The organism is Pseudoalteromonas sp. MEBiC 03485 (genome assembly GCF_004195145.1).
GTDB classification, from domain to species: Bacteria; Pseudomonadota; Gammaproteobacteria; order Enterobacterales; family Alteromonadaceae; genus Pseudoalteromonas; species Pseudoalteromonas apostichopi.
On record NZ_SGBT01000001.1, the window covers coordinates 1 to 115,343 of the forward strand.

Consider the following 115,343-nt stretch of genomic DNA (forward strand, 5'->3'; position numbering starts at 1 on the left):
TTATTCACAAAAAAGCGTGCACCTTCAAGCCCTTCAGTGTAATCAACAGTACCATCAACCAGATATTGAATACTCATGGGATCAACAACTAGTGTCACACCATTTTTTACAATTTCTAAATCGCCAGGGTTAGCTTTTTCATCAAAAGTAAAACCATATTGAAATCCTGAGCAACCACCCCCCGTGACGTAAACACGCAGTTTAAGATCTGGATTCTCTTCTTCTTCGATTAACTGTTTAACACGAACAGCCGCTGCATCGCTGAACTTGATTGGCAACTCATCTGACATACCAAAACCCTCAAAACCAATAATGGTTGCAATTATCTAATACCCGAGTGTTTTAATCAAGTATCCACATGGGGCAACTCAATTTAGCGGGACAATTGGCTAACCTATTTGTATTGGACTAAAGTTAATTTGTACTACATTTTAGCTGGCGATATTTTGCACTGAGGAAAGGTAATTGTGATAGAGCACTTCAAGCTTCACTTTATAACTGATCACTTAAACAGTGCACAGGTCATTCCGGCAGACTACGATTTACTACTCGTTTCTGCTTCAATCCTCATAGCCATATTCGCTTCCTATATTTCTTTTTTATTATCTGCCCGTATCAAGCACTCTTATCTAAAAAATGAAAGTCAGGTCTGGACCATCATGGCTTCTTGCTTTTTAGGAATAGGGATTTGGGGAATGCACTTTGTTGGTATGCTTGCATATAACTTACCCATCCCTATTGAATACAATATTAGCATCACCTTGGTCTCAATTTTACCAAGTGTATTTGCCAGTTACATCGTACTATCCCCTGCCTTACAAACGGATAAAGGATTATTCTTCAGAAGTATTTTAATGGGTGCAGGAATCGGTTGTATGCATTTTGTTGGTATGATGGCGATGGTTATACCTGCAAAAATGGCCTATGAACCTTGGCTGTTCTCTTTGTCTATTCTCGTAGCTATTGTTTTATCAGGTATCGCACTAAAGATTAATGATTTTCGACTTGCCAAAGGCGTTCATAAAACACGAATGAATCTGGTCGTTGCCTTGATAATGGGCAGTGCAATCTCGGGGATGCATTACATCGGCATGATATCGATGTCGGTTTTTGAAACTGAATATACCACTTATGTTACGAACCATGACTACTCAACGTTAGCTCAACTTATTATTTTTATTCTTGCAGCATTAAGCCTGCTTGTACTGGGTGTTGTTGAGCTCAGAGCAAGGAGCTTGTTATCGGCAAAATTAAAAGCTGTGCTTAGTACGGTAAAAGATGCGGTTATTAGCTTTAATAATGAAGGGAGAATTGAATTTGCCAACCCTGCTGTTATCCACATTTTTGGTTACCAACCACACGACTTAATTGGTAAACATATTCGCACTCTCATACCGGAAAATTCTATAGAACTTGATGAAATTTTACGAGACTCACAGCTTAGCAAAAAAAGTGCAGGTAAAGGGACCAGCCGACTTTTAAAAGGACAACGAGCGAACAAAAAGCGGTTTCCTATAACTTTAGCAATCAGTTCAATTGGTAAAAAAGAGTCCGGACCTTATGTTGCAACCATAAAAGATCTCTCTGATATTCGAAATCAAGAAGCCTTTACGCAAACTATTTTCGATAATTTGCCAATTATGTTGTTTGTGAAAGAAGCTGGGCATTTAACATTTAGCCATGTAAATAAGGCCGGTGAGCAACTACTTGGTAAAAGTAAAAATCAACTAATCGGCTTAAATGACTTTGATATTTTTAGTAATGAACAAGCAGTCAGCTTCGTGCAAACCGATCGCGATGTATTAAAAGGAGATGACACCCTTACTATCGATGAAAATCCAATCACTATCGATGGCAATACTCACTACCTAAAAACCCGTAAACTCGCAATAAAAGACAGCAACGGTAAAGCACAATATTTACTGGATGTATCTGAAGATGTGACTGAATTAAAACAAGCTAAAAGCGAGCTTGAAAGCTTACACCAGCGTATGTCTATGGCAGCTGATGCCGCACATATTGGCATATGGGAATGGAACTTTGATACTAACGAACTGATTTGGGATGACTGGATGCATACCTTATTCGAGATCCCAAAATCAGAATTTAAAGGGGACTATTCAGCTTGGGCAAATAGCCTGCATCCAGATGAATATGAAGACGTGACCAACAAGCTAAAACTCGCGATCTTAAATGGCGAAGAGTTCCACGCAGAGTTTCAAATAGTTCTGCCTTCTGGCAAAACCCGCTATATCAATGCTGATGGCAGAATATACGGCAACCGTATGATTGGCGTTAATTTCGATATTACGAAACGAGTTATGGCAGAGAAAAAAATACGACAGCTGGCACAAACAGACCATCTTACTGGTTTAGCGAACCGAAATGCGCTTGAGCGTTTCATCAAACAAGAATTTGCTCGGGTTGAAAAGACAGGCTCTAAAGTAGGTTGCTTGTACTTTGATCTTGATAAGTTTAAGCCGATTAACGATAGCCATGGCCATGCTATGGGGGATAAAGTTTTGGTAGAGGTTGCCAAACGCTTACAAGATACAGCTAGCAAGACCGATTGCGTTGCACGCATTGGTGGAGATGAGTTTGTGGTTATTGTTACCGACATAGAGAGCCAAGCACAAATAAACCGTGCGCTATCACGCTTGATATGTGCAATTAAAGCGCCTATAAAATCTGAGTTTGGTGATTTGCAAGTTGAAGCGAGTGTTGGTTTTGCACTATACCCCGACGATGCTCAATCATTTGATGAATTGCTAAGCATGGCCGACAAACGCATGTATAACCAAAAGCATCACTGCTTTAGCTGTAATGTTATGAGCTGTAAATAAGCAAATAAATACTGATAATAAATCTAATTTAGACGTATACTTATTAAACAATTAATAAAAACTTTTTACCATGCGCACTTGTTTTTATGCTCTTATTATACTTGTTTTCAGCTCATCTTCAGCGGCTAGTACAAGGTTACAAGAAACTTGGAAAATAACCTCACTAGAATTCCCTCCATATGCTAGCAGTGAAATGGAAAATGGCGGAGATGCCATCGCTTTTTTAAGAAGCTCGCTTGCTAAACAATCTATAAGTCTTGAGGTTGAATACTTACCTTGGCAGGATGCTATAAAAAAAGCCGAGTTAACAGGCTACCTTGGTTATTATCCTGCTTGGCCTTCAGAAATAATGCCTGGTTTTATTGCCTCACCAACTATCTTAAACTCCCAAATAGCGGTTATTACTACCCAGTCAAACCCACAGGATTTTGAAAATATTGAACAGCTTTTTAGTGAAAATAAAGTAGGAGTTGTTGGGCCCTACACCTACCCTGATGTTATCAAAAAAGTAATCAAATCCTATGAAGACAGCATAGTAAAAACAACAAACGATGAAGAGTTGTTTCACTTAATGCAAACTAAGCAAATTAATTTTGCGATTAGTGCGCCAAAAGTTCTTAATTACTTTGCAAGGCAGCAGAACTTCCCAGAGCCAAAAATAGTGACTCAGTTTCCAGACTTCCCGTTAGTGATTGGTATGAGAGATAATGCGGAAAATCAGGCTAAAATCACTTTACTCAATGATTTATTTGCTGGCACTAGTTCTTTAGCAACAAACTACTCTCGGCCAAAAAAATTGTTGTTAACCTATATAGATATACCTCGCATCACTCCTTTTAAAGAAATAATGGCTGATGTTTATAGTGATTTAAATATCAAGGTTCAGATGCAAGCAACCCCGGCTAGAAGAGGCGTATTGCTATTGAACGCAGGCGTGGTTGACGGTGATATTGTGCGTTCAAAAAGCAACCTAAAAAAGTTCGACAACGTGATTGTCGTTGAGCCAAGTCTTGGCATTATAAACTTGGTACTTTTGTGTCGAAAATCAAGGCCATGTGACCGGGATATTTTAGCTAAACCAAATAATCGAATTATGAGCTCTATTGGTGATACCGAAATTCTCAGCGAGTTTGATATTAAGGCAGAAATTATTAATAACGAAGACTTAAGCCATACCCTTAAAATGTTAAAAAAAGGCCGTCTAGATTATGCGCTCTACCCTGCACTGAATAGCGATATCAACACTTTTCAAAATGACTTCTCTGTGGTTATCTTAAGACAATTGGCTATAAACACAGTTATTCATAAAAAACACGCACCGCTTGTAGATGAATTATCTAAAGCAATTACCGCTCGCTTACCTGAATTAACGAAGCAAATTAACAACAGCACAGATTAGCTAAATTTACCCAAAATGCGGATAAATTATAAAATTCCAACGACTTAGTGAATTTGATTTGCTAAACTGCAGCTCAAAAGTGCTGTGAGGAAATATGCATGTGGCTTGAGAGACTAAGACGTCGCCTAGCAAAGCCTAAAACATCTGTGCAATTGTGCTTACTTGGTGTAAGTGCAGGGTTAATTGCGGCAGTGTTGATCATACTTTTTCGCCTCACCATCATGTTTTTTCAAAGCTTATTTTTAGATAAGCCCGACGATTTTACCACTTTACCAACTTACGAACGGGTGATAATGCCTGTTGGTGCAGCCTTATTAATTGCCTTATTTGCCGCCTTAACAGGCTTTAAGCATTATCGCCTTGGCATCCCATTCGTAATACACCGCATTAAAAAACATTATGGTCATATGCCGCTCTATAACACGGTCAACCAATTTGTCGGTGGTGCACTAGCTCTAATTAGTGGTTTTTCAGTTGGTCGAGAAGGTCCATCAGTACATATGGGCGCAACAGGTGCCAGTTTACTCGCCGACAAGTTACACCTTCCCCATAATGCAATGCGCACTCTTACGGGTTGTGGTGTCGCGGCTGGTATTGCCGCATCGTTTAATACACCACTAGCAGCCGTCATATTTGTAATGGAGGTGGTGCTCAGGGAATATAAAGTGCATATTTTCGTGCCCATCATGCTTGCAGCGGTTACAGGGGCATTAGCAACTCAATTTGTCTTCGGTGATGCTTCAGAGCTTGCGCTTATCACCATGAACCCATTGAGTGGTTGGCATTATCCATTTTTAATCATTTTTGGTATGGCACTTGGCGCTGTTGCTTATGCGTTTAACCAAAACTTAATGCTCATAATTCGCACATTTAAACCACTTAGCATGTTTCCTCGCCTATTACTGGCAGGATTTATCGCGGGCTTGATTGCTTATATGGTCCCTCATGCAATGGGCTCTGGTATGAGTGCTATTACTATTGCTATTGAATCACCTGACGATGTGCAGTTTTTAACAACCATCTTGATTGCCAAATTACTCGCCACCTTGTTTGCTATTGGTTTAGGTATCCCCGGCGGAATCATCGGCCCTGTTATTGGGCTAGGAGTTTTGATGGGCACCTTAATGGCCTTTTTTGCACAGTTTATTAGCCCAGGCGTTGATATCACAGGTACCTATAGCATGCTTGGCATGGCAGGGTTATTGGCCGCGACATTACACGCACCACTTGCAGCTTTAACCACGGTTATGGAGTTAACTTCAAGTCCTGAGATTATTGTGCCTGCGATGATTGTGATCTCAACGGCCTATGTCACTGCACTGCAGTTTTTTGGTAACCGCTCTATTTTTATGCAACAACTCGATTTCCAAGGGCTTGAATATCAAATATCACCAGCCACCGAAGCATTGCAAAAAGTCGGGGTGATGGATGAAATGGATGAACAATTCAAGCTACTCTACAGTGACGACAAACAACAAATCAAAGAGTCGCTGGATGCCCTTGATAGCCAAACCCCTCTTATTGTTCATGATGAAGAAAATGGCTACCGCCTCGCAGAGTATGATTTAAGTTTGATGTCTGACCAAGAAAGTAATATCAAATATGTTAGCCTTGCGGGCTTAAGTAGCCAAGCCACTTTAGCCGATGCCTTTGACTTACTAAAAGATAAGCGCAGCGGTGCAGTGTATATTTACAACCTGCTTGATAACCAACAAATTATGGGACTTTTGCGTTGGGACCAAATCAGACATATCCTTACCATACGTAACAGCTTGTTATAACAATTAAAATGGATGCTTAAATGACTGCACTATTAGTTTATAAAACTTTCCACGTATTTTTTATGATTGCTTGGTTTGCAGGTATTTTTTACCTGCCAAGACTATTTGTTTACCATGCAATGAGTGAAGAAAAAGCCTGTAACTCAATGCTTAAAGTAATGGAGCGTCGTTTACTTTATTTTGTTACACCGTTTGCCGTTTTAACACTGGTGTTTGGCGTACTCACTATTTTTGAATATGGCCGTGATTGGTTTAGATACAGCATGTGGCTGCACTACAAACTTGTGTTAGTAATTATTCTTTACATCTACCATGGCTACTGCTTTAAATTACTGGCTGACTTTAAGCATGACCGTAATACACGAAGCGATCGCTTTTACCGTATTTTTAATGAAGTTCCAGTACTCATCCTTTTAGCTATAGTGGCACTGGCAATTATTAAACCTAACTTATAATTTGCTGCTGTGTACGCTAAAAATTTGCTATAGTACTGCGCAAATTTATGCGGCCTCCCATACCGAGCGCCAGCGCCCAATAAATGTAATTAGGAACAAACCCCATGCTAAGTTTCCAAGGTGAAAATATCCTGTCGGTCAATCAGCTTGATCGAGATTGTATTGAACGTATTTTTGCAGTTGCTAAGAAAATGGAGCCTTATGCTAAAAAGCAAAAGCGCACCAATGTTTTAGAAGGCGCAATTTTAGCGAACTTGTTCTTCGAGCCAAGTACACGTACCCGTGTAAGCTTCGGCACTGCATTTAACTTACTTGGTGGCTTAGTTCGTGAAACCACGGGCATGCAAAGCTCTGCGTTAGCAAAAGGTGAGTCTTTATATGATACAGCTCGCGTAATCTCAGCGTATGCAGATGCAGTTGCAATGCGCCATCCAGACGCAGGCTCTGTTGCTGAATTTGCCACAGGTTGCGATGTACCTGTTATCAATGGCGGTGACGGTTCGAATGAGCACCCGACACAAGCCTTGCTTGACTTACTAACCATCGAACGTGAACTTGGTCGTTTCGACCAAGGTATCGACGGTATGCATATTGCCCTTGTAGGTGATTTAAAATATGGCCGTACTGTACATTCTCTATCTAAACTACTTTGTCATTATAAAGACGTAAAATTCTCTATGGTGGCACCTGATGGCTTGCAAATGCCAGACTACATTTTGGATGCTGTTGATAACGCTGGTCATAAAATACAAGTAGTGGATAAAATGGAAGGCAACTTGGCGGCAGATATTGTGTATCAAACCCGTATCCAAGAGGAACGCTTCCCTTCACAAGAAGAAGCTAACAAATACCGTGGTGGTTTTCGTATCAGCCAAGCAATTTACAACGCACACTGTAAGCCCAACTCAGTACTGATGCACCCACTTCCTAGAGATAGCCGTTTAGAAGCAAACGAGCTAGATAACGATTTAAATAGCAACGACAACCTAGCAATTTTTCGCCAAGTACAAAATGGCGTGTTAATTCGCATGGCGTTGTTTGCTCTAACCTTAGATGTTGCCGACAAAGTTGAGCAATATGAAGTCGACGTGCCTTGGTTCAGCCGTAAACGTAATAGCTAACACGCTTCGTTTTGGGTTCTTTGAGCCCTTGCAAACCAACTCATTTAACGTGACAACCCAATAGGACTATTCATGACAATTAGCCAAGATCTTTTTAATCGCGCACAAGAATCAATCCCAGGCGGTGTTAATTCACCAGTTCGTGCCTTCAATGGCGTTGGCGGTACTCCTTTATTCATCACTAAAGCTGAAGGTCCTTTTACCTTTGATGCTGATGGTAACCGTTATATCGATTACGTTGGTTCATGGGGACCAATGATCATGGGTCACAACCACCCAGCTATTAAACAAGCGGTATTAGAAGCCGTTGAAAATGGCTTAAGCTATGGTGCGCCAACCGAAACTGAAATCTTAATGGCCGAGAAAGTAAAAGAGCTCGTACCATCAATCGAAAAAGTGCGTATGGTAAGCTCTGGTACTGAAGCAACCATGAGTGCAATTCGCTTAGCGCGTGGCTTCACTGGCCGTGACAAAATCTTAAAGTTTGAAGGCTGTTACCACGGTCATGCCGACTCACTACTAGTAAAAGCAGGCTCAGGCGCGCTTACAATGGGCGTTCCTAATTCACCGGGCATCCCTGAAGATTTTGCTAAGCACACATTAACGGTGTCGTTTAATAACCTTGATGAAGTCAAAGCAATTTTCGAAAAATACGCTGATGACATTGCCTGTATCATCGTTGAGCCAGTTGCTGGCAACATGAACTGTATTCCACCTGTACCTGGCTTCTTAGAAGGTCTACGTGAAGTGTGTGATGAATACAAATCAGTGCTTATTTTTGATGAAGTAATGACAGGTTTCCGTGTTGCTTTAGGTGGCGCACAAGCTTACTACAACATCAAACCAGACCTTACTTGCCTAGGTAAAGTAATCGGTGGCGGTATGCCAGTGGGTGCATTTGGCGGTAAGAAAGAAATCATGGATTTCATCGCACCTGTCGGCCCAGTTTATCAAGCAGGCACATTATCAGGTAACCCTATTGCCATGGCTGCAGGCTTAAAGTCGCTTGAGTTATTATGCGCTGAAGGTCTACACGATGAACTAGAAGCTAAGAGCAAAGCAATTTGTGAAGGCTTTGAAGCCGCTGCGAAAAAAGCAGGTATTCCACTTACAACTAACTACGCAGGTGGCATGTACGGCTTCTTCTTTACTGACAAAGAAAAAGTAACTAGCTACCAACAAGCGACTGAGTGTGATTTAGAGCGCTTTAAAAAGTTCTTCCACTTAATGCTTGAAGAAGGCGTTTACCTAGCTCCTTCTGCATTCGAAGCTGGCTTTGTATGTGCTGAACACTCTGAAAAAGAGATCAACGATACTATTACAGCAGCAGAGCGCGCATTCGCGAAGCTTTAATAAGCGTTAAGAAAGCTAATATAAAGCCCCAGCATTTTTCAATGCTGGGGCTTTTTTTATTCTTTGCCAATTCGTTTATTTAAGGTGTTATTAATCTCTAACACAAGTTGGTCTGGGCTCAAACTCACTGACACGGATTGGTAGCTGCACAACTTTACCGCAACCCGGAGGCGCTTGCAGACCGGTTTCTTCGTTAATAAAGGCCCAACGAATAGAAGCTGGACGAGTATCCGCTATGGCTTCAGGGTTGAGTGGTTTAAGGTAGCGAATATAGGCTTCTAGTGCACCAACACTGCCTGTTAAACCTGTGCTCTTGTTATCGTCGCGACCAATCCATGCAACAGTAACTGTGTTTTGGTCAAAACCGGCAAACCAGCTATCGCGTAAATCATTACTAGTGCCTGTTTTACCTGCAAGTTGGATTGATGGGAAGTGGGCGTTTAAACGTTTAGCGGTACCGTCTTTTGTCACGCGTTTCATTGCGTACTTGGTCATGTAAATTGATGCATCGTCGAAGCGTTTTTGCGAAGCCACTTCATGTTTATAAAGTACTTTACCTACTGAATCTGTCAGCGCTGAAATAGACGTTAATTCGCGGTACTGGCCATCTGCGGCAAGGGTAGTATAAAGCTGTGCCACTTCAAAACTAGAAAGCTCAAGTGCACCTAAAAGCAATGATGGGTATTGATCAATACGCCCTTCTACACCTAAACGCTTCAAGGTATCGGCCACTTTATCTACACCAACATCAAGACCAGTATTAACTGCAGGAATATTAATACTATTACTAAATGCTTTATATAATGGCATATATCCGCGGAACTGCTTGTCGAAGTTCTCAGGTTGCCATACTTTACCTTGCTCATTAGTCACTTGTAGCGGCGAGTCATCCACTAAAGTGGCAACATTAAATTTGCCACTTTCAAATGCAGTTAAATAAACTGCGGGCTTAACTAATGAGCCAATGTTACGCTTAGTATCTAGCACTCGGTTAAAACCAAAATAACGTACGTCACGACCTGCAACTAATGCTGAGACCCCACCCTTTTCAACATTAACAGAGATCATCGCCGCCTCAAGCTCTTCTGTTTTAGGGCGTCTTTCTAGATAAGGTAGACTTGCCTCAACCGACTCTTCCATTGCTGTTTGCTTTTGTAAGTCAAAATAGGTGAAGACACGTACCCCAGCATCTAACACCTGCTGATCTGGTAACAAACGTTTTAATTCGCGATTAACCAACTCTAAGTAACCCGGATATGACTTTTGCAGGCTGTCTTTCATCGGTGCAATATCAATAGGACGCTTTAACGCCGCGCGGTATTCTCGAGTATCAATAAGCTTATTTTCAACCATTAAACGAAGTACGAGATCACGGCGCTCCATTGCACGTTCGCTATAACGACGCGGGTTGTAATACGAGGGACCTTTGACCATAGCCACAAGCAGTGCAATTTGATCGTATTCAAGTTCATCCACAGGTTTTGAGAAATAAAACTCAGCGGCAAGACCCATACCGTGAACACCTTGATTGTAAGACTGACCCAAATACACTTCATTGAGGTAGGCTTCTAATATTTCATCTTTGCTGTAGCGATAATCTAATATTAATGCGATAAGCGCTTCATTAAACTTACGCACCAGCGATCGCTCACGGGTTAAATAAATATTCTTTGCTAATTGCTGAGTTAAGGTACTACCGCCTTGCACTGTTCTACCAGCTTTAATATTACTGTATAGAGCGCGCATAATTGACCACACAGATACGCCGTGGTGTTGATAAAAATTACGGTCCTCAACCACCAGCAAAGTGTCTTTTAGCATCGGTGGAAATTTATCAAGCGGTACAAACTCACGATCTTGTTTTGAGTCATTACCAATTCGGGCAATTTGTACCGGCTCTAATCGCGCGCTGTTTAAACGACGACCAAACTTATCTTTGATTGTTGCTAACTTTTGCCCCGAAAAGCGCAGCTCAATTACTTGTGAATCTTCTAGGCCATCATAAAACTCAAACTCACGGCGATACACTTTAATACTATTGGCTGATTTAACATACTGACCGGTACGGCTTAGCTTATTTACAGATGAGTAATTTAAGCGGTTCAATTCCCAAATAACCTCTTGCTGAGACAAGTATTGCCCAGGATAAAAGCTCATTGCACGGGCATAAACTTGTGCTGGTAACTGCCATTTATTGCCTTCAAACTGACGGGTAATTTTGGCATCTAAATAAATTAGATACAGCACCATAGCAATAATCAATGCGAGCGAAAGCTTCCAAAAGATTGACCAAAGTTTTCTTGTTACACTGGCTTTAGCTGGGCCTTTGGGTGCGCGTGAGCGCTTAGTGGTATTTTTCTTTGATGTCGCCTTAGGTTTGCTAGACGACTTTTTTGCAGGAGTTTTTTTATCAGCCATTGAGTTCGCTATTGGTCAGTTAATTTTACAGGAATACACCTTAAACAGCGCAATGTTAACACCTGTAAAATTAACAGTCACTTAAACTCGTTTAGCGAGTACACAGCCATAGCGAGTGGATCACTGCTGGTATAAAAAAGATGAAGCATAAAATAATGTTAATCACTAAGTCTTTGCCTGCACCTGCTTTTAAAAATACTGCCACAGGCGGTAAAAATAGTGAAATGATTATAAGTAAGAGTTTGTTATCCATAGTTTTTCCTTATTAGTTTGGAATTTAAAGCATAGTTCAAAAATAACTATTTCGCTTATTAGAAAAAAGTTATTTAAATGCAAAAAAGCCCTACCTAAGTAGAGCTTTGATTTGAACACACAATGATATTGTTAGGTACGTGCTACTGCACGCACTGAGATTAGTTACTGCGAACTGATACAAACTCAGGGTAAGCATCAATACCACAGTCATGTTGATCCATACCGTTCAACTCTTCTTCTTCGGTAACACGGATACCCATGGTATTTTTCAGGATTGCCCACACGATTGATGATGCGATGAACACAAACCCTAAGATACATACTAAGCCAATTAATTGATTAACAAAGGTTGCATCTGAGTTTGAAAGTGGTACTAGCATGATACCTAATGAACCACACACACCATGTACAGAGATAGCACCCACTGGATCATCAATTTTTGCTTTATCAAGCGCAACAATACTAAACACAACCAGTGAGCCACCTAATAGACCAAGTAAACAAGCAAGTAATGGAGTTGGTGATGCTGGCTCAGCAGTAATTGTTACAAGACCTGCTAATGCACCATTTAGAACCATAGTTAAATCAGCTTTACCCCATAACACTTTACACACGAATAGTGCTGCAATAGCGCCACACGCTGCTGCTGCATTAGTGTTTAAGAAGATTTTACCTACTGCTGTTGCATTTTCAGCGTCAGAAACAAGTAGTTGTGAACCACCGTTAAAACCAAACCACCCCATCCAAAGGATTAATGTGCCAAGTGTTGCTAACGGTAAGTTAGAACCTGGAATTGGATAGATTTCACCGTTTTTACCGTATTTACCTTTACGAGCACCTAGGAAAAGTACACCAGCTAGCGCTGCCGCAGCACCTGCTCCATGAACGATTGCAGAACCAGCGAAATCAACAAAGCCCATTTCAGATAAGAAGCCTGCGCCCCAAGTCCAGTAACCTTCGATTGGGTAGATAAAACCGGTTAAAACAACAGTAAAAACTAAGAATGCCCATAGCTTCATACGCTCAGCCACCGCGCCAGATACGATTGACATAGCCGTCGCTACGAACACAACTTGGAAGAAGAAATCAGACTCTAAAGAGTGGTCCGCATCAGCAGCTTGAGTGCCAATTAATGCGCCAAATGAAGGAATGAAACCGCCTTCTGCATTATCAACATACATGATGTTGTAACCCACTAATAAAAACATAGTGCAGGCAATAGAAAATAGTGCAACGTTTTTAGTTAGGATTTCTGTTGTATTTTTTGCACGCACTAAACCTGCTTCCAGCATAGCGAAACCAGCCGCCATCCACATTACTAAAACACCCGACATTAAAAAGTAAAAAGTGTCGAGTGAGAACTTCAACTCTACGATAGTGTTTTCCATAATTCCCCCTTAAATTGCTTCTTCATCTAGTTCGCCCGTACGAATACGAACGATTTGGTCTAAGTCGTAAACAAAAATTTTGCCGTCACCAATTTTGCCTGTTGAAGCAATTTTTGTGATGGTTTCAACTACGCGTTGACAATTTTCGCTACGAGTTGCAATTTCAAGTTTGATTTTTGGAATAAAATCGACTTGGTATTCAGCTCCACGATATAGTTCAGTATGACCGCGTTGACGACCAAAGCCTTTTACATCAACAACTGTCATCCCCTCAATGCCTAAATCAGCCAATGCTTCACGTACATCATCAAGTTTGAATGGCTTTATTATTGCACTAATCATTTTCATAGTGGCCCCCTTCGGACGCTTATTGTTATCCTGTTGGTTTATACAATCCAACCTTTGTGCCATTATTTTTTATTCTTTAATTTCAATTACTTATTAATAAAAACTAGTTTTTGCACAAAAAAAATGCACCCTAATGGTGCATTTTTTTAACAATTAGCCAGCGCTGGTGCATTAAGCACAACTATAACTGAACTAAGCAGTTCCGATCTTGCTGTTTGGCTTGATATAAGGCTTTGTCAGCAATGCGCATCGCAGCTGTAAGTGATACTTTTTGGAATAGGGTCATACCGATGCTCATCGTTAATGAATAAGGCTCACCGTTAATTGAAAAAGCATGACTCGCTAACTGCTCTCTGAAAATATTGAGTTTAGATTCTGCGTTAGCTAAGTTCATATTGTGCAGAACCACTGCAAATTCTTCGCCGCCAATTCTAGCGATAGTGAAGTCATCAAATTTAGTCTTTAAAAATGAAGACACTTGTTTTAGAGCCTGATCACCTGCTTCATGACCAAACTGGTCATTCACATTTTTAAAGAAGTCGATATCAAGCAAGGCCAGTACGTTTTCTTGCTCAACATTTTTAAGTAATTTTTCTGCGTATTGATAAAAATAGCGACGATTATGCAAGCCAGTTAAATGGTCGCGGTAGGCGCTTTCTTTTATATCGGCTATTAAAGCAAGCTGCTCCATGGTTTGCATAACACGGCAATGAAATTCTTCATTCATAAACGGCTTAGTTAAAAAGTCGTTAGCGCCGTATTTAATAAATCGCGCCGATAAACCATGCTTACCGGCACCTGATAAACCGATAATTGCTAAATCATCACGACCACGGAAATTTCGTACCGCTTTAACTAGCTCAAAACCGTCCATTGTTGGCATTGCATAGTCTGTAAGTAACAACTTAATCTCAGGGTCGTCTTTTAACATTTGCAATGCTTGCTCACCATCTTGGGCATCGCGTACATCAAATAATTGCTTTTCGAGCATTTGCTTCATTAAAGTGCGGCTTAGTACTGAGTCATCGGCTACTAGCGCTTTACTCCCATCATTTCTAAGTAGTTGCGCAACAAGCTTTATCGCATAATGATATGAATCACGGTTATCTTTAACCACGTAATCTACTACACCAAGCTCTAACATTTGCTGGCGAATATATTCATCAATCTTTGATGTCAGGACCACGGTTGGAATATTTTTTGATAAGGTGTATTTAGCTACTTCGCCATTCATCGCATCAGGTAGCGTTAAATCGACTAAGGCTAAGGTGTAATCGTGCTCTGATATTAAAGAGACGCCCTCTTTTAAAGACCACGCAAAGTCAACAGCTACATCTAAATAGTGAGCAGCGAGATGACGTAACACTTGCTGTACTACTTTACTGTCTTCGACGACTAATACTCTTTGCATTGCAACTTCTCTTTTCTAAGCACGTGTACACAGATTATAAACACGCTAAATATACGTTATTTTTTAATCTAGCTAAATAATTAAGCAAAATATCTTTGCTAAAAAAATGCACTTTTTTGTAATCGTTCAGCATTTCCGGTTATTTTACTATTTAACAGCTAATATTGGTCACTAGTCTCATTAGTTTGTCATCGAGTTGGCTTTACTTTTTAATAGCTGCAATTCGAATAATAAGGAATCAACATGAAACTAGTTAGTTTTATTGGCTTGTCAGTGACAGCACTAACACTGACCTTCAGTACTCCAAGCTTTGCAGATAATGGACGTCGTATTGACGTTGACAGCAAAGTAGTGACAGAGCATAAAGCTCGCATTAATGGTGAGCGCTTTTCATATACCGCAACCACTGGCACACAACCGGTTTGGAATGAACAAGGTGATGCCGTAGCAACGCTTCAATATACTTATTATACCCGTGATAAAGTAGACGATAGAACAAAACGTCCTTTGGTCTTTTCTTTCAATGGTGGCCCAGGCTCTGCATCAGTATGGATGCACCTTGCCTATACTGGACCACGTGTATTAAAAATTGATGACGAAGGCTACCCAGTTCAACCTTATGGCGTAAAAGATAACCCTTACTCTATTTTAGACGTGGCTGATATTGTTTATATCAACCCAGTTAACACGGGTTACTCACGTGTTCTTGAAAACGAAAAAGGTGAGCTGCCGAGTAAATCAGAACAACAAAAAATGTTCTTTGGTGTTAACGCTGACATCAAATACTTAGCAGAGTGGTTAAATACTTTTGTTTCTCGCAACGAGCGCTGGCGTTCGCCTAAGTTCTTAATTGGTGAGAGCTATGGTACAACGCGTGTATCTGGTCTTGCTCACGAATTACAAAATCGCCAATGGATGTATATCAACGGCGTTATTTTAGTATCACCAACTGAAATTGGTATTAAACGAGAAGGCCCGGTAGAAGCAGCTAATCGCCTACCTTACTTTGCAGCGACAGCTTGGTACCACAAAGCCCTCAGCGCAGACTTACAAGCAAAAGACTTAGACGAGTTACTACCTGAAGTTGAACAGTTCACCGTTAATAAGTTTTTACCAGCAATTGCTAAAGGTGGTTTTTTACCTGCAGATGAAAAGCGAGCAATCATTAAGCAAGCAGCAAAATACGCAGGCTTATCTGAGAAGTTTGTTGAGCAAAACAACCTTGATATTCCAACTAATTTCTTTTGGAAAGAGTTATTACGTGAGCGCGGCCAAACAGTGGGTCGTTTAGATTCTCGTTACCTAGGTATCGACAAACGTGATGCAGGTGAGTCTCCTGATTACTGGGCAGAACTGACTTCTTGGTTACACTCATTCACGCCTGCAATTAACTATTATCTTCGTGAAGAGCTTAACTACAAAACAGATATCAAATATAACCTATTTGGTAATGTTCACCCTTGGGACCGCTCAGGCAACAACACAGGTGAAAACTTACGTTTAGCAATGGCACAAAACCCATACTTAAACGTGATGATCCAATCTGGCTACTACGACGGTGCAACAAACTACTTTGATGCTAAATACACAATGTGGCAGTTAGATCCAAGTGGCAAAATGAAAGATCGCTTAAGCTTTAAAGGCTATCGTAGTGGTCACATGATGTATTTACGTCATGCTGATTTAGAGTCATCAAATAATGACTTACGTGATTTTATCCTTAAATCACTACCAGCCGAAAGCAAATCAGCAAAATACTAAACAGCGTATTTGCAAACCCATAATAGAAAAAGCCCGTTTTATGCGGGCTTTTGTTTTTCCACCAATCTATTTGGGTATATACTCAAGTCATTGATTTAAGGATTTGGATAATCAGCAAATGGCAGAAAAATTTCGTGTGATGTTTGCAGGCCTTGAAGCCGGTGTCGACCAAACACAAGCAACAGAACAACTAGCCGCAAAACTAAAAACAACAACAGACAAAGTAGCGACCCTGTTTGAGCATAAGCCATTATTTGCGCCGAGCGAGCAAGATAAAGCACTTAAACAAGCTAAGTTGCTTGCCAGTGTAGGCATTAAAGCTAAACTCCAAAGCGTTAATCAAACAGCCACCAGCAGCCAATCAACAAATTTAGCCGCACAAGCCAAAGAGCGTGAAGAACGTATTTTCGATGCCCTCGATTACATTACCAGTAGCCTTATTCGCCTAGAAGAAAAGCTAGATGACCTAGAGCAACGTTTACCTGAGCCAGAAAATAATAGTGTTGCTGATAGCGACGATAGCTGGCAAGAAGATGCTCTGCTGCTTGAAGACGAATTAACAGAGCCCGTTAAAAAACGCTCAAACACACTACTCTATTCGCTTATTGCGATGGTCATTTTATTATTAATCATTTTGGGTGTAGTGGAGCTTTTTCCTGAACTTTTCTCCTTTTTAGAAAGTTAACACTAATATTGACATGAGCAACACACGAGCAGAAATCAGACAATCCATTCGAAAAAAGCGCAATTCACTGACTGTTGAACAACAAAAAAATGCAGCAATTGCGCTAAAAGTGAATTTTACTCAACACTTAAAATCGTTAAAAACACCTAAAAACGCCCATATCGGCATTTATTTTAGTAATGACGGAGAGTTAGACACCTCATTGTTAATTAAAGAATTATGGGCGCAAGGACAGCATTTATACCTGCCTATAATCCACCCCTTCAATGGTGCAACTTTATACTTTCAAAGGTATGAAGAAAATTCACCCATGACTGCAAACCGCTATGGTATCTTGGAACCCAAGTTAAATTGCAGTCAAATATGTCCTCTAGACAAGCTTGATATTTTACTTATGCCATTAGTGGCATTTGATGATCAAGGTAACCGTTTAGGAATGGGCGGCGGGTTTTATGACAAAACGTTGGCTCGGTATTACCAAGAAAACTGGCAAAAACCGATTTTGATCGGCCTTGCCCATCAATGTCAGCATGTTCCAGCATTGCCTATTGAATCGTGGGATGTACCGTTAAAACACATTATAACCCCAGAGAAAATCTACCAATGGTAAGCAAACTGTTTGTATACTATAGACCCTCTCTGACAGCTAACTGAGCACATAATTATGACGCAAGATGAATTAAAAAAAGCCGCTGCCTGGGCAGCCCTTGAGTTTGTAAACGAAAATACCATTGTTGGTGTAGGTACAGGCTCTACAGTGAATCACTTTATTGATGCACTAGATACAGTAAAAGACACCATTACTGGTGCGGTTTCTAGCTCTGAGGCTTCAACTGAAAAGTTAAAAGCACTGGGTATAGAAGTATTCGAGCTAAACGATGTATCAAGCCTTGATGTGTATGTTGATGGCGCAGACGAAATCAACCCACAAAATGAAATGATCAAAGGCGGTGGTGCAGCGCTGACACGCGAGAAAATCGTTTCAGCGGTAGCAAAACAATTTGTTTGTATTGTTGATGAATCTAAAGAAGTTACAACATTAGGCGCATTTCCACTACCGGTTGAAGTGATCCCAATGGCACGCAGCTATGTAGCTCGTGAACTAGTAAAACTAGGCGGTGACCCTGTTTACCGTGAAGGTGTTGTAACAGATAACGGTAACGTCATTTTAGACGTGCACAATTTAGATATCAGCAACGCCAAAGAATTAGAACTAACAATCAACCAGATTGTTGGCGTAGTAACAAACGGCTTATTTGCCCATCGTGGCGCAGATAAAGTCATTATCGGCACCAAAAATGGGCCGCAAATAAAGTAAATAGGAATGAGGATATGAGTAAGGTATCGTTAGCAAAAGACAAAATTAAAATTCTCTTGCTGGAAGGCGTGCACCAAAGTGCTGTAGAAACGCTTAAGCGTAATGGCTACAGTAATATTGATTACGTAAAAACATCCTTACCTGAAGACGAGCTCATTGAGCGCATTAAAGATGTGCATTTTGTAGGCCTTCGCTCTCGCACTCATATTAATGAAGCGGTATTAGAAGCAGCTGAAAAGCTAGTCGCAATCGGCTGCTTCTGTATCGGGACTAACCAAGTCGACCTGCAAGGTGCCCGTGAACGTGGTATTGCGGTATTTAACGCGCCATTCTCAAACACACGCTCTGTGGCAGAATTAGTACTTGGTGAAATCTTATTATTACTTCGTGGTATTCCAGAGCGTAATGCCCTAGCGCACCGCGGTGGTTGGTTAAAATCAGCCAACGGTTCATTCGAAGCACGTGGTAAAACGTTAGGTATTATTGGTTACGGCCACATTGGTACACAACTAGGTATCATGGCTGAAAATATCGGTATGAACGTTGAGTTTTACGATATCGAAGACAAACTAACACTGGGTAATGCAACGCAAGTTCATAACCTAACTCAGTTATTACAACGTGCCGATGTTATTAGCTTACACGTACCAGAAACACCGCAAACGAAGAACCTAATTGGTATGGCAGAGCTTGAAGTAATGAAGCAAGGTGCCATCTTGATCAATGCTTCTCGCGGTACTGTTGTTGATATTGATGCTCTAGCAGAATCACTGCGTGATAAAAAGCTGAGCGGCGCAGCAATCGACGTGTTCCCTGTAGAACCAAAATCAAATGATGAAGAGTTCGTATCACCGCTGCGCGAGTTCGATAACGTGATTTTGACTCCACACATTGGTGGTTCAACACAAGAAGCACAAGAAAATATTGGTATTGAAGTAGCAGGCAAACTTGCTAAGTACTCAGATAATGGTTCAACTATTACAGCAGTTAACTTCCCTGAAGTATCATTACCTGAGCTTGCAAACCGCAGCCGTTTATTACACGTACACCACAACCGCCCAGGTGTTCTAACGCAAATTAACCAAGCGTTTGCACAGCACGGCATTAATATCGCAGCCCAGTACCTACAAACTGATGAATCAATTGGTTACGTAGTAATTGATGTAGATACAGACCAATCAGAAGTCGCTCTTAAAGAGCTAAGTGCAGTTGAAGGTACAATCAGAGCACGTATCCTTCACTAATCGTTGGCATATCGAATAAAAAAAGCGCAAACAGTTAAACTGCTTGCGCTTTTTTTGTAGGACAAAACTTTAAGGTAGGTTGGTTTGAGCGCAGCGAAACCCAACACGGGAACCTAGCTATAAAACGTAAATTTTAAGCTCTAAGTCAAAAATAGCTCACCGTGGGCGTGAAATTTATTTCGCGCGATGGCTTATTTCTAACAAATAAAACACCAATCATTTCTAAAAAAACAGTAAAAATGAGAACAAGCTTGTATTTGGACAAAAAGTTTTTAGAGGCAAAAACGATTCACTCTATGTCGGCGAAAATAAACTCCCCCCCCTCCTCAGCCATACTTCCCTGTGTAAATCACGCCGATGAGTCAGTAAATTTTACTCATCGGTTTGCGGTGCCTCAGCGTCTTTATCTTGGTGTTTTTCGCTTATCATGGCGTTTAATTTCTCACCGCCTTTGATACCAAAATCTAACGTGCGGATTGGGAATGGAATGGTCATGTCAGCTTCACTTAGCGCGTTTCTTACTGCCACAACAGCCTTGTGACGAACGGTCATGAAATCCGCTTCGCCAGGGTATTTAATCCAAAACCAAACCAGTAGGTTAACGCTGCTATCACCAAAGCTTTCGGCGTAAACGGCGGTTTCTTCTTGTTTAATAACAAAATCAAACTCATTGATTTTTTTAACAATCACTTCTGCGGCTTGTTCTGGGTCGTCAGCATACGAAATACCCACTGGCACCTCAATACGACGTACACCTAACGTGCTGTAATTACTGAGTATATTTCTAAATAGAATCTTGTTAGGCACTAAGATAAGTTGCCCATAAAAATTCTCAATGAGGGTGTTTCTAAGATTAATCGCCCGTACTGTACCGAACACGCTTTCGGTGCGAATTACATCACCTGTTTTAAATGGTTTGCGGATCCCCATAGCAATACCTGCTATAAGATTCTCTGTCATATCCTGAAAGGCAAAACCAATCGCAAGACCAACAATACCAGCACCGGCAAGTAATGAGGTGACCGTGCCTCTGAGGCCCAGGAAATCAAGAGCTACGAATAAGCCTACACATAACACAATAACCTTGGCTATCGATGACATTAAGTCTGCTATTTGCGAAGACTCTAACGAGCGGCGTAATAGCTTTCTAAGCATTGAGCCAACGATACGCGCCAGTAATGAAAATACGATAGTGATGACTACTGCGACAATAAAGTTTGGAATATGGCTTATAATGATATCAACCCAGCCACCGAGTTTTTCTTCTATAAGTTTTTCGGCCTCACCTACGGTTGGTATTTTTAACATACGATTACCTGATCATTTAAGAAACATAGCGAGTGGTCTGCAAAATAAACGCCAGTTTCATACAGGCACAAAAAAGCCGTGCTTAGCACGGCTCTTCTAATTCATTTTACTAAAAAATTAGTTCTGCTCTTCCCGTAAGAAAACAGGCTCTAATTCTTTTGCTGTTGCATCGCTGCTAAAGTAATAACCTGCAACGGTGAAATCTTTTAAATCACTTAATTGGGTAATTTTATTTTCAATGATGTAACGTGCCATCATGCCGCGAGCTTTTTTCGCATAAAAGCTGATCACTTTATATTGGCCGTTTTTACAGTCTTTAAAATGTGGAGTAATAATTTGAGCGTTTAAGGCTTTTTTATCAACCGCTTTAAAATACTCATTCGAAGCAAGGTTTACCAAATATTTGCTATCTTGTTCAGCAAGCACAGTATTAAGCTTTTCGGCGATAACACTGCCCCAAAACTGGTATAAGTTTTTACCACGTGGGTTTTCTAGTTTAGTGCCCATTTCAAGGCGGTAAGCTTGCATTAAATCTAATGGCTTCAGTACACCATAAAGGCCAGACAAAATACGTAAGTGCGACTTTGCGTAATCTAGGTCGGCATCACTAAGAGTTTGTGCATCTAATCCACCGTACACATCACCATTAAAGGCTAGCACTGCTTGTTTTGCGTTATGTTGCGTAAATGGCTGTGACCACTCGGCGAAACGTGCCGCATTCAAACCCGCTAGTTTATCGCTGATTTTCATTAGGCTGCCAATTTGGGCTGGGGTTAAATCACGGCAAACTGACATTAACTCTTCGCTGTGCTCGAGTAATTCAGGTTGAGTGAATTTATCGGTCGTGGCTGGTGTTTCATAATCTAAATTTTTTGCAGGTGAAATAACAGTGATCATACTTAGCTATTGACTTGTAATTTGTTTGATGTCAATTTCAACATTAATTGAATCAAAATGCACGTTTTGTTTCGTCCTGCCTTTATCCGCTGTTCTTTCATACATAATGTTCTAGTTTTCTGTATTAAGGACATTTGACCTATTAAACACTGTCATAGTGTTGCAGCATAAAGGCCGCTATAATGGATTTTCTTTTAACTTGCTTGGAATGAGGAAAGCAAATGACTTCAGCACTACAAAGGCTTAAACAACATTCATCTATTGTTGCAGATACGGGTGATATCGAAGCTATCAAAAAGCACCAACCAGAAGATGCAACAACAAACCCATCTCTACTTTTAAAAGCCAGTGAAATTGAAGCGTATAAGCCTTATTTAGATAAAGCGTGGCAATATGCCAAAGAAACCGAGCAAGATGCAGCTAAACAACTTGAGTTAGCATGTGATTACTTTGCTGTATTAATTGGTAAAGAAATTAGCGAAATCGTACCGGGCTATATCTCAACAGAAGTAGACGCACGTTTATCATTTGATACCCAAGCGACTATCGATAAAGCCCACACTTTACTAAGCCTTTACGAAAAAGAAGGTGTTAGCAAAGATAAAATCCTAATCAAAGTTGCATCAACGTGGGAAGGCATCAAAGCCGCTGAACAGCTTGAAAAAGAAGGCACTAAGTGTAACTTAACGCTGTTATTCTCTGAAGCACAAGCTCGCGCATGTGCCGATGCGAATGTATTTTTAATTTCACCATTCGTTGGCCGTATCCTGGATTGGCATGTTGCTAATGGTATGGAAAAACCAACTGATCCGCTAAACGATCCAGGCGTGCAATCAGTACGTAGCATTTACGAGTTCTACAAACGCCATGATTACAAAACTGTAGTTATGGGCGCAAGCTTCCGTAACACAGGCGAGATCATCGCGCTTACTGGCTGTGATAAGTTAACTATCAGCCCTGCACTTTTAGAAGAGCTTGGCCAATTAACTGATGCACAAGAGTACTTATTAGAAAGCGACTTTGCTGTTGAAGAAAAACCAGCACCACTGACTGAAAGCCAGTTCCGTTGGTTACATAACCAAGACGCGATGGCAACAGAAAAGCTTGCTGAGGGTATTCGTTCTTTTGCACAAGCGCAGCTTGAATTAGAAGCTCGTTTTAAAGCAATGTAATTTAAATTACAGCATTTTTTGAAACGCCACCGCTAGGTGGCGTTTTTGTTTCTAAAATAACTAAACCTTTGATCTATTCATCTATCAATCACACTTCTGTAACAGTATTGTCACTTTTTTATTCTATTTTTGAGCAGCCTGTGGTATAGGTATTTCCGAGGTTCAAAAAATCAATAGGAGAAGTTCATGGATAGCCTAGACGATATTTTAGAAATATTAGAAGGTCCTAGCACAACAAAAAAGACCTCTACAAAAAATAAAAAGAGAAAATGGCGCGAAATCGAAGCTCTAAAAGATAAGCATAGACTTCGCAAAGAACTACAGGAGTTAGACTATTTCACAGACAGCGTTGAGCTTGATGAATTAGACTTTTAATTAAAGGCCCGCAAGGGCCTTTTGCATTTGTGCTATAGAATTTGTGGCAACGACCAATTGATCGGCACTTTGTTTTGATCAATAAGTAGCTGGTTTGCCTTTGAAAAATGCTGACAACCAAAAAAGCCACGATGAGCAGAAAGCGGTGATGGATGCGGACCTTGAATCACATGATGACGCGAGGTATCTATGTGTTTACCTTTTTTCTGAGCATGTGCACCCCATAATACAAACACCACACCGTCACAGTGCTGGTTGATAAGCGCAATCACTGCATCGGTAAATTGCTCCCAGCCAAGGTGCTTATGAGAATGAGCCTGCCCTTGCTCAACAGTCAGTACAGTGTTGAGTAAAAACACACCTTGTTCTGCCCAACTTTGCAAATAACCATGATGTGGTATCTCAAAACCTTCAATATCTGTCGCCAATTCTTTGAACATATTTTTCAATGACGGAGGTAACTTTTTAACTTCAGGCAATACCGAAAAACAAAGACCATGGGCTTGACCTTCTCCGTGGTATGGGTCTTGCCCTAAAATAACCACTTTGATTTCATTTAGTGGTGTGACATCAAAAGCAGAGAAAACCTGCTCATCTTTTGGATAAACGGTAACACCCTCTGCTCGCCTATCTGCCACATATTGCAAGGTTTCTTGCATGTAAGGTTTCGCAAGTTCGGTATCTAGAAATGTTTGCCAGTCGATCATTTTGAAGCCTGTATTTGCTGACGAGAAATGTCTATTTTACCACACATATCAGTCAAGCCATCAAGCATACGAGTTGTAAAACGGTGCAATAAGTCAGCGTTCACACTAATAAACTGGTTATGCTGCACCGCTGGCAATTCGGGCCATTGGCGCCAATCAATTTTAGGCTGAGGCTTTTTCGATTTTTCATCTGGAATAATCACCACTTCAGGTTTGGCAACCAATACATTTTCAATACTAATACGCGGATAGTCGGTATCACTATTAGCAAACACATTGTCGGCATGGCAAATGGTTAATAGCTGATTGATCCAAGTGTTTCCACCAACTGTCATCATAGGTTCAGGCCATAATTGATAAAACACCGACACTTTCGGTTTGCCCTTTTGAGCTGTACGAATAGCATTGAGTTTATCTTCAAACTCTTTGGCAACTTTATTTGCCTTTGTTTGCAAATGCGTAAGCGTACCCAGTTTACGTAGTTCATCGGCAACATTATCAACCTGATTAGGATTACTGTAAGCAACTGGAATACCTAGCTTTTCAATATAAGCGAGATCTTCAGCTTTGTTACCCGTTTTCCAAGCTAGTACAAGATCCGGTTTTAACGACAACAGTTTTTCCATGTTAATGCCGTAATAACCACCTACTCGTTCAATATCATTCGCTTGCAAAGGAAAGTCAGCATAGTCAACGGTACCAACAATGCGCTCACCTGCACCAATCGCAAACAGGTTTTCAACGATATGCGGCGCTAAAGCAACAATGCGCTGTGGCTTGTTTATTTCATGGGCCTGTGTAAGTGCCGGTAAATAAAATAAAAAACCTAAGAGTGCAAACTTAATGGCCTTCATGTTAATAATCGAATCCTTTTTGCGCTTTGATACCGGCATCAAAAGCATGTTTTACGTTTCTGACTTCACTGACTGTATCAGCTAAGTCGGTTAGTTTACGGTGCGCACCACGACCTGTAATAATCACCGATTGCATAGCAGGGCGAGAGCTAATTGCCTCTAGCACTTCGTCTAAATCAATATAGCCGTAGGTGATCATGTAGGTTATTTCGTCTAGCATAACGAGGTTAATCGACTCATCCTTCAGCATTCTTTTTGCTTCTTGCCATGTCACTTGCGCAGCAGCGGTATCTGACTCTTTATTTTGTGTTTCCCAGGTAAAACCTGTGTTCATAATGACAAATTCAACCCCAGCTTTTTCGAGTAAGTTACGTTCACCACACTCCCATGTGCCTTTAATAAACTGGCACACAGCCGCTTTCATTCCGTGACCTACCGCACGTGCTACAGTGCCAAAACCAGAGGTAGATTTGCCCTTACCGTTGCCAGTTATAACTTGAAAAATCCCCTGCTCTTTTTGTGCCGCAGCAATACGTTCGTCTACTTTTTCTTTTACTTTTTGCTGGCGTTGTTGGTGCTTATCTTGATTCTGTTCGCTCATTGTTGTTCCTTATGCTCTAAATTGAAGTTCTCATAAATATTGATGATTTGTTCAATATCGAGATTCTCTGCTACCACGTTCGCTAAACGGCTTAACTGTTGTTCACGGTTTAAATTAATATCAATTGGCTTAATTTGGCTATTTGGAGCAAGCCAAGTTGTTAACTCGCCCACGCCCTCTGGCGTATCGAACAAGCCGTGTAAGTAAGTACCCGCCACTTGGTTATCATCGCTAATAAAACCATCCTCTTTAAATCCACTCGGGTGATTATTAAAACTCAAAAATGGCTTTTTAAGTGCTGATCCTTGGCTTATCCCGGCGTGAATTTCATAACCTGAAATTGCGTTATCGCTATTATTTAAATGAAGTATGCCAGATACTTGGCTTAGTACTTTTTGCTGCCCTAATTGCGTTTTAAAGTCAGCAAGCCCTAGTCCTTCTGCACTACCTAAATTAGATTCAACAGCATGTGGATCTTCTAGGTAATTGCCTAACATTTGTAGTCCACCACATATACCGAGTATTTTACCGCCATAGCGTAAATGACGTGTTATTTGTTTATGCCAACCTTCATTTTTTAAAAAGGCTAGGTCACTTAAAACATTTTTGCTACCAGGGATAATGATCAAATCGACATTAGGAATAGCTTGAGTATGACGTACATACTGTAAATCGATTTCTGGTTGTAATCGCAGTGCATCAAAGTCGGTATGATTACTAATATGAGGCAATAACAAAACTGCTATCCGTAATTGCGGTTTATCGACCTGATTACTTATAGCAACAGCATCCTCTGCATCTAACGCTAAGTCATGTAAATAAGGTAAAACCCCAAGCACGGGCTTATTTGTATATTGTTCTAACCAATCTAAACCGCCTTGCAATAACGCAATATCACCCCGAAAGCGGTTAATTACAAAGCCTTTAACTCGCGCCTGCTCCGACTCAGACAATAACGCTAACGTCCCAACTAAGTGAGCAAACACACCGCCTTTGTCGATATCAGCAATAATAATTACCGGGCAGTCCACCGCTTCAGCGTAACCCATATTAGCAATGTCATTTTCACGTAGGTTGATTTCTGCAGGACTGCCAGCTCCTTCAACGACCAATAACTCAAAACGCTCACTTAAGCGCTGCTGCGAAGTAAGAACCGCATCCATGGCCACTTTTTTATAATCGTGGTAACTGCCCGCTTCCATATTCGAAAGCGCTTTGCCATGGACGATAACCTGCGCCCCTGTATCGCTATTGGGCTTTAACAAGATAGGGTTAAAATCGACTTCTGCGGGCACTTTTGCTGCTATAGCCTGCAGAGCTTGTGCTCGACCTATCTCGCCACCATCAGCGGTTACAGCGCTATTTAATGCCATATTTTGTGGCTTAAAGGGGGCAACCTTAATGCCTCGCTCTGCAAAGATCCGGCAAAGAGCTGCTACAAGGGTACTTTTACCTGCATCTGAGGTCGTGCCTTGCACCATTAATGTTTTCATCATTGTTCTCTTTTTAAGGTTTGTGCAAGACCTGCAATCACAAACTCAACACGTGCAACTTGCTGTGCTAAGGCTTGATGCAACCAACCTGAATGATCAACAAACTGACGGCTTAATTCACCTAGCGGCACGATACCATGACCCACTTCATTGCTGACCAAGATCACCTCACCCGGCAATTGCACTAGCGCATCGAGTAAGGCCGCTTTTTGCTCAAGCCAAAATGCCTCACCATGCTGGCATAAGCAATTACTCAACCATAAGGTTAAACAGTCCACTAGAATACAGTTTTCAGCTCGGCTATGTTGTTGTAGTGCTTTAGCCAAATACAAAGGCTCTTCAACAAGTTGCCAATGCTTACTTCGTTCTATTTGATGTTTACTAATTCGGGCAGCCATTTCCTCATCGCCAGCGTTTGCGGTAGCAACGTAGATAAGCGGTTTGTTTGAATTAGTTGCCAACTGCTCAGCAAAACGACTTTTACCACTGCGAGCACCGCCTAAAATTAAAGTATGTTGTTGGCTCATAATAGACTCACCAAGCAAAGGTAGGTAACAAGCTCTGACACTTGCTGGGCAGCACCTAGGCAATCGCCAGTATAGCCAGATAATTGTTTTTCAAACCAGCGCTTTAATAATAATCGAGTAACAAAAAGCCCGCTAATGAGTATCAGTAATTGCCCTAGAGTGAAGCCAAAAAACAACCATGCTATTGCCAAGACTGCGCCGCCAGTTGCTAGCAGTATTTGATAACTTTGTGTGCTTAAATGCATCGCTATTGGTTTTACTTTAGATGTGGCATCCTGACTTACATAATCCATATCTGCAATTAAGCTTGTTGCTACAACTCGGCTTAGGCTTTGCCCTAGAACAAGTGCAATAACAAGAATACTGGTTGCTTCGGTGAGTGCGACGAGTGTTTGGTACTTAATTAATAAAGCCATCACTAACGCCGCTGCACCATACGTCCCTAAGCGACTGTCTTTCATAATGTTGAGCTTATCTGCAACGTGCCAACCACCACCAAAGCCATCCCACACATCAGCAAGGCCATCTTCATGAAATGCCCCAGTAATTATCAAGCTAAAGGCCATAACTAACGCTATTGCTATAGCAGCGGGGAATAACCAGTTCAACAACAAAAAGCTTAGCGCTAAAAGTACACCTAATAACACCCCGACTAATGCAAAATAACGGCTGGCCTGATTGAGTGCCGTGCTCGATACTACAAAGTTTAATTTAACGGGTATGCGCGTTAAAAAGCTAAGCGCCAGTAAAAATAGCTGAAGCTGACTTGGGGTAGTATTTGATGTGTTAAGTTCAGTGCTCATATTAAACTACTTGCTCAACATTGGCATCGGCAAAACTTGCCATGTCATTGTAAAACGCCAAAGATGCTTGCAATAAAGGTAAGGCAAGCGCAGCCCCGGTGCCCTCTCCTAAACGTAAATCAAGCTGCAATAAAGGTGCTGCATGCAAGGCATTGAGCATTGCTTTGTGCCCTTGTTCATCAGAGGCATGAGCAAATATCATGTAATCGCGAGCGTTTGCATTAATCCGAGTTGCAACAAGTGCAGCTGCAGTACAAATAAAGCCATCCACGATCACAGCCATGCCAAGCTCGGCAGCAGCTAAAATAGCACCGGTGATCTGAACAATTTCAAAACCACCTAATGCCGCAAGCGTCATTAGTGGATCGCTAAAATGAGCTTGGTGTAATTGAAGGGCTTGCTCGACAACCTTGATTTTTTTAGCAACAACCTCGTCACTCACGCCTGTGCCTTTACCAACACATTGACTGGCAGGTAACGACAACAAGGCAGCCATCAATGCCGCAGCACTTGTGGTATTGCCAATGCCCATCTCACCAAAGGCGATGGTATTGCAGCCTTGCTCATAGAGTGAATGAACTCGCTGCTTTGCTAATTCAACCCCTTTCTTAACTTGGCTAAGAGACATCGCCATTTCGGTATTTAAAGGTGCGGTGATTTCACCTAAACGCTGGTTATGCACACCTTTACCATGTGCAGTACTGAGGGTTCCGGCATCAACAATTTCGAGCTGCCAACCTAGCTGACGACAAAATACATTGATCGCTGCGCCTCCTGCTGCAAAGTTTGCCACCATTTGTGATGTAACGCAGCTAGGAGCAATTGACACCCCTTGGCTTGCAACACCATGGTCGCCAGCAAATACAACCAGAGTAGGGCTAGAAATAACCGGTTTGAAGGCTAGAAGCGCCTGCTCTCTATCGAGCTGCTTTGAGAAAATAAGCGTTAATTGTTTAGCACAGCTTTCAAGCTGACCTAACGCACCAAGCGGCTTCGTTTTAAGGTCTATTTTTTGTTGAATAATAGCTGAAAACTGCTGGTTAATTGGCATGATATTAAACATTAACTACCTGCTCTGTTTACGAAAATACAGTAAGAATAAAAAAAACACGCTGCCGATAGCTGCTGTGATCACACCAACGGGTAATTCTTGATTATTCAATAAGGTTCGGCATAGCACATCAACCCACACCATAAAAATACCGCCGACTAGCGAAGTCATGATTAAGTTATGGCTGCTGCCTTGTGGCGAAAAGTAACGCACAATATGTGGGATCATCAGGCCAACAAAACCGACGCCACCACACATAGCAACAAGCACTGCAGTTATTAATGAACTTAGCAGTAGCATCATGATCCGAAAGCGCTGTACATGAATCCCCAAAGTCGCGGCACTTTCATCACCAAGTAGCATTGCATTAAGCTGACGGCGAAAAGCAATCATCAGTGCCATACAGGCAGTAATAACTATAAATGGCATCCAAAGAGTATCCCACTGCGCACGAGAAAAACTGCCCATGGTCCAAAATAAAATAGCTGTAATGGCTTGAGGATCACTAAAATAAAGTAGCAAACTAGTCATAGCACTAAATAAGAATGATAAAGCAACGCCGGCAAGTAACATGGCTTCAACTTGGCCAACATGGCGACGGCCTGCAATAGCAATGAGCAACAGCATAGAGAGTAAGCTTCCGGCAAATGCTGCAATTGACATACTAAAACCAAAACTCACGCCTGTTAGGGCTATAAAGCACACGACACCGAATGAAGCTCCCGAAGAAATTCCAAACAAATAAGGATCAGCAAGTGGGTTTCGGGTTACGGTCTGCAAAATTAATCCCGCAAGGGCAAGCCCAGATCCCGCTAAAAATGCCAGTACGGTTCTTGGCATGCGTAGCTGCCAAATAATACGCTGCACAAACTCATCGCTACCTTGGCTAAATAAGCCATCAAATACTTCACTCAGTGGTGTATTAGCAGCACCAAAGCTAAGAGCTAAAAAGCAACTAATAAGCCCAACTAGGATACAGACACTTAAACGTATTGCATCAGTCACGATGATACTCCTGAGTCTGATAACCATAGAAGTAAGTAATGTGTGGAATATACTTATCATTGTTTGATTGGGGATGAGCAGATACTGTTGCGCATACACCAAATACATCACTTAACAGCTGCTCTGTTAGTACCGCTTTTGGTTGTCCCTGACAAATCAAGCGACCTTCATCAATCACCAGTAATTCATCACATAAACTTGCTGCGAGATTTAAATCATGGAAAGAAGCAAGCACAGTCACATCGAGGGACTTTGCTAATTCCATTATTTGAATTTGGTATTTAACATCAAGGTGGCTAGTTGGTTCATCCATGATCAACAGCTTAGGCTGCTGTACGATAGAGCGTGCAATGAGCGCTCTTTGCTTTTCGCCACCAGAGAGAGAATCAAATGCTTGCTCACTATGATGCGACAAACCAACCTGCTTAATCGCTTGATATATTCGCTGCTTATCTTTGACAGAGGTACCGCTGAAAAGTCGTTTATGAGGGGTTAAGCCCAGACTCACAACATCAAATAATGACAAATTAAACTGCGATGGAGACTCTTGTAAAACCACCGCAACCTGCTTTGCATATTCATCAGCACTGATTTGCCAAATATCTTCACCGCTTAGCAGCACGGCTCCTTGCTGAGGTTTCAAGTAACGATAAAGACAGCGCAGCAGACTTGATTTACCAGCACCATTAGGGCCGAGTAAACCGATAAATTGCCCTGCTTTTAATTCAAGGCTAATTGATTTAAGTATGGTTTTATTCGCAGTACCCCAACTTAAATCAGAAACTGATATTAATGGCGCAGCGCTAAGGCTATTTTGTTGCAAGTTTATTCTCTCTTGGCGAGTAACAGCAACGCACAAGAAAGCACTGGTAAGTACCAGAAAATGATGTGAGTTGACCCGCTCGATGATTAATTGTTAGTGCTAAGTATCTGGCTAACCATTATTTAGATGGATTACAGTTGCGGGAACAGCTGGAGAATTGCACTCCATTCCATAGCATATGAGTATTATGGCGGGCTAAGTAAATAATTCAATGAATATCGCTCTAGATGGCTAAAAAACAATTTTTGGCCAAGCCTGTCCTTGTTCATCAATATATACATCGAGTGTTATAAGCCCAGCATATGGGAGATGGAAAACATTTAAATGTGTAGCTGATTGTTTAGGCATTTGACAAACAATAGCTAGAATTTGTTTGATCACACCAGCGTGGCTAATTACTAGTGACTGAGTATGTTTAGATTCACACAATGATTCTAAAAACGTTTGCCACCATGTATCTACTCGAGTATAAAAATCAGCCATAGCTTCACCATTCGGTACTTTTACTTGCCAAGGATGCTGCCAAAAATCACCGATATGAGGTTTACTTGTTTGCTGCCAAAGCTGCTGGTAGTCTTGGCCATCCCAATCACCAAAATTGAACTCTTTCAGAGCGTTATAATACCGAACGTTCAATCTGTGTTGATTTGCTAAATAGTCAGCATGAACTGAGCAACGCTTCAGCGGTGAGCTATATATGGCATTTAAATTTTTGAGTTCAGCTGAGGCTTGGCGCATTTGTCTATAGCCTTGTTCAGATAAATCAACATCGACTTGCCCAGAAAGAATTCCAGGCGTAGCTATTTCGCCATGGCGAAGAAAGTAAACTCGTGAAGCAAATGCGTCCATAATGTTCCTCAGTAACCAATAGTGAACGTTAACGCGTTTTAATTACTCTGTCGAGTTATGCTAAGGAAGTCATGCTAAACGCATTAATCGAACGTCAAAATGAAGCACTGCATTTGCGCCAATCTTGCCACCGTTACCTTTTTTACCCCAGGCAAGCTCTGGAGGGATCACAAATTCATAACGAGAACCAATATTCATTAGCAACAAGCCTTCTTTTAACCCTTCGATTGCTTCAGATAATGCAAACACCTCTGGCATACCCGCTTTGTAACTGTCGGCAATCACAGTGCCATCAGCAAGCATAATGCGCTGATTAATGACTACTGTGTCGAACTCTGTAATTCGCTCCCCTTCAAGCTCATCAATCACTTTATACATTAAACCCGACGAACATAGATGTGTATCAGGATGAGATGAGAACTTAGCAATAAATGCTTCACTATTTTTACGATTTAAACCTGAAGAGCCTTTCGACTTGGTTGTTTTCTTACGAGACACATCAAACCTTAATTGTATTACAAATTTAAAACGCTTTATCGCATAACAAAGTCAGTGAAGCAAGGACAAGTATCGTCTGTAGCGAGTTAGCGAGAGTAAAGTTACAAGCTAGAAAGGGGAAAGATACGAGTTAGAAAAGGGAAAGTTTGAGTGTCTGGCGTAGGTTGGGTAGAGCTCAGCGAAACCCGATACAGAGCTTTCAGCCGTCAGCGATCATTCAGCTGACGTCTGAAAGCTGACAGCTAAAACGCAAAAAAGCCCGACTCTTTCGAATCGGGCTTTCTTTAATAGGATCCTGGCAATGTCCTACTTTCACATGGCAAATGCCACACTATCATCGGCGCTGTTTCGTTTCACTACTGAGTTCGGCATGGGGTCAGGTGGGTCCAAAACGCTATTGTCACCAAGAAAATTCTTTTCAATTTTCTTATTATTTTAAATTTTAAGTCTTACGACTGAATTTGGAGCCTGGCAATGTCCTACTTTCACATGGCAAATGCCACACTATCATCGGCGCTGTTTCGTTTCACTACTGAGTTCGGCATGGGGTCAGGTGGGTCCAAAACGCTATTGTCACCAAGCAAATTTGGGTCGTTAATCGCTTTAGCAATCAACTAAAATCTGGAATTCTGATATCAAGTAAATGTCTACTTTAGTTTCTTAACTTCTGTCTGTTACGCTGTCACAAAACGCGTTTGGCGTTGTATGGTTAAGCCTCACGGGTAATTAGTACAGGTTAGCTTAATGGCTCGCACCACTTCCACATCCTGCCTATCAACGTTGTAGTCTTCAACGGCCCTTCAGAGACTTTAAAAGTCTAGTGAGAACTCATCTCGAGGCCTGCTTCGCGCTTAGATGCTTTCAGCGCTTATCAGTTCCGAACGTAGCTACCGGGCAGTGCCATTGGCATGACAACCCGAACACCAGCGGTTCGTTCACTCCGGTCCTCTCGTACTAGGAGCAACCCCTCTCAATTCTCAAACGCCCACGGCAGATAGGGACCGAACTGTCTCACGACGTTCTAAACCCAGCTCGCGTACCACTTTAAATGGCGAACAGCCATACCCTTGGGACCGACTTCAGCCCCAGGATGTGATGAGCCGACATCGAGGTGCCAAACACCGCCGTCGATATGAACTCTTGGGCGGTATCAGCCTGTTATCCCCGGAGTACCTTTTATCCGTTGAGCGATGGCCCTTCCATTCAGAACCACCGGATCACTATGACCTACTTTCGTACCTGCTCGACGTGTCTGTCTCGCAGTTAAGCTGGCTTCTACCATTACACTAACCGTACGATGTCCGACCGTACTTAGCCAACCTTCGTGCTCCTCCGTTACTCTTTGGGAGGAGACCGCCCCAGTCAAACTACCCACCAGGCACTGTCCGTAACCCCGATTAGGGGCCAACGTTAGAACATCAAAACTACAAGGGTGGTATTTCAAGGACGGCTCCACAAAGACTAGCGTCTCTGCTTCAAAGCCTCCCACCTATCCTACACATGTAGGTTCAATGTTCAGTGCCAAGCTGTAGTAAAGGTTCACGGGGTCTTTCCGTCTAGCCGCGGGTACACAGCATCTTCACTGCGATTTCAATTTCACTGAGTCTCGGGTGGAGACAGCGTGGCCATGGTTACACCATTCGTGCAGGTCGGAACTTACCCGACAAGGAATTTCGCTACCTTAGGACCGTTATAGTTACGGCCGCCGTTTACCGGGGCTTCGATCAAGAGCTTCGTCCGAAAACTAACCCCATCAATTAACCTTCCGGCACCGGGCAGGTGTCACACCGTATACGTCATCTTGCGATTTTGCACAGTGCTGTGTTTTTAATAAACAGTCCCAGCCACCTGGTCACTGCGGCTCCCGTCCGCTTAGAGAGCAAGTCTCATCACAGATAGGAGCGTACCTTCTCCCGAAGTTACGGTACGATTTTGCCTAGTTCCTTCACCCGAGTTCTCTCAAGCGCCTTAGTATTCTCTACCTGACCACCTGTGTCGGTTTGGGGTACGATTCGGTATAATCTGAAGCTTAGAGGCTTTTCCTGGAAGTATGGCATCAACAACTTCACACCCTTGGGTGCTCGTCTCGTGTCTCAGTCTTAAGAGTCCGGATTTTCCTAAACTCTCAACCTACTCACTTTCACATGGACAACCAACGCCATGCTTGTTTAGCCTGCTCCGTCCCCCCATCGCAATTATACCAAGTACGGGAATATTAACCCGTTTCCCATCGACTACGCCTTTCGGCCTCGCCTTAGGGGTCGACTTACCCTACCCTGATTAACATGGGATAGGAACCCTTGGTCTTCCGGCGTGCGGGTTTTTCACCCGCATTATCGTTACTCATGTCAGCATTCGCACTTCTGATACCTCCAGCATACCTCCCGGTACACCTTCAACGGCTTACAGAACGCTCCCCTACCACTCAAACAAAGTTTGAATCCGCAGCTTCGGTGCATAGTTTAGCCCCGTTACATCTTCCGCGCAGACCGACTCGACCAGTGAGCTATTACGCTTTCTTTAAAGGATGGCTGCTTCTAAGCCAACCTCCTGGCTGTCTGGGCCTTTCCACATCGTTTCCCACTTAACTATGACTTTGGGACCTTAGCTGGCGGTCTGGGTTGTTTCCCTCTTCACGACGGACGTTAGCACCCGCCGTGTGTCTCCCGGATAGTACTTTACGGTATTCGGAGTTTGCAAAGGGTTGGTAAGTCGGGATGACCCCCTAGCCTTAACAGTGCTCTACCCCCGTAAGTATTCGTCCGAGGCTCTACCTAAATAGATTTCGGGGAGAACCAGCTATCTCCCGGTTTGATTAGCCTTTCACTCCTAGCCACAGGTCATCCCCTAACTTTTCAACGTTAGTGGGTTCGGTCCTCCAGTTGATGTTACTCAACCTTCAACCTGCCCATGGCTAGATCACCGGGTTTCGGGTCTATACCTTGCAACTAAACGCGCAGTTAACGCTCGCTTTCACTACGGCTACCCTAATCGGTTAACCTCGCTACAAAATATAAGTCGCTGACCCATTATACAAAAGGTACGCAGTCACCCTCGAAGGGCTCCTACTGCTTGTACGTACACGGTTTCAGGTTCTATTTCACTCCCCTCACAGGGGTTCTTTTCGCCTTTCCCTCACGGTACTGGTTCACTATCGGTCAGTTGGGAGTATTTAGCCTTAGATGATGGTCCACCTATATTCAGTCAAAGTTTCACGTGCTCCGACCTACTCGATTTCACTTAAGATGCATTTTCGTGTACGGGACTATCACCCTGTATCGTCAAACTTTCCAGAATGTTTCACTAACACATAATAAGCTTAAGGGCTGGTCCGGTTTCGCTCGCCGCTACTTCCGGAATCTCGGTTGATTTCTGTTCCTACGGGTACTTAGATGTTTCAGTTCTCCGCGTTCGCCTCGTTAACCTATGTATTCAGTTAACGATACCTGCAAGCAGGTGGGTTTCCCCATTCGGAAATCCTAGTCTCAAGCGCTTTTTACTAGCTTGACTAGGCTTATCGCAAGTTAATACGTCCTTCATCGCCTCCAACTGCCAAGGCATCCACCGTGTACGCTTAGTCACTTAACCATACAACCCAAACGGGTCTTTGTTAGTGACAGCTGTTAACTTCGCCAGAAGTTAATTCATCAAATAATGATGAGAATACTAAAGTAGATACCAATTAATCTTTCGATTAATGGCATATTTTTTACTTTTGAAAACTCTTTATAGATACGAATATCTATAAGAATTTTAATATCAGCTTTCCAAATTTTTAAAGAGCATATTAATTAGTTAAACCAAGCGGTTTAGCTAACTAACAATCATCTGTGTGGACACTACGAACAAATAAGTTCTAAATCGTATAAGGAGGTGATCCAGCCCCAGGTTCCCCTAGGGCTACCTTGTTACGACTTCACCCCAGTCATGAATCACTCCGTGGTGAACGTCCTCCCGAAGGTTAGACTATCCACTTCTGGAGCAACCCACTCCCATGGTGTGACGGGCGGTGTGTACAAGGCCCGGGAACGTATTCACCGCATCATTCTGATATGCGATTACTAGCGATTCCGACTTCATGGAGTCGAGTTGCAGACTCCAATCCGGACTACGACGCACTTTAAGTGATTCGCTTACCCTCGCAGGTTCGCAGCACTCTGTATGCGCCATTGTAGCACGTGTGTAGCCCTACACGTAAGGGCCATGATGACTTGACGTCGTCCCCACCTTCCTCCGGTTTATCACCGGCAGTCTCCTTAGAGTTCCCGACCGAATCGCTGGCAACTAAGGATAGGGGTTGCGCTCGTTGCGGGACTTAACCCAACATCTCACAACACGAGCTGACGACAGCCATGCAGCACCTGTATCAGAGTTCCCGAAGGCACCAAACCATCTCTGGTAAGTTCTCTGTATGTCAAGTGTAGGTAAGGTTCTTCGCGTTGCATCGAATTAAACCACATGCTCCACCGCTTGTGCGGGCCCCCGTCAATTCATTTGAGTTTTAACCTTGCGGCCGTACTCCCCAGGCGGTCTACTTAATGCGTTAGCTTTGAAAAACAAGTCCGAAGACCCGAGCTTCTAGTAGACATCGTTTACGGCGTGGACTACCAGGGTATCTAATCCTGTTTGCTCCCCACGCTTTCGTACATGAGCGTCAGTGTTGACCCAGGTGGCTGCCTTCGCCATCGGTATTCCTTCAGATCTCTACGCATTTCACCGCTACACCTGAAATTCTACCACCCTCTATCACACTCTAGTTTGCCAGTTCGAAATGCAGTTCCCAGGTTGAGCCCGGGGCTTTCACATCTCGCTTAACAAACCGCCTGCGTACGCTTTACGCCCAGTAATTCCGATTAACGCTCGCACCCTCCGTATTACCGCGGCTGCTGGCACGGAGTTAGCCGGTGCTTCTTCTGTAAGTAACGTCACAGCTAAGTGCTATTAACACTTAACCTTTCCTCCTTACTGAAAGTGCTTTACAACCCGAAGGCCTTCTTCACACACGCGGCATGGCTGCATCAGGCTTGCGCCCATTGTGCAATATTCCCCACTGCTGCCTCCCGTAGGAGTCTGGGCCGTGTCTCAGTCCCAGTGTGGCTGATCATCCTCTCAAACCAGCTAGGGATCGTCGCCTTGGTGAGCCATTACCTCACCAACTAGCTAATCCCACTTGGGCTAATCTTATGGCGTGAGGCCCGAAGGTCCCCCACTTTGGTCCGTAGACATCATGCGGTATTAGCAGTCGTTTCCAACTGTTGTCCCCCACCATAAGGCATATTCCCAAGCATTACTCACCCGTCCGCCGCTCGACGCCAGAGGTGCAAGCACCTCTTCGTTTCCGCTCGACTTGCATGTGTTAGGCCTGCCGCCAGCGTTCAATCTGAGCCATGATCAAACTCTTCAATTAAAAGTTTTTTCTGTCCCGAAGGACATGCTCAATGAATTCTGAATTTTGATTCTTTCGAATCGAATTGACTGTGCTGAAACAAGTAAACTTGTTTCCGTTGGTCACTCAGTTCAATTGAGACTCTAAATTTGTTTGCGCCATCTAGCGAACTAGAATCGGCTGTTAGAACTCAATCTGTACGAGTGCCCACACAGATGATTGCTTTATATTGTTAAAGAACGTTGCGACGTTGTCGCTAGGGATGCGTATAATACATCCTTAATTTTTCGAGTCAACACTTAATTTTAAACTTTCTTTTTAGACCGTTTTAAACCGAAGTTTTACTTAACTCTCTGCTACGTTGTTCAGCGTCTTTCGTTGCTGCCCGCCGTGTCAGTGGATGCGCATTATAGGGATGCGAAGAATTAACGCAAGCACTTTTTGTAGAAAACTACTAAAAACTTACCTTTCGCGCAAAAAACAAGCTAAAGGCAGTAAAAAACACAGTTTACTGTACAAAATACAGCCAACTTTTCTCGAGAGGATCTTAAGTATTATCGATATTAGGTAATACGCAAGTTTTTAAATAAAAAAAGCGCCACTATTTTTAATGGCGCCTTTATCAATCAACTCTGAATTAGTACAAGATACTATATAACTTACGGCGATACTTAGATGCCAAGGCATCACCATCAGGTAAAGAAGCGATAATTTCTAGATAGGTTGGTTTTGCATCTGCGTAATTAAGATCTTTTTTGAGTACATTAAATAACATCTCTAAAGCTTCTTCTTTACGGCCCGCACTATTAAGAGCATTACTTAGTTCTACTTTTATCTCTAAATCATTTGGGTATTTTTCAACTTTATCTTGCAGTGCTTTTATTTCTGGTGAATCTGTTGCAGCTAATGCTTGTTCACACTTTGCTTGAATATTTGTGAAATAAGCATCACGTTCACTTTCTGCAACCGAATCTAATAATGCTTGTGCATCTTCCAATTTATGAATTTGAATGCAGATATCAGCTAAAACTAACTTTACACGTGTATGGTTTGGAGCAAGCTCATAAGCCTGCTTTGCATAGTTAAAAGCATTGTTTAAGTCTTGATTAATTAACGCTTGCTTAGCCTGCTCTAGTAATAATTCGTGTTGAGCTGGTAAATGTTTGGCTAGCGCATCGCGAATTTGCTGCTCTGTTTGAGCGCCAGGTAACATATCTACAGGCGCTGAATCTTTTAACATCACAAGTGTAGGTAATGCTTGTAAACCGATTTGCTGTGCAAGTTGTCCTGCAAGTGCCTGCTCAACATCACAATCTAATGTTGCTACTAATAAATGCTCACCATATTCATGTGCGATTTTTTCTAAAATAGCAGCTTGCTGATGACACTCTGGGTTTTGCGAAGAGTAAAAAGTAAGTAATACTAATTTTTCAGCGGACGTTTCACCCAATGCTTGCTGCAAATTTTGCTGGGTAAGTTTTATCATATTATTCATTTGATCGATTGCACTATATAAGTATTTAGGTTTTTATATAGTGGCAAACATAACAATTACAAGCCCCACGGGTCGAGGTCATTATGAAATTATCTACTATTTCTGCAGCTTTGTTACTTCTTAGTCCATTCGCGCAAGCAATAACACTAGATTTAAACCTTCAAAAAACCATGCCTGAGATTGAAAAGCTTTATTTAGATTTACATCAATCTCCTGAGCTGTCTTACCACGAAAAACAAACTGGCCAGAAGCTAGCAAAAAAATTAAAGCAACTAGGCTTTACTGTTACAGATAACGTGGGTGGTTTTGGCGTTGTTGGGATTTATAAAAACGGTGATGGCCCAACAGTCATGATCCGCACTGATACTGATGGATTACCAATTGTTGAGCAAACTGGTAAACCCTATGCCTCTAAAGTTACTGTAACAAATGATGCTGGTGCAACCGTTGGCGTAATGCATGGTTGTGGTCATGATATTCACATGAGTTCATTTATTGGCACAGCTCAACAGTTAATGACACATAAAGATCAGTGGCAAGGTACTTTAATGATGGTCGCACAACCAGCAGAGGAAGTAGGTGGTGGTGCAAAAGCCATGCTTAAAGAAGGGCTTTTTACTAAGTACCCTACTCCAGATCATGTTATTGGGTTACATGTAAGTGCCAGTGTTCCTGCTGGTAAAGTCAGTATGAAAACAGAATACACGATGGCTAGTGTTGACTCTGTTGATATTACTGTAAAAGGTAAAGGGGGTCACGGTGCCTATCCACACACAACAATAGATCCAGTTGTGATTGCTTCACGTATTGTGTTGGCACTACAAACAATTACTAGTCGCGAATTGTCACCACTAGAGCCATCAGTGATCACGGTAGGCTCAATTCACGGTGGCTCCAAACACAATGTCATTTCAGATGAAGTAAAACTACAACTTACACTGCGCAGTTATAACCCTGAAGTTCGCTTACAACAAATTGCAGCGATCAAACGAATTTCGAAAGGCATCGCATTAAGTGCGGGACTTGATAAAAGTTTAGCACCTGAAGTATATGTGCATGAAGATGAGTCAATTCCTTCAACATACAATAATCCAACTCAAACCAACTTAGTACGTTCAGCGATTGCTAATGCGATTGGTGAAGACAATGTACTTGAAACTGAAGCTGTAATGGCTGGTGAAGACTTTGGCCTTTATGGTCGTACAGAACAAAATGTACCAATTACTTTGTTTTGGTTAGGGGGTGTTGAACCTAGTCAATATGATGCTGCAATGCAATCTGGCGCAACATTACCTTCTTTACATTCAAGTAAGTTTGCACCTGATTACAAAAAGGCGCTTCCTACAGGGATAACTGCAATGAGTAATGCCGCGGTTGCCCTATTTAACAAAAAGTAGTTTAGGCTGACCTAGCTCTAGGCTTAGCCTTTCTTTTAAAACGTCGCTTTTGCGGCGTTTTTGGTAATTGGGCAAAAACTTGGCTGTCGCACTGTTTGGCTTGATCAACTAAAGCATGTAACTCAGTCAGTAATGGCGTTAAAAATTGCTGATAACTCATATGCTGTTCAGCTATATTCCCTAATGATGCTTCCCACTTAGCAGTTAAGTCAGGGCTAGCAAGCTGCTCAGGTAAAGTGCTAATAAGCGCTTTACCTGTTGCCGTAGCTAAAATATTTTTACCCTGACGCTCTAAAAAGCGGCGCTTAAATAAAAGCTCGAGAATACCTGCCCGTGTAGCCTCAGTACCTAGTCCATCAGTTTCTTTAAGGATCTTTTTAATCTCAGGGTCTTTCACATAGCGGCTGATGCCTGTCATAGCACTTAATAAGGTAGCATCAGTAAAATGTGCTGGCGGTGTCGTCATTTTGTCTACCACGTCACCTTGATTACAATGCAGCTGCTGACCTTTTTCAAGAGCAGGTAAGGTTTGCTCATCTTTTAACTCTGTTTTGCCCATTAATGTTTTGAAGCCTAAGCTAACATCTTGCTTAGCAGCGGCTTTAAAAAGTCCACCAGCAATCTCGACTGTTACTTTGGTTTCGTTAAAGACATAGTCAGAATAAAACTGGATTAAATAATGACGACAGATCAACCGATAGATTTTTTGTTCATCACTATTTAATGATGCTGAGCGAAGTTGTTTTTCGGTAGGAACAATAGCGTGGTGTGCCGCAACTTTGCTGTCATTAAAACATTTACTCCGCTTGCTGGTGTCAGCTTGCTTGCAAGCTTCACTTGCTTGGCCTTCATTATTAGCAATAGCAGCAATAATACTCGCTGCATCTTTATGATGCTCTTTTGGTAAATAGCGATTATCTGAACGAGGATAAGTAATTAACTTATGACGCTCATACAAGCTTTGGCAGGTATCTAACACCTTTTGTGCAGGCATTGAAAACGCTTTTGCCGCATCGATTTGTAAAGCTGATAAATTATAAGGTAATGGTGCTTGTTGTTTTTTTTGTTTTTGCTGAAGGTCAACCACTTTAGCTGGTTGATTAGTTATACGTGATACAACATTTTCAGCAAGCCCTCTATGTAATACTCTCCCCTCCTCATCTTGATAAGGTTCGCATGCTTTACTTGGTTGCCACTTAGCTGAAAATGTTTGCTGCTGCTCAGTTTCAAGATGAGCTAATACTTCGTAAAAAGGTTTCGCTACAAAGTTAGCTATTTCATTATCACGATTTACAACAAGACCTAAAATAGGTGTTTGAACACGACCTACAGATAACACATTACCAAACCCTGCTTTTTGCCCAGCAAGCGTATAAGCCCGAGTTAAATTCATGCCAAATAACCAATCAGCACGTGAGCGAGCTAATGCAGACACACTCAAGGGAATAAAATCGCGATTCGACTTTAAATTATTAAGTGCTTTTTTAACTGCACTTAAGTTTAAATCGCTTATTAATAGTCGTTGAATTTGCTGTTTTTTGGCTTTACTCAGTTTGACCTGCTCGATCACTTCATCAACCAATAGCTGGCCTTCACGGTCAGGGTCGCCAGCATGAACGATTACGCTTGCCTGCTTAATAAGCTTTTTTAATACGGTGAGTTGTTTGCGTGTTTTTGCTTTAGGTTTTAATTGCCATTGCTCAGGCACAATAGGTAAATGCTCGAATCGCCACTTTTTAAAACTTGTGTCGTAATCATCTGGCTCGGCTTGTTCAAGTAAATGCCCTATACACCAAGAGACACAATCACCATTACCAAGCTCTATATAACCATCCTGTTTTTTATGAGGTTTAGGCAGTGCATCCGCAATGGATCGCGCCAATGACGGTTTTTCGGCAATGTAAAGTTTCATAACGCAACACTAATACTGTTTTTATAAACAGTATTCTAGCACAGGAATTTTAACTTAGGAATGGCTTACGCCTGCTGCCGGCGTCGGGTGAAAAGGTAAATAAGAGGTAGATAACACACAACCACTGTACCAACATTGATTAAAGGTAACAGGGTTTTATACATATAGGTGCTGTACGATAAGTCCCAAAGATGACGATCGACTAAACGAAACAACTGTAATATGGGAGCCATTATAACGACCAGTTGCCCTAAAGCACTTTGCCATAAATAGACTTTGTCTTTAATCCCCAAGTAGGCAATTAAAGCCATCCAAGCAATATCATTAAAAGCCCACACAACATAGCGCCACACATAAATATCATCAAATGCTTTTAGAGCAGAATAAATAAGAGTTCCGAACAAGAAGAAGGCTGCCGTGATAACAGCAAAGTAAAGTGCGGGCCAATCTTTACGAAGATAAAATACAAAAATAGCCGGGCTCAGAATGAACACCCAGCTATGATCTAATGTCACAATGACAGAATCAATCCAATGAGGCAAAGTTACTCACCTTGCGTTTTACCATCATCATTGTCATCGCCACCGCCGCCATTACCTGGCATATAGCTGTACTTATCAACTTTTTTCATTTTTATACTCCATTACATGTGTTAATGAAGTTTCACTTTAATTGATTTATTGTCTTACATCAATAGGGTCAGATTCGTGAGCTTTACCTTGCATGATAGATATTTCGACACGACGATTCCGCTTGCGATCTTCATCAGTCACATTCGGTACAAGAGGCCTAGTTTCTGCGTGACCTACAACCATCATACGAGATTTATCAAAACCAGGGGCTTTTTCCATTTCGCTTGCAACGGCAACTGCACGTTTTGAAGATAAATCCCAATTATTAGTATAAAGCTCATTTGATACTTGGAAGTCGTCAGTATGTCCTGACACGGTTATTTCACCCGGCACATCTTTTAATAGTGTCGCAATATCACGAATAATAGGCTTAAACTTAGGCTGTAAAAAGGCGCTGCCAGATGGGAATGAGCCATTCTCACGGATGCGAATAATAATTTGTTGACCTAATGACTCAAGTTCAATCGCACCATCCATAATTTGCTGTTCAAGCTGCTGGGCAATTTTCTTCACAAGCTCATTAGTCTGTTCTTGGTCAGCCGCAGAAATTGACTGCTCCAATGCTTGTTGCTGAGCCGTACTTTGCGATTCACCACCACGCTTATTACCACGTTGCTCTTGACGACCACCGGCAGAGCTTTCATCACCAGCTTGAAACTCAAGCATTTGCTGAGTCATTTCTACAGTTTGTTGTTGAATCGTTTCGATAGGGGTAGGTTCAGGTTTACCAGGGGTAAACTCCATTGCTATTACCGAGGTCCCTTTTGGAATATCTTTTACTTCAATTTTGTTTTGCACACCAAATGCAAACTTCATTGAACCAGCAATTTGCTTAAACTTCAGTACATCCATTTCCGAGAAAGCAAGTAAGAGTACAAAGAAGCACATTAATAATGACATTAAATCTGCGAAGGTTCCCATCCAGGCTGGTAAACCTGGTGGTGGACATTTGCACTCTTGATCGGACATGCCCTACTCCTCGGTATCAACTTTACGTTTTGATTCAGCTAGGTAATTTTTCAATATACCTTCAATGACTTTCGGATTTTGGCCATCTTGAATACCTAGTACTGCATCGAGAATTAAGCGTTGGTTAAGAGCTTCTTCATCTTTACGTAGTTCTAGCTTTACCTGAATAGGAATTGCTACAACGTTTGCTAAGAAAGCACCATATAATGTTGTTAAAAGTGCAACCGCCATCGCAGGACCGATTGCTTTCGGGTCATCCATGTTTGATAGCATAGCAACCAGACCTATTAGCGTACCGATCATACCCATCGCAGGGGCAATATCAGCAAGTGACTTGAATAAGCCTGCGCCAAGTTCATGACGATTAGCGGTGAGAGAAATATCTTTTTGCAGCGTGGCACGAACAACATCAGCATCATGACCATCCACTAACATATCCACCCCTTTACGCATAAAACCGTTGGGGATTTCGGCTTCTTCTAATGCTAGAAAACCACCTTTACGTGCTGAGTCAGCTAATTCTACTGCTTTTTCAATTAATTCTTCTGGAGATTCGATTTTGAACATAAAGGCTTTAGCAGCCACTTTACCTATGCCCAAAAATTGCCCCATGGTGAAATTCGATAACACGATAAAAATCGAACCACCAAATACAATGACCACCGAAGGCGTGTTGTAAAACATTGCAACTTGGCCGTCACTACTTAACACCATCGACATAGCAATTAAGCCTATGGCACCAAGAATACCTATTATGGTTGCTAAATCCACATACCCCTCCAGAGGAACAATTACACGACACCCTCAGGCATCAAATTTTTATTATTAACTGCTTATCGGCAAGCAATTGAAATACTTAAATCATTAAATGAATTAATTATATTTTAATGTAAGATTTTTAAGCTACAAGTTTAAGCTGTATGTAAAAGCGTAAAAATAACATATTGAAAATGGATTATGCGTAAAAAAACACATCATTCTTTGACCTAGTTTAGCATTCCCCCTAAAATTGGCCTCACTTTCTAACAGCTATCGAGGCCACAATGGCAACAAAGAAACCAGAAAACCTAAGCTTTGAAGAAGCGCTGGATGAATTATCTCAAATAGTTGCACAAATGGAGCAAGGTGAATTGTCTTTAGAACAATCACTAAAACAATTTGAACGTGGTATTGCGCTGGCGAATGCTTCATCTGGTAAGTTGCAACAAGCCGAACAAAAAGTTGCCATCTTAATGGGTAACGATAGCCAAGCTCCTCTTAGCAATTTTGATTCAAACTTGGACTAATTAAGTGCAACTAAAAGAACAATTACAACGCGCTCGAGAAGACGTTGAGGCACATTTAAATCGCTATTTCGCACAGCCACTTAATACCGAAAAGAACATTAAAGAAGCTACTCATTATGGTGTTTTAAATGGTGGTAAGCGCTTACGTCCTTACCTTGTATATGCGACGGGCCGAATGATGGGTGCTAACAAGGCCGATCTCGATATTCTTGCTGCTGCCATTGAATGTATTCATAGCTACTCATTAGTCCATGATGACCTACCTGCAATGGATGACGATGACTTAAGACGTGGTCGTCCCACCTGTCATATTGTCTATGGTGAAGCGCAAGCAATACTCGCTGGTGATGCATTACAAACACTAGCATTTGATTTAATCGCCAACCACCGATTTTCAGTTCCTGCGAGCCAGCAGGTAAAAATGATAGCCTCGTTAAGCAAAGCCTCAGGTATTGAAGGTATGGTAGGTGGACAGGCACTGGATATAGAAGCGACTGATAAAGAAATTAGCGTGTCTCAGCTAGAGCGTATTCATCAGTTAAAAACGGGCGCCTTACTAAACTGTGCAATTACACTTGGTGCATTAAGTGCTAATAGCTGCGATGAACATACTCTAAAGCAGTTGAACTTATTCGGCCAAGCAATAGGTCTGGCTTTTCAGGTACAAGACGATATCCTAGATGTAGAAGCTGATACTGAAACATTAGGTAAGCCACAAGGTTCAGATATTGCCGCCAATAAAGCAACTTACCCTGCTTTATTGGGAATGGCAGGTGCAAAGCAAAAAGCACAAGACTTACTAGCTCAAGCTCATCAAGCTCTTGAGGCAATTGATTACGACACCAGCGAACTGGCAAGCCTTGCTAGCTATATCGTTGAACGTAATTATTAATGCCTAAAAAAGAAAGACAAAATAACTAAAAAATCAGAGCAGCAATGGGCTATAATGCACTCTGGTTAGCGAAGGATGTATATAAAATCATGACACTTGATAGTAGCAAGTATCCATTATTAAGTTTGGTTGACGAACCAGCACAACTGCGTGATTTAGCGCAAGACAAGTTACCTGCGTTTAGTAAAGAGTTACGCGAATACCTACTTAACTCAGTTTCGCAAAGTAGTGGTCATTTAGCATCAGGTTTAGGCACTGTTGAACTAACGGTTGCGCTTCATTATGTTTATAACACGCCTGAAGATCGTTTAGTATGGGACGTGGGTCATCAAGCATACCCACACAAAATCTTAACTGGTCGTCGTGACCAAATGCATACTATTCGTCAAAAAGACGGCTTACACCCTTTCCCATTCCGTGAAGAAAGCCCTTACGACACCTTCAGTGTAGGTCATTCGAGCACTTCAATTTCGGCTGCACTAGGTATGGCCATTGCTGCTGAAAAAGAAGGTAAAGATCGTAAAACAGTTGCTGTTATTGGCGATGGTGCGATTACTGCAGGTATGGCATTTGAAGCGATGAACCACATGGGTGATGTAAACCCTAATGTGCTAATTATCTTAAATGATAATGAAATGTCGATCTCTGAAAACGTGGGTGCACTAAACAATCACTTTGCACGTATTTTGTCTGGTAGCTTCTACACCAATATTCGTGAAGGTAGCAAAAAACTTCTTTCAGGCTTACCACCTGTGAAAGAGCTTGCCAGTCGAATGGAAGAACATTTAAAAGGTATGGTCATTCCAGGTACTTTCTTTGAAGAGTTAGGCCTAAATTACATCGGCCCAATCGATGGTCATGATGTTAATATGTTGGTCGATACCTTACGTAACATGCGTAACCTTAAAGGTCCGCAGTTACTGCATATCAAAACACAAAAAGGTAAAGGTTATAAACCTGCTGAAGCGGATCCAATTGGCTACCATGGCGTACCAAAATTTGATCCTAGCATGTCAAAATTACCAAAATCAAAACCTGGCGCGGCTACATTTTCTAATGTATTTGGTGACTGGTTATGCGATATGGCAGCACAAGACGACAAGCTGATGGCAATTACCCCAGCGATGCGTGAAGGTTCTGGCATGGTGCGCTTTTCTAAAGAGTACCCTGCGCAATACTTTGATGTAGCTATTGCTGAACAACATGCTGTAACGCTTGCAGCTGGCCTTGCCTGTGAAGGCTTAAAACCTGTTGTTGCTATTTATTCAAGCTTTTTGCAACGCGCTTACGACCAACTTATCCACGATGTGGCATTACAAAACTTACCTGTTTTATTTGCTATTGACCGTGCAGGAATTGTAGGTGCAGATGGTGAAACTCACCAAGGAGCCTATGACTTGAGCTTTATGCGCTGTATTCCTAACATGATTATCATGGCACCAAGCGATACTAATGAGTGTCGCCAAATGTTGTATACAGGTTACCAATGCAATCAACCTGTTGCTGTTCGTTACCCTCGAGGTAGTGCGGGTAATTGTGACGTTGAATCGACAATGAGCGCGATTGAAATTGGTAAAGCGCGTAGCATCAAGCTAGGTAGCAAAGTGGCAATCTTGTCGTTTGGTACGCTATTAGAGAACGCCAAAGTAGTCGCCGATGAACTTAACGCAACAGTGATTGATATGCGCTTTATTAAGCCTCTTGATACTGATGCTATTAGCGAATTACTAGCTAGCCATGATGTGATTGTTACCTTAGAAGACAACGCCATTGCGGGCGGTGCAGGTTCTGCTGTGAATGAGCACCTAGCTGCAATTAAGGCTAACGTGTCTATCTTAAACTTAGGTATTCCAGATGAGTTCATTAAGCATGGCACGCAAGATGAAATGCACGCCGAAATGGGCTTAGATGCTAATGGCATCTTAGCTAGCATCAAAGAGTTCATGGCTTAAGCCAAACAGCATTCACAAAAAAGGAGCTTTAAAGCTCCTTTTTTAATACCAATCCGCTTAATTAAGTAGTCTATTTTGAGGCAATTAAACCTCGTTGATAACAAGGCAAAAATTTCGTTATTTAGTTGTTCTAAATGAGAAATTTTTAACGCAGTTAGCGACAGGTTTAATCCCTCAAAATGATTAAGTATTATTGCGGGTTGGTATAATACCAATGGAAACTCTATCGCATCCAAATTTTTATATCGGCTAAGCCATTAGCTTGTAATGCACTGAGCTGCTGATCAACATTATTGCTTTGCTCGAACTCAAAGGCATCTAATTGCTCATCAAAGGTAATGTTTGCAACACCATCACCACCACGCTTTTTAACTTGATGTAATGCGATATCAGCAAGATTGACTGAAGTTTCCCAACCAATAACTTGTCCACCCAATAAAGGTAATGGGTAGAAAGACCAGCCAATCGACGCAGTAATGGTGGTTGACTCACCATTTGGTAATCTAAATGGATTTGCTGCAATCGCTTCACATAAATCAGCAACATAATTGTCTATCGCTGTACGTTTGAAATCACGTAGTAAGAGTAAAAACTCATCACCACTCCAACGTGCGACATAGTCAGAACCTTGTGTACGGCTATTAAGTAAGGTTGCCATTTGCTGTAAACAGCTATCGCCTGCAAGTGGCCCATAAGCATCATTAATTCGGCTAAAGTTATCAAAGTTAATGATCAACAATACCAATGATTTGCCCTGCGCTTGTAATGACTGCGAGTTTCGCTGGAAGTGCTCGATATCTTTTGGTAGTTGATCAAACAAGAAACGGCGGCTACGTAATCCAGTAAGCTCATCAGAATGGCTAACTAACTTAAGCTGTGAATTTACTTGATTAAGCTTATCGTTGGCTTCACGAAGCTCAACAGTTCGTTCTGTTACTAAGCTCTCAAGAGCTAATTGTTTACGTTTCTCTTGCGCTCTAAATACCCAGAACACAAGATAAAACAATAAAATAAAGCTGCTGGTGATCAAAAGTCTGAAATAGATAGTCTCGTCAAAGCGACGCGGCACCACAAAACTATACTCAGTACGACGTGCTTTTTGCCAATCTTCACCACGGCGTTTTGCTTCAAGCTGGAATAAAAAAGAACCCGGCGGTAAGTTGGTATAAATTGCCTCACGACGAGTATTAGCATAACGCCAGTCACTGTCCAAGCCACTTAAGCGGTAACGGAACTCAATACTTGAAGGGGCATAATAATCAATCGCAGTATATTTTAATGTCACATCACGCTCATCAATTTGCAGCTCAGGTTTATTACCTAAGGTTGCCGTACTTAAATGACGAAGCGGCGTGATCAGGCTTTCAATACGAGGTTTCAGAGCTTGCACACCAAAGAGCTCAACACTCTTTGGAATTTCAACAACACCTTGTAGGCTTGGGTACCAAATAGAGTTACCTGTATCTGCCACAGCATCATGGCCAAGACCGGCACAACATTGACTAGCTTTACCATCGAGCTGACGGTCAAACGATGAGATCACTTGTTCTACTTTTAAGCTCTCAATGTCAGTACCAAACTGCTCTACCGGCATGCGATATACGCCTTTCATGGTACTTACCCAAATACGCTTTAACTGCTTATCGTAAACGAGACTAAAAATAGACCCATACGGTAGACCATCGGTCGCATCTAACTGACGCCACTGACCTTTGGTACTGCGATAAAATAGACCATCGTTAAGTGAGCCTATTAATATCCCCACCCCTTCAATATTTAAAATACTGGTGACGTAAGCACTTTCTAAACTAGTTTGGTCGCCAATTTTCTCAATACCTCGGTCGGTAAAGTAATAAGCCCCTTTACTGGTACCAATTAAGCCAAAGTTTTGCTCATCAAGAACATAGGTTATAAATTTACTGCTTAAGAATGCATTGTAAGCAAATGGTGTTAAACCACCATAACTTAAGCGATACATACCTCGGCCAGTACCAAGCCAAAAACCGCCTTTGCTAGAACGGCTAATTGCGAATACAGGGTTATCTCGTAGCGCTCGCCCAGGGACTGTATATAAGTTTTGGTTTTCGTAATAAAACACACCGCGACCAGTTGCGATGTACAAACGGTCTCCATCAAATTGTAAGTCGTGCACCGCAGCTCGACCAAATTGATTACTCGGAATTTGATTTACAAAATTTTTGTTATAATCGAAGTAGCCAACACCACTTCGATTGGCCACCCATAATTTGCCATCAGGTGCTTGGCTAATAGCCATCACCGCTTCTGTCATATTTGAAATAGCAGAGTGACGTTCAATACGCCCCTCATGAGCAAGCCATAAACCTTCACTGAAGCTTGCCAGCCAAATATTATTTTGATTATCACGAAAGATATCAGCAAACCAAATACTCTGATCTAGCTGACTTGGCTCAACCCATTGCCAATCACCTGAGTTATCACGAAATAACAGCCTGCCATAGGTCGAAATCCATAACGCCCCATCAGAGTCACTCATAAACTTATAAACAGCAGAGTTACTCGCATTTGGCAGTGGGAATGGACGCAGCTCATCATCTAAATCAAGAAAATAAGCACCTAGCTCTGAGGCTAGGTATAAGTTACCTTCAAGCCAAGCCATATCATGAATAATGGTTTGTGCTAATCGTTCAGGTAATGACACTTTTGCAGTGAGTTCTAATCGTAATTTTGCAAAGTCAGAAGAGGTATTAGTTAAGCGCAGTAAGTGACGCTCATTAACCAGCCAAATACCTTCTGGCGACAAAGCCATTTGACTCACTGAACCAACAATTTGCGTAATTGCAGTGGCATTAGATACCGGTACGATTAACGCTGAGTTTTGATTTAGTGTGACTTGATTTCGAGCAACATAATAAAGGCCGTTCGCAGCAATCCAGATACTACCTTTGGAGTCTTCAAGAATATCCCGCACAGGGCCTTTGACGTTAAAGGTTTGCGACATCATAGTTTTAGGATCAAGTGTCACCAAGCCATTTTTGGTACCTACCCAAAGTAATCCTGTGCTATCAACCAATAACTTATTAATACCGTTACTTGGCAGGAAGTCGCTATTTTGCGTATTGAAGTTGGTGAAAGTATTACCATCAAATCGGCTTAAGCCAAACTGTGTGCCTAGCCACATATAGCCTTGCTCATCTTGAGCAATACTTTTTAAAGATTGTGATGGCAAGCCATTTTGGATGTTCCACTGTTTAACGACATAGTCAGTAATAGATGCAAACACAGGCATGCTGCAAAGCATCAACAAACAGACAACTAGAAATCGCATCATATACTTGCCACCAAGTAACACTTAACTCATCGTTTAAAAAGGCAAATAGCCAGCTTTAAACAAGGCTTGAACACAAATTAATGAAAATATACCTGCTAAAATATCATCAGCCATGATGCCCAAGCCACCGTGTAAACGTCTATCGAGAATTCTGATAGGACCTGGTTTAGCGATATCAAAAAAACGAAACAACAAAAAACCAACCAACAGTGACTGCCAATTCAGTGCAGCACCAATCATGGTGATATAATAACCAGCAACTTCATCCCAAACAATGGCAGGATGATCGTGTACCCCTAAGTCATCTGCCGTTTTACCACATGCCCAAATACCAAATACGCTGATCACGATTGCAAACACAATCTGTAACCATAGCGGAAAGTACATTGTGGTAAAAATAAACGGCAATGCAGCAAAGGTACCAAAGGTGCCTGGAGCTTTAGGCGCAAGGCCTAAGCCAAAACCCAAACCAAAAAATTGGTGTGGGCGTTTTAAATTGAATAAACGGTTATTGCTCAAACCGGCTCCTTCGTGAAGTGCTGAAAACCCTTGCCTTGATAGTTAAATTTTTCACCATCAAGTAATAGTTCAATGTCACTTTCGCCACTTTTAATTTGCCCAACACAACTTGCTTCAACACCATACTGGCGCAACTTCATATCAACCATGCTTTTATTACTTTCAGGCACAGTAAACAGCAACTCATAATCGTCACCGTAATTTAAGATATAATCAAACTGCTCTGCACGTGGAATTGAAGAGTTTAGTGCATCAGAGACTGGCACTTTATCGACATTGATCACAGCACTGACTTGCGATAGCGCTAAAATATGTCCTAAATCAGCTAATAAGCCATCAGATATATCAATCGCCGCAGAGGCTGCACCTCGTAACACCTGCCCCGCTGCAACACGCGGAGTCGGGTAATCAAAGCGATTATTTAAATAATTTAAATGTTCAGGGGCAATATCAAGTCCTTGTTTACGAGCTTCAATTGCCACACCAGCATCACCTAATGGGCCTGTTACATAAATCCAATCGCCAACTTTAGCACCACTACGACGTAGTGCTTTGCCTTCAGGTACGATGCCTTTAGCACAAATTGTAATAGTTAAAGGGCCTTGGGTGGTATCACCGCCAATGATCTGCACATTGAAGTACTCTGCAATTTCATGCATACCTTCGGTGAACTCTTCAAGCCATTCTATGTTTACTTCTGGCAAAGTTAAGCCAACCGAAATCCACGTTGGTTCTGCACCCATAGCCGCCAGATCACTTAAGTTAACAGCTAAAGCTCGATGCCCAAGAGCACGAGGAGAGATGTCATCAAAAAAGTGTACCCCCGCAACTAACGTGTCTGTTGTTACTGCCAATTGGCAGTTTTCAGGCACAGATACCAAGGCACAATCGTCACCAATACCTAGGTTCACATCATGGCGAATAATACCACGGCCTTTAAAGTAACGATTGATTAATTCAAATTCCTTCATACACAAAAAAGCCGGCCCAAGCCGGCTCTCCTTTTACGGTGCTACTTACTTACGCAGTTCTTTCACTGCTTTATCAAGTACACCGTTGACAAACTTATGACTGTCTTCAGCACCAAACATCTTAGCAAGCTCAATGCCTTCATTGATTGCTACTTTGTAAGGTACGTCTTCACGGAATTTCAGCTCATAGCCAGACAGACGTAAAATTGCTTTTTCGACCATGTCTAACTCATCTGCTGGGCGTGCTAAATGTGGCGCAACGATTTCATCTAATTGCTTACAGTTAACAACAACACCGCGTGCTAGGTCTTTGAAATATTCGACGTCGATCTTAGTCACATCATTTTCAATTAACATTTGCTGTTCGATATCAGCAATCGGGTTACCGCTTAACTGCCAAGAGTATACGGCTTGAAGTGCTAAGATACGTGCTTTACGTCTTGCTGCTGGTTTCACAGAGATTCCTTAAACTTAAATTTTGTCTAACACATTAACCATTTCAAGCGCACCTAAAGCAGCTTCGCCGCCTTTATTACCCATTTTGGTACCTGCGCGCTCAATTGCTTGCTCAATGCTTTCAGTGGTTAATACGCCAAATGCAACCGGGATATCATACTCAAGAGATACTTGCGCAAGACCTTTGTTTGATTCGCCAGCGACTAAATCAAAGTGTGGCGTACCACCTCTGATCACTACGCCTAAAGCGATGATTGCATCGTGTTCTTTCTTTGCTGCAACGCGTTTCGCTGCTAAAGGTAATTCAACGGCACCTGGTACGTAAACAACAGTAATGTCGTCTTCAGATACGCCACCTGTGCGCTTAAGCTCATCAACAGCGCCTGCTAATAGGCTGCTACCAATAAAGTCATTAAAGCGAGAAATGACAATGGCAAACTTTTTGCCCGGTGCGTATTTGTTACCTTCAATAATTTTCATTTAATAACCCTAAAAAATAAGTTTAAGCGGTTGCGATTGCGCAAAAATTACGGCGCATAATACCACAAAAATATAAAAGTAGCCTAGTAAATCTGTTTTCCAACAATTTGCCTAATTATGACTGCGGCTCAACGTAGTCAACCACTTCTAAGTGGAAACCAGATAACGCATGGTACTTTTTAGGACGGCTCATCAAGCGCATCTTTTCAATACCTAAATCAGCAAGGATCTGTGAACCCACCCCCACAGTACGCGATGTACCTTGGAATTTACGGTGACTAACATTTTCGCCAGCATCTTGTGCAGCAAATGCTTTAACGGTTGCTTCTAGGTCTTCCGTTGATTCTTGCTTACCTAAAATAACCAGTACGCCGTTGTGCTCAGCGATATAAGCCATAGCATCTGATAAGCCCCAGCTACGATCAGCACTTCTATCTGATAATAAGATGTCATTGAAGGTACTTTGTAAGTGAACACGAACTAACGTCGGCTCATCTTTAGATACTTCACCTTTTTGTAGGACATAGTGAAGTTGACCATCAATGGTGTCTTTGTAAGTAACTAAATCAAATTCGCCGTGATCAGTTGGCAATTTACACTTGGCAACACGCTCGATGGTGGTTTCGTTTAGGTTTCTGTATTCGATTAAATCTGCAATAGTGCCAATCTTTAAGTCATGCTCTTTAGCAAAAATTTCAAGATCTGGGCGACGTGCCATAGTGCCATCAGCATTTAAGATTTCAACAATCACTGATGAAGGCTCAAGGCCCGCTAAACGCGCTAAATCACAACCCGCTTCGGTATGACCCGCTCGAGTTAGCACGCCACCTGGCTGCGCCATAATAGGAAAGATATGCCCCGGTTGAACAATATCGCTTGGCACGGCACCTTTAGCAATAGCAGCTTGTACTGTACGAGCACGATCAGCTGCAGAAATACCTGTCGTTACGCCTTTCGCCGCTTCAATAGACATGGTGAAGTTAGTCGAAAAAGCAGCACCATTATTTTTAACCATGAGTGGTAACTCTAACTGTTGACAACGCTCTTGTGTCATAGTTAAACAAATTAAACCACGGCCATGCGTTGCCATAAAGTTGATGGCATCTGCACTGATATGCTCTGCTGCGATGATTAAATCGCCTTCATTTTCTCTGTCTTCATCGTCCATTAAAATAACCATTTTACCGGCTTTAATGTCATCGATAATTTCTTGCGCGCTGTGTAAATTCATAATATGCCCATGAGAGTATTATTAATAGTGACTATCTTTGCTTATTTAATAAAGCCAGCTTGTGCTAGCAAGCTCATTGATATGTCTGAACGGGAAGGTTGTTCGGCCCCTTTTATTAGGCGCTCTAAATAGCGAGCAATCTGGTCAACTTCTAAGTTCACCTGAGTACCCACCTGAAATTCTGCAATCGTTGTTTGTTCAGCGGTATGCGGAACAATAGTAAGCTTAAAGCGGTTTTGTTCGACCTCATTGACCGTTAAGCTAATGCCATCAATACATACCGAACCTTTGTACGGAATGTATTTCATTAAATCATTGTCTGTACTTAACCAGTACTCTGTTGCACGGGCATTAGGACTGATACTTTCTACAGTCGCAATACCATCAACATGACCTGATACTAAATGCCCGCCTAGGCGAGAAACGGGTTGCATGGCTTTTTCGAGGTTGACTGTTTGTCCTTTTTTATAATGCGCAAACCCAGTTAAGCTGATTGTTTCGTTAGATAAGTCAGCACTAAAACCATCGCTATGTTTAGCGACAACCGTTAAACACACACCATTAGTGGCAATACTGTCACCGAGCTTGACGTCTTTCATATCCAAATTAGTGCTTTGAATACGAATAGCCAGATCGCCTTGCTTTTGTGTTAGTTCAACAATTTTACCTGTTGCTTCAATAATTCCAGTAAACATAGTGCTACTCTTTATTTTTCAATTTTTGTGGCTTGCTTTGCTTTGTAGCTGTTAAGCGAATATCGTCGCCAATCATCACTGTATCAGTAAAAGTCAGTTCAGTGATATCACTCATCACGGTAACTTCTGCAAAGTTTAGTAAGCTTTTGCCCATATCACCTATTAACTTAGGGGCAATATAAACGATGTATTCGTCAATTAAATCCTGCTCAGCAAACACCCCTGCAAGGGTCGCTCCTGCTTCGAGCCATATCTGATTAAATTGTAGTTCAGCAAGACGCTTTAAAACCGCGGATAAATCAACTTTATTATTAACTGCTGGTACAACTTCGTGTTTAACAAAGTGAGGCCATTGATGTTGTTTATCAAGCGATGTAGTGAAAATAATCACCGGACTTTCAATGCTAAATAATGTAAGTTCAGGCGTTAACCTATTTTGTGAATCAATAATCACTCGAGTAGGCTGGCGCAAAGGCAAGGATGTAGGCATAGCAAATGGCAGTTCATCAACGCGCACATTGAGTTTTGCATTATCAGTAATGACTGTGTCAGCCCCCGTCAAGATAGCGCAACTTTGCGCACGATATGCTTGCACATCTTGGCGCGCTTTAGGACCAGTAATCCATTTACTTTGACCATTATTTAGCGCGGTTTTGCCATCTAAACTACAGGCCATTTTACAAGTCACATATGGTACCCCTGTTTCCATACGCTTTAAAAAGCCTTTGTTTAGGTCACGCGCTTGTTGCTCAAGTAAACCGGATGCCACTGAAATACCAGCATCGGCTAAAATCTGTAGACCACGACCACTCACCGCAGGGTTAGGATCGACCATGGCAGCAATAACCTTACTGACACCAGCTGCTTTTAAACCTTCGGCACAAGGCGGAGTGCGTCCATAATGACTACAAGGCTCTAAAGTTACATATGCTGTGGCGCCTTTCGCATTGTCGCCAGCCACAGCCAAGGCATTTACTTCAGCATGGCCCTGCCCTGCTAGTTGATGAAACCCTTCACCGACTATTTCGCCATCTTTAACCAGTACACAGCCAACATTAGGGTTTGGAGTCGTGGTAAAACGCCCTTGTTTAGCAAGCTCAATGGCACGCGCCATATAAGCAATATCAAGCTCTGTGAATGACATAGTTAATCACCTAAACGAGCGATTTCTTCACCAAACTCGCGAATATCTTCAAATGAACGATATACAGATGCAAAACGCACATAGGCCACTTTGTCGAGTTTCTTCAGTGACTCCATGATGCACTCGCCAATTAAATGGCTAGATATTTCACGCTCACCAGTAGCACGAAGTTGAGATTTAATAATGTTAACGACTTCGTCGACCTGCTCAGTGCTAACTGGGCGTTTCTCTAAAGCGCGATGCAAGCCATTGAGTAACTTATCTTCGTTAAATGGTTCGCGACTACCGTCTTGCTTAATCACTCTTGGCATCACAAGTTCAGCGCCTTCAAAGGTGGTAAAGCGCTCATGGCATTCGTTACATTCACGTCGACGTCTAACTTGGTGACCACCGCCAACAAGTCGAGAATCAATTACTTTGGTATCTTTTGCGGTGCAAAAAGGGCAATGCATAGGGTTCAACTTCCGTTTATAAAAAACAAAAAAAGGCCGCTTACTAAGCGGCCTTTATAATAGCAAAAAACAACGCTATTGTTATCTTAATTACGGTTTAACCAGTAATTAAGCGTAAACTGGTAATTTTTTACAGATAGCTTTAACTTTCTCTTTTACTTCTGCTTGTACAGACTCATCGTTGATGTTGTCTAGTACGTCACAGATCCAGCCTGCAAGCTCTTTTGACTCAGCTTCTTTGAAACCACGGCGAGTAATAGCCGGAGAACCAATACGAAGACCAGACGTTACGAACGGTGAACGTGGGTCGTTTGGTACTGAGTTTTTGTTAACAGTGATGTTAGCGTTACCTAGTGCAGCGTCAGCATCTTTACCTGTGATATCTTTGTCAATTAGGTCAAGAAGGAATAAGTGGTTGTCTGTTTTACCAGAAACAACTTTATAGCCACGCTCTTGAAGTACTTCAACCATAGCTTGAGCGTTCTTAACAACTTGTGCTTGGTACGCTTTGAACTCTGGCTGTAATGCTTCTTTGAAAGCAACCGCTTTAGCAGCGATGATGTGGCATAAAGGACCACCTTGACCACCAGGGAAAACAGCACTGTTTAGCTTTTTGTAGATCTCTTCATCACCACATGCAGAAACGATTAGACCGCCACGAGGGCCTGCTAATGTTTTGTGAGTTGTCGTAGTAACAACGTGTGCATGAGGAATTGGGCTTGGGTATACACCCGCTGCGATAAGACCAGCAACGTGAGCCATATCTACGAATAAATATGCACCAACTTTATCAGCGATTTCACGGAATTTAGCCCAGTCAACAACGCCTGAGTATGCAGAGAAACCAGCGATGATCATTTTTGGCTTATGCTCTAATGCAAGTGCTTCAACTTGAGCGTAATCAATTTCGCCAGTTTCGTCATTTAGGCCGTATTGAATTGCATTATACGTTTTACCAGAAAAGTTAACGTGTGAACCGTGAGTTAAGTGACCACCATGAGCTAAGCTCATACCTAGTACTGTATCATGCGGCTGAAGAAGAGCTTGGAAAACAGCTGCGTTTGCTTGTGAACCCGCATGCGGTTGGACGTTAGCGTAATCTGTGCCGAATAATTCGTTTGCACGATCAATTGCTAGTTGCTCAACAACGTCAACATGCTCACAACCGCCATAGTAACGTTTGCCTGGGTAACCTTCAGCGTATTTGTTGGTAAGCTGAGAACCCTGCGCTTCAAGTACGCGTGGGCTACAGTAGTTTTCAGACGCGATCAGTTCGATGTGCTCTTCTTGACGAGCCGTCTCTTTAGTGATGGCTGCAAATAACTCTGGATCGAAATCCGAAATATTCATGCTACGTTCTAACATGGGGTCTCCTAAGGCAACGTGTATGGTGTTTTTTGAAGGCTGTATTGTACGCTTAAAACGCACTTTTGCCTATCTTGTAAAGATGAACATATTTAAACAGGGATTGAATTTATTTCACAGTGTTTTAATAATGATATTTTTTTATTGATACATAAAAAAAAATTATAGATTTAAAATATTACATATATTTTTAAAATGTCACTCTAGATAAAATTATCAACGCTTTATTGCGTTTCAATAGAAGCGAACTAAGCTTATATTCCTAGTCAATATCAAGGATGGTATAAGTACATGTTAGCTAAACCTATATATGAATTAGTCCCCTACGGATACTTCTTTCTCGGCATGAGCTGCATCACATTAGCAAATAATTATGTACCAACATTAATTGGTGTAACTTTATTTTTATTAGGCGCTAACATTTGGCGAATGCGCTCAGAAGCTAGAAGAACAGATCATATAAGCCAGCGAGTTAAACAAAAAAAGTCCAACTACTACTATGAATTTAAACCATTTATTATTTTTATTTCGGCTTTCACTTTGATGCAATGGACACAAAATGAATTAGTCTCAGTGATCAGTATTTTGCTATGTATTGCTGCGGTGGTCATTTTATGCATGCGAGTTTTAAACCGTCATAGTCATTCATTACTTCATTAAAAAAGAGCGGCTTCGCCGCTCTTTTTTTAGTATTAAGCTAATTTATTTAGCAGCTCTGTTCGAAGCAATTGATAATCAAACTTAATATCTTCAGCCAAACACTGCTTTGCCAATGCATCAGCAAGCGGTTTTGGCATTGGCAGTTCAATGTCTAAAATTTGCTCTACACTGTCTTTGAATTTAGCAGGGTGTGCGGTCGCTAAAAATATACCTGCACTACCGTCAGCTAGATTTTCTTTCAAGCCTTGATAAGCAATTGCAGTATGAGGTTCTGCGATATAGCCAGTCTGATGAATTTTTTTCATCACCTCTTTTGTTTCTTCTTCACCAACACAGCTTGAATAAAAGTCATCATAGCTAAACCATTCGTTATCTAGCATAAATTGAACGCGTGGCCAGTTATTCGGTTTACTCACATCCATTGCGTTCGATAAAGACTCAAGTGTGTCATTTGGCGCCCACTCTTTATTTCGCAAGAAGCGTGGCACAGTGTCGTTTTGATTAGTTGTGGCACTTAATTTAGCAACAGGCATTCCAAGTACAGCACCAATCATCGCCGCACATACATTACCAAAGTTACCACTAGGTACTGAGATATGCGCTTTACTACGCTGCTCTTTTGGTAATTGCGCAATTGCTTCAAAGTAATAGCATACTTGCGCAACTAAACGACTGATGTTGATTGAATTCGCTGAGTTTAAACCTAGCTTTTGTTTAATTTCATCGTCTAAGAAAGCTTGTTTTACCATACTTTGGCAGTCATCAAAGCTACCATCAACGGCGTAGCAGTGAATGTTATTACCTAAAGTAGTGAATAGTTTTTGCTGCGCTAATGATATTTTACCTTTTGGGTATAAGATCACGACATCTATATTTGGCTTGTTATAAAATGCATGAGCAACGGCTGCGCCAGTATCGCCCGATGTGGCCGTTAAAATAGTGACTTTTTCGCCTTGGTTAAATTGGGCAAGACACTCAGCCATAAAACGACCGCCAAAGTCCTTAAAAGCAAGCGTTGGGCCATGAAATAACTCCAAACAATAAATGTCTTTTTCAACTTTTACCAACTTCACATCGAAGTTAAAAGCGTTTTGCACCATCTGTGCGACGGTATCAGCAGGTAATTCATCACCAATTAAGTGCGATAAAATCTTACTACTCCGACTAACAAAGTCCAAATCTAATAAAGAATCAATGTCTTGTATTGGCGATAGGCTATCAGGGAAGAACACACCTTGATTACGGCCTAAACCCGTTTTTACCGCTTCCACAAACGACACCTGTTGTGTTTCATCTTTTAAATTATGTAATTGCATGTTTATTCCTTAAATTCTTTAAAGCTGTCGCGTGCCAAGTTGATCAAGTTGGCAGATATGGCAGAAGCCCTGCTCATTAATGTAATTATCATTCAGCCACGCTGCACACTTTTGTGCAGCTTCAAGACTCTTACACACGGTAAATAATGTTGGCCCAGCACCTGAAATACTGACAATTTCAGCGCCAAGCTCTGGTAAAGCACTTTTCGCTTCGACAAAGCCTTGAATAAGCGGTGCACGATACGGTTCGGCTATTTCATCAGACATAATTGATAGTGCAGCATCAAAACGGCCAGTGAGCAATAAGCTACTAAACGCAGAAAGCCGCTGTGCAAATTCAACACTGTCGTGCATTGATAATTGCGTTGGCAAGACCGAACGCGCTTTTGCGGTATTCAGTGAAAAACCAGGGAAAGCCGCTACGTAATACCATTGATTATCAACAGGTAACGAAATTGACTTGTTCGGAATGAGTTCACCCGTTAATTGCAAACCACCTAAATAACACGGCGTGATGTTATCGTAATGACGGCCGCCACTAACAATGGCTTCAAAGTCAGCCATCAACTCGATAAGTTGCTCTTGGGATAAATTCGTTTCGGCGAACTTATCGAGGGCCGCGAACGCAGCCACTACAGAACAAGCACTTGAACCTAAACCAGAGCCAATCGGTAGATTCTTTTTAAGCTCAAGCTTTACTGCTGACATAGTCGGCGCAACGTGCTCTTTAAAGTGAATTAAACATTGATAAGCTAAGTTTTCTTCAGCATTAGCTGGCAGTTTATGGGCATAGTCGCCAGAGCATACAAAAGTATCTTGCTCTGCGGCACTAACCTCTACAACATCGCCTAATAAAGTACCATCGATAGGTGCGAGCGCGGCACCGAGTGCATCAAAGCCGACAGCAAAATTCCCGATTGAAGCGGGTGCGTATACACGGATCATGACCTGCTCCTAGCGCGTTAACGTTTTTAAGATATCAGCAAATACGCCTGCAGCCGTTACTTCAGCACCTGCGCCATAACCACGAATCACAAACGGACGTGGTTGATAATATTGACTTAAGATTGCCAATGCATTTTCACCGTCACGGATATCGTAAAGAGCATGGCTACTATCTACGGCTTCAATGCCTACTTTACATTGACCGTTTTCAATAGTGCCCACATAACGAAGTACTTTACCTTCACTTGCAGCACTTTGAATGCGGTCGTTAAACTGCGCATCAAGTGATGGTAGTTTTGCCATGAAATCGGCTACAGAATCATCTTCTGCAAACCCTTTTGGTAAAACAGATTCAACTTCGATATCGCTTAGTTCTAATTCAAGACCAGATTCACGGGCAATGATGAGTAGTTTTCGAGCAACATCAGTTCCAGATAAATCATCACGCGGATCAGGCTCTGTAAATCCACTTTCTTTTGCTTTTAATGTTGCTTCACTAAGTGATAAACCATCTTGTAGTGCACCAAACATATACGATAATGAACCCGATAAGATACCGCTGAATTTAATGAGTTCATCGCCCGCACCAAATAGCGATTTAAGATTATCAAGTACCGGTAAACCTGCACCTACGTTTGTTTCGTATAAAAATTTACGATTATTCTTTTGTGTTGCTGCAACTAAATCTTGGTAGTAAGCATATGAGCTAGTATTGGCTTTTTTGTTAGCAGCAACAACATGAAAACCGGCATTCAAGAAATCCACATATTGCGCAGCAAGCTTATCGGCCGAACTACAGTCAACTATCACAGGGTTGATTAAGTGGTTTTGTTTTACAAATTGCTCCACCAAACTTAAATCAAATGCTTGCTCTGACTCGGCTAGTTTGTCTTGCCAGCCATTAAAAGCAATACCTTCGCTATCAAGGTAAAGCTGTCTTGAGTTAGCAACACCGTATAAGTTCAGCTTAATGTTACGCTTTTCAAGCCACGCTTGTTGGCGTTGTAACTGCTGAATAAGCTCTTGACCAACCAAACCACAACCAAGTAAAAAAACATCAATTGAAGGAATGTGGGTAAAGAAATTTTCATGGCAAACTTTTACAGCGTCGTTGCAAAACTCACCGTCGATGACCGCTGAAATTGCACTTTCAGTGGAATCTTGTGCAATTGCAACAATGTTAACCTGCGCTTGTGCTAACGAAGCAAAGAACTTAGCCGCTAACCCTTTGTGAGCACGCATGTTATCGCCTACTAAAGTGACAATAGCAAGGTTACGCTGCACTTGAACTGGTTCGATTAGGCCAGCTTGTGATTCTAATTCGAAAGCAGTCTGAAGTGCTTCAAGGGCAAGCGATAGGTCGCTTTCATGAACACAAAAACTGATGCTAAATTCACATGAAGATTGAGTGATTAAAACAATTGAAACATTGTCATGAGCAAGTGCATTAAATACTTTTGATGCCATGCCCACTTTACCTTTCATACCTGGGCCTGAAACAGTTAACATAGCAAGGTTTTGTAGACTTGATAGCGCTTTAACAGGCTCGTTAGATACACTGTCGTTACTGATCACTGAGCCTTCAGCACGTGGATTATGTGTATTTTTGATCTCACACGGCACACCCGCTTTGGCACAAGGTAAAATCGTTTTCGGGTGCAATACCTTCGCCCCAAAATAAGAAAGCTCCATCGCTTCTTTATATGATAGTGAATCAACCTTAGACGCTTTTTTGATATAACGCGGATCAGCATTATAAACGCCATCAACATCAGTCCAGATCTGACATACATCGGCTTCTAAACATGCTGCAGCAATTGCCGCTGAGTAGTCTGAGCCATTTCGACCAAGTGTTGTTAGCTCACCTTGTTCGTTAGCAGCAGTAAAGCCCGGCATGATATAAATAGTGCTCGGTGCAGCTTTTAGTGCTTCTTGAAAACGCAACTTACTTGCAGCCAAGTCAGCTTCAGCATCAATGTAGCCGCCCACAGAGGCAATACAATCAGTCGCTTCTAGATAGCGAGCATTGCTTTGTTTAAGCATGCACTCCATCAAAGCAACACTTACGCGCTCACCAAAGCTAATAGTATAGGCACGTACTTGGTCTGGGCAGCACTTTAAAAGTGCAACACCATCTAGTTTATTCTTCAGTTCATTCAAGTTAGGCCAACTTGCTACCTGACCAAAATCAGCTTCAACAGCAGCTTTTAGTTGTTCACAGCGCGCAACCAATGCTTGCCATAGCTCACTAAAGTCCTGCCCATGTTCTGCAGTACTTGCTAACGCGACTAATGAATCAGTCATACCACCTGGAGCTGATAGCACTAACAGCATTTCATCGCGTAATTCTTCTTTGACTAACTGAGCTACCTGTTGCAAACATGCGTAGTCGGCCAAGGACGACCCACCAAATTTTAATACTCGCATTATTTATGTTTCCTCATTCCATAAACGAAAAAGGCCTGTGTTCTAGTGAACACAGGCCTATAAATTTGTTGCACCGACCTATGCCACTATCCAGTAAGGATGATGGTTGTAATAATAATGGTCGTTGCGTGATTAAATGTTTTCATAGACTCTAGACTGCCTTAAATGTAGTCAGGCTGTCAACCCTTAAAGAAAAGATAAATTATGCGTTTGTGTTATTTAAAAGATTAATGAATACCAAATTTATGCAAAGTTGCTTTTAGACGAACAAGATCTATTGGCTTATCAATGAAATCAATGGCGCCCAACTTTACTACTCTTTGCTTCATTTCAGTCTGAATATCAGCCGAAATAACTATTACAAAGCATTCTATTTTCTCTGCTTTAATAGATTCAAGCACAGCGACTCCATCCAGTTCAGGCATGGTTAAATCTAAACAGAGTAGATCAAAATTATGTTCGCGCAGTAACGCAAGTGCTTCACGCCCATTGGTTGCTTGTTGAATATCTGCATTCAAGCAATCCCCTAAACAGCGCACTACCTGCTTGCGGGCAATATTTGAGTCATCACAGACCAGTACTGAAAAATTAGGATTATTCATGAAATAAAAATCTTTGCTGTAGCAAATACAACATTAAAAAAGGCTAATGTTAAAAAAGTTAAAGGTGAAATAAATTTATAACACAATTTTTAAAGCGCAGTAAGGCTAAGCTTTTTCAAAAAATACTAACAATTTATAAATGTTCCAGTAAAAAAGGATATATTTATTTCTTTTTAACCATTTATTAGCTAACTTTAGAACTAGCTGAATGTATTACAATTGTCACCAAGGAGCTATGGATATTCCATGCTACAAAAAAGCCTGTCAAAAGAATTATTAACAAATGTGCTCTCTGTCTACTTTTTACTAACCTTCGTGGTGACGTGTGGACAGGTTATTGCTGAGTACGTTAATACAAAAGATTACATTCGCGACGAGTTAACTACTTTACAAAAAACATTTAGCCGTAGTTTAACCCGTGCAATTTGGGAACTGAACGATAAACAAACCATCACGACGGCTGAGGGCCTACTGGCAATCCCTATGATCGAAGGCATTATTGTGCGTGATGATAGTGGTGAGGTACTCTCACAATTAGGGCGTTCGTTAGATATTCATGAGCTTTACAGTCAACAGTTAGTTCAAGAAGAAGCAATTATCGAAGATACGCCGTCGGGTTTATTTGGTTATACATTCCCACTTATTTTTGAATTCTCGGGTAAAACAACCCAAGTAGGCGACGTAACCCTATTCTCAAGCCGTGAAGTGGTATTTAGCCGCATCATGATTTCTATCTATTTTTTAATCGGAAATGCGATGATCAAAACCACCTTTTTGATCATTCTTTTCTTACTCGCATTTAGAAAGCGCTTAACCGAGCCATTGGCACAGTTCACAGAACAAATTGAAGATCTAGAACTAAACGATTTAGAAGGTCGCCATATCGAGATCAAAACCGTTGAGCATAACGAATTAAAAGTAATGGAAGAATCTTTCAACCGCTTAATTGATAAAGTGGTACTTTACCGTGAAGAGCTCGAACATACCCAAAAAGAACTTTTGATAAGTAATGAAAAGCTCGACCAACATAACTTGCAGTTAGAACAAGAAGTCGCACGCAAAACATCAAACCTAAGCCAAGCTATGATGGACTTGCAGCAACAAAAATACGAGCTTGAAAAACAAAAGCTAACACTTACTGAAGAAATCGATTTACGTAAGCAAACTGAACAAGAGCTAATAACTAAGCAAACTGAGTTACAACGCTACCTTGATGAACTTAATATGGCACAAGAGCGCTTAGTAGGCTCAGAAAAAATGGCTGCGTTAGGCGGCTTAGTTGCAGGTATTACTCATGATGTTAATACACCTATTGGGATTGGTGTTACTGCAACTTCCTTTTTACAAGAGCGCTTAGACCAAATTGAAGCAGCTTACAAAGATAAGACTCTGTCGCCAAAAGCACTGGAAGAATTTATTAATGATGCTAAACAAAGCACCAGCTTACTCACCAGTAACTTAGACCGTGCTTCTGAGCTGGTTGCAAGCTTCAAGCAAATTGCAGTCGACCAAGCCAGTGAAGCGGTACGAACAATTAATTTTAAAGAGTATTTAGGTGAAGTGATCCGCTCTTTACATCCAAAACTCAAAAAAACATCGCATCACATTAATTTAGATTGCCCTGATGATTTAACGCTTAACCTACCTGCGGGTGCTATCAGCCAAATTTTCACAAACTTGATTATGAACTCACTCATTCATGGTTTTGAAGGTATTGAAAGTGGTGTTATTGATATTGTTATCAAAGAAGAAGATGACGAAGTTGTCATCGACTTTAAAGACAATGGTAATGGCGTATCAAAAGAGCAATTAGAAAAGCTTTTCGACCCATTCTTTACTACTAAACGCGACCAAGGCGGCAGTGGTTTGGGCACACATATTACCTTTAACCTCGTTAAACAAACCCTAAGTGGCGATATTGAGGTATCAAGCGAAGTCGGTAAAGGCTTGCACTACCATATTAGTTTTCCGAAAAACATGCCAAAACCTCTTTCAATGTTTAACTCATAAGCAAATAGAGCTGATGCCGAAATGATTCATTTCGGCATCAGTTTTTTATTGCTATGATTGGGCAAATTTATTGAAAGGATTAGCCTAATTATGTGGTTTAGTAACCTTATCTGTTACCGTTTTAAACAAGACGTTTCATACTCTCAAGAAGACTTCGACAAAGCCCTAGAGCAAGACCTGTTTCGTTCATGTACCGGCCAAGAGCTTTCAACTTTTGGTTGGACAAAAGCGTTTGGTAAGCATGGGCAAACCCTGTCTCACTTCTCTCAAGACAGCATTTTAGTATGCGCAAAGCGTGAAGAAAAAGTGCTGCCAGCTGCCGTTATCAATGAAATGGTTGCAGAAAAAGTTGAGCAAATAGAAGCGGAAGAAAACCGCCCAGTTAAGAAAAAAGAAAAAGACGAACTAAAAGAAAATATTCTACACACGTTACTACCTCAAGCATTCAAAAAATCGAGCTTACAGTTTGCGTTTATCGACCAAAAGAATGGCTGGGTTGTTGTTAACAGCGCAAGCTTTAATAAAGCAGAAGAGCTTTTAGCCCTACTTCGTAAATCACTTGGCACACTTCCTGTCGTACCTGCATTTGCTAATTATGATTTAGATGTATTTTTAACTGATTGGTTAACTAATTTCAGTACGCCTGAAGGCTTTTCAATCGGTAACGATGCAGAACTTGAAGAAGCAGATGACAGTGGCGCTCAGGTTAAATTAAAAGGCCATGATTTATCATGTGACGAAGTTAAGTCTCATTTAGAAAATGGTAAGCGTGTAACTAAGCTTGCTCTTGATTGGCAAGAGCGCGTCAAATTCATGCTGCAAAACGATGGCTCGATTAAACGTTTAAGCTACTCAGAAACACTAAAAGAAGAAAACGCTGACATTCCAAAAGAAGATATGGCAGTAAAACTTGATGCTGACTTTATCTTAGCGTCAGAAGAAATTAAGCAAATGCTAGAAGAGCTGACTCAAGGCTTAGGCGACAAGGAAGATTTATAAAATTAACTCTTAGGTTAATTAACACTAAAAGCGCGACTAACTAAGTCGCGCTTTTTGTTTAAATTAGTCAGTAAAAATCGCTTTTACTTCGTTAAGCATATCGTGATATTCATCTTCACTGAACATATCAAGTGATTCAATCACGCCTTTATCCATGTAGGTTTGTAATGCTGCTGACTTATCAGAAACCTGTAAAATCCCTTCTAAAATTGCGCCAATACGAATGAAATCAACATAGCAGATATGTTCTGGACGATAGTTTGGATTTGCCCAACTTTCAGCAACTTCTACAAACTCATCAGTAAAGCCCCAAGCACGCATAATTGCACCACCTACTTTGCCACCTAATTTTTGGATAGCATGTGCAAGGAAACTTGGGTTTGCGAACACCTCTGGGTGCTTTTCGGCTTCAGTTAAAATTGGCAGTACACCAATGTTATAAACTAATGCCGCTAAGGTGATTGTGTCGCGATTAAGCGAGGTTTGCTTGTTTCTGCGTAAAAAGAAGTCCATTAAGGTAATTGAGTGGCACGCTACTTTAAGCGTTTTTTGCCATGCCTTGTCCATATAGCCTTTGATCAGCTCATTGTGCGATACAAACAGCTGTTCCATTGCCATTGCGGTAGCAATGTTTTTGATTTGACGAAGACCAATTCGTGTTACCGCTTGGTGTAGATTTGTGACTTTAACTGAGCGCCCCATAAAAGCACTATTCGCAACTTTGATCATTCGTGCTGATAATGCTGGATCATGAGAAATGACATCTGCCATATCCATCAAGTTTACCTCGGGATTATCCGCGGCTTGCCTAACCTTTACTGCAACTTCCGGTAAGGTAGGTAACACTAAAGTGTCGTTATTTATTCTGTCGACCAATATGGTCAGTAATGCATTTTCTGTTGACATATGTGTGCCATCCTCTTGGATTAGCCCGCCCAAACAAAGACAGACTAATGACTGACATTATTAGATTAGTTATAGTTTTAGTATTGTCTAACTTAGCGCTAAAGTTAAGAAATTCACAGAAATTATCTATTTTTATATTTTTTAACTTCCTAACTCATAAATAAATATTGCTTCTAGCGTAGTAAACTTGCCATATATATGTCAGGTTTGCTTTAATGCATAGACTTTTCGTTTTCTAAGCAATGACTCTCACTTTTTAACGGGCAAAAAAAATGACATTAAATAAAATTAGCCAAGCACTTATCTTATCAGGTGCTGTTTTTCTTGGCGCATGTTCTGACGAGCAAGCTAGCACTTCTCAAACTAAGCCTGCTGCAGAGCAAACAAAACAAAGTACTGAACAAAACAACCCACAACTAATCAATGCAGAGAAAAGCCGTTTAGACATATACACAGACTTCACGCTTACTTCTGACCTAAGCCATTTAAGTGACAACCAAAAGCAAATGGTTGGCAAATTAATTGATGCATCAAAAATTATGGATGAGCTATTCTGGCGTCAAGCATTTGGTGATAACAAAGACGCTTTCCTTGCAAAAATTAATGATGAAAAAGTTCAGAAGTTTGCAGATATCAACTATGGCCCTTGGGATCGCTTAAACGGCGACCAAGTTTTCTTATCGGGCTATGAAGAAAAACCACTAGGTGCTGAATTTTATCCAAGCGATATCACTAAAGAAGAGTTAAACAACGCAACGGTTGATGACAAAACAGGTCTTTATTCGGTGATAAAACGTGACGAAAAAGGCCAGCTTTACAGTGTGGCTTACTCAGTTGAGTACGCACAAGAACTTGAAAAAGCAGCTAACTTGTTACGTGAAGCAAGTACGCTTGCTGATGACAAAGAATTCGCTAACTATCTTAGCATGCGCGCAGAAGCACTAGTAAGTGATGACTTCCAACCTTCTGATTTTGCATGGATGGATATGAAGAATAATCCAATTGACGTGGTTATTGGTCCTATCGAAACTTATGAAGATCAACTATTTGGTTACCGTGCAGCGTATGAATCTTATGTACTTATTAAAGATTTAGCATGGAGCGAGCGCTTAGCTAAATTTGCCGCTTTCTTACCTGAGCTACAAAAAGGTTTACCTGTAGACGAAAAATACAAACAAGAAGTCCCTGGCTCTGATGCTGACCTAAATGCGTATGATGTTGTGTATTACGCAGGCCACTCAAATGCAGGTAGTAAAACAATTGCTATCAACCTGCCAAATGATGAACAAGTACAGCTAGAAAAAGGCACACGTCGTTTACAGCTTAAAAACGCAATGCGCGCTAAATTCGATAAAATCTTAGTGCCAATTTCAGAGCAGTTAATTGTTCCTGAACAACGTAAACACATTACCTTTGATGCTTTCTTCGCAAACACTATGTTCCACGAAGTAGCTCACGGTTTAGGTATTAAAAACACGATCACTGGTAAAGGAACTGTTCGCCAATCACTCCAAGAGCATGCAAGTGCCCTTGAAGAAGGTAAAGCGGATATCTTAGGTCTTTACATGGTTGAGCAATTGCTTAAGAAAGGTGAGATCACAGAGGGCACATTAGAAGATTACTACATCACCTTTATGGCCGGTATCTTCCGCTCAGTGCGTTTTGGTGCATCAAGCGCACACGGTAAAGCGAACATGATCCGCTTTAACTTCTTCGCTGAAGAAGGCGCCTTCTCTAAAAATGCTGACGGCTTATACAGCGTTAACATGGAGAAAATGAGTCAAGCAATGGAGAAACTATCTAACCTAATCCTTACTATTCAAGGTGACGGTGATTACCAAAAAGTTGATCAGCTAATCGCAACTCATGGCGATATCAAAGCTGAACTAGCTAAAGACTTAGAAAAACTAAGCCAAGCTAACATCCCTGTTGATGTTACTTTCAAACAAGGTAAAGAAGTATTAGGCCTTTAAGGTTAATGCTTCTTTAATATTAAAAACGCTGCAATTGCAGCGTTTTTTATTGCCTGACCCCTAGTAAAACACAACTAGTGTGCGATGAAGTTCAAACCATATTTGGAGTTTAGCTCTACAATATCCCCGTTGATCAGCATCTTTTGAAACTCAGTATTAAAAGCTTCAATAAATTCATCGAGTTCGCGTTGCTTACTAAAGCCGTAGTAGCCCTGATTAACCGTCACCGGCGGCGATAACATTATGACTTTATCATCGATACCTAAGCTTTCGATCACAGGCATTGCTGCGCGAGGATGGGTAAGTATTAAATCAACTCGGTTATGCATCAACTGTAAAAAACTAGCCCGCACATTACCCACTTCAGATAGCGATAAGTTTGCCTCGTTACGTTTAAATTCAGGACCATAGTTCCAACCTCGAATGGTACCAATAATATCTTTTCGTAAACTGGCAAAGTTTCCAACCCAAGTCACATCATTGTTCTTTTTGGTATATAAAACAATCGGGTCTTCGTAAAAAGGTAAGTCACTAAATTGCATATACTGCTGACGTATAATAGATTTGTAAGGACCTATAATGGCATCAGCTTGACCTTGCTCTACCATTTTTAAAGCGCGTTTTAGTGGCATGATATCGATAACCAACTCGTGCCCTAAACGCCTGCAAATTTCGTGGGCAATATCGGCACCTAAGCCAACCACTGTGCCCTGCTGATCTTGTTCTAAAATCGCAGGAAAATGACTACCAACAAAGTAATAGCTTTTTGCTAAACACGAAAAAGAGCTCAGAATAAGCAACATGGCAAACACTGTGTGTTTCATTTATTCTGTACCCCTTTACGCATCACTCATTTAGCTTAGTCCAATCTTACTAGAACAAATAGTTTAAAAATGCGCTTTTAATGCGGAAATTTGTTCATCAGTGTAAGGCACTGCGGGTAATTTTCCCCAAACTGGTGTTGGCCAAGCCGCATCGGCTGTATAACGTGCAATATGATGAACATGTAATTGCGGCACCATGTTACCCAATGCCGCCACATTTAGTTTGTCTGGGTTGAATACCTGTTGTAATAGTTTACTGAGTTTGCCCGATTCTTGTAATAAGGTAATTTGTAGTTCTTCAGAAAGATCAATAATTTCTTTAACACCAGCGACTCTTGGCACTAAAATAAACCAAGGGTATTGGCTATCATTCATCAGCAATACTTTACACAGTGGCCAATCAGCAAGTTCGATGCAGTCGCGTTGTAATTCTGGGGCCAAAGAAAACGGCGTGTCAGTATTTTTCATCAATAAATCCTTTGATATTGGGTAAACATACCCTACTTTATAGCATTTTGTTGCAGTTGACTAAGCTTACCATTACCATCGTTGCAGTTTTTATTCGAGCGAAGGTACTCCTGTGCTAAAAAAAATTAAATCTCTCTCACTTGCTTTGCCAGTCGTGGCAACAGCATTCAGTGTGACCGCTGACCCCCTCACTCTTGAACGTATTTTTGACGATCCAAGCTTAGCAGGCAAAGCCCCTGTACAACTTAAATTTTCTCCAGACGGCAGTCGTGTAACTTACCTGCAAGGTAAGACGGATGATTACAACCGCTACGACTTATGGGAGTACAATTTAAAAGATAACAAAAACCGCCTATTAGTTGATTCTGCAGCACTATTTTCTGGCCCTGAAAACTTATCTGACGAAGAAAAAGCACGTCGTGAGCGCCAGCGTATTTTTGGCAAAGGGATTTTAGAATATAAATGGTCAAAAGATGGTAAAGCGCTTTTATTCCCGCTTAATGGCGACCTTTACTATTATGAGCTTAATTCAGCTAAAAGCCGTAAATTAACGGACACAGAAGCATTTGAAACCGATGCGCGTTTCTCACCAAAAGGGCACTATGTGTCATTTATTCGTGAGCAAAACCTGTACGCTCTTAACTTAAAGACGGGTCAAGAAATCCAATTAAGTAAAGATGGCGGCGGCGTAATTAAAAATGGTATGGCCGAGTTTGTTGCGCAAGAAGAAATGGGCCGTATGACTGGCTACTGGTGGTCAGGTGATGAATCTAAAATCGCTTATACCCGTGTTGATGAGAGCCCAGTAAAAGAAGCTATTCGTAATGAAATTTACGCTGATGAAGTAAAGCTTTTCAACCAACGCTACCCGTTTACTGGTACCGACAACGTTAAAATCCAGTTAGGTGTTGTGAGCATCAACAATCAAAAAACCGACTGGGTTGATTTAGGCGACGAGCAAGATATTTATATTGCCAGAGCTAAATGGTTAAAGGATAACAAAACGCTTTCTTACCAGTGGCAAGACCGCTCGCAACATAACTTAGAATTACGTTTTTATAATAGCGAAACTAAAAAGCAAACAGTTGCCCTAAAAGAAACCAGCGATACTTGGATTAACCTGCACTTTGATTTGCAGTTCTTAAACGATAAAAAACATTTTGTTTGGGCATCTGAGCGCGACGGTTTTAAACACCTTTATTTATATCGCACAAACGGTGAAATGATCCGTCAAATCACTCAAGGTGAATGGGTAGTTGATAGCTTAAAAGGTATCGACGAGAAAAAAGGCATCGTTTATTTTGCGGGTCGTAAAGACACAGCTCTCGAGAGCCACCTTTACAGCGTACCGCTATTCAAAAAAGGCGAAATTAAACGCGTAACTGAGCTTGGTGCTTACCACAATGTAGTAATTGCTAAAGATAACAAAACCTTTATCGATAACAGCTCATCAGTGAATAAGCCTGGCTCTGCGGCATTACGTAAAATTAATGGCGAATTTATCACTTGGCTTGAAGAAAACAAGTTAGATAAATCACACCCATTAACGCCTTACCTAGCTGATTTAATCACTCCAGAGTACGGCACGTTAACGGCTGAAGACGGGCAAATCATGCATTATCGTTTATTCAAGCCAACTAATTACCAAGATGGTAAAAAGCACCCGGTTATTGTTAACGTTTACGGCGGTCCTCATGCCCAACGTGTAACGAACAGCTGGCGTAGTAAAAACTTGTACTTCCAGTACATGGCACAACAAGGCTATGTTATTTTCCAACTTGATAACCGTGGTTCATACAACCGTGGTAAAAAGTTTGAAGACGTAATTTATAAACATTTAGGTGTTGCAGAAGTAGCAGATCAAATCAAAGGCGTTGAGTTTTTACGTACCCTTGATTACGTTGATCCTGAGCGTATTGGCATTTATGGCCACAGCTACGGTGGTTACATGGCGCTTATGACCATGTTTAAAGCGGGCGATTACTTCAAAGCGGGTGTTTCTGGAGCGCCAGTAACTGATTGGGCACTCTACGACACTCACTACACAGAGCGTTATGTAGGTCACCCTGCAACGAATGCTAAAGGTTACGAAGCAAGTGCTGTTTTCCCTTATGCTGAAGGTTTAAAAGGCCCGCTGATGATTTATCACGGGATGGCTGATGATAACGTGTTATTCACTCATGCCACTAAGTTATTCAAACAACTGCAAGATCAAGAAAAGCAGTTCGAAATGATGACTTACCCGGGCTCAAAACACAGTTTACGTGGCAAAAGCGTACAAACGCACTTACACCAAACTATCACAAGTTTCTTTAACCGACACTTTAACGTTGAGTAATCACTTTTAATTTCGGTAACTTAGACTAAAGGCTGATTGTTAAATCAGCCTTTTTTTTGTCTCAATGTATTCTACTATTTAACTAGATTTTCGACCTATTTTGGCTACGCTTAATACATTGCTCTTAAGAGCATGACGAAGGAATACACATGAATTACTTACGCCGTTTTACGATCTTTCAGCGCCTCGCCATGTTAGTGAGTGTGGTAGTGATAGGTTTAATATTTTTGAGTGTCTCAAGTTTGATGCAGCAGTTTAGCTCGCTAAAACAAGAGCAATACATAAAAACCAAAAACCTTGTTGAGTCTGCTCACTCTATTATCGAGCATAACTATGCTTTATTCGAGCAAGGTAAGCTGAGTGAACAACAAGCCAAACAAGCAGCCCTCGAAACAATTTCTGCACTTCGTTACGACGATAACAATTACTTTTGGATTAATGATTATCAACCCGTTATGGTCATGCACCCATTTAAGCCCGAATTAAATGGTAAATCACTAGCCGGCAGTAAAGATCCAGACGGCGTGCCGTTATTTGTCAACATGGTTAATATTGTCAAAAAACAAGGTGAAGGTTTTATTCCTTATAAATGGCCAAAGCCAGGTAAAGACGAGCCAGTTGATAAAATTGCCTACGTAAAAGGCTTTGATAAATGGCAATGGATTGTAGGCTCTGGTGTCTACATCGATACCATTGAAGAGGCATTCTCTTCGCTACGTAATCATGTGATTATTACCGCGCTAGTGATCATTGCCCTACTAGTTGCGCTAAGCTACCTAATTGCCAATAGCATTCTTCGACCGACACAACTTGCTGCCGACATGATGAAAGACATCTCACAAGGTGAAGGCGACTTAACCCAAAAGCTTGATGAAAATGGCAATGATGAAGTATCTCGTTTATCGCGCTACTTTAATTTGTACACCGCAAAAATGCGTGAGTCACTGAAACATGTTGCCCACAATGCAGATCAAGTAAATCAGTTTGCCCATAGCGTTGATGATGCCAGTAAAACAAATCACTCTTTTATTGAGCTACAAAACGACAGCTCGACTCAAGTAGCAACCGCAATGGAACAAATGACTCATCAAATTCACGATGTCAGTCAAAATGCCGATCAAGCTGAGCATGCCGCTAATGAAGCCGCGCAAAATGCAGAAGCGGGTAAGCAGGTTCTTAACAAGACCATTACCGCCATTGAGACCCTGTCGCATAATATTGAACAAGTTAGTAAGGTAACAGCCGACCTCGCTGCAGAGAGTAACAACATAGGCTCAGTACTTGATGTTATCCGCAGCATTGCAGAGCAAACCAACTTACTGGCACTCAATGCAGCCATTGAAGCAGCACGTGCTGGTGAGCAAGGTCGAGGCTTTGCCGTTGTAGCTGACGAAGTGCGAACTTTGGCAAGCCGTACAGGTAAAAGTACCGATGAAATTCAAGCCATGATCAGTAAACTACAAACCGGCGCACAAGCTGCTGTTGATGCTGTATCAGCAAGCCAACAATTATCAAGCGAAACAGTTTCACAGGCAGGTGAAGCAAATAGTTCACTGAGTGAGATTGAGCGACTTGTCACTATTATCAAAGATATGAACAGCCAAATCGCCCGCGCTACCGAGCAACAAACCAGCGCCGCAGATGAGGTTAATTTACGGATTAATGAGCTTTCGCAATCAACTGAGCAATCACTGTCGAATACCGAAGGGCTATCGAACGCCAGTGAAAACTTAAAACAAAGTTCACAAGCATTAAGTGATGTCGTTAACCGTTTCAAGCTCGACTAACACCACAAAAAAAGCCCCGTACAGCTGTGCGGGGCTTTTCAAACTTATAGCTTTTAGCTTATAAACAATAACGAGCGAATAAGCTGCTTACTGTTGCTGCGGTAGGCTTACCATGTTGCCAATCACCACCTTCTACACCACTGCCTGCGATATCCATATGAACATACGGTAATGGTTGTGCTGATTCAGTGCCATGTTTATCTAAACCACCGACAATAGCTAAGAATGCCATTGGAAATTGGTGACCACGAGCTGTCACTGCAGAAGCTGCATTGTTACTTGATAATACATCGTCAGCTAACGTGCGAGGGCGAATGAAGTCATAATCTTCACGACGGCTGCGTGATACTTCTGCACCATCAGCCCATAAATCGCCTAGGTCAGCAATTTGACGAGAAATTTTAGCTGCACGAGCAGGACCATTTTCAACATACGCACTGTAAGGGCCCATAGCACGTGCTGCGTGACCGGTTAGAGTTGCAACAGTGAATAGCTCAGGGTTCACTTCGTTTAGGGCGCGATCTTTCATTTCGCTTAGTAAGTCGCCCATTGCTAAACGACCTTCAGCATCTGTGTTACCGATACGAACACGAACACCTTCACGGCTGGTAATGATTTCATCCGGTACGAAACAATCAGAACCAATTGAGTTACGAACTACGGCTAAGTAAGCAATTACTTTTACGCCTTTAGGAGCAAAGTCAGCCACTGATTTCATAAAGCCTGCAACCGAAGCTGCACCGCCTTTATCGCGGCTCATACCTGCCATAAAGCCACCCACTTTAAGGTCTGCACCACCGGTATCGTAAACTAAACCTTTACCAACAAACATTAAGGTGCGCTCAACGTCGCCTTCAGGAACATACTCTAGTTTTACAACTCGTGGGTGATGACGCTCAACAGCGTAAGATGCGCGTGCTACGGTGCTCATCATTGGGTAATCTTTATCGATGGTGTTGATATCTGAAATCACTTCTACAGACACCTTACTACCTGCAAATAACTCAACGCAATAATCTGCAAAACGAGGTGGTGCCATACGCTCAGGTTCTGTACCACATAAGTCACGTGCAGCGTATTGACCTGCTGCAATGGCATTAAGGGCTTTGCTCATCGCGTCATCTGCGCCCACTAGGCTAATTTGGCTGATTGGTTCAATCGCCTGACCGTGGAACTCACGTGCTTCAAGAGGTTGCCACAGCGCTTGGCAAGCACCTAAATACGCCACTTCAAGGGCATGCTTGTAACGGCTGTCTTGATTTACATTTGCAAGTAAAATAGCAGGCTGAGTGCTACCCGATGCTTTCGCTTCTAGTACACCTTGCTTTGCCGCGTCAAAGTAACGACGTACATCATCATAATCACGGTTTAGAGGACCTGTAGGCGCTAAAATAACACGTTTTGAGTCAACTACAAGTAATGTTACTTGTTTGCCAATACGCGCGTCTACAGCTTGTTGAGTGTTAATAGCTTGGCTTAAGCTTGCGTCCGCTAAAGAAGAAAAATCATCACCGATAATAATCAATGCATCGTGATCTGCATCCGCTAATTGAGGGGCTGCAACTGCATGAGGGTATGCCATAAAAAAGGTCCTGCTGTTAGAAACATAGGACCTTATTATCATTGATTTAGAGCGCTATTGCCAGCCAAGTAAGATAGCTAACTATAAGGCTGGCAAGCTAAGTTTACTGCTCTGTAACCTGTGTTGAATCTTTACGATGTTTAACAATCACAGACCAAGCTTCAAGCATAACCAGAACACTCACTACCAGTACTAACAAATCAAGTGTCACCAGTAACCAGTTACCTTGTTGGTAGTATTCACCAAGTTTGATAACACCAGCAAAGAACGCCATAACTAATACGAAGCTCATTGGGATCAAGGTGTATTTAGCCGGACGATTCGCTTTAATTAGCATTACCGAGATAACCAGTAAGGTTAAGCTTGCAAGGATTTGGTTAGTCGAACCGAATAACGGCCAAATGATCATACCGCCGCTACCGTCAGCACCACCAGCACCAAAGGCAAGTAATAAACAGCTAAGTACTGCAACTAGCGTAGCTACAATACCGTTACGAATGATACTGATATTATAAATATCGCCCCACTCTTGGATGATATAACGCTGCAGACGCACGCCAGAGTCCATCGTAGTGCCCGCAAACAACACAACCATTACAGCAAGTAAGGTTGATGCCACTTCTTGTGAGATACCCCAACCATTTTCAATTAAGTTAGCGCCACCATTAATGAAGGCGCTCACACTACCGGCACCTAAGTGACTGTATATTTCGTGCCATTCTTCTGGTGATACCGCAAGTGCAACACCACTTACTGCAACCAATGTAATAAGCGCAAGCATACCTTCGCCTACTGCACCTAAGTAACCAACAAAGCGACCATCAGTTTCTTTATTAAGCTGCTTAGAGCTAGTACCTGATGACACAATACCGTGGAAACCAGATACCGCACCACAGGCTATGGTCACGAATAGCAATGGAATAATACTTGGTGTATCTACCGCCGTTTGGGTATTAAACGCAGGCGCTGTGATATCAGGCATTGAAATAAATACCGCACCATAAAGCAGCACTAATCCCACTAATAACTGCATACCGTTGATGAAGTCACGTGGCTGTAACAGCATCCATACCGGCAATAATGAAGCAATAGCCGCATAAATAAATAAGATAATGATCCAGTTCGCATTAGCACTTAAGCCGAACATTTCATCAGGTAACGCAATCGGCATGCTACTACCAAGGTAAATGGTGTAATAAAGAATCGCTACACCGATTAAACAAAGCGGAATTAACGACACTTTACGGCGTAGCAACTGGCCAATTACTAAGGCCACAACAATCGCTGACCAAGCAGGGAATACCGCGTTAGGCTGTGATACAAATGATTTGGCTATTACCACACCGAATACCGCATTCACCATCAGCAGCACTAAAAACACCACAATCATAAATAACGCACGGGTGCGTTTACCGATTACGCTTTCAGATAAAGCGCCCATTGATTTGCCTTTGTTACGCGCACTGGCCCATAGAGCCCCCATGTCGTGAACACCAGCAAAAAAGATAGTACCAAATACCACCCAAAGTACCGCAGGCACCCAGCCCCAATATACGGCAATCGCAGGGCCAACAATTGGCGCAGCACCTGCAACAGAGGTGAAATGGTGGCCCCATAACACAACTTTGTTGGTTGGCACATAATCCACACCATCCTCAAGTTCATGAGCTGGTGTGATAAAATTATCATCCATTTTAAATATTTTTTCGGCGATGAATTTCGAATAAAAGAACCATCCGAACAACATACCGACTATTCCGAGCAGCACGATTACGACCGATTGCATAGTCATCTCTCTTTTTAAGTTATAATGTTGTCTAAGGTGTTGAACTAGATAGGCCTAGCACCCCAACTAGACACTAACAAACTTTCAAGCACCAAGGTGTTAACCTTTAGTCTAATATACTCAGCTGAAAATGCTCATGCGCTTGGCTCTTTATTCCGACACCTATCCCTAGCAGGCGCACTGGCTGGTTATTACCTCGCTCATAGGCTTTGCTCATTAACTCAGCAAAAATGCGTTCGTCTAATTGGTGGTGGCTTTGATCGGCACTGGTAACAACAAAGTTGGCAAATTTTACTTTTACCGATAACTTATTGATGCAGTTGCTTAATTGCTGTTTATCAAGGCGACGAGTTAATTCGTCCATCAAACGAGGTAACTGGCTTAAACACTCGTCTAAATTATTTTTATTGTATTCATAGGTATGCTCAACACTGAGTGACTTACGTACTCGCTCAGTCGAGACTTTGCCAACGTATTCACCTGCACACTTTTGATATAATGACACGCCAAAGTTACCAATGTGTTGCTGCATCCAGTTAACCCCTTTCGCGCGCACATCAGCCCCTGTGTAAAGCCCTTTAAGTTGCAGCTTTTCTAATGTCACCTTGCCAACGCCGGGAATTTTGCCAAGCGGTAAACTCGCCAAAAAGTCATCAACTTGATCAGGCAATACGACAAACTGACCATTAGGCTTGTTTTCATCACTGGCAATTTTGGCAATAAATTTAATCGGTGCAACGCCTGCTGATGCGGTTAACCCCGTCGTATCATAGATTTCTTGGCGAATTTGCTGTGCCATCAGCGTAGCACTGCCCCTACAAGCAGTACTGTCGGTTACATCTAGATAGGCTTCATCTAAAGATAAAGGCTCAATAAGGTCAGTATACTTTGCAAAAATAGCACGAATTTGCGTTGAGATTTCTTTATAGACCTGCATTCGTCCAGGCACGATAACCAAATCAGGACATAATTGCTTGGCATGATAGTTAGACATCGCCGAGCGAACACCATATTTACGGGCAATATAGTTGGCTGTTGAAAGCACTCCGCGACGACTATTACCGCCTATAGCCAGTGGCACATTGGCAAGCGCGGGGTTATCACGCATCTCTACAGCTGCATAAAAGCAGTCCATATCGATATGAATGAATTTTTTCATCAGGAATATAACAACTGTTTATATATACAGTTATTATATTTAAACTTTCTGAGAGTGCAAGCTAAGAGGTTTGGCTTGTTTGTTGGTTTGGCTTTTTACGGCTGATAAGCCGTGAACCAAATAACCAAAACGCGGCTTCTAATAACAAGCCCACGACAATTAAAGCGATAAATCCTGACATTGTGCCCATGCTATAACAGAGCAAAGCTAGAGCAAGTAAGATGAAAAGTGCGATCCACTTTATCACCCTCAAGGTTAGTTGCTGCATAATTAAGGTCCTTTAATGTGTGTTCATTTTGCTCACACTTTACGTAAGCGTGAACTTATAAATCTAGCACAATCTACTGACTTTTCTAATTTCCTTGAGCTAAAAGCAGCATATTGCTAACCTAAGTTTTCTCACAATCAACTAAGATTTACTATGCAATCGTTTATAGAACAACATCCTATCAGAACAAAAATTAATGTTGCATGGGGTGAAATGGATGCCCTGCAACACGTCAATAATGTGGTGTATTTTCGTTACTTTGAAACTGCCCGTATCGATTTTTTTACTCAACTAGGCTTTCTTAAAGATTTACAAGTAACAGGTGTCGGCCCGGTGATCAGCGAAAACAATGCTCGCTATAAACGTCCGGTGACATTTCCTGATACAGTGCATGTTGGTGTTAAGATTAGTGATATTGAACAAGATCGTTTTATGATGCATTACACTGTATTTAGTGAGAGCCAAGACACAGTAACAACAATTGGCTCATCACAAGTGGTTATGTTTAATTTTAAAACGGGTAAAAAAGCCCAGTTAAATGATGAGTTATTAACTGCACTTAAAGCCCATTCTAGCGATTAACAAGGATCTATTATGCTATATAGCCCACTTGGTCGAAGTGGTATTGATGTATCTCGTGTCTGCTTAGGTAGCATGACATGGGGTATGCAAAACAACCAAGCCGATGCCGATGAACAAATCGCCTATGCATTAGATAAAGGCGTTAACTTTATTGATACCGCAGAAATGTATGCCGTACCACCTTCTCCAGACACCTACGGTAAAACAGAAGAGATCATCGGTAATTGGTTAGCGCGTAATAAAGACAAACGTGATGACCTTGTCATTGCAACTAAAATTGCAGGTAACGGCTTACCTTGGGTACGCGATGCTGGCGACATTACCCGTCAGGCGGTGGTTGAAGCCGTCGATGCTTCACTTAAACGTCTCCAAACTGATGTTATAGACTTATACCAATTACATTGGCCAAACCGCACTTCACCACACTTTGCTAAACAATGGCCTGGCATCGTTCGTTTTTCAGAGGCAAACACTGAGCAAAATATCGCTGGCATGTTAGATATTCTCGAAGGTCTGAATGACTGTGTAAAGGCAGGTAAGATTAAACATTGTGGTTTATCGGACGATACCCCTTGGGGCATTAGTCAATACCTGCGTTTAAGTGAGCAACACAATCTACCGCGTATGGTATCGATTCAAAACGAATTTAGTTTATTGCACGCTAAAGATTGGCCATATTTAATAGAACAATGTATTCACGAAGATATCGCTTATCTGCCTTGGTCACCCCTTGGTGGCGGCATGCTAAGTGGTAAATACTTAAATGGCGCACGTCCTGAAGGAAGCCGTTGGACACTAGTGCAACGTAATGGCCTATTCAGAGACACACCACAATCACAAGCTGCGATTGCTGACTATGTTGAAATTGCTAACGCCTTTAATTTAACACCTTCACAACTCGCACTTGCTTGGTGTAATCAAGTAGATGGCGTTAGCTCAACAATCATAGGCGCAACATCTATGGCGCAGTTAAAAGAAAATATCGATGCTTTTTCAATTGACTTAACAGATGAAGCCCTTGAAAAAGTGGCACAGGTATTCAAAAACTATCCAATGCCTTTCTAAGTAAAAAGCCCTGCAGTTAATTATGCAGGGCTTTAACCACACAATGAACTTAGTTAAAATCGATACCCTGCTTGCAAAGTTATACTTCTACCTGGCTCAACCCATGTTGCATACATTCCTGACGGTGCGAACGACATATCTGTACTGTAGCTACTAGTCATCTTGTCAGTTAAATTTTTACCTAACAATGCAACAGACCATCCAGACTCTAAATCCATTAAACCGAAACGCATATTGACTTTGCCGTAGCCACTTTGCGCTGTATATGGATTTAGATCGTAATTAGTGAAATAACGCGATTTAAATTCACTCTCAAGATTAAAAGTAAACTCCATCGCTGAACCAAACTCTTTAATATAATCAAGGTTAATACTGCCCGACCATTTAGGCGCATACGCCCCTGTTTTACCACTTAAGTCACAGGTTTTACCTGAGCTTTCAAGGTTTGATGGTTGATACATCGCACTGTTAAAACATTTGGCACCTGTAAACTCATCCCAGCTAAAATCAAGATACGCAATATTGCCTGACAACTGCCAGTTGTCGGCAATTAACCAACGACCATCGAGTTCAACGCCTTGGCTTGATGATTCAGCGCCATTTTCAACATAAAAACCTGCAACACCATCAAATGTTGATGTTTGTAAATCTTCAAACTGCATACTAAATACTGCGATATTCAAATCAGCAGCACCGTCATCCAAGGTAAATTTAGCGCCCATTTCATAGGCTATTACTTTTTCTGGTTCAAATTGCCAATTTGATGCTAAATTAGCTCTCGCGTCATAGCCACCAGCTTTAGACCCTGTCGACATTGATACATAGGCCATTGCATCATCAAACTTACGGGAGATATAAAGCGATGGGTTGAATTCATTTTCATCACGTTCACCATTTACTTGATGTTGCTCAAGCCCTAGTTGAGAGCTTAAAACTCCTAAATACATTGATGTAGGTAAAACTGCAGGTAACCCCATTGCTTGCAAAGTTGCTGGGACATTCACCTGTGCCATATCATTGATAGGTGTACCTGAGCTTAGCTCGATCATGCTTAAACGTCTTGATGCTGATTTATCTTCTTGCGAATATCGTAAACCTAATGATGCCTGCCAATTAGGTGCAAATTGATAATCAAACTTTGCAAATACTGCTTGTGTATCGCTGTCAGATTGATAATCACGTGGACCTATCGCATTAAGTGGATAAATTCGATACAGTTCAGAAAAGTCGAGTTCTGTGGTTTGAAAGTATAGACCCGCAATATAATTAAACGGCCCATCATTATACGAACTAATACGCAGCTCTTGACTGAACTGCTGAAAACTTTCATCACTCGCTTGGCGATAGGTTAGAGGTGCAGGGCCATGATCACCATCATTACTTTGCAACATAGTATAATCTTGCCACCCTGTTACCGAACTAAGTACGTGTTGGCCTAAATCCCACTCAACATTTAAAGTCCAATAATCAGCCTTGAACTCCCCTTGCTCATTTTCACCTAAAGTGGACAAACCTTTGTTAAGCTTATCGCCGATTACATAACTACTTACATCCCCAAATACGGCAGGTAATGGCGCATTATATAAAACAGGCTCTGCAACTGGCTGGCTTGGTGTGATACCAATATTATCTTCTTCGTCATGTTGATACTTCAAAGAGACATCCAAGCTCTCTAAAGGCTGCCAAGTCAAAGTTAAACGACTAAAAACCCCATCGCGCCCAACTTCATCACGCTTTTGCAGTGTATTGTAAAAATAACCATCTTGGTCAATTACTTTTACCGCTGCTCTAGCCTGAAAATGTTCAGTTACGCCTCCACTAATAGCACCATCAAAAGTACTGCCATTATTCAACTCATAGCTAAGATTTGCATAACCTGATAGCTCCTCAGTGGGTGCTGCGCTCGTTATATTCAGAGCTCCTGCGGTGGTATTTTTACCAAATAACGTTGATTGTGGCCCTCTCAATACTTCAAAGCGTTCGAGATCAACAAAAGCGCTGCGCATTTGATAAGCACGACCACGATAAACGCCATCAACATAAGTACCCACGGTTTGCTCAAAACCTTGGTTTGGGCCAGAGCCTAAACCGCGCATAGTGATATTGTAGCCCTGCCCTGACTGACTGATATTAAAGTTTGCTATACGTGATGACAGCTCCTCACTATCGTTAATGTTTTTACTTTGTAGCTCTTTACCCGATATGGCAGTGATCGATAAAGGCACATCCTTGACACTTTCAACACGTTTTTGGGCCGAAACTAAGATTACTTCAAGTTCTTTGTCATCTGCTGCTTTTACTTCAGCCATGCTACCTGTTGCTAAGATTATTCCTAAGGTAATGGCATTAATTTTTGTTTTTGTGTGCATTCAAATTCCTCAGAGAGTGCTGATATTCAGCAATTTACATAGCCACCTACTACCACTGCCACAGTGCGGTTAAGCACAGCAACACTCCAAGCAGTAATAAAGTGATAAAGACTAAGCGTAAAAATTGTGTTTGATTAATTGTATGGTGAAAGTAGTTACCAATAAGCGCCCCAAACAGAACACATGGGGCGAGCATTAGAAAGTGGCCCAACTGCCCTGCTAATTGTCCTGAGATGAGAAACCAAAGAGTTAAACAGCTATTTAAAATAAGCCAAATAGTTAGAAGCGTGGCGCGAAATGAAGTTTTGTCTAAACCACTGCGAGCCATTGCATATACAAGAAGAGGCCCTCCTGATGCAAATAAACCATGCGTAATACCTGCACCACCTATCACGGAAAGCTGTACAGGCTTACTCAAAGGCATAGCTGACGCTTGCCAAATGGCACGTCCCGCAAACCAAATGATTAATAAAGCAAATAATACTTTTGTTAATTGCGCTGGAAAATAAGGCGTTAGTAAAGCACCAATCATTGTGCCAAGCAGCATTGGAGGTAAAATCTGCTTTGCTAACAAATTCAACTGAATATACGCACGCAGCTTAAACACCATCACTGAAGTCATTAGTAAATTAAGTGGCACGAGTAACAGCATTGCTTGCTGAATATCCATAAATAATGCTGCAATTGTTAAGGCAATAACGATGCTACCAAAGCCAGTCATAGCTTCCACTGCAAAGGCAAAAATAATAGCCGCCCCTAAGCCTATTAAAACCATTACGCAACCTCCCACTCACTGGCAAATTTACGTGCCATAAAATGCATGTATAAACTTGGAATTAAGCGGTATAACAACGCCGAAAAATATGTAAATCTATCAGGGAAAAGCCGTTGCTTATCAAGTCGAATAGCCTCACAAATTTGCTTTGCCATCCAGTCACTCGTACGCATTTTACCAACCATTGAGCGGGCATGGTTGGTTTTTCCGCCATCGCCATTTAATGTATTTTTATCAATCGGAGTATCTAAAAAACTAGGATATACCATCAACACCGACACGCCCGTTGGGCGCATTTCAGCGCGAAATGTTTCGAAATATTGGTGTAACGCAGATTTAGCTGCGCAATAGCCTGCTCTGGCCATAACAGGCATCCATCCAGCCATAGAACTGATATTTACGATTTTGCCATGTACTTGCTGTAATGGTTCGATTAAGCCTGACACAAGACGTACAGGCGCAAAGTAATCAACAGCCATTACTTTTTCTATTACCTCTGGACGAGTAATGCGAGCCAAAGAACGATGCGTAATCCCTGCATTATTAATCAGTAACGCTATTGAGCAATGCTTAGCTTTGATCTGCGTTATTAACTCATCAAGCTCGTCCTTGTTCGCTAAATCACAGCCATATAATTGCGCATTAATTATTTGTCCGCATTGCTCTTGCAACAGCTTAAGGTCTAGGTCAATCAATACTAATTGATATTGAGTTGCTAACTGTTTTGCTAAATCTAAACCCAACCCAGAAGCCGCACCAGTAATCACAGCAACGGGTAACGATGGATTAATCATATGGATGCCTCTTAATGTTATTAGTGAGATAAAAAGCAAATACTTCTTTACTCGATTTTTGTGGCTGGTAGGCAAATTGCTGTTTCAGTGCTTGATTGCAAAGTACTGGGCGGTAACGTAAAAAATTAAGTTGTTCAGGGCCATACTGGGTCATTCCGAATAGCTTCGCGACCCGTAAGCTGAGTTTTAAAAGCCAAGCAGGAAGCTCAATGACAGGTTTGTTTAGGGCTTTAGCAATTTCTTTTATGCCCATAGCTCCATCACCAGCTAAATTAAAACTGCCTTCACGATTTTCTGTAACCCCCTGTAAAATAATCGCTAAGACATCTTCATCCCAGATAAACACAAAAGGAGAGTCACTGCCTTTAATGGCAATTATTCTTGGCTTATTAAATAAATCAGTAATCTGATTATTAGTAGTTTTACCAAGCACAGTCCCCGGGCGAAGTACTAACTGTTTTAGCTGCGGATGCGTATATCTATAGTTTTTTAATAGCTCTTCGATTAAGCGTTTATGATGGCTATAAGCAAATTCAACATTACCTCTTAACGGATGTTGTTCGGTTAACCAGCTAGGGTTATCAGCGTGATAACCATAGGCAGCTCCAGAACTCGTTACCGTAATATGCTGCACATTTGCCTTAACACATGCTTCAAGCACATTTCGAGTGCCATTGACGTCGATATCAAAGTCTCGAACGGCATCTTTAGACGGTTGTAAAATACTCGCTAAGTGCACAACATGTGTAATATTGTGTTCAAGCATAATTTCTGCGAGTCGCGTATCACGCACATCAAGTTGATAGTAATGACAACCAGTTTGAGGGAGATCAACAATATCAATACCTACCAGCTTATGCTGTGTTGATAGCGACTCGACTAACCGTTTGCCGATATAGCCTTGGCTACCTGTTATCATGATCTTATGAGCCACATTGAACCTCTTTATTACTTGCGATCTTTATACCGTGTTTACGATCATGGTGTTGCCAGTAAAAACATAGCCCCATACCTGAAATTAGATGCCAACATCCCCATGCTGCTGCAATAATGGCCATGCCTGTTAAATTATCGAAAAAAGTAAAAATAATACCCAAGCCTAAACCAGAGTTTTGCAGCCCTACCTCAAGCGTAATCGCACGCGTATCCGCTTTATTCAGTTTCATAATTCTGGCACTCGAAAAACCAACCAATAGTGCAATCGCGTTATGAACAATCACCGCCAGCAGAAAAATACTGGCACCAGCAATAAATGCGGACCAATTACTGGTAAGTGCAATTAATACAAATAAGAACAAGGTAAGCAGAGAAATAAATCTAAAAAAGGGTTCACTACGAGCTGCGAATACAGGCCACAATTTAGCAGCAAGTAGTCCCAAACTTAGTGGTAACGCCAGCACTAGAGCAACAATCACAAGAATATTACTTGCAGGGACATTAATTTGGGTCAGCAACACAGCCGTATCTGGGTTCAAACTGCTATAAAGCATAAAATTAAACGGTGTCATTACAGTTGCAGCAAGACTTGCTACTCCTGTCATACTTACCGACATCGCGGTATTGCCTTTTGCTAGGAAAGTAACAATGTTAGAAAAACTACCTCCAGGACAACTACTAACAAGAATAAGTCCCAATGCAACTTCAGCAGGCATAGGAACCATTAAAGTAAGTAACCACGTTATCAGCGGCAGTAAAATAAACTGAGCTAATAACCCTGTAATAGGTCCTCTAGGTGCCTTAAGTACACGCTTAAAGTCTGCAAGTTTGAGACTAAGCGCAATACCAAACATCATCATGGCCAAAATTAAGTTTAAAGTGATTAAGCTTGCTTGAGACATCATTTATCCCATTTTTAATTGGCGCATTTCATCATTAATCGCCGCTAGGTAGTCAGCTTTATGAACATAATACGCCATGCGTTCAAGCTCTAAATAATTCATACCACCGTCAATTCTGACAGCTGCTTTACGCTTCACTTTTTCAGCAAACTTAGCCGCTTTAGTAGGGTTATCTAGTTGCATTCGGATCACTTTAGCAACTAGCTTTGCCTGATCATCACGGCCTTGCCAACCTAATCCAGTTGCTTCAACCATACCCATCACATACAAGTTTTGATGTAATGGATTAAACACATTTAAATACAAGCGAGGAGCATCCCCCTGCCAGTTAAGGTGAGCTTGGTCTAAAAACGGGTAATGCAACTTGTAACCCGTTGCTTCTAAAATCAAATCATAGTCAGCTTTATTGCCATCAGTAAACGCGGCTCCCTCCTCGGTTAACTCAGCAATTGATGGTCTAACTTTGATATCACCATGACCAATGTGATGTAAAAACAATGAATTAACCACAGGGTGCGATTCATACATTTTATAGTCTGGATCAGGTAAGCCATATGAACTTGGTTTGCCTGAAATAAGCCTAACTAATGTACCATCGACTATTTGTTTCAATTTATTCGGTAATCGCACTTTACCACCAAGTGTATCTGTAGGCCTGCCTGCGACAAATTTCGGTAAAAAGTAATAACCTCTGCGTACCACCATATCTACAGATTTTGCACGATGAACCGCATCGACTGCGATATCACACGCAGAGTTGCCACAACCAATTATCAGAACACGTTTACCTGAAAATAAGCCTGCACTTCGATATTCACTTGAATGAATTTGCTCTCCTGCAAAAGAGCCCTTGAACTGTCCCCGATTAGGGTGATGCAAAGTACCATTAGCGAGCAATAAACCGCTCGCTAAAATTTCTTTTTGCAGGCCATTTTGCACATAGCTAACTCGCCAAAACTCACCTTCTGGCTCGCAATGAGAAACCCATGCTCCAAAGCGGTAATGCTTATAGAGGTCAAAATGTTTAGCGTAGGCTTGAAAATACTCACGCATTTGATCATGTTTTGGATATGTTGCGACGTGTTCTGCCATTGGAAAATCAGCAAACTCGGTCATTCTCTTTGATGAAATTAAATGAGCTGATTCATACATGGTGCTGGTTGGGCTATTAATATCCCATAAACCACCTACATCACTGTGTGCTTCAAGACCAATCACATCAATGCCAGTCTCAGCTAGTCGACGAACAGTACAAAGACCCATTGGGCCTGCGCCAATTACAACGTATGGATGCATACTCATTCCTACATAGATAAATCAAAGTGTGACAACCAGATTAACTATTTTTTAAAAACTTGTAATAGCGATGACAGGACAAAAACCAGTTAAAACGAGACATCATTTCTTAGTTGTGCTATAAAAATCACACAACAATAAGAAGAACACACATGACTACAAACAGCGTAACACCTGGCTTTAGCAAGGCTATTTTGCATATTCTTCCCGCGTTAGATGTACAATTAGATGCTAATTTATGCCAGCAAATTCAAAAATTCCCAAGTGAAGGAAGACTGCCGATGGCGCTACAAGATGCGCTTTGGCAAGCTTTGACAGATTTAAATGACAATGAACTTGGTCTTAAAATAGCCTTAAGTTTAAAGCCCGATAGTTACGATATGCTCGGCTACTTACTATTTAGTTGTCCGACTCTAGGTGATGCTGTCGACAGCTTAATTGCCTATTCAGCCTTAATAGGTGAAGGTGGTAAGTTTAGTAAATCACATTCAAAAAATGGCTGGAAAGTCACTTTTGATGCCTTTTTTAGCACTCCTACAGCAATAAGGATAGAGGCAGTTCTTGCCTGTGTTGCCTGTGGCGCGAAATGGATCTCTGGTGCACCAATAAAGCCCAAGGTGGTTGCATTTACGCATTCTCAGCAAGGGAATATAGCAAGCTATCGCGCCATTTTTGGAGACGCCGAATTGCTTTTTAACACCAACGAAAATTACTTAATTTATCATGATGATGATTGGCAATTGCAACAACGTAACGTTAATCAAGCTGTGCAACAACAAATGCAATCACTGGCAGAGCAACAACTAAAGCAACTGCAACCACAGAGTTATGTTGATAAAGTCAGTGCAATTTTACTTAAGCAACCCAATTTAAAACGTGAACAAATAAGTAATTTATTGGCTGTGAGTGAAAGGCACTTAAATCGCAAGCTTGCTGAAAAAGGCTACTCATTTAAAAAGTTAAGTGATGAAGTTCGCTGTGAACTAGCCAAGAAGTTGATACGCCAAGGTAGTGCGAATCAAGCACACCTTGCTTTGTACTTTGGCTATGTAGATGAAAGTGCTTTTGCCAAAGCATTCAAACGTTGGACAGGGGTTGGCTTTAAAGAATACAAAAAAACACTAGAAAATGAATAGGTAAATGCTTGAACTTGCTCTTCAATGCGAAGCAATTGGATTAAACGAAAACCAATACTTATTCATCATTTATCTATTCAAACTACACGCTTCCTAATACTATAGTGTATAGTTACTCTTAGCACTTAACTTGCAAGGTTGTTGATGAGTAAATACATAAAACAAGTATTATGCGTGGTTGCGGGGGCGTTCTTTGCCCCGAAAACTGATGCCTCAGAACAACTCACTATTACCTGGTTTGAAAATGATGCTAAGCCTTTCTTTATCGAGAAAAGCAAAGCTAACCCCCATGGTGGGTTATGCAATGAAATTACCGATATGTTGATTGAAGCCTTACCCGAAATTAACCACAGCAAAGTGATATTACCGCAAAAGCGTGGCAGTAAATATCTCGCTGACGGGAAAATGGCATGCTATGCCTGTATGATCCATCGAGGTAAAAAAAATAATCATGTTACTTACTCAATCCCAACCACAGTGTACCCACCATTCAGTGTTTTAAGTACTGAAGAAAAATCATTAAAGATTAAACAAAAACATGGCGATCCAGTGCCACTAATCTCTTTATTCACCGATGCTAATTTTATTTATGGTCAAAATAGTGCGCGTAAGTTTGGCAGTAAATTAGATAAGATTGCGAAAAATACCAAACTCTACGAAAGTGCAGCACTAAGTGGTAATGGCAGTAGCCCAAATTTTGCTCTGCTATCACAGCTAGAACACGGCTACATTGATTACACTATTGATTACCCATTTGTTGCTGATTATTACAACCAGCAAAACCTACAGAATATTCAAAAACTCACCATCGTTAATCCAGCACAGAGTATTGTTTTTGGCGCCATTGGTTGCTCAACGAATGCGCCTAATCATTATGCCGAAAAAGTACTTGTACAGATTAATGAGGCGCTGAAAAACAAGGTGTTGCCAAGTGAGAGATACCAGCAAAGCCAACGAACTTGGCTCGAACAAAGCTTTCCTGAGTTTTCAACTTATTATCAGCGCTACATTTTAGACCCACTTACAGAGCCTGCCACTGATGAGATAGTAACTCCTGTTGACCATCCATAAGTGTTACAGCAAAGGTTGAATTAGCCGCGACTTTCCCTACCCCGGCAGGCGTGCCTGTCATAATTATATCGCCATCTTCTAAGTCCATAAATTCACTGATCTCAGCTAAAATTTGCTCAGCGTTAAACAACATTAGCTTTGTGTCACCTAGTTGAGTTTCTTTACCATCAATCTTTAGACTAAATTGATAGTGCAAGCTGTCATTAACAGCGACAAATTCAGTAAACAATGCTGAGCCATTAAAGGCTTTTGCACGCTCCCAAGGTAGGCCTTTTTCTTTAAGTATGCTTTGTAGTTCACGTTTGGTTAAATCGAGGCCAAGTCCAACCGCTGCCAGTTGCTTGTTTTTAACTAAAAAACAAAGCTCAGTTTCGTAATGCAGGGCTTCACCTAAGTGTTCACTATTAAGCATATCTGTGATGGCACTATTTGGTTTTGCAAACAACACCATACTAGCGGGTGTTTCATTGTTAAGCTCTGCAATATGCGCTGCAAAATTACGACCAACACAAATAATTTTACTTGAGGTGAATACATCACCATTCCATTTTACTGATTGCACGCAACCTCCTCAATTTAACAAATGTAAAAGACTATATTTTTCTCATTCCAGCTTAAACCCGCAGGATTTGTACCTAAAAAACAGAAACTTACTTATAAAATATTTCTAATAATAACATAAGCATAGAAATTTACCCTGATCTTAACTCGTTATTTATATTGACGATTGTTTTACTTTCCAATAACGTAATGTAAGCGGTTACATTTATAAAATCGGGTTCGGCGATTTTTTTTGGAAAAAAATGTAAGCGCTTACAAAAAATAGACGACAACATTATTTAAAACCAAATCTGGAGATTTGCATGAACCACACACTTTTCAAGAAAAAGCAGCTTGCTATTAGCCTGTCTATGGCAATGGGTCTAAGCGCGCTAGTTCCTCACTCAGCTGTCGCCGAAGAACAGCCCGACAAAGCGAGTGATATTGAAGTAATACAAGTATCCGGTATTCGCGGAAGTCTTGTAAAATCAATGGATATCAAACGTCAATCTGCAGGTGTTGTTGATGCAATTACTTCAGAAGATATTGGTAAATTCCCAGATACCAACTTAGCTGAATCTTTACAACGTATTACCGGTGTGTCTATTGACCGAAGTAACGGTGAAGGTAGCAAAATTACAGTTCGTGGTTTTGGTCCTGAATTTAACTTAGTAACGCTTAACAATCGTCAAATGCCAACAACCGGTGGTCGTTCATTTGATTTTGGTGATATCGCAACTGAAAGTGTGAGTGGTGTTGAAGTATACAAAACAGCTCGCTCTGATATCCCTAGCGGTGGTATTGGTGCAACCGTTAATATCACCACTGCAAAACCTCTCTCTAATCCTGGCCTACACGCATCGATTGGCGCAAAAGCCGTTCACGATACATCAAACGAAACAGGTAGCGATGTAACACCTGAACTTTCAGGTATTTACAGCAACACATTCAACGATGACAAATTTGGTATCTTAATTTCAGGTTCAGTGCAAGAGCGTGATAACCGTGAACAATCAATGGCGGTTGATAACTGGATCCCAAATGTTGATATTTCATCATCTCCTGATTTAGCTGTCACAGATAACAACCAACGCGCTGATGGTGCTACTTGGTATCCGCAGAATGCTGGTTACGCGTTTTCTGACAATTCACGTAAACGTACCAATGGCCAACTTGTGCTGCAATATGCACCTAATGACCGTATTACAGCGACAGTCGATTACACGTATTCAAAGCTTGAGTTTGAAAAAGATGGTCGTAGCTTTGGTGTTTGGTTCAATAATGGCGGTAACGTAAGTGCTGCAACTATCAATGAAAACGGTACTTACACTCAAGTAACTGAGATTGGTGGTGACTACTCTACAAACTTAAATCGTGGCGCGACAACCAACGAAAATAAATCGCTTGGTTTAAACATTGATTGGCAAGTAACAGACAACTTAAACATTGAGTTTGATGCACACAACTCATCGGCAGAAAGTGCCGGTGTTGGTATTGGCCATGATGCATTTATGATCATCGGTAACACCTCATGTTCATGGTGTGAAAACCCAACCGTCAATATCGACGAAAAAATGGCTGACTTCAGCAAAGGCGAAATTCCGCTAATCGATATGACCTTAACTAATGGCCAAGCAGAAATTTTACCTAGCGACATGGGGACGCTTTTCGCCGGTGTAAACAAAGACACTAACACGAATGACCTTGACCAATATCAACTAAAAGGTACTTGGTATAATGAGGACAGCGGTGCTCTTTCGAGCATTAACTTTGGTATGTCACACACTAAAATCGACTTCCGCACCACGACTGCTTATTCAGGTCAGCTAGCTGCTGGTTGGTGGTTAAACTCTGCTGATTGGTACGATGACAGCATGTTCACTCGAGTAGATAGCTCTGGTTTACTTGACGGTTTCTCTGGCGGTGGTAGCGATAAGTTATTAAATTACTATTATGATGCTGATTTTGATGACATCGTTGCGATTGCAGAAAGCATTGACTGTGATCACCCAGATGGCGGCATTGGTGCATGTAGCTGGCCTGCTGATGTAAATGGTATGGTGCAATCAGGTCCAATCGATGACGATCACCGTGTCAGCGAAGAAACAACAGCCGTATACGCACAAGCTAACTTCGAAACAGAGTTCAACGGTATGCCAGTGAACATCACTGCGGGTTTACGTTACGAATCAACGGATGTTACAGCAAACAGCTTAGAGCGCCCTGCTGTTGCAATGGAGTGGGTTAACGGTAACGAGTGGTCATACATTTACGCTGATGAGCGCTCTTTCTCAAATGGTGAAGGTAGCAGCAAAGAGTTTTTACCTAGCATCGATATGAACATCGAAGTAGTTGAAGACGTCATCGCTCGTTTCTCTTACAGCCGAAGCCTTGCTCGCCCTCCAGTTGGCGCGCTTCGTTCAACAACGTCATTTTTAGGTAACCCTAAAGTTGGTCAACGAAAAGTTGCTGTAGGTAACCCAAACTTAAAACCTTATACCGCTGACAATATCGACCTATCACTTGAGTACTACTACGGTGAAGGCAGCTATGTATCAGCAGGTTACTACCGTAAGCAAGTTGATAACTTCTTAGTTAATATTACAACTGAAGAAACGATCGACGGCATTACTGACCCATTCATTGGTGATCGTGCAGAGCAAGCTCGTGAAGATTTAGCAGCAGCAGGTGAGCAACCATCTGACCAAGCAATTCACGATAAGATCAACGAAAACCAAGGTACAGAAGAAGGCACGCCTATCGTTGGTAACGATACAGATCCACTCGCAAGCTTCTTCATTTCGCGTGATAACAACGTTGAAACAGCAAATCTATGGGGCTGGGAACTGGCAGCTCAACATATGTTTGGTGATTCAGGTTTTGGTATTACAGCCAACGCGACTTTCGTATTTGGTGATGTTGAAGCTGACCGAGATGCAATCGGCTATCAATTTGCTTTACCTGGTTTAAGTGATTCAGCTAACTTCTCAGCAATTTATGATTTAGACGGTTTATCAGCACGTATTTCTTATAACTGGCGTGATGAGTTCTTAACAGGCTTTGACCAACATGCTTCACCTATCTTTACTGAGTCTTACGGCCAGTGGGATATCAATGTGAACTACGCAGTTAATGAAAAACTAACGGTGTTTGTTGAAGGTCTAAATCTTACAGATGAAACGCAACGTACCTACGTTCGTTACTCAGAGCAGCTGTTACGTGCAAACCAATACGGTGCGCGCTATAACATCGGCTTCCGCTACTCGTTCTAGCATTTTGTTGTCAAAAAAGCCGCTCAACAGCGGCTTTTTTTTTCGCAATTATGCTAGTTTGTCTATATAGCATTTTAGGTAGCCTTGAACATGCAACAGAATGAAGTAAAAAAAGTCGTCATTTTAGGTGGGGGTACTGCGGGTTGGTTATCTGCAGGCTTAATTGCTGCCCAACCCCACTTAACTCACAACGCACACATTACACTAATTGAATCGCCAGATATTGCCACTATAGGTGTTGGTGAAGGTACTTGGCCAACCATGCGACAAACCTTAAAAACCATCGGCATTAGCGAAAGTGAATTTATTCAACGCTGTGATGCGTCTTTTAAACAGGGTTCACGCTTTGATAGCTGGTGCGACGATGAAGGCGACGCACATTATTATCACCCATTCAGCTTACCGGTGGCTTATCAGCAATTAAATATTGCACCTTACTGGTTTGCCAACAAAGATGCCGTGAGTTTTAGTCACGCAGTGGCAAGCCAAACCTACTTGTGCGATCACCATAAAGCGCCGAAAAACCACTTACATAGCGCCTATCAAGGTGAAGCAAACTATGGCTATCATTTAGATGCTGGTAAGTTTGCCATGCTGCTGCAACAGCACTGCACTACAAAACTAAAAGTTGAGCATATCGTCAGCCATGTTGAAAGCATCAATAGTGATGAGGATGGCTATATTAGTTCATTACAAACACACGATCATGGCGCTATCACGGGTGATATATTTATTGATTGCTCTGGCACCCACGCAAAGCTGTTACATCAGCATTACGGTATCGAACTAATCGAGCAACAAGATGTGCTATTTAACGACCGAGCAGTTGCCGTTCAGGTACCTTATTTAAACCCGCAACAAGAGATTCTTTCTTATACCAAAGCCACTGCTCAAGATGCGGGTTGGATTTGGGATATTGGCCTACAAAGCCGCCGTGGTCTTGGTATGGTGTACTCAAGCCGCTTTGCCAGTAGCGAAGATGCGAAACATGCACTTAGCCAATACATTGCAAAAACCCAGCCTGGCACAGAACAAAGTGAATTGACATTTCGTGAAATCAGTTTTAACCCCGGCTATAGACGCCGTTTTTGGTATAAAAACTGTTTAGCTATTGGTATGTCTGCAGGCTTTATTGAACCACTTGAAGCCTCAGCGTTAGTCATGGTGGAACTTGGTCTTAATAATTTACTTGCCAATTTCCCCACTCATCGTGCTGCAATGCCGACACTGGCAAAGCGTTTTGATGAGCAATGCCATTATCGCTGGCAACGTATCATTGAGTTTTTAAAGCTGCATTATGTGCTGTCAAAGCGCACTAGCCCCTATTGGCAAGCTCATAAAGAGGCAAACTCAATCCCTGCGCAGCTGCAAGAAAACTTAGCACTTTGGCAATATCAAAGCCCGTGGCTAAACGACTTTGACCGCACTCAAGAGGTCTTCTCTGCGGCCAGTTACCAGTATGTACTTTATGGTATGAAACAACTACCACAATTCCCTGTACTTGCAATGCCAACGGCTATTATTGAGCACTTTAGTGCTAACCAACAACAAGCCAAACGCGGATTACAACAACTACCAACTAACCGTGAGCTGTTAAATCATATTCAGCAATTTGGCATACAACCTATTTAATCTCAGCATTAGGAGGCCCAATGGCCAATCATGTATTACTTGATAACATCAGCCATAAAGACCTAAAAGTCATCACCACACGCGGTGCTAACTGGGGCGATAATATTAGCTGCGCTACCGTATTTCCAAGTGAATTTGCTAAAGTCCAAGCAAATCAACCTATCGTATTTCGTAAGCACCCTCAAACAGGTCAATTCGAAGCCTTAGCTTTATTTGGTTTTGAAAATGGCGAGAACTTACTGCTAAACGAACAAGGTGAATTACAGCTGAGTTACTTACCACTGAGTATGCAGCGCCAGCCATTTTTAATTGGTCAACAAACTCAGTATAACAATGGCATTCCTGAGCAATCACTGGTGGTACATATTGATTTAGATAGCCCACGCATAAGCACACGCGATGGCGAAGCAATTTTTCTTGAACATGGTGGTAATAGCGATTATTTAAACCATATTGCTCAAGTACTTAACGCGTTACATCAAGAACATCAAACAATTAACCACTTTTTTGAGCGTTTGCTTAGCGTTAATTTAATCGAATCTTTCAGTATTGAATATGCGGATAAAAATGGCGAAAAAGTCACAGTGAACGGCTTTTATACCATTAACCAACAGGTACTACATGATTTAACCGCTGAGCAACTTAAGCAGTTACAACAGCAAGGTGACTTGCAGGCTATTTATATGGTGTTGGCATCAATGGAAAAAATCCCTCATTTGCTTAATAGAAAATGGGCTCAGCAGTAATGTTTGCGGCTGCGCCAATAAAAGAATGCCAGGCTTCAAGCATTGCTGATCTTAAATCTTTTTTAGCTGAGCTTACTGAACCACTGGTAATAAGAGATCTCTGTGCTGATTGGCCCCAAGTAATTGCAGCTAAACAAGGCTCTAAAAGCGCTTTAGACTATCTTTTAGGTCTTGCCAATAATGCTCCGGTGCGAAGCTTTAGTAGCGAGGCAATTCATCATGGTCGGTATTTTTATAACGCTGATTTATCGGGGCTTAATTTTTCACAGCACGCCGATAGTCTTCAGGCTGTATTGCAAAAACTAGCATTAAAACTGTCGCAAACCGATAATGATTCGTTGTATATGGGTTCCACTGCAGTAGAGTATTGCGCTCCGGGCTTTAGCTTTGAGAACCCATTAATAGTGACCGATTATAATTGCCTTACAAGCCTCTGGGTGGGGAATCATAGCCAGATTGCGGCTCACTATGACAATGCCGATAACCTAGCTTGTGTTGCAGCTGGTGAACGCACTTTTACTCTAATGCCAACCGATCAGGTCAATAACCTTTACGTTGGCCCGCTGGAGTTTACACCTGCTGGACAAGCAATTAGCTTAGTTGATTTTAGTAACCCAGATTTGAGCCGTTTTCCACGTTTTAAAGAGGCTCTTTCAAAGGCTCAATCAGCTACCCTTACCCCTGGCGATGCTATCTATATACCTGCTCTATGGTGGCATCAGGTTAGCGCGACCAGTCCATTTAATGTATTAGTAAACTATTGGTGGCGACAAGCCCCAGAGTATTTGGCAAACCCATTTGATGCCATGCTGCACAGTATGTTGGCGATTAAAGACTTACCAAACGAGCACAAGCAGAAATGGCAGCAACTATTTAATCATTATGTCTTTGCTGATGATGTGGATTTAGCAAGCCATGTAGCTGAGCCTGTACAAGGGATATTAGCAGATATCGACGAAATAACAGCGAGAAGATTAAGACAGCTATTACTACAAAAGCTCAACCGATAGAATGAACCAAAAGCCAGCTGATACAACGAGTTCGGCGATGTATCTGCAGGCTTTTGGCTCATAATTTACTTACCCTTTATTTGTACTGCAGATGGCTGTGTAGTTGCACAACCAATGCCTGTTTCAATATTTTTACTACATTGAAAAACACGTACATAATCGACCAGCATTTGCTTAGGGTAACCCGCAAAATCAACGCCTTTGTCATTCACATTTGCAGGCCAGTTTCCGCCTACAGCAAAGTTAAGGAGTAAGTGAAAACGCTGATCAAATGGAGCAAACCCCTTATTTTCTATAAACGAGCCGTCTTGTTGTTGTGATGTTGAATACCAATGGTCGTGGTGAAATGTCGCATAATGAACATCATCAACATACCAACGAATTTCATCTTGTTGCCATTCAAGGGCATAAACATGAAAATTATCAGCCGGGTTATCTGCTTCGTTGAAACGATAAGGCGTACCACTGTAGACATTTTCTGGCGCAGGACCACCGTAATGCAAAGTGCCGTGTACGCGTGTCTCAAGGCTACCTGCTGGCGCTGTTTTGTCATCAGTAAGGGTCTTTAGATTCACCGCTTCCATGATGTCTATTTCGCCTGAAGATGCCCAGCGGCCATAATGCCAATCAGTAGGTAACATCCAAATCGCAGGCCACGCCCCTTGTCCTGCAGGCAATTTAGCGCGAATTTCAAAACGGCCATATCGCCAATCAGCTAAGTTTTTAGTACGTAAACGTGCAGAAGTAAAAGGCTGTGTTGCCACCTTTTCTCGCTCAGCATCGCTGCTTACTTCATCGCGATTATGTAAAGGCCCAGTGTATTGCTCTTGCCGAGCAACAATATGCAATAAGCCATTTTTGACAAAACTGTTTTCACTTCGTGCGGTGTAGCATTGCTGCTCATCATTACCGCCACCTCGACAATTGACTTCATGTTGCCACTTAGCCAAATCAAGAGTATTTTGTGAAAATTCATCTTGCCAAACTAACTGCCATCCATCACCTAAGCTAGCTTTGACAGGCTCAGCAGTTTGCTGACAGGCGCTAAGTACACCTGTTAGCAAAATAACGACATATGGTTTTACTGACATGAGACTGAAGAGTCCTGCGTGTGTGAGCTACTTAATGATAATTTAGCAATTGATACTTGCCATGCACCTTCAGTAGCTAACTGCCACGGTGAGAACACTTGCCCAAGCTGCACACCTTGTTCAGCAAAGCAGCTCAAATCAACGGTTAGCGTCTGCCAATCACTTGTACCTTTAACTTGTTTGCTAATATCAAATTGACCGTCACAGTTTTCACCACACTGCATACCTAGCATTAACGGCGCATCAGCAGCTTGATCTACTTTAATTTGCATTTCTAACTGACCAGCTTTTTCAACGTATGAGCGCAGATCCGACGGGAACGCCGCCATTAAGCGAACAGCAGCTGCTTCCTTACCATTAAAGCTAATTGCGCGCGCATCTTCTTGCACGTCTTTATCAAAGGTTTTTACGCTAACAGCATTTAATGCTGCACGGCTGCTGGTCATAGCTTGCAGCTCAGAACCACTTTGCAACTGTAGTGACCATGGTGCTTTTACGGCACGTTCAAATAATACTAAGTCTTCTAATTTAGCAGAAACTTGTGATTTTTCGCTCAGGTCATCCGCTAATGTATTTTTATCTTGATAAGTTAAACCAAAGCCATAAGGCAGTAGTGGCGCATAATCTTTATCACCACGATTTTGGTTACCTACAGGATTATTTGGCCATGAAAAAGATAACTTACCTTTAAAGTCATGATTGATAGAGCCATCTTGCTTTTTAAAGATAACATCGCTAATTGCATCACCTTCGCTACCAGGTAACCAAGTTGCAACAAACGCATCACTAGCATTAAGCTCAGCATTCACCCACATTGGGCGACCACTAATAAATAGTGACACCACAGGAATACCCGCATCTTTTAACTTTTTAAGAAGTGCTAAATCAGTTTTATTACCGCGTTGATATTCAAGGTTATCTAAATCACCATTGCCTTCTGCATACGGCTGCTCACCAAATACTACAATCGCAACATCTGGCTTAATCTCAAAGGCACCATTTTCATCGTATTGAACTTGCCCACCGGCTTGCTCAACGGTTGCTTTAATGCCATCAAAAATAGAGCTACCACCCGGGAAGTCACTATTTTCATTGCCTGTGCCTTGCCATGTAATCGTCCAGCCACCAGACTGCATGCCAATGTTATCAGCACCCTGACCTGCAACTAATACATTTGTATTTGGTAATAGAGGTAATAACGCTTGCTTATTTTTCAAAAGCACCAATGATTCACGTACCGCTTGTTTTGCAATTGCACGATGCTCAGCACTGCCAATAATCTCTGTTTTACCAGAAAGCGGACGCTTAGCTGGGCTTGGTTTATCAAACAAACCAGCGCGCATTTTTACACGTAAGATACGCGTTACCGCATCATCAATTCGGCTTTGCGCAATTTCACCACTTTTCACTTGCTTGATAAGGTTTTCGTATAGTGGTTTCCATGCATCTGTCGGAACCATATACACATCAAGGCCCGCATTTGCGGCTTGTGCACAATTGCCATTAGTACACCCCGGAATTTGACCGTGGCCGTTCCAGTCACCGACAACAAAACCGTCAAAGCCCATTTTGCCTTTTAACACGTCGGTAAGTAGATATTTGCTGCCGTGAATTTTTTCACCATTCCAGCTGTTAAATGACGCCATCACGGTTTGTGCACCCGCACCTAAGCCACCAACATAACCTTGCGCATGAATATCAAATAACTCTTGCTCTGATGCCGTGTTATTACCTTGGTCATCACCACCTTCGGTACCGCCATCGCCTAAAAAGTGTTTAACAGTGCTAATTACGCGCTTATCAGATAAGAAATCGTCATCAACCGCGCCTTGCAAACCTCTAACGATAGCTGCTGAGTAAGATTTAACAATTTCAGGGTCTTCAGAGTAGCCCTCGTAAGTTCGACCCCAGCGGTCATCACGCACAACAGCCACAGTTGGCGCGAACACCCAGTCGATACCAGTTACCATCACTTCTTGCGCTGTAGCAGCTGCAATTTTTTCGATTAGCTCAGGGTTATTTGTCGCACCCAAGCCAATGTTATGTGGGAATAATGTCGCACCAATAACGTTGTTATGACCATGTACTGCATCGGTGCCCCACATGGTAGGTATAGAGCTACCATCGAGCGAGTCATCTATAGAGGCTTGATACATTTTCTCAGCAAGGTCAATCCAGTCAGCGGCGCTGGCATGTTTGTCATTATTAGGGAATGCTCCACCACCATTAAGATAAGAACCAAAGCCATATTTACGCATATCTTCAACGGTAATATCGCGAATTTCTGGCTGGATCATTTGAGCAATTTTTTGCTCTAGGGTCATATTTGTGAGTATTTTCGCAATTTTTGCTTCCATCTCTGGATTTGCTGCAATACCTGTTTCGATGTTTGGCCAAATTTCTTGCTCAGCGTTCACGTTTGTAACCTTGTCTTGCCCACTACAACCTAGCATGCTGACGCTTGCCATCATTAACGAACAGAGAGTGAATGTTTTTTTCAATTTCATTTTTTTCACCTATGATGATTGCTGAGTCTGAGTCGATACTTTTGAGCCAACCAGCGCAAAGTAAGTAATGTATAAGTAACATGCAATTGGTAAAAATAGCGCCATTTGCACACCAATAGAATCCGCTAAAATACCTTGTAATAGAGGAATAATTGCACCACCCACAATCGCTAAACATAAAATGCCTGAGCCTTTAGAGGTGTATTTACCAAGACCATGTAGCGCTAGGCTGAAAATCGTTGGGAACATAATCGAATTGCATAGACCCACGAGTAAAATTGCCCACATAGCAAGGCTTCCCTCACCCGTCATGGCAATCACAACAAGCATTACGGCAAGTAAGCCATGACATGCTAATACCTTACCTGCATTAAATTTTTGCATTACAGCCGCACCAATAAAGCGACCAACCATGGCTCCTGCGAAATAATAACTAATATAATGAGCGGCCTCTTTTTCTGCTAAACCCGCAATATTATCAAGGGTCAAAAAGCCCACTAAGAAGCTACCAATTGCCACTTCTGCGCCCACATACACAAAGATACCTACGGCGCCTAAAATTAAATGGCGATAACGCCAAACACTGCCTAAATCAACAAAGTCTTCTAAATCTTGATGAGCCGCTTCACTGTCACTTTCTTTACCTAGTTTTGGTAGCTTTAAAAATGCGAAGATAACGGCAAGTATTAATAAGCTTAACGACAACATTAAATAAGGTAGCTTCACTTCTTCTGCCGTGGCTTGGCTAATTTCAGATAGAATCAACCAACCACCAAAAATTGGCGCAACCGTCGTTCCTAATGAGTTAAATGCTTGTGTCATAGTCAAACGTGAAGAGGCTGTCTTTTGCGGACCAAGTACGCTTACGTAAGGATTTGCAGATACTTGTAAAATAGTGATACCTGATGCCAGTACAAACAAGGCCAGTAAAAATAGCTCATAAACATGGGCAACAGCGGCAGGGTAAAATAGTGCACAACCAACGGATGCAACCACCAAACCCACAACAATACCAAGCTGATAGCCAATTCGACTGACCAACTTACCTGCCGGAATTGACATCACAAAATACGCACCAAAGAAGCAAAATTGGATGAGCATAGCCTGCGTATAGTTAAGTGAAAACATACCTTTTAAGTAAGGGATTAATATGTCATTTAGACAAGTTATAAATCCCCACATAAAAAATAATGTGGTCAATGATGCCAGTGCGAAGTGTTGCTTTGGCATATCTGCTTGGCTTGAAGCAGCCGAAACAGGAGTTGATACATGAGCCATAATTTTCTTCTCTAGTTAATTATATTTATCAGTTTGTTACAGCAAAATTTGGTACTTAATCACTAACAACAAATAGCGAAATATGTTGCAACATTAAATGTAAGCGCTTACATTTATAACATATTAATCATATTTAGCAATTTATTTGCAGAAAAATTGTAAGCGCTTACAGCCGAGTCTAAACTCTAATCAGCTAAGTCTTACACTAACCCGAAGGACGCGTATCAACTGTGCATAAATCAATTTCACTGTTACCTGATTCACCTTTACTCAAACCCGAGTTCACTTTCGGTGTTGCAACAGCCTCATTTCAGATTGAAGGTGCACGCGAGCAACGCCTCGATTGTATCTGGGATACATTTTGTGAAAAGCCTGGAACCATCGCAGACCAAAGTCATGGTAATGTAGCTTGTGACCATGTTGCTCGTTGGCAGCAAGATGTCGAGATGATTGTAGACTTGAGCGTAGATGCTTACCGCTTATCTATTTCGTGGCCTAGAGTCATGCTTCAAGATGGCTCGGTAAACGAGCAGGGAATGGCGTTTTATGTTCAGTTATTAACAGCTTTAAAAGCACGTAATATTAAAACCTATGTTACTTTATATCACTGGGATTTACCCCAATACCTTGAAGATAATGGTGGCTGGTTAAATCGTGAAACGGCCTATAAATTCAAAGAATATGCCGAACTTGTAACTCGCCATTTGGGTCACCTGATTGATTCATTTGCAACCTTGAACGAGCCTTTTTGCAGTGCCTATTTGGGTTATGAGGTGGGTGTACATGCACCTGGTATTAAATCACAACAGGCAGGTCGTCAAGCAGCTCATCACTTATTGCTTGCTCATGGCCTTGCCATGCAAGTATTACGTAAAAACTGCCCAGAAACAGAAGCGGGTATCGTATTAAACTTCAGCCCGACCTACCCTTTAACAGCCGATGATATAAAAGCCGCAGAACTTGCTGATCAGTACCATAATCAATGGTATATCAAAGCTGTTTTAGAAGGCGCTTACCCATCTTTATTTAATGATTTAGCTGATGAAGTTAAGCCCACTATTGTTGCTGGCGATATGGCGATAATTAGCCAAGCCGTCGACTTTATTGGCGTTAACTACTATACCCGCATACACTACAAAAATACCGCTGATGGCTGGTTTGAAGAAGCAAGCCTTGCGGGTGTACGTGTTACAGATATGGGCTGGGAAGTTTACCCACAAGGTTTAACTGAGCTTTTGGTATCACTGCATCAGCAATATGATTTGCCAAAAATGTATATCACTGAGAATGGCGCAGCCATGGCCGACACGTTAGAAAACGGTGAAGTGAACGACATTGAACGTGTAGATTATTATCATACCCACTTAAATGCGGTTTGTGATGCAATTCGCCAAGGCGTCGATATTCAAGGCTACTTTGCGTGGAGCTTAATGGACAACTTTGAATGGGCGTATGGCTACGAAAAGCGCTTTGGATTAGTTTATATTGATTATCAAAACCAACAACGCATTTTAAAAGAAAGCGCAAAACAATATCGCACACTACTTAAACAGCGATAAAAATAACAACAATCGAGAACACACATGCTGACTAAAAGAGAAAAAATAGCCTACGGATTAGGCGACACAGCAAGTAATATCATCTTTCAAACGGTGATGTTATTTTTAACTTTTTTCTATACTGATATCTTTGGTATTTCACCCGCTATTGTTGGCACCTTGTTTTTAGTGGTAAGAGTCGTTGATGCAATTACTGACCCATTGATGGGGGCTTTAACTGATTCAACCCGTACTAAGTGGGGAAGTTATCGTCCCTACTTACTCTGGCTTGCCCTACCATTCGGGGTGATCAGTATGATCACCTTCACCACGCCAAACCTACCTGAGTCAGGTAAAGTAATATACGCTTTTGTTACTTACACTTTACTGATGCTGGTTTATACCGCTATTAATATTCCTTACTCAGCGTTAGGGGGAGTATTAAGTGGCGACCCTAAAGAGCGAGTATCTATTCAGTCTTATCGATTTGTATTTGGCATGCTCGGCGGCTTAATTGTCAGTGCCTGTACTTTGCCTTTAGTCAACTGGCTTGGAAAAGGTGACAACGCCACAGGCTATCAACTCACTATGGCCTTGATGAGTGGCTTAGGCGTCATTCTATTTTTAATTTGTTTTCGCTTTACCAAAGAACGCGTTGCGGCTCATAACAGCTCATCATTAAGCTGGAAAAACCGCATGAGCACGCTTTGGCAAAATGGCCCGTTTAAGGTGTTGTGCTTTGCTGCATTTATGCTGTTAACCAGTATGGTATTACGTACAACCCTTGCCATTTACTATGTAAAATATGTACTTGGTGAAGCCGAGCTAGTCACTTATTTTGTTACCATCGGTATGATAGGTAACATTCTTGGTTGTGCTTGTGCGAACCCACTGAGTAAACGAGTTGATAAGAAAACCGCCTATATTCGTTTGCAATATATCTCTGCAGCAATTAGTTGCGTGGCATTTTGGTTGCCTGGCGAGCAGCTGATACTTGCCTTTGTGGTGTACTTTTTATGGTGTTTTTTCACGCAAATGGCGACCCCTTTATTGTGGGCAAAAATGGCTGACACCATAGATTATGGGCAATGGAAAACTGGTGAAAGACTGACAGGCCTTGTTTACGCGAGCGTAGTATTTTTTATTAAGCTTGGTCTTGCCCTTGGTGGTGCAATTGCAGGTTGGTTACTCGCATTTTATGGCTATGAAGCAAATACCGAACTGAGTGAGCAGACACTTTCGGGTATCTTAATTTCATTTACCCTTTACCCTGCAATAGGTAGTATGCTTGTCGCTTTTATCATGAAAAGGTATATTCTTGATAATCAAACAGTTGAGCAGATCAGTGCCGACTTATCGTTAAAGCAGCATCCATAACTTTGTTTAGTAAGGAATAACATGGCCACCATTTATGAGGTGTCGAAACTTGCAGGTGTTTCCCTTGCAACCGTTTCACGAGTAATGAACAACAATGCAAATGTCAGTGATGCCACCCGTAAAAAGGTCACTGCTGCAATGGATAAACTTGGCTATAGACCTAATTCAATTGCTCAGTCATTGGCATCAAATTGCTCTAACAGTGTTGGCTTATTGGTCTCTGAATTACAAGGTCCATTCTACGGGCCTATGATGAGTGGCATTGAAGATACCTTTCGTAATCAAGGCAAACACCTGATTATTGCTGCAGGTCACAGTGATGAAGAACGCGAAAAACAAGGCATTGAATTTCTGATTAGTCGTAATTGCGATGGTCTTATTTTGCATGTTGAAGCAGTTAGCGACGAGTATCTTATTAAACTCAGTAAAGGTCGAACTCCCTTTGTATTGATCAACCGCTATATCAGTGAACTCAGTGACCGCTGTATTCTGCTTAACAATATCAAAGGTGGTTATTTAGCTGCTAAACATGTTTTAGAGCATGGTCATAAAAAAATTGCCTACATCAGCGGGCCTCTTTGGAAACAAGATGCCAAAGACCGCCTAGAAGGACATAAGCAAGCACTACATGAGTTTAACCTTGAGTTTGATGAAAACTTATTATTCCAAGGTGATTTTATGGAAGAGAGCGGCTATGAAGGATTAAAAGCCCTTCATCAACAAACGCATCCTTTCACTGCTTTGATATGTGCCAATGATGAAATGGCGGTTGGTGCCATGGCAAGTGCTAGAGATTTAGGTTTAACTTTACCTAAGCAATTATCGATTATGGGTTATGATAACGTGTTTTTCACCCGCCATGTTTACCCACAATTGACCACGGTTAACTACCCAATAGATGAAATGGGTCGTATGGCAGCGGACTGGGTGTTAAATCATGTTTATCAAAAACAAACCCCACCGCTACAAACATTATTTGAACCTGAGCTAGTAGTTAGGCATTCAATTAGCTGTCAATAAGCTCTGATAACAAGCCAAGATTAATCGGCTTTAAGAGGACTTGCTCAATCTCAAGAGGTTCGATTTTTTTAGGCTCTGGCTCTGCGCCACTAACAATAACTAACTTTAAGTTAGGGTGGCGCTGTTTAATTTCGCTTGCTAAATCAAGGCCTTCACCATCTGGCAAGTGCATGTCGAGTAAGACTTTATCAAAGTTTTGATCGTCTTTGAGTGTCGCAAGACACGCAACACAGTTTGGTGCTATTACCGTTTCAACACCTAAACTTTCAAGCAATAACTGAGTGATTTGCGCCGCATCACTGTCATCTTCCACCAATAAATAGCGAGTGCTCTGTATGGTCATTTCAGGGCTGTCATCTTGCTCAACCACAGGTTCAGTTTTACCTTCGCAAATATAATGATTTAGCACTTGGTAAAGCAACCCAGCATCAACAGGTTTTGCAATCATATCGTTAAAGCCAAGCGCACTTAATTCTGTTTTCACCCCTTTCATAGTGGCGGCGGTGAGGGCAATAATGGGCCCTTGATAACCCATTTTGCGAAGCTCAATAGTGGCTTCTTTGCCACCCATAACGGGCATATGCAAATCAATAAATACTATATCAAAAGGCTTACCTGCTTGCTCTGCATTAGCTACTTTTTCAATCGCTTGTTTACCGTTTTCTGCATATTCTACTTCTGCGCCAGTACTGGTGATCATATGACCAACCAGATTGCGTAAATCTTTTAGGTCGTCTACCACTAATACCCGCCCACTTGTTTTAAGCGTGGTTAGTTTTTGCTGAAAATCTGGGTTTGAATCAAAGCGAAGTACTTGGCGTTCAATATCTCGAATGTTGCCAGGGTAAATAGAAAGAGTAAACTCTGAGCCCACGCCTTGGGTTGACTCTAGTTCAATACTGCCTTGCATACGGCTCAGTAGTTCTGAACAAATTGCAAGGCCAAGCCCTGCTCCCCCCACATCTCGGGATTCAACATCAGCAATTTGTTCAAATGGCTTAAATATCAATGCTTGTTTTTCTGCTGGAATACCTAAGCCTGTATCTTTAATGCTAAAAAACAGCATTTCACGCTCCTGGACCCAAGCAGTCCAAGCGCGAACGGTAATTTCACCTTGGTTAGTAAACTTAATAGCATTATTAATGATGTTAATTAGAATTTGGCGCAACCGAGTAGCATCGGTATTGATCACTAAAGGTAGTGCCTGTTGTGACTCAAATTTAAGAGTTAAGCCTTTATCAAGCGCTGAGACACGCATTAGAGTATAAACATCAGTCATTAAACTATCTAAATTGACATCACAGCAGTTTAGTTCAAGTTTATCAGCAGCTATTTTTGATAGGTCGAGGACATCATTGAGTAAGCTCAATAAGTGCTTACCATTTCTATAAATCACGCTCAACTCATTTTGGGCATGTAGATTTTTATCGCTGTGCATAAGTAACTCAGTGTAACCCAAGATGGATGACAATGGTGTACGTAACTCATGACTTAAATGTGCCAAGAAGCGGTCTTTAGAGCGGTTTTCTGCTTCGGCTTTTAAGCGCTCTACACGCTCATCTTCAACATCTCGGCGAGCTAAAGCATAACGAATAGCACGGGCAAAGCGGCTAGAGTTCATCTCACTCTTGACAAGATAATCAACCGCACCAGCATCAAGTGCTGCAGAATCGAGAGCTTCATCAGATTGCCCTGTCAGCATAATAATCGGACCGCGAAAACCGTTATCAACGGCCCGTTTCAGCACTTCTAAGCCATCAGAGGCACCTAAGCGATAATCTAACAAACAAATATCATGCTTGTTTTCGCTAAGCACACTAATGGCTTGTTCTGGGCAGCTTAACCACTCAACATCGAATGTATGGGAACCTAATTGTTCTAGGTAGTCGCAGGTGAGAATATAGTCATCTTCATCGTCTTCTACTAAGAGTAATCGGGTTACCTTATCTAACATTCTGGCTCCTTATGCCAATTAGCCTAATTAAGTATTGTCGCTAATCGGAATTAATCGTTTCGTGATGTTGGCAGCTCTACAAATTCTACCCAGTATTTTCCTAGTGTTTGCATCAATTCGACTAAACCTTCAAAAGTAACCGGTTTCGTGATGTATGATGCAGCACCTAAGTCATAGCCTCTAACCATATCTTCTTCTTGTTTTGATGTGGTTAAAATAACAACCGGAATGCCCTTCAAGTTAGGGTTCGCTTTGATTGCTTGGAGCGCTTCTCGACCGTCCATGCGCGGCATATTTAAATCAAGTAAAATCAAGCCCGGACGTGGCGATTTTTCTTTTTCACTAAATTTGCCTTTACGCTCAAGATATTCAAGCAGCTCTACACCATCTTCAACAAAAAATAGCTCGTTCAATACACGGCTTTCGGCCAATGCATCTTGGGTTAATAAACGATCATCTTCGTCGTCGTCAGCCATTAAAATAGTAATTGGTTTAACTTTATTAAGTGGCATTACGCCTCTCCTTGTAGTGTGAAAAGCGATGTTTCCACAGGTAATTTAATTGTAAAGCTTGCACCTTCATTAACGCGACTATTCGCCGTGATTTCTCCACCATGGCGTTCAACGATTCGGCGACAAACTGATAGGCCTATGCCTGTGCCCTTATATTGAGAGCGACCATGCAAACGCTGGAATGGTACAAATATTTTTTCTAGGTACTCTTCAGAAAAGCCAATTCCGTTGTCTGAAATAGTAATTATTTCCCACTCTACCTCTGCATTATGAACTTGACTAAACTCTTTGGTTCGCTGGTAACTAATGTTGATTACAGGCGGCACATTTTCACGCCTAAACTTCACTGCATTAGACAGAATGTTTAAGAATAATTGCAGCATTTGGCTTGGATCAGCTTGAATGTGCGGTAACTTATCGAGATTAACAGTGGTTTCAGATTCATTAACCGCGATTTCAAGATCATCAAGTACTTCTGCAACAACCTCATTTAAGTCAGTATCAGTAAAGTCTTTGCCCCGAGTCGTTACTCGTGAAAATTCAAGCAAATCATTAATTAAATTAGACATTCGCTGGGCTGCGTTTTTCATGCGATTAATATAATCAATGCCTTTTTCACCGAGATCATCTTTGAACATTTTTTCAAGGCGGTCACTAAAAGCTTGAATCTTTCGCAGTGGCTCTTGTAAGTCATGACTTGCAACAAAAGCAAATTCTTCAAGCTCTCGATTTGAGCGGCTTAATTCATCTGAATAGATGGTCAGCTCTTGGGTGCGCTCTGCTACTTTTGCCGCAAGGTTCTCATTTTGATTTTCAAGTTCAGCTCGGTACTTGGCTTGGTTACGCAAATTGATACGTGTTAACAAGAACATACCAATAATTAATAAAGTGCTAGTAACAGCTGTAATTGCAAATGTTAACTTAGCATCGTCTTTTATTTGCGAGAGTTTAGTGAACTGATCTATCTTGAAATTAAGCTCACGCATTTGAATTTCATCAACTGCTAGGCGAATTTCTTTATATAAATCGCGACCTTGGTTAGTTAATAACAAACTACGAGCCTTAACGTCTTTATTGGCTAAAGCCAGATCGGTCGTTTTAGTCATTACCGCAATTTTGTCATTTACTAAGTAAAGAAAACGAGCAATGCGATCTGCCTGACCCGGTATTTCTGAATGCAAACTTTTCACAAGCATTATCTGTGCTTGCATCGAGGCAATTGCATCATTGTAAGGCATTAAGTAATCTTCACGATCAGTGAGTAAATAACCACGTTGACCCGATTCAGCTTGCACCAAAGATAAGTGTAATCGCTCAATTGCTGTATTGAGCGAGTTCGTGTTATCTAGGCTGTTTTGTGTTTCAGTGAGCGAGCGAATACTATCAATAGCTAAAAAAGCGTTAGCCACCACGATACAGAGCACCACGGCAATAAAGCCAGCCCAATTGATCGCTATTTTTCCTTTTTGTTTGTGCATTTACTTCCTAATCTATGAGTGCTTAGTCAGCCCCGTGAGTGTCACTTATTTCTTGTAAGTGCTCACTACACTGCTGGCAATTAGCTATTATTTTATTTAATGCCTCAAGTGCTTTTTGCTTTGGCATATCATTTTCTAATACGAGCTTAACTAACTCTGCATTCATTGAAATACGGTTTAGCGGCGCACGAGCGTCGTGCACCATTTTTCGTAAAGACTCGTTATTATTCATAGCCATCCTTTGTTATTTATATTCGCCAATGCCTCCATAAGCATTTAAACGGTTATAAAGAGTTTTAGTACTGATCCCCAGCATTTGTGCTGCAATCGTCTTATTACCTTGTACTTTATCTAAAGTAGCGTGGATCAACTCTTTTTCAACTTCTTCAATAGTTTGCCCTGCAACAACTTGATTTGCTTGGCTCTCTTTATTCACTTTAGAGAACGGAGACTCTAATGATTCAGGCAAGGTAATAGCTGTGCCTTTAGGGTCACTCATAATAAAAGCCCGATGAATAGCGTGGCGAAGCTCACGCACGTTACCAGGCCAATCATGCCCTTCTAGCTCTTTGATTTGCGCTGCTTGCCATTTAAAGTCGGTGCCGTTTTCTTCATTGAGTTGCTCTAAAAAGGCATTGGCGAGCAGTGGAATATCTTCTTTTCGCTCACGTAGCGGTGGAATATCAATGGGGAATACCGCTAAACGAAAATAAATATCTTCACGAATAACATTGTTTTGCGCAAGGTCGGTTAAGGTGCGGTTGGTAGCAGAAATAACACGGCAATTCACTGCTTGCTCTTTGGTGCCACCCACTCGGGTTACTTTTTTGCTTTCAAGAACGCGTAGTAAGTTTGGTTGCATATCAATCGGCATTTCGGTGACTTCATCTAAAAACAAAGTACCACCAGCAGCTTGTTCAAATACACCCTCTTTGCGCGCAATAGCCCCTGTAAACGCGCCCTTTTCATGACCGAACAATTCGCTACCAATCAGCTCTTTTGAAAATGCACCACAGTTGGTTGCCACTAACGGACCATCACACTCAGTCGCATTATGAATTGCCTGCGCCACCACTTCTTTACCTGCACCACTTTCACCCATCAACATCACATTGGCAGAAGTGGCTGCAACACGCTCAATCATAGTATAAAGCTTCTGCATCACCTCAGATTCACCAATCAGAGTGCCAAAATGACGTTTTATTGCTGGTGTTGCTTTTTTCTTAGGGGCTGATTTTTTCGGGTTGAGTACACGCTCGATATCTTCGCGTTGTAAAGGTTTAACAAGATGCCCTACATTAGGTTCACACATCTCTGCTAGCTTACCTTTTACTGAAGGGTGCCCTGAAATTAATGTGACTCGAGGAGATTGACCTATTGCTTTTAAATGCTCAAGTAAATGAAGGCCGCTGCCATCTGGCAACATGAAGTCTAAAAAGACATGATCAAACGTGTTGTTTTCAAACCATTGCTCCGCTTCTGCCAAATTTGCTGCGGTATTTATATTATGCCCAAGAAACTCCACTATGTGACAAACTACATCGCTAAATTCACTGTCATCATCGACCAAAAGTACGTTCAACATATTCATTTCCTAAGCTTTTTTCATCATTCTACGCAAATTTTTTTCGAAAAGAAAACCAAACACGCTAGATACCTAAATAGTTCTTAATTCCAGTTATATTACCTTATTAGTTTCAATTTGGGGTAAGTATAATGAATTAAATGCTAAAAAAAGGTTATTATGGCGCATTCAATATTAAGCTGAGCTGTACTTGCGTTAATTTAAAGTTGTAATCCCATGAAGCTATTAAGAAAAGTAATTCACCCAAGTTTAAGTAATGACTATGGCACGATATTTATTCGTAACACTGCGCGCGCTATCGTATTAAAGGGTGAACAAATACTACTTTTATATACCGCCCGTTATGATGACTACAGCCTACCAGGTGGTGGAGTTGATGAAGGCGAAAGCATTGAGCAAGGGCTTCACCGAGAATTACATGAAGAAACAGGCGCACAACACATCCAAGTAAACCGACCACTGGGGTTATACGAAGAAATCAGGCCTTGGTACAAAGACGACTTCGACTGTGTTCATATCAAGTCTTATTGCTACTTCTGTGAAATAAGCGATGAATTTGCAGAGCCAAAAATGGAACATTACGAAGTGCAAAATGGCATGCACCCTAAATGGGTAAATATTTTTGATGCCATAGCACATAATGAAACCACTATGGCAATGAGTGATAAACAGGGCTTATCAATTCAGCGCGAGACCTTTTTGTTAAAGCGAATTGCTGACTCGCTTTAGTTTTATTTAAATGGAAAGCATGCTGTAACACTTTGAATATGCATCTATTGACATGTTTTCATCGCTTTTGGAGCGATATAAAAACGCCAAAGTCCTAGTAAATTACTCAATAAAAACACTGCTTCCATTACCACTGCTACTGGCGAGAAAATCATAACATTATGTGTTAACCAACATAGTGTACCTAAGAGCATAAAAAGCCTTAGTAACAAATCTTTACTCTGAAACGAAGCATAAGTCTGAATTAAGGTCGCTGTTAGGGCAATAAAACTCACCCAAGTGTGCCAAGTAAATAGCACTGCGCTTATGCTCAAAAGCATAAATGCAATCATCACCCAAGTTTTGCGCGCAAAAATAAAGTAACCATAACGTAGTGCTGCGATCAGCATTAAACATGCTGCACTTAAGTTATCGAGCAGCATAAAGTGCACAGATGTGAGTAAAACAGAGCTAAACAAACAAGCTAAAATTGCTTGTCTTTGTTTAAACTGAAATGAAGCCAAATCGAGTAATGTGGCAATGGCCACTAAGCATTGAGATAAAATAAACATAACGACTCCTGAAAAATCAGCAGTGTAATGTTCACTGTTTTGCTGCGCCTTAACTTAAGTTAAGACGCCGCCTAATTCGTGATAAAGAAATAGCTGAGATCCCTAAATACATAGCAACTTCGTTTAAACTCAGTTGTTCAAGCCAGTGCGGTTTTTGATCCCGTAAATATTGATAACGCTGCTCTGGCGTATTCAGTAATAAAAATGCTTCTTTTGCTTCTTTAAATAGTAGCTGCTGACTAATCAGGTTATGTTTGATT

At 41.6% G+C, this 115,343-nt stretch carries 97 protein-coding genes, 4 rRNA genes and 1 riboswitch (1 of these 102 running past the window's edge); of the genes, 35 read left to right on the forward strand and 66 right to left on the reverse strand.

Features of this window, described 5'->3' with window-relative positions:
* Positions 1 to 290: iron-sulfur cluster insertion protein ErpA (gene erpA, locus EVU92_RS00005; protein ID WP_130049519.1), on the reverse strand; the 290-nt coding region annotated here is incomplete at its 3' end.
* Positions 291 to 467: 177 nt separating this feature from the next.
* Between erpA and EVU92_RS00010 the strand changes: the two genes are divergently transcribed.
* From EVU92_RS00010 to hemL, 6 genes are all read left to right on the forward strand, one after another.
* On the forward strand, positions 468 to 2,843 hold the full coding sequence (locus EVU92_RS00010; RefSeq protein ID WP_130049520.1) for a diguanylate cyclase: 2,376 nt from the start codon (positions 468 to 470) through the stop codon (positions 2,841 to 2,843).
* 193 nt (positions 2,844 to 3,036) lie between these two features.
* Positions 3,037 to 4,242 (forward strand): transporter substrate-binding domain-containing protein, encoded by a 1,206-nt coding sequence (locus EVU92_RS00015; RefSeq protein WP_168989991.1) that lies wholly within the window; start codon positions 3,037 to 3,039, stop codon positions 4,240 to 4,242.
* A gap of 98 nt (positions 4,243 to 4,340) precedes the next feature.
* Positions 4,341 to 6,023, forward strand: coding sequence for a chloride channel protein (locus tag EVU92_RS00020; RefSeq protein WP_130049522.1), 1,683 nt, complete (start codon positions 4,341 to 4,343; stop codon positions 6,021 to 6,023).
* Between the two features lie 20 nt (positions 6,024 to 6,043).
* Positions 6,044 to 6,478 carry a CopD family protein gene (locus tag EVU92_RS00025; protein WP_130049523.1) on the forward strand — a complete coding sequence of 145 codons (435 nt, stop codon included), beginning with the start codon at positions 6,044 to 6,046 and terminating at the stop codon, positions 6,476 to 6,478.
* A gap of 104 nt (positions 6,479 to 6,582) precedes the next feature.
* Positions 6,583 to 7,599 carry an aspartate carbamoyltransferase gene (locus EVU92_RS00030; RefSeq protein ID WP_130049524.1) on the forward strand — a complete coding sequence of 339 codons (1,017 nt, stop codon included), beginning with the start codon at positions 6,583 to 6,585 and terminating at the stop codon, positions 7,597 to 7,599.
* A gap of 72 nt (positions 7,600 to 7,671) precedes the next feature.
* Positions 7,672 to 8,952 carry a glutamate-1-semialdehyde 2,1-aminomutase gene (hemL, locus tag EVU92_RS00035; RefSeq protein WP_130049525.1) on the forward strand — a complete coding sequence of 427 codons (1,281 nt, stop codon included), beginning with the start codon at positions 7,672 to 7,674 and terminating at the stop codon, positions 8,950 to 8,952.
* A gap of 90 nt (positions 8,953 to 9,042) precedes the next feature.
* On the opposite strand, the gene mrcB is transcribed toward hemL, so the two are convergent.
* The 5 genes from mrcB to EVU92_RS00060 form a co-directional block, all read right to left on the reverse strand.
* The gene (mrcB, locus tag EVU92_RS00040) at positions 9,043 to 11,370 is read right to left on the reverse strand and encodes a penicillin-binding protein 1B (protein WP_130049526.1); all 2,328 of its coding nucleotides are present in this window, start codon (positions 11,368 to 11,370) and stop codon (positions 9,043 to 9,045) included.
* Between the two features lie 91 nt (positions 11,371 to 11,461).
* A complete protein-coding gene (locus tag EVU92_RS00045; protein WP_082401591.1) occupies positions 11,462 to 11,623 on the reverse strand; it encodes a YqaE/Pmp3 family membrane protein in 162 nt (53 codons plus the stop codon).
* Between the two features lie 160 nt (positions 11,624 to 11,783).
* Entirely contained in the window at positions 11,784 to 13,013 is a 1,230-nt protein-coding gene (locus EVU92_RS00050) for an ammonium transporter (RefSeq protein WP_130049527.1), read from the reverse strand.
* 9 nt (positions 13,014 to 13,022) lie between these two features.
* Positions 13,023 to 13,361 (reverse strand): P-II family nitrogen regulator, encoded by a 339-nt coding sequence (locus EVU92_RS00055; RefSeq protein WP_054554260.1) that lies wholly within the window; start codon positions 13,359 to 13,361, stop codon positions 13,023 to 13,025.
* A 181-nt stretch (positions 13,362 to 13,542) separates the two neighbouring features.
* The gene (locus tag EVU92_RS00060) at positions 13,543 to 14,772 is read right to left on the reverse strand and encodes a diguanylate cyclase (RefSeq protein WP_130049528.1); all 1,230 of its coding nucleotides are present in this window, start codon (positions 14,770 to 14,772) and stop codon (positions 13,543 to 13,545) included.
* A gap of 243 nt (positions 14,773 to 15,015) precedes the next feature.
* Between EVU92_RS00060 and EVU92_RS00065 the strand changes: the two genes are divergently transcribed.
* The 5 genes from EVU92_RS00065 to serA all read left to right on the forward strand — a co-directional run bounded on the left by EVU92_RS00065 (position 15,016) and on the right by serA (position 19,780).
* Positions 15,016 to 16,533: a carboxypeptidase gene (locus EVU92_RS00065; protein ID WP_130049529.1), complete on the forward strand. Its 1,518-nt coding sequence runs from the start codon at positions 15,016 to 15,018 to the stop codon at positions 16,531 to 16,533.
* Between the two features lie 118 nt (positions 16,534 to 16,651).
* Positions 16,652 to 17,218 (forward strand): hypothetical protein, encoded by a 567-nt coding sequence (locus EVU92_RS00070; RefSeq protein ID WP_130049530.1) that lies wholly within the window; start codon positions 16,652 to 16,654, stop codon positions 17,216 to 17,218.
* A gap of 13 nt (positions 17,219 to 17,231) precedes the next feature.
* The gene (locus EVU92_RS00075; protein ID WP_130049531.1) at positions 17,232 to 17,828 is read left to right on the forward strand and encodes a 5-formyltetrahydrofolate cyclo-ligase; all 597 of its coding nucleotides are present in this window, start codon (positions 17,232 to 17,234) and stop codon (positions 17,826 to 17,828) included.
* 54 nt (positions 17,829 to 17,882) lie between these two features.
* Positions 17,883 to 18,536 (forward strand): ribose-5-phosphate isomerase RpiA, encoded by a 654-nt coding sequence (gene rpiA / locus EVU92_RS00080; RefSeq protein WP_130049532.1) that lies wholly within the window; start codon positions 17,883 to 17,885, stop codon positions 18,534 to 18,536.
* Positions 18,537 to 18,550: 14 nt separating this feature from the next.
* A complete protein-coding gene (serA, locus tag EVU92_RS00085; protein WP_054554254.1) occupies positions 18,551 to 19,780 on the forward strand; it encodes a phosphoglycerate dehydrogenase in 1,230 nt (409 codons plus the stop codon).
* Between the two features lie 372 nt (positions 19,781 to 20,152).
* On the opposite strand, the gene EVU92_RS00090 is transcribed toward serA, so the two are convergent.
* Together EVU92_RS00090 and yaaA are read right to left on the reverse strand one after the other, a co-directional pair.
* Positions 20,153 to 21,088 carry a mechanosensitive ion channel family protein gene (locus EVU92_RS00090; protein ID WP_130049533.1) on the reverse strand — a complete coding sequence of 312 codons (936 nt, stop codon included), beginning with the start codon at positions 21,086 to 21,088 and terminating at the stop codon, positions 20,153 to 20,155.
* A gap of 117 nt (positions 21,089 to 21,205) precedes the next feature.
* Complete coding sequence (gene yaaA / locus EVU92_RS00095; protein ID WP_130049534.1) at positions 21,206 to 21,985, reverse strand: peroxide stress protein YaaA; 780 nt, start codon at positions 21,983 to 21,985, stop codon at positions 21,206 to 21,208.
* 221 nt (positions 21,986 to 22,206) lie between these two features.
* On the opposite strand from yaaA, the gene tal reads away from it, so the two are divergent.
* Positions 22,207 to 23,157 (forward strand): transaldolase, encoded by a 951-nt coding sequence (tal, locus tag EVU92_RS00100; RefSeq protein ID WP_130049535.1) that lies wholly within the window; start codon positions 22,207 to 22,209, stop codon positions 23,155 to 23,157.
* Positions 23,158 to 23,343: 186 nt separating this feature from the next.
* A complete protein-coding gene (locus tag EVU92_RS00105) occupies positions 23,344 to 23,532 on the forward strand; it encodes a DUF3545 family protein (protein ID WP_054554247.1) in 189 nt (62 codons plus the stop codon).
* A gap of 32 nt (positions 23,533 to 23,564) precedes the next feature.
* Here EVU92_RS00105 and ung read toward each other — a convergent pair whose 3' ends face one another.
* The 16 genes from ung to EVU92_RS00185 form a co-directional block, all read right to left on the reverse strand.
* Complete coding sequence (ung, locus tag EVU92_RS00110; RefSeq protein ID WP_130049536.1) at positions 23,565 to 24,239, reverse strand: uracil-DNA glycosylase; 675 nt, start codon at positions 24,237 to 24,239, stop codon at positions 23,565 to 23,567.
* On the reverse strand, positions 24,236 to 25,093 hold the full coding sequence (locus EVU92_RS00115; protein WP_130049537.1) for a cobalamin-binding protein: 858 nt from the start codon (positions 25,091 to 25,093) through the stop codon (positions 24,236 to 24,238). Before EVU92_RS00115 ends, ung begins: the two co-directional genes overlap by 4 nt.
* Position 25,094: 1 nt before the next feature.
* Entirely contained in the window at positions 25,095 to 25,694 is a 600-nt protein-coding gene (gene cobO / locus EVU92_RS00120; protein ID WP_130049538.1) for a cob(I)yrinic acid a,c-diamide adenosyltransferase, read from the reverse strand.
* The gene (locus EVU92_RS00125; protein WP_130052192.1) at positions 25,691 to 27,187 is read right to left on the reverse strand and encodes a cobyric acid synthase; all 1,497 of its coding nucleotides are present in this window, start codon (positions 27,185 to 27,187) and stop codon (positions 25,691 to 25,693) included. Before EVU92_RS00125 ends, cobO begins: the two co-directional genes overlap by 4 nt.
* Positions 27,187 to 27,714, reverse strand: coding sequence for a bifunctional adenosylcobinamide kinase/adenosylcobinamide-phosphate guanylyltransferase (gene cobU, locus EVU92_RS00130; protein ID WP_130049539.1), 528 nt, complete (start codon positions 27,712 to 27,714; stop codon positions 27,187 to 27,189). The genes EVU92_RS00125 and cobU overlap by 1 nt, the downstream gene beginning before the upstream one ends.
* Positions 27,711 to 28,517 carry an adenosylcobinamide-GDP ribazoletransferase gene (locus tag EVU92_RS00135; RefSeq protein WP_130049540.1) on the reverse strand — a complete coding sequence of 269 codons (807 nt, stop codon included), beginning with the start codon at positions 28,515 to 28,517 and terminating at the stop codon, positions 27,711 to 27,713. The genes cobU and EVU92_RS00135 overlap by 4 nt, the downstream gene beginning before the upstream one ends.
* 1 nt (position 28,518) lies before the next feature.
* Complete coding sequence (gene cobT, locus EVU92_RS21700; protein WP_130049541.1) at positions 28,519 to 29,580, reverse strand: nicotinate-nucleotide--dimethylbenzimidazole phosphoribosyltransferase; 1,062 nt, start codon at positions 29,578 to 29,580, stop codon at positions 28,519 to 28,521.
* Positions 29,581 to 29,583: 3 nt separating this feature from the next.
* Entirely contained in the window at positions 29,584 to 30,600 is a 1,017-nt protein-coding gene (locus tag EVU92_RS21705; RefSeq protein WP_130049542.1) for an iron ABC transporter permease, read from the reverse strand.
* Positions 30,566 to 31,396, reverse strand: coding sequence for an ABC transporter ATP-binding protein (locus tag EVU92_RS00150; protein ID WP_130049543.1), 831 nt, complete (start codon positions 31,394 to 31,396; stop codon positions 30,566 to 30,568). Before EVU92_RS00150 ends, EVU92_RS21705 begins: the two co-directional genes overlap by 35 nt.
* Before the next feature lie 80 nt (positions 31,397 to 31,476).
* A riboswitch (cobalamin riboswitch) is annotated at positions 31,477 to 31,615 on the reverse strand.
* A 12-nt stretch (positions 31,616 to 31,627) separates the two neighbouring features.
* The gene (locus EVU92_RS00155) at positions 31,628 to 32,245 is read right to left on the reverse strand and encodes a histidine phosphatase family protein (protein ID WP_130049544.1); all 618 of its coding nucleotides are present in this window, start codon (positions 32,243 to 32,245) and stop codon (positions 31,628 to 31,630) included.
* 69 nt (positions 32,246 to 32,314) lie between these two features.
* Positions 32,315 to 32,743, reverse strand: coding sequence for an FKBP-type peptidyl-prolyl cis-trans isomerase (locus tag EVU92_RS00160; RefSeq protein WP_130049545.1), 429 nt, complete (start codon positions 32,741 to 32,743; stop codon positions 32,315 to 32,317).
* A 293-nt stretch (positions 32,744 to 33,036) separates the two neighbouring features.
* Positions 33,037 to 33,151: ribosomal RNA gene (rrf, locus tag EVU92_RS00165) — 5S ribosomal RNA — on the reverse strand.
* Between the two features lie 58 nt (positions 33,152 to 33,209).
* Positions 33,210 to 33,324: ribosomal RNA gene (rrf, locus tag EVU92_RS00170) — 5S ribosomal RNA — on the reverse strand.
* A gap of 124 nt (positions 33,325 to 33,448) precedes the next feature.
* Positions 33,449 to 36,331: ribosomal RNA gene (locus EVU92_RS00175) — 23S ribosomal RNA — on the reverse strand.
* 278 nt (positions 36,332 to 36,609) lie between these two features.
* Positions 36,610 to 38,150, reverse strand: a 16S ribosomal RNA gene (locus tag EVU92_RS00180).
* The 16S, 23S and 5S rRNA genes sit together here, the layout of an rRNA operon.
* Before the next feature lie 616 nt (positions 38,151 to 38,766).
* Entirely contained in the window at positions 38,767 to 39,624 is an 858-nt protein-coding gene (locus tag EVU92_RS00185) for a tetratricopeptide repeat protein (RefSeq protein WP_130049546.1), read from the reverse strand.
* A gap of 83 nt (positions 39,625 to 39,707) precedes the next feature.
* Here EVU92_RS00185 and EVU92_RS00190 point away from each other — a divergent pair, with 83 nt between their 5' ends.
* Positions 39,708 to 41,021 (forward strand): amidohydrolase, encoded by a 1,314-nt coding sequence (locus EVU92_RS00190; RefSeq protein WP_130049547.1) that lies wholly within the window; start codon positions 39,708 to 39,710, stop codon positions 41,019 to 41,021.
* 1 nt (position 41,022) lies between these two features.
* Here the strand turns inward: EVU92_RS00190 and EVU92_RS00195 are convergent, their stop codons facing one another.
* The 4 genes from EVU92_RS00195 to pomA all read right to left on the reverse strand — a co-directional run bounded on the left by EVU92_RS00195 (position 41,023) and on the right by pomA (position 45,305).
* Positions 41,023 to 42,933 (reverse strand): DNA topoisomerase III, encoded by a 1,911-nt coding sequence (locus tag EVU92_RS00195; RefSeq protein WP_130049548.1) that lies wholly within the window; start codon positions 42,931 to 42,933, stop codon positions 41,023 to 41,025.
* Positions 42,934 to 42,998: 65 nt separating this feature from the next.
* Positions 42,999 to 43,475, reverse strand: coding sequence for a hypothetical protein (locus EVU92_RS00200; RefSeq protein ID WP_130049549.1), 477 nt, complete (start codon positions 43,473 to 43,475; stop codon positions 42,999 to 43,001).
* Between the two features lie 135 nt (positions 43,476 to 43,610).
* Positions 43,611 to 44,534 carry a flagellar motor protein MotB gene (locus EVU92_RS00205; protein ID WP_054562656.1) on the reverse strand — a complete coding sequence of 308 codons (924 nt, stop codon included), beginning with the start codon at positions 44,532 to 44,534 and terminating at the stop codon, positions 43,611 to 43,613.
* Between the two features lie 3 nt (positions 44,535 to 44,537).
* Entirely contained in the window at positions 44,538 to 45,305 is a 768-nt protein-coding gene (gene pomA / locus EVU92_RS00210) for a flagellar motor protein PomA (RefSeq protein ID WP_054552564.1), read from the reverse strand.
* A 272-nt stretch (positions 45,306 to 45,577) separates the two neighbouring features.
* Between pomA and xseB the strand changes: the two genes are divergently transcribed.
* From xseB to dxs, 3 genes are all read left to right on the forward strand, one after another.
* Positions 45,578 to 45,820, forward strand: a complete 243-nt coding sequence (gene xseB, locus EVU92_RS00215; RefSeq protein ID WP_054552565.1) for an exodeoxyribonuclease VII small subunit — start codon at positions 45,578 to 45,580, stop codon at positions 45,818 to 45,820.
* Between the two features lie 4 nt (positions 45,821 to 45,824).
* Positions 45,825 to 46,712 carry a (2E,6E)-farnesyl diphosphate synthase gene (gene ispA, locus EVU92_RS00220; protein WP_130049550.1) on the forward strand — a complete coding sequence of 296 codons (888 nt, stop codon included), beginning with the start codon at positions 45,825 to 45,827 and terminating at the stop codon, positions 46,710 to 46,712.
* Positions 46,713 to 46,801: 89 nt separating this feature from the next.
* Entirely contained in the window at positions 46,802 to 48,664 is a 1,863-nt protein-coding gene (gene dxs, locus EVU92_RS00225) for a 1-deoxy-D-xylulose-5-phosphate synthase (RefSeq protein WP_130049551.1), read from the forward strand.
* 223 nt (positions 48,665 to 48,887) lie between these two features.
* Here dxs and EVU92_RS00235 read toward each other — a convergent pair whose 3' ends face one another.
* The 10 genes from EVU92_RS00235 to glyA all read right to left on the reverse strand — a co-directional run bounded on the left by EVU92_RS00235 (position 48,888) and on the right by glyA (position 59,287).
* Positions 48,888 to 51,974, reverse strand: coding sequence for a ligand-binding sensor domain-containing diguanylate cyclase (locus EVU92_RS00235; RefSeq protein WP_130049552.1), 3,087 nt, complete (start codon positions 51,972 to 51,974; stop codon positions 48,888 to 48,890).
* 33 nt (positions 51,975 to 52,007) lie between these two features.
* The gene (locus tag EVU92_RS00240; RefSeq protein ID WP_130049553.1) at positions 52,008 to 52,493 is read right to left on the reverse strand and encodes a phosphatidylglycerophosphatase A; all 486 of its coding nucleotides are present in this window, start codon (positions 52,491 to 52,493) and stop codon (positions 52,008 to 52,010) included.
* Positions 52,490 to 53,464 (reverse strand): thiamine-phosphate kinase, encoded by a 975-nt coding sequence (thiL, locus tag EVU92_RS00245; protein ID WP_130049554.1) that lies wholly within the window; start codon positions 53,462 to 53,464, stop codon positions 52,490 to 52,492. The genes EVU92_RS00240 and thiL overlap by 4 nt, the downstream gene beginning before the upstream one ends.
* A gap of 45 nt (positions 53,465 to 53,509) precedes the next feature.
* A complete protein-coding gene (gene nusB / locus EVU92_RS00250) occupies positions 53,510 to 53,920 on the reverse strand; it encodes a transcription antitermination factor NusB (protein WP_054552571.1) in 411 nt (136 codons plus the stop codon).
* Positions 53,921 to 53,935: 15 nt separating this feature from the next.
* On the reverse strand, positions 53,936 to 54,400 hold the full coding sequence (gene ribE / locus EVU92_RS00255) for a 6,7-dimethyl-8-ribityllumazine synthase (RefSeq protein ID WP_054562661.1): 465 nt from the start codon (positions 54,398 to 54,400) through the stop codon (positions 53,936 to 53,938).
* Between the two features lie 115 nt (positions 54,401 to 54,515).
* The gene (gene ribBA / locus EVU92_RS00260) at positions 54,516 to 55,631 is read right to left on the reverse strand and encodes a bifunctional 3,4-dihydroxy-2-butanone-4-phosphate synthase/GTP cyclohydrolase II (RefSeq protein ID WP_130049555.1); all 1,116 of its coding nucleotides are present in this window, start codon (positions 55,629 to 55,631) and stop codon (positions 54,516 to 54,518) included.
* Between the two features lie 41 nt (positions 55,632 to 55,672).
* Positions 55,673 to 56,326, reverse strand: coding sequence for a riboflavin synthase (locus EVU92_RS00265; RefSeq protein ID WP_130049556.1), 654 nt, complete (start codon positions 56,324 to 56,326; stop codon positions 55,673 to 55,675).
* Between the two features lie 4 nt (positions 56,327 to 56,330).
* A complete protein-coding gene (gene ribD, locus EVU92_RS00270) occupies positions 56,331 to 57,470 on the reverse strand; it encodes a bifunctional diaminohydroxyphosphoribosylaminopyrimidine deaminase/5-amino-6-(5-phosphoribosylamino)uracil reductase RibD (protein WP_130049557.1) in 1,140 nt (379 codons plus the stop codon).
* Positions 57,471 to 57,472: 2 nt separating this feature from the next.
* Positions 57,473 to 57,922 carry a transcriptional regulator NrdR gene (gene nrdR / locus EVU92_RS00275; RefSeq protein WP_054552576.1) on the reverse strand — a complete coding sequence of 150 codons (450 nt, stop codon included), beginning with the start codon at positions 57,920 to 57,922 and terminating at the stop codon, positions 57,473 to 57,475.
* Between the two features lie 108 nt (positions 57,923 to 58,030).
* Positions 58,031 to 59,287, reverse strand: coding sequence for a serine hydroxymethyltransferase (glyA, locus tag EVU92_RS00280; protein WP_054552577.1), 1,257 nt, complete (start codon positions 59,285 to 59,287; stop codon positions 58,031 to 58,033).
* A 291-nt stretch (positions 59,288 to 59,578) separates the two neighbouring features.
* On the opposite strand from glyA, the gene EVU92_RS00285 reads away from it, so the two are divergent.
* On the forward strand, positions 59,579 to 59,947 hold the full coding sequence (locus EVU92_RS00285) for a hypothetical protein (RefSeq protein ID WP_130049558.1): 369 nt from the start codon (positions 59,579 to 59,581) through the stop codon (positions 59,945 to 59,947).
* Between the two features lie 32 nt (positions 59,948 to 59,979).
* On the opposite strand, the gene thrC is transcribed toward EVU92_RS00285, so the two are convergent.
* The 4 genes from thrC to EVU92_RS00305 all read right to left on the reverse strand — a co-directional run bounded on the left by thrC (position 59,980) and on the right by EVU92_RS00305 (position 65,237).
* Positions 59,980 to 61,263 carry a threonine synthase gene (gene thrC, locus EVU92_RS00290; protein WP_130049559.1) on the reverse strand — a complete coding sequence of 428 codons (1,284 nt, stop codon included), beginning with the start codon at positions 61,261 to 61,263 and terminating at the stop codon, positions 59,980 to 59,982.
* 18 nt (positions 61,264 to 61,281) lie between these two features.
* On the reverse strand, positions 61,282 to 62,208 hold the full coding sequence (gene thrB / locus EVU92_RS00295) for a homoserine kinase (RefSeq protein ID WP_130049560.1): 927 nt from the start codon (positions 62,206 to 62,208) through the stop codon (positions 61,282 to 61,284).
* Positions 62,209 to 62,217: 9 nt separating this feature from the next.
* Positions 62,218 to 64,635 (reverse strand): bifunctional aspartate kinase/homoserine dehydrogenase I, encoded by a 2,418-nt coding sequence (gene thrA, locus EVU92_RS00300; protein WP_130049561.1) that lies wholly within the window; start codon positions 64,633 to 64,635, stop codon positions 62,218 to 62,220.
* Positions 64,636 to 64,862: 227 nt separating this feature from the next.
* Complete coding sequence (locus EVU92_RS00305; protein ID WP_130049562.1) at positions 64,863 to 65,237, reverse strand: response regulator; 375 nt, start codon at positions 65,235 to 65,237, stop codon at positions 64,863 to 64,865.
* Positions 65,238 to 65,483: 246 nt separating this feature from the next.
* On the opposite strand from EVU92_RS00305, the gene EVU92_RS00310 reads away from it, so the two are divergent.
* Positions 65,484 to 67,247, forward strand: a complete 1,764-nt coding sequence (locus tag EVU92_RS00310) for a HAMP domain-containing sensor histidine kinase (protein ID WP_130049563.1) — start codon at positions 65,484 to 65,486, stop codon at positions 67,245 to 67,247.
* A 90-nt stretch (positions 67,248 to 67,337) separates the two neighbouring features.
* Entirely contained in the window at positions 67,338 to 68,246 is a 909-nt protein-coding gene (rdgC, locus tag EVU92_RS00315) for a recombination-associated protein RdgC (RefSeq protein ID WP_130049564.1), read from the forward strand.
* Between the two features lie 63 nt (positions 68,247 to 68,309).
* On the opposite strand, the gene EVU92_RS00320 is transcribed toward rdgC, so the two are convergent.
* Positions 68,310 to 69,152, reverse strand: coding sequence for an HDOD domain-containing protein (locus EVU92_RS00320; protein WP_058586211.1), 843 nt, complete (start codon positions 69,150 to 69,152; stop codon positions 68,310 to 68,312).
* Positions 69,153 to 69,424: 272 nt separating this feature from the next.
* Between EVU92_RS00320 and EVU92_RS00325 the strand changes: the two genes are divergently transcribed.
* Positions 69,425 to 71,125 carry a Zn-dependent hydrolase gene (locus EVU92_RS00325; RefSeq protein WP_130049565.1) on the forward strand — a complete coding sequence of 567 codons (1,701 nt, stop codon included), beginning with the start codon at positions 69,425 to 69,427 and terminating at the stop codon, positions 71,123 to 71,125.
* Between the two features lie 74 nt (positions 71,126 to 71,199).
* Here the strand turns inward: EVU92_RS00325 and EVU92_RS00330 are convergent, their stop codons facing one another.
* Positions 71,200 to 71,949 (reverse strand): transporter substrate-binding domain-containing protein, encoded by a 750-nt coding sequence (locus EVU92_RS00330; protein ID WP_130049566.1) that lies wholly within the window; start codon positions 71,947 to 71,949, stop codon positions 71,200 to 71,202.
* A 63-nt stretch (positions 71,950 to 72,012) separates the two neighbouring features.
* Positions 72,013 to 72,417 (reverse strand): HIT domain-containing protein, encoded by a 405-nt coding sequence (locus tag EVU92_RS00335; RefSeq protein WP_130049567.1) that lies wholly within the window; start codon positions 72,415 to 72,417, stop codon positions 72,013 to 72,015.
* A 112-nt stretch (positions 72,418 to 72,529) separates the two neighbouring features.
* Between EVU92_RS00335 and EVU92_RS00340 the strand changes: the two genes are divergently transcribed.
* Positions 72,530 to 74,755, forward strand: a complete 2,226-nt coding sequence (locus tag EVU92_RS00340; RefSeq protein WP_130049568.1) for a S9 family peptidase — start codon at positions 72,530 to 72,532, stop codon at positions 74,753 to 74,755.
* Between the two features lie 149 nt (positions 74,756 to 74,904).
* The gene (locus tag EVU92_RS00345) at positions 74,905 to 76,542 is read left to right on the forward strand and encodes a methyl-accepting chemotaxis protein (protein ID WP_130049569.1); all 1,638 of its coding nucleotides are present in this window, start codon (positions 74,905 to 74,907) and stop codon (positions 76,540 to 76,542) included.
* Between the two features lie 58 nt (positions 76,543 to 76,600).
* Here the strand turns inward: EVU92_RS00345 and EVU92_RS00350 are convergent, their stop codons facing one another.
* The 4 genes from EVU92_RS00350 to EVU92_RS00365 form a co-directional block, all read right to left on the reverse strand.
* Complete coding sequence (locus EVU92_RS00350) at positions 76,601 to 78,124, reverse strand: leucyl aminopeptidase family protein (RefSeq protein ID WP_130049570.1); 1,524 nt, start codon at positions 78,122 to 78,124, stop codon at positions 76,601 to 76,603.
* A 103-nt stretch (positions 78,125 to 78,227) separates the two neighbouring features.
* Positions 78,228 to 79,910, reverse strand: coding sequence for a carbon starvation protein A (locus EVU92_RS00355; protein ID WP_130049571.1), 1,683 nt, complete (start codon positions 79,908 to 79,910; stop codon positions 78,228 to 78,230).
* A 106-nt stretch (positions 79,911 to 80,016) separates the two neighbouring features.
* Positions 80,017 to 81,069 carry a DNA polymerase IV gene (gene dinB, locus EVU92_RS00360; protein WP_130049572.1) on the reverse strand — a complete coding sequence of 351 codons (1,053 nt, stop codon included), beginning with the start codon at positions 81,067 to 81,069 and terminating at the stop codon, positions 80,017 to 80,019.
* 61 nt (positions 81,070 to 81,130) lie between these two features.
* Complete coding sequence (locus tag EVU92_RS00365; RefSeq protein WP_054562678.1) at positions 81,131 to 81,337, reverse strand: hypothetical protein; 207 nt, start codon at positions 81,335 to 81,337, stop codon at positions 81,131 to 81,133.
* Positions 81,338 to 81,490: 153 nt separating this feature from the next.
* Here EVU92_RS00365 and EVU92_RS00370 point away from each other — a divergent pair, with 153 nt between their 5' ends.
* The gene (locus EVU92_RS00370) at positions 81,491 to 81,919 is read left to right on the forward strand and encodes a thioesterase family protein (RefSeq protein ID WP_130049573.1); all 429 of its coding nucleotides are present in this window, start codon (positions 81,491 to 81,493) and stop codon (positions 81,917 to 81,919) included.
* A 12-nt stretch (positions 81,920 to 81,931) separates the two neighbouring features.
* Positions 81,932 to 82,984, forward strand: a complete 1,053-nt coding sequence (locus EVU92_RS00375; protein WP_130049574.1) for an aldo/keto reductase — start codon at positions 81,932 to 81,934, stop codon at positions 82,982 to 82,984.
* Between the two features lie 53 nt (positions 82,985 to 83,037).
* Here the strand turns inward: EVU92_RS00375 and EVU92_RS00380 are convergent, their stop codons facing one another.
* The 6 genes from EVU92_RS00380 to EVU92_RS00405 are packed head-to-tail and all read right to left on the reverse strand — an operon-like array spanning position 83,038 to position 90,056.
* The gene (locus tag EVU92_RS00380) at positions 83,038 to 85,353 is read right to left on the reverse strand and encodes a TonB-dependent receptor (RefSeq protein ID WP_130049575.1); all 2,316 of its coding nucleotides are present in this window, start codon (positions 85,351 to 85,353) and stop codon (positions 83,038 to 83,040) included.
* Between the two features lie 49 nt (positions 85,354 to 85,402).
* The gene (locus EVU92_RS00385; protein ID WP_130049576.1) at positions 85,403 to 86,128 is read right to left on the reverse strand and encodes a sulfite exporter TauE/SafE family protein; all 726 of its coding nucleotides are present in this window, start codon (positions 86,126 to 86,128) and stop codon (positions 85,403 to 85,405) included.
* Positions 86,128 to 86,922, reverse strand: a complete 795-nt coding sequence (locus EVU92_RS00390) for an SDR family NAD(P)-dependent oxidoreductase (protein ID WP_130049577.1) — start codon at positions 86,920 to 86,922, stop codon at positions 86,128 to 86,130. The genes EVU92_RS00385 and EVU92_RS00390 overlap by 1 nt, the downstream gene beginning before the upstream one ends.
* Positions 86,915 to 87,856, reverse strand: coding sequence for an SDR family oxidoreductase (locus tag EVU92_RS00395; RefSeq protein ID WP_130049578.1), 942 nt, complete (start codon positions 87,854 to 87,856; stop codon positions 86,915 to 86,917). Before EVU92_RS00395 ends, EVU92_RS00390 begins: the two co-directional genes overlap by 8 nt.
* On the reverse strand, positions 87,846 to 88,760 hold the full coding sequence (locus EVU92_RS00400) for a bile acid:sodium symporter family protein (RefSeq protein WP_130052194.1): 915 nt from the start codon (positions 88,758 to 88,760) through the stop codon (positions 87,846 to 87,848). The genes EVU92_RS00395 and EVU92_RS00400 overlap by 11 nt, the downstream gene beginning before the upstream one ends.
* Positions 88,761 to 88,763: 3 nt before the next feature.
* Positions 88,764 to 90,056 (reverse strand): NAD(P)-binding domain-containing protein, encoded by a 1,293-nt coding sequence (locus EVU92_RS00405; protein ID WP_130049579.1) that lies wholly within the window; start codon positions 90,054 to 90,056, stop codon positions 88,764 to 88,766.
* A gap of 152 nt (positions 90,057 to 90,208) precedes the next feature.
* Between EVU92_RS00405 and EVU92_RS00410 the strand changes: the two genes are divergently transcribed.
* Positions 90,209 to 91,192, forward strand: a complete 984-nt coding sequence (locus EVU92_RS00410; protein ID WP_130049580.1) for an AraC family transcriptional regulator — start codon at positions 90,209 to 90,211, stop codon at positions 91,190 to 91,192.
* A 144-nt stretch (positions 91,193 to 91,336) separates the two neighbouring features.
* On the forward strand, positions 91,337 to 92,263 hold the full coding sequence (locus EVU92_RS00415; protein WP_130049581.1) for an ABC transporter substrate-binding protein: 927 nt from the start codon (positions 91,337 to 91,339) through the stop codon (positions 92,261 to 92,263).
* On the opposite strand, the gene EVU92_RS00420 is transcribed toward EVU92_RS00415, so the two are convergent.
* Positions 92,214 to 92,825, reverse strand: coding sequence for a fumarylacetoacetate hydrolase family protein (locus tag EVU92_RS00420; protein ID WP_130049582.1), 612 nt, complete (start codon positions 92,823 to 92,825; stop codon positions 92,214 to 92,216). The genes EVU92_RS00415 and EVU92_RS00420 overlap by 50 nt on opposite strands.
* A gap of 301 nt (positions 92,826 to 93,126) precedes the next feature.
* Here EVU92_RS00420 and EVU92_RS00425 point away from each other — a divergent pair, with 301 nt between their 5' ends.
* The 4 genes from EVU92_RS00425 to EVU92_RS00440 all read left to right on the forward strand — a co-directional run bounded on the left by EVU92_RS00425 (position 93,127) and on the right by EVU92_RS00440 (position 99,463).
* Positions 93,127 to 96,075 (forward strand): TonB-dependent receptor, encoded by a 2,949-nt coding sequence (locus EVU92_RS00425; protein ID WP_240701293.1) that lies wholly within the window; start codon positions 93,127 to 93,129, stop codon positions 96,073 to 96,075.
* Between the two features lie 90 nt (positions 96,076 to 96,165).
* Positions 96,166 to 97,707, forward strand: a complete 1,542-nt coding sequence (locus EVU92_RS00430; RefSeq protein ID WP_130049583.1) for a tryptophan halogenase family protein — start codon at positions 96,166 to 96,168, stop codon at positions 97,705 to 97,707.
* A 20-nt stretch (positions 97,708 to 97,727) separates the two neighbouring features.
* Positions 97,728 to 98,453 (forward strand): SapC family protein, encoded by a 726-nt coding sequence (locus EVU92_RS00435; protein ID WP_130049584.1) that lies wholly within the window; start codon positions 97,728 to 97,730, stop codon positions 98,451 to 98,453.
* The gene (locus EVU92_RS00440) at positions 98,453 to 99,463 is read left to right on the forward strand and encodes a cupin-like domain-containing protein (protein WP_168989992.1); all 1,011 of its coding nucleotides are present in this window, start codon (positions 98,453 to 98,455) and stop codon (positions 99,461 to 99,463) included. Before EVU92_RS00435 ends, EVU92_RS00440 begins: the two co-directional genes overlap by 1 nt.
* A gap of 65 nt (positions 99,464 to 99,528) precedes the next feature.
* Here the strand turns inward: EVU92_RS00440 and EVU92_RS00445 are convergent, their stop codons facing one another.
* Genes EVU92_RS00445 through EVU92_RS00455 form a run of 3 tightly spaced genes read right to left on the reverse strand, consistent with a single transcriptional unit; the run spans position 99,529 to position 104,339 of the window.
* Positions 99,529 to 100,554, reverse strand: a complete 1,026-nt coding sequence (locus EVU92_RS00445; protein WP_130049586.1) for a glycoside hydrolase family 16 protein — start codon at positions 100,552 to 100,554, stop codon at positions 99,529 to 99,531.
* The gene (locus tag EVU92_RS00450; RefSeq protein ID WP_130049587.1) at positions 100,545 to 103,061 is read right to left on the reverse strand and encodes an exo 1,3/1,4-beta-D-glucan glucohydrolase; all 2,517 of its coding nucleotides are present in this window, start codon (positions 103,059 to 103,061) and stop codon (positions 100,545 to 100,547) included. Before EVU92_RS00450 ends, EVU92_RS00445 begins: the two co-directional genes overlap by 10 nt.
* Positions 103,062 to 103,070: 9 nt before the next feature.
* On the reverse strand, positions 103,071 to 104,339 hold the full coding sequence (locus EVU92_RS00455) for a sugar MFS transporter (protein ID WP_130049588.1): 1,269 nt from the start codon (positions 104,337 to 104,339) through the stop codon (positions 103,071 to 103,073).
* A gap of 230 nt (positions 104,340 to 104,569) precedes the next feature.
* Between EVU92_RS00455 and EVU92_RS00460 the strand changes: the two genes are divergently transcribed.
* The 3 genes from EVU92_RS00460 to EVU92_RS00470 are packed head-to-tail and all read left to right on the forward strand — an operon-like array spanning position 104,570 to position 108,274.
* Positions 104,570 to 105,898 carry a GH1 family beta-glucosidase gene (locus tag EVU92_RS00460; protein ID WP_130049589.1) on the forward strand — a complete coding sequence of 443 codons (1,329 nt, stop codon included), beginning with the start codon at positions 104,570 to 104,572 and terminating at the stop codon, positions 105,896 to 105,898.
* Between the two features lie 24 nt (positions 105,899 to 105,922).
* A complete protein-coding gene (locus EVU92_RS00465) occupies positions 105,923 to 107,254 on the forward strand; it encodes a glycoside-pentoside-hexuronide (GPH):cation symporter (RefSeq protein ID WP_130049590.1) in 1,332 nt (443 codons plus the stop codon).
* Positions 107,255 to 107,275: 21 nt separating this feature from the next.
* Positions 107,276 to 108,274: a LacI family DNA-binding transcriptional regulator gene (locus EVU92_RS00470; RefSeq protein WP_130049591.1), complete on the forward strand. Its 999-nt coding sequence runs from the start codon at positions 107,276 to 107,278 to the stop codon at positions 108,272 to 108,274.
* Here EVU92_RS00470 and EVU92_RS00475 read toward each other — a convergent pair.
* From EVU92_RS00475 to EVU92_RS00495, 5 genes are read right to left on the reverse strand one after another with little or no spacing between them, the layout of a single operon-like run.
* The gene (locus EVU92_RS00475) at positions 108,261 to 110,228 is read right to left on the reverse strand and encodes a response regulator (RefSeq protein WP_130049592.1); all 1,968 of its coding nucleotides are present in this window, start codon (positions 110,226 to 110,228) and stop codon (positions 108,261 to 108,263) included. The genes EVU92_RS00470 and EVU92_RS00475 overlap by 14 nt on opposite strands.
* Before the next feature lie 50 nt (positions 110,229 to 110,278).
* Positions 110,279 to 110,740: a response regulator gene (locus tag EVU92_RS00480; protein ID WP_130049593.1), complete on the reverse strand. Its 462-nt coding sequence runs from the start codon at positions 110,738 to 110,740 to the stop codon at positions 110,279 to 110,281.
* The gene (locus tag EVU92_RS00485; protein WP_130049594.1) at positions 110,740 to 112,218 is read right to left on the reverse strand and encodes a sensor histidine kinase; all 1,479 of its coding nucleotides are present in this window, start codon (positions 112,216 to 112,218) and stop codon (positions 110,740 to 110,742) included. Before EVU92_RS00485 ends, EVU92_RS00480 begins: the two co-directional genes overlap by 1 nt.
* A 22-nt stretch (positions 112,219 to 112,240) precedes the next feature.
* Positions 112,241 to 112,456 (reverse strand): histidine kinase, encoded by a 216-nt coding sequence (locus EVU92_RS00490; RefSeq protein ID WP_130049595.1) that lies wholly within the window; start codon positions 112,454 to 112,456, stop codon positions 112,241 to 112,243.
* A gap of 6 nt (positions 112,457 to 112,462) precedes the next feature.
* Positions 112,463 to 113,803 carry a sigma-54 dependent transcriptional regulator gene (locus EVU92_RS00495; protein WP_130049596.1) on the reverse strand — a complete coding sequence of 447 codons (1,341 nt, stop codon included), beginning with the start codon at positions 113,801 to 113,803 and terminating at the stop codon, positions 112,463 to 112,465.
* A gap of 216 nt (positions 113,804 to 114,019) precedes the next feature.
* Here EVU92_RS00495 and EVU92_RS00500 point away from each other — a divergent pair, with 216 nt between their 5' ends.
* Entirely contained in the window at positions 114,020 to 114,532 is a 513-nt protein-coding gene (locus EVU92_RS00500; RefSeq protein WP_130049597.1) for an NUDIX domain-containing protein, read from the forward strand.
* A 44-nt stretch (positions 114,533 to 114,576) separates the two neighbouring features.
* On the opposite strand, the gene EVU92_RS00505 is transcribed toward EVU92_RS00500, so the two are convergent.
* The gene (locus tag EVU92_RS00505) at positions 114,577 to 115,083 is read right to left on the reverse strand and encodes a YgjV family protein (protein ID WP_130049598.1); all 507 of its coding nucleotides are present in this window, start codon (positions 115,081 to 115,083) and stop codon (positions 114,577 to 114,579) included.
* 49 nt (positions 115,084 to 115,132) lie between these two features.
* On the reverse strand, positions 115,133 to 115,343 hold the end of the coding sequence (locus tag EVU92_RS00510) for a Crp/Fnr family transcriptional regulator (protein ID WP_130049599.1). It continues 356 nt past the right edge of the window; the window shows 211 of its 567 coding nt (coding positions 357–567); the start codon falls outside the window, past its right edge; it ends in the stop codon at positions 115,133 to 115,135.

What these genes read in the sequence shown, in the direction of transcription:
- EVU92_RS00265 (WP_130049556.1), bottom strand. Translation starts at nt 56,326, where the DNA reads ATGTTTACTGGAATTATTGAAGCAACAGGTAAAATTGTTGAACTAACA.
- thrC (WP_130049559.1), bottom strand. Translation starts at nt 61,263, where the DNA reads ATGCAATTACATAATTTAAAAGATGAAACACAACAGGTGTCGTTTGTG.
- nrdR (WP_054552576.1), bottom strand. Translation starts at nt 57,922, where the DNA reads ATGCATTGCCCTTTTTGCACCGCAAAAGATACCAAAGTAATTGATTCT.
- dinB (WP_130049572.1), bottom strand. Translation starts at nt 81,069, where the DNA reads ATGAAAAAATTCATTCATATCGATATGGACTGCTTTTATGCAGCTGTA.
- EVU92_RS00425 (WP_240701293.1), top strand. Translation starts at nt 93,127, where the DNA reads ATGAACCACACACTTTTCAAGAAAAAGCAGCTTGCTATTAGCCTGTCT.
- EVU92_RS00355 (WP_130049571.1), bottom strand. Translation starts at nt 79,910, where the DNA reads ATGCAATCGGTCGTAATCGTGCTGCTCGGAATAGTCGGTATGTTGTTC.
- EVU92_RS00400 (WP_130052194.1), bottom strand. Translation starts at nt 88,760, where the DNA reads ATGTCTCAAGCAAGCTTAATCACTTTAAACTTAATTTTGGCCATGATG.
- EVU92_RS00235 (WP_130049552.1), bottom strand. Translation starts at nt 51,974, where the DNA reads ATGATGCGATTTCTAGTTGTCTGTTTGTTGATGCTTTGCAGCATGCCT.
- EVU92_RS00325 (WP_130049565.1), top strand. Translation starts at nt 69,425, where the DNA reads ATGACATTAAATAAAATTAGCCAAGCACTTATCTTATCAGGTGCTGTT.
- EVU92_RS00385 (WP_130049576.1), bottom strand. Translation starts at nt 86,128, where the DNA reads ATGGTTTTAATAGGCTTAGGGGCGGCTATTATTTTTGCCTTTGCAGTG.
- EVU92_RS00500 (WP_130049597.1), top strand. Translation starts at nt 114,020, where the DNA reads ATGAAGCTATTAAGAAAAGTAATTCACCCAAGTTTAAGTAATGACTAT.
- EVU92_RS00330 (WP_130049566.1), bottom strand. Translation starts at nt 71,949, where the DNA reads ATGAAACACACAGTGTTTGCCATGTTGCTTATTCTGAGCTCTTTTTCG.
- EVU92_RS00045 (WP_082401591.1), bottom strand. Translation starts at nt 11,623, where the DNA reads ATGGATAACAAACTCTTACTTATAATCATTTCACTATTTTTACCGCCT.
- EVU92_RS00135 (WP_130049540.1), bottom strand. Translation starts at nt 28,517, where the DNA reads ATGAGCACTGAACTTAACACATCAAATACTACCCCAAGTCAGCTTCAG.
- EVU92_RS00490 (WP_130049595.1), bottom strand. Translation starts at nt 112,456, where the DNA reads ATGGCTATGAATAATAACGAGTCTTTACGAAAAATGGTGCACGACGCT.
- EVU92_RS00370 (WP_130049573.1), top strand. Translation starts at nt 81,491, where the DNA reads ATGCAATCGTTTATAGAACAACATCCTATCAGAACAAAAATTAATGTT.
- xseB (WP_054552565.1), top strand. Translation starts at nt 45,578, where the DNA reads ATGGCAACAAAGAAACCAGAAAACCTAAGCTTTGAAGAAGCGCTGGAT.
- EVU92_RS00195 (WP_130049548.1), bottom strand. Translation starts at nt 42,933, where the DNA reads ATGAAACTTTACATTGCCGAAAAACCGTCATTGGCGCGATCCATTGCG.
- EVU92_RS00480 (WP_130049593.1), bottom strand. Translation starts at nt 110,740, where the DNA reads ATGCCACTTAATAAAGTTAAACCAATTACTATTTTAATGGCTGACGAC.
- EVU92_RS00075 (WP_130049531.1), top strand. Translation starts at nt 17,232, where the DNA reads ATGAGCAACACACGAGCAGAAATCAGACAATCCATTCGAAAAAAGCGC.
- ribBA (WP_130049555.1), bottom strand. Translation starts at nt 55,631, where the DNA reads ATGAATTTACACAGCGCGCAAGAAATTATCGATGACATTAAAGCCGGT.
- ung (WP_130049536.1), bottom strand. Translation starts at nt 24,239, where the DNA reads ATGATCGACTGGCAAACATTTCTAGATACCGAACTTGCGAAACCTTAC.
- EVU92_RS00435 (WP_130049584.1), top strand. Translation starts at nt 97,728, where the DNA reads ATGGCCAATCATGTATTACTTGATAACATCAGCCATAAAGACCTAAAA.
- EVU92_RS00205 (WP_054562656.1), bottom strand. Translation starts at nt 44,534, where the DNA reads ATGTCCGATCAAGAGTGCAAATGTCCACCACCAGGTTTACCAGCCTGG.
- rpiA (WP_130049532.1), top strand. Translation starts at nt 17,883, where the DNA reads ATGACGCAAGATGAATTAAAAAAAGCCGCTGCCTGGGCAGCCCTTGAG.
- EVU92_RS00440 (WP_168989992.1), top strand. Translation starts at nt 98,453, where the DNA reads ATGTTTGCGGCTGCGCCAATAAAAGAATGCCAGGCTTCAAGCATTGCT.
- EVU92_RS00065 (WP_130049529.1), top strand. Translation starts at nt 15,016, where the DNA reads ATGAAACTAGTTAGTTTTATTGGCTTGTCAGTGACAGCACTAACACTG.
- EVU92_RS00445 (WP_130049586.1), bottom strand. Translation starts at nt 100,554, where the DNA reads ATGTCAGTAAAACCATATGTCGTTATTTTGCTAACAGGTGTACTTAGC.
- ribE (WP_054562661.1), bottom strand. Translation starts at nt 54,400, where the DNA reads ATGAAAATTATTGAAGGTAACAAATACGCACCGGGCAAAAAGTTTGCC.
- ribD (WP_130049557.1), bottom strand. Translation starts at nt 57,470, where the DNA reads ATGTCATTCACAGAGCTTGATATTGCTTATATGGCGCGTGCCATTGAG.
- EVU92_RS00025 (WP_130049523.1), top strand. Translation starts at nt 6,044, where the DNA reads ATGACTGCACTATTAGTTTATAAAACTTTCCACGTATTTTTTATGATT.
- EVU92_RS00470 (WP_130049591.1), top strand. Translation starts at nt 107,276, where the DNA reads ATGGCCACCATTTATGAGGTGTCGAAACTTGCAGGTGTTTCCCTTGCA.
- EVU92_RS00310 (WP_130049563.1), top strand. Translation starts at nt 65,484, where the DNA reads ATGCTACAAAAAAGCCTGTCAAAAGAATTATTAACAAATGTGCTCTCT.
- EVU92_RS00465 (WP_130049590.1), top strand. Translation starts at nt 105,923, where the DNA reads ATGCTGACTAAAAGAGAAAAAATAGCCTACGGATTAGGCGACACAGCA.
- EVU92_RS00030 (WP_130049524.1), top strand. Translation starts at nt 6,583, where the DNA reads ATGCTAAGTTTCCAAGGTGAAAATATCCTGTCGGTCAATCAGCTTGAT.
- EVU92_RS00125 (WP_130052192.1), bottom strand. Translation starts at nt 27,187, where the DNA reads ATGAAAACATTAATGGTGCAAGGCACGACCTCAGATGCAGGTAAAAGT.
- cobO (WP_130049538.1), bottom strand. Translation starts at nt 25,694, where the DNA reads ATGAGCGAACAGAATCAAGATAAGCACCAACAACGCCAGCAAAAAGTA.
- EVU92_RS00285 (WP_130049558.1), top strand. Translation starts at nt 59,579, where the DNA reads ATGTTAGCTAAACCTATATATGAATTAGTCCCCTACGGATACTTCTTT.
- EVU92_RS00105 (WP_054554247.1), top strand. Translation starts at nt 23,344, where the DNA reads ATGGATAGCCTAGACGATATTTTAGAAATATTAGAAGGTCCTAGCACA.
- hemL (WP_130049525.1), top strand. Translation starts at nt 7,672, where the DNA reads ATGACAATTAGCCAAGATCTTTTTAATCGCGCACAAGAATCAATCCCA.
- mrcB (WP_130049526.1), bottom strand. Translation starts at nt 11,370, where the DNA reads ATGGCTGATAAAAAAACTCCTGCAAAAAAGTCGTCTAGCAAACCTAAG.
- EVU92_RS00365 (WP_054562678.1), bottom strand. Translation starts at nt 81,337, where the DNA reads ATGCAGCAACTAACCTTGAGGGTGATAAAGTGGATCGCACTTTTCATC.
- EVU92_RS00015 (WP_168989991.1), top strand. Translation starts at nt 3,037, where the DNA reads ATGGAAAATGGCGGAGATGCCATCGCTTTTTTAAGAAGCTCGCTTGCT.
- EVU92_RS00495 (WP_130049596.1), bottom strand. Translation starts at nt 113,803, where the DNA reads ATGTTGAACGTACTTTTGGTCGATGATGACAGTGAATTTAGCGATGTA.
- EVU92_RS00320 (WP_058586211.1), bottom strand. Translation starts at nt 69,152, where the DNA reads ATGTCAACAGAAAATGCATTACTGACCATATTGGTCGACAGAATAAAT.
- EVU92_RS00475 (WP_130049592.1), bottom strand. Translation starts at nt 110,228, where the DNA reads ATGTTAGATAAGGTAACCCGATTACTCTTAGTAGAAGACGATGAAGAT.
- tal (WP_130049535.1), top strand. Translation starts at nt 22,207, where the DNA reads ATGACTTCAGCACTACAAAGGCTTAAACAACATTCATCTATTGTTGCA.
- yaaA (WP_130049534.1), bottom strand. Translation starts at nt 21,985, where the DNA reads ATGATCACTGTTATTTCACCTGCAAAAAATTTAGATTATGAAACACCA.
- thiL (WP_130049554.1), bottom strand. Translation starts at nt 53,464, where the DNA reads ATGAAGGAATTTGAATTAATCAATCGTTACTTTAAAGGCCGTGGTATT.
- EVU92_RS00345 (WP_130049569.1), top strand. Translation starts at nt 74,905, where the DNA reads ATGAATTACTTACGCCGTTTTACGATCTTTCAGCGCCTCGCCATGTTA.
- EVU92_RS00375 (WP_130049574.1), top strand. Translation starts at nt 81,932, where the DNA reads ATGCTATATAGCCCACTTGGTCGAAGTGGTATTGATGTATCTCGTGTC.
- EVU92_RS00155 (WP_130049544.1), bottom strand. Translation starts at nt 32,245, where the DNA reads ATGGACGCATTTGCTTCACGAGTTTACTTTCTTCGCCATGGCGAAATA.
- EVU92_RS00405 (WP_130049579.1), bottom strand. Translation starts at nt 90,056, where the DNA reads ATGCATCCATACGTTGTAATTGGCGCAGGCCCAATGGGTCTTTGTACT.
- EVU92_RS00115 (WP_130049537.1), bottom strand. Translation starts at nt 25,093, where the DNA reads ATGAAGGCCATTAAGTTTGCACTCTTAGGTTTTTTATTTTATTTACCG.
- EVU92_RS00410 (WP_130049580.1), top strand. Translation starts at nt 90,209, where the DNA reads ATGACTACAAACAGCGTAACACCTGGCTTTAGCAAGGCTATTTTGCAT.
- EVU92_RS00485 (WP_130049594.1), bottom strand. Translation starts at nt 112,218, where the DNA reads ATGCACAAACAAAAAGGAAAAATAGCGATCAATTGGGCTGGCTTTATT.
- EVU92_RS21705 (WP_130049542.1), bottom strand. Translation starts at nt 30,600, where the DNA reads ATGGTTATCAGACTCAGGAGTATCATCGTGACTGATGCAATACGTTTA.
- EVU92_RS00350 (WP_130049570.1), bottom strand. Translation starts at nt 78,124, where the DNA reads ATGGCATACCCTCATGCAGTTGCAGCCCCTCAATTAGCGGATGCAGAT.
- EVU92_RS00305 (WP_130049562.1), bottom strand. Translation starts at nt 65,237, where the DNA reads ATGAATAATCCTAATTTTTCAGTACTGGTCTGTGATGACTCAAATATT.
- EVU92_RS00335 (WP_130049567.1), bottom strand. Translation starts at nt 72,417, where the DNA reads ATGAAAAATACTGACACGCCGTTTTCTTTGGCCCCAGAATTACAACGC.
- EVU92_RS00505 (WP_130049598.1), bottom strand. Translation starts at nt 115,083, where the DNA reads ATGTTTATTTTATCTCAATGCTTAGTGGCCATTGCCACATTACTCGAT.
- EVU92_RS00055 (WP_054554260.1), bottom strand. Translation starts at nt 13,361, where the DNA reads ATGAAAATGATTAGTGCAATAATAAAGCCATTCAAACTTGATGATGTA.
- EVU92_RS00050 (WP_130049527.1), bottom strand. Translation starts at nt 13,013, where the DNA reads ATGGAAAACACTATCGTAGAGTTGAAGTTCTCACTCGACACTTTTTAC.
- EVU92_RS00380 (WP_130049575.1), bottom strand. Translation starts at nt 85,353, where the DNA reads ATGCACACAAAAACAAAAATTAATGCCATTACCTTAGGAATAATCTTA.
- glyA (WP_054552577.1), bottom strand. Translation starts at nt 59,287, where the DNA reads ATGTTAGAACGTAGCATGAATATTTCGGATTTCGATCCAGAGTTATTT.
- EVU92_RS00020 (WP_130049522.1), top strand. Translation starts at nt 4,341, where the DNA reads ATGTGGCTTGAGAGACTAAGACGTCGCCTAGCAAAGCCTAAAACATCT.
- thrB (WP_130049560.1), bottom strand. Translation starts at nt 62,208, where the DNA reads ATGATCCGTGTATACGCACCCGCTTCAATCGGGAATTTTGCTGTCGGC.
- EVU92_RS00390 (WP_130049577.1), bottom strand. Translation starts at nt 86,922, where the DNA reads ATGATTAATCCATCGTTACCCGTTGCTGTGATTACTGGTGCGGCTTCT.
- EVU92_RS00430 (WP_130049583.1), top strand. Translation starts at nt 96,166, where the DNA reads ATGCAACAGAATGAAGTAAAAAAAGTCGTCATTTTAGGTGGGGGTACT.
- EVU92_RS00090 (WP_130049533.1), bottom strand. Translation starts at nt 21,088, where the DNA reads ATGTTAAAAATACCAACCGTAGGTGAGGCCGAAAAACTTATAGAAGAA.
- EVU92_RS00450 (WP_130049587.1), bottom strand. Translation starts at nt 103,061, where the DNA reads ATGAAATTGAAAAAAACATTCACTCTCTGTTCGTTAATGATGGCAAGC.
- EVU92_RS00060 (WP_130049528.1), bottom strand. Translation starts at nt 14,772, where the DNA reads ATGCAAAGAGTATTAGTCGTCGAAGACAGTAAAGTAGTACAGCAAGTG.
- EVU92_RS00190 (WP_130049547.1), top strand. Translation starts at nt 39,708, where the DNA reads ATGAAATTATCTACTATTTCTGCAGCTTTGTTACTTCTTAGTCCATTC.
- rdgC (WP_130049564.1), top strand. Translation starts at nt 67,338, where the DNA reads ATGTGGTTTAGTAACCTTATCTGTTACCGTTTTAAACAAGACGTTTCA.
- EVU92_RS00185 (WP_130049546.1), bottom strand. Translation starts at nt 39,624, where the DNA reads ATGAATAATATGATAAAACTTACCCAGCAAAATTTGCAGCAAGCATTG.
- EVU92_RS00415 (WP_130049581.1), top strand. Translation starts at nt 91,337, where the DNA reads ATGAGTAAATACATAAAACAAGTATTATGCGTGGTTGCGGGGGCGTTC.
- serA (WP_054554254.1), top strand. Translation starts at nt 18,551, where the DNA reads ATGAGTAAGGTATCGTTAGCAAAAGACAAAATTAAAATTCTCTTGCTG.
- cobU (WP_130049539.1), bottom strand. Translation starts at nt 27,714, where the DNA reads ATGAGCCAACAACATACTTTAATTTTAGGCGGTGCTCGCAGTGGTAAA.
- EVU92_RS00070 (WP_130049530.1), top strand. Translation starts at nt 16,652, where the DNA reads ATGGCAGAAAAATTTCGTGTGATGTTTGCAGGCCTTGAAGCCGGTGTC.
- cobT (WP_130049541.1), bottom strand. Translation starts at nt 29,580, where the DNA reads ATGTTTAATATCATGCCAATTAACCAGCAGTTTTCAGCTATTATTCAA.
- EVU92_RS00455 (WP_130049588.1), bottom strand. Translation starts at nt 104,339, where the DNA reads ATGGCTCATGTATCAACTCCTGTTTCGGCTGCTTCAAGCCAAGCAGAT.
- dxs (WP_130049551.1), top strand. Translation starts at nt 46,802, where the DNA reads ATGACACTTGATAGTAGCAAGTATCCATTATTAAGTTTGGTTGACGAA.
- thrA (WP_130049561.1), bottom strand. Translation starts at nt 64,635, where the DNA reads ATGCGAGTATTAAAATTTGGTGGGTCGTCCTTGGCCGACTACGCATGT.